Consider the following 111,787-nt stretch of genomic DNA (forward strand, 5'->3'; position numbering starts at 1 on the left):
CAAAGGAGGCCGTATCTGATCATCGAAACTGTGCGTGGTACTCGGGGTTTGGCGCCATGGCCGTCGCGCTGGCCACGCGGTTGGTCATGTTGAAAAAGCCGGTCACATTGGCGATGTCCCAGATGTCCCGGTCCGAAAACCCCACGTCGCGCAAGTGCTGGCGGTCCGGCTCCTCGATCGTTGCACTCGCCGTTGTCATCTTGGCCGCAAAGTCGAGCATAGCGCGCTGGCGGTCGTCCACCGGGGCCACGCGATAATTCATCACCAGCATCTCGCCCAGTTGCGGATCGCCGGACAATTGCCGCACCGCCGCGCCATGTGCCACAAGGCAGTAAAAGCATTTGTTGATCGATGAAACGACGACCGCGATCATCTCGCGTTCCAGCTTGGTTAGACCGCTGTCGCCCAGCATCAGGTCGTTATACATCGCCGTGAACGTGTTCAGCTTTTCGACATCGAAGGCGTAGGCCCGCAAGACGTTTGGCACCATGCCCAGCTTTTCGACGCAGATGTCGAAATACTTCTGCGTTTCAGGCGGCAGAGGGTCCGCCATCGGCAGATCAAGGGCGGTGGGCAGGTCTTGTTTGGTCACTTGGGTCTCCTCAGACGCGCTGTCGATAGTGGTATTCGCCCACGACTTCCATGCCAAGCGAGTGATAAAGCGCGTTCGCCCCCGCATTCGCCTTGGTGCAGATCACGCTAAGGGTCTGCGCGCCATTGTCCAGCGCCCAAAAGGCCGCGGCGCGCATGGCCCATTGCCCCAACCCCTTGCGTCGATGGTCCGGCGCGATTTCCAGCGCATGGACCATGGCTACGCCATCATGAACGGCAACAAAACCGCTGCCCGCCGGTTGGTCCTGATGGCGGATCAGCAATCCCGTCTTTGGGCCTGCGGCACGCTCCATCACCGCCAGACGGGCGGGGCCGATCCCGCCCTGCGCCCAGATTTCTCGCATGATGGACAGCGGTTCCCAGACGTTGAACACTGTCACGCGCGGTAGGGGAATGTCAGCGAGCTGTTTGGACGGGCAGGTGTAGATATTGACCGGGTCCAGAACCTGGTAACCGCGCGCCGCTAGCTGAGTGTCCAAACCGTCATCTCCGGGCCAGAGGCAAAAGAGGCGTTTCTGACCCATGGTCCGCATAGCCATTTCGGCTGCGTCTAAATCAGCCTCGGTTGCCGCGCCCCGCGCGCTGGCCGCGGACACACGCGATCCGCCGCCCTGACCTTGGCGCATTTGAAACGGGCCCAGCCGCTTATACTGCGCAGCGGGCCATGTGCCGTCCACGATGGCGGGCCAGTTTGTGGTCACAGATCAAGCTCTTTCGCCAACCGAGTTGTGGCCGCGTCGATCCGCCCCCCGTCCGTGCCTCGCACCACGACATTGGCACCGAAGACACCGTTGATCTGGTACGGATAACAGCCGATGGACAGGTCGTCGAAATCCTCGGCCAGAGCGGACAAGGTCGCCGCGATGTCGCCCTCGCCCCGGTTCACGCGCAGGGTTTGCGACAACAGCGGACTGCCGCCGGTCAAACCTGGCAGAACGCTCGCGACCATCGCCTGAAATACCGACGGCACTCCGGCCATTACATGCACGTTCTCGATAATAAAGCCCGGCGCTGTCGAGACAGGATTGTCGATCAACGCGGCCCCATCCGGAATGCGCGCCATGCGCAGGCGGGCAGCATTCAACTCCAGCCCAGAATTGTCATAATGCGCCTCAAGCAGCGCGCGCGCATCGTCACGCACGTCGATGGCGGCACCAAAGGCCCGCGCAATGCAATCGGCGGTGATGTCATCATGGGTCGGGCCGATGCCGCCGCTGGTAAAGACGTGATCATGCGCCTCAGACAGGGCCTTGACGGCGGCTTCGATCGCCGCAGCATCATCACTGACAATCCGAACCTCTTTCAGGTCGATACCCTGTTTGGTCAGTTCCTGCGCCAGATAGTGCATATTGGCGTCGCGCGTACGGCCCGACAGGATCTCATCCCCGATCACCAGCATTGCGGCGGTTGGATTGGCCATGGCACGTGCCCCCTCTTGATCGACCCTTAGGGCAGGTATAGGCCGTCACCCATGCGATTTGAAACCCCCCTTGTCCCCGCCCGCCTGATCCGTCGCTACAAACGCTTTCTGGCCGATTGCACGTTGGAGGACGGGCGCGAAGTGACCGCCCATTGCGCCAATCCAGGCTCAATGTTGGGTCTGGCCGAGCCAGGTGAGAAAATCTGGCTGGAGCCCAATGACGATCCGAAGAAAAAACTGAAATACGGCTGGCGGCTGGTCGATCATGAAAACGGGCACTTCACAGGCGTCGACACATCCGTACCGAACAAGGCCCTGCGGGCCGCACTTGAAGCCCGCGAAATCCCTGAACTTTCCGCCTATGAATCCGTCAGGCCCGAAGTGAAATATGGTGAAAACAGCCGTATCGATTTCCTGCTGACCCAACCCGGCCTGCCGGATGCTTATGTTGAAGTCAAAAGTGTTACCCTGTCTCGCCAACCGGGTCTGGCCGAGTTCCCCGACAGCGTGACTGCGCGCGGGACCAAGCATTTAGGGGAACTTACGTCTATGGCAGCTGCGGGGCACCGAGCGATATTGCTTTATCTTGTGCAACGCACGGACTGTGACCGGTTCGCGCTGGCGTCCGATATCGACCCGGCCTATGCCACCGCCTTTGCGGACGCTCAAGCGCAGGGCGTAGAACGGTTGATTTGCGGTACGCGTATATCACCGGTCGGAGTATCTGTGGATTCCAGTTACACGTTTTGTTGACGGCGATTGCGCAGAATTCCGATCCGGCCTGCACCAACGACATGCAGCCCAACGCCTATCGAAATCTCTCCAAAGACGCTAAGTTGAGACGTGCATTCGCGAAATCTGGCCGGGGCTTACTATGGACGAGATAAAGATCGAAACCTGTGCGCAGCTTCCAAAGCGGGAAGAGATCAACGGGATATTGTCGCAATACTATGAGCTCATCGTGCGCAGGATGCAGGGTATGGGTTTTGATATTGATCCAGCCGCACCCCAGAGCGCGCTGGCCGAATTTTGGGCCAATTCCAGCGACTATCTGCCTCCAAACGGGTGTATCGTCGTGGCCCGAAACGGCATGGGTGACATCGTGGGATGCGGGATGCTGAAACGGCTTGATCAACACACCGGTGAATTGAAACGTGTTTTCGTAGTCGAAGGCGCAAGGGGGACGGGCACTGGGCGCGCTCTGATCAAAGCCCGCGAACACACCGCACGAGAGATGGGACTGACAAGATTGGTGGCGGATACGCTTACACCCAACGTGGAAATGCGTGACCTCTATCCAAAGCTTGGGTTTGTCGAGGTGGATGAACCAATTGAAACAACGACGTACAAAGATCAGCCGATGCTGCGTCCGCATTTACACTATTTTGTAAAAGAGCTCTGACATGGCGCGCTGCCCGAGATGATTTGATTAAGCGTGAAAAATGGTTGCCAAGCGTTCTTTTGCGCGTCGCATGTGATCTATAGAAAATTGTAAATTCAATACTATCTGCTGTTTTGGAACCAGAACAGGGCTTTCTTAGGCCTTCTAATCGTTGGCAATGGACGCAACGATCTGGCTGCGTCCCTGCACCCTCTGGTACTTTCTGCGCAAGCAGCGTAAAAGGCATGCTGCGCGAAACATTTGGAGCCTAGCATCGATGAAAGAGCATCGTGGCCGTCTGACAAAGGACGGTATCCGCATCTATGAACAAGGGGACTTTGCCGGCATGCACGCGGCAGGTGCCTTGTCCGCGCGGATTCTGGACAACATCGCAGACCATGTGTTCCCCGGCCAAACCACCGGTGAGCTTGACCGTCTGATCACCCAAATGGTCGAGGAAGCGGGCGCCACGTCTGCCACCGTCGGCTACAAGGGCTATCAGCACGCTAGCTGCATCAGCGTGAACCATGTGGTCTGCCACGGCATTCCCGGCGACAAGAAGCTGAAGGATGGGGATATCCTGAACATCGACGTCACCGTTATTGTCGATGGCTGGTTCGGCGACACGTCACGTATGTATGTGGCAGGCAAGCTGCCGCGTAAGGCTGAACGTTTGATTCAAGTGACCCATGATGCCCTGTTCAAAGGGATCGAGATGGTCAAGCCTGGCAACACGTTCGGCGATATCGGCCACGCGATTCAAGCCTATGTCGAAGCGCACCGGATGAGCGTTGTACGCGATTTCTGCGGGCACGGGCTGGGCCGCGTGTTCCACGCGCCCCCAAACGTTCTGCATTACGGCCGTCCGGGTACGGGGGCGGTGCTGGAAGAAGGCATGTTCTTTACCATCGAACCGATGGTCAATCTGGGACGGCCCGAGACCAAGACACTGGCCGATGACTGGACCGCCGTGACCCGCGACAAATCGCTGTCGGCGCAGTTTGAACACTCGGTGGGTGTGACGTCGGATGGGGTCGAGATTTTTACCCTGTCACCGGGCGGAAAGTTCCACCCGACCTACTCCTCCTGATCAGCGGCCTGATCGCGCAACAGCTTCAGCAGCAAGGTCTCATCGCGCCATGGGATGGCAACGTCATTGATGAACACTGGCGCGCGCAAGGGTTTGCGGTCCGGGCCTGTCGAGGCTTCGGTGTTCTGAGAAAGGGGCCAGATCGGGGCGGTGAGTGCGCGGTCCATGGGCGAGAATCTAGCACGGTCTGGTCAAATTCCCAAAAGGTCCGGCACGTCGGCCATGTCGCGAAATAGTTCCGCACCCAGATCAGCCAGTTGCTCGCCGCCACCTTCTGGCGCGTAAGCCAAGCACCGAAAACCAGCACGCATCGCCGCAGTCACCCCACTGGCGCTGTCTTCAATGACGACCGGACGGGTTGCGTTGAACCGAGTCGCGGCGGTTTGAAACATGGTCGGGTCAGGCTTGGCCGTGCCCAGCACATGGGCCGAGAACATCGCGTCACCGAAACGATCCCAAAGCCCGTTTTGCCCCAGAGTGATCTGCATCTTCTGAAGGCTGCCATTTGAGGCGACGCAAAATGGAACAGATTTCGCGTCCAGTGTGGCAAGCAAATCGGGGATGCCGGGGATCAGGGGGACGCCTTGACGCAGCCGCGCGTACATCTTGGTGTAAATCTGATCGACCCAATCATCAGGAAGATCCGCACCCATCTCGCGCGCTTTGCCGTGCACGCCGCGCATTGTACCGCCGACGAACAGATCAAAACTCTGCTCAATGGTCAGGCTTAGCCCATAGGTCGCAAGGTTGTCGATCAAAACCTGATTGGTCAGCGGCTCGCTGTCGACCAGAACACCGTCGCAGTCAAAAATCACCAGATCATGCATTCGGATCGTCCTTCCACATCAAGGTGATATGTGTATCGCCGTATTTGCGGCTATCCTGAGGGGTGAAACCAACAGGTCCCTGCATCGGAGCGTTTTCTTCCCAGACAACCAGCGCGCCGTCAGCCAACCATCCCTGTGACAGCACAGCGATGGCTTTTTGCCCCAGAGATTTGCCGTAGGGCGGATCGAGGAAAATCAGGTCGTAGGGCGCATCCGGGTTTTCCCCCAGCCGCGTTGCATCGCGCCGGATCAGAGTGCTGCGATCGGTGCTGCGGGTCAGGTCGATATTCTTGCGGATCAGACCCTGCGCCACGCGCCCGTCATCCACGAAAGTCACGTGGGCCGCACCGCGTGATAAAGCCTCGAGCCCCAGCGCGCCGGTGCCTGCAAACAGGTCCAGTACGCGCAGCCCGTCAAAATCGATCTGATGAGTCAGCACATTGAACAGGCTTTCGCGGACGCGATCAGTGGTGGGACGCAGATGCGCGCCTGCATCACCTTTGCCGACCGAGGCCAAGGCGCGGCCCCGGAACTCTCCGGCAATGATCCTCACGCCTTGAGCAGCGGTTTGAGGTCCGCGTCTGGGTCTGCGACAACCGCAGGATCAGCCGTTTTCCCGGCGTCGATCAGGCGTTTGCCAACCATGTATGCTCGGGGGTCATTCATCGCATCGACCGCGATCAGCTGGTCGCCCTTGTAGTACCAGAAGGACACCGCTGCGCCCTCACCCTTGCGGGTCACGACGCGGTCATATCCGGTGTTCAGGCCGGCTATCTGCAGCTTGACGTCATACTGATCGGACCAGAACCAAGGCGTCGCGGTGTAATCTTTGGCCGCACCCAGTATGTTCTGGGCCACAATCTCGGCCTGATCGATCGCATTTGGAACGCTTTCCAGACGAATGCGCCCCTCGCCATGTGGAAAGGACGCACAATCGCCCGCCGCCCAGATCGACGGGTCCGAAGTGCGCCCATGCGCGTCGGTTTTGATACCATTGTCCAATTCCAGCACGGCCAATTCGGCCAGCTGAGTCGACGGGGCGATGCCGACACCGACCACGACAAAGTCGACTTCAATCTCAGTTCCATCGGTCAAGACAGCACCTGTGACCTTGCCGTCTTGGCCCAGTAGGCGATCCAGCCCGACGCCTTCGCGGATGTCAGCGCCATACTGCGAGTGTAACGCGCGAAAGTAATCGCTGGTCTCTTTCGCAGCCACACGCTGCAGAATACGATCGGCCATCTCAACCAGAGTCACTTTGACCCCACGCTTGGCGCAAACAGCCGCGGCCTCAAGCCCGATATAGCCGCCACCCACGATCAAAGCCCGCGCGCCATCGGTCACCCGAGGTTCCATCTCGTCGATATGGGCCAAATCGCGCACCACGTGGACGCCTTGAAGGTCTCCGCCAATCGCGGCGGGAAGGCGGCGCGGGTCAGACCCGGTGGTCAAGGCCAGCTCGTCATAGGCAATCAGCTCATCGCCCAGCGCCACGGTCTTGGCCTTCGGATCGATCCCGGTCACACGCTGACCCAAACGCAAGGTGATGTTGTTCTCGGTGTAGAAGCTTTCGGGTCGTAAGAACAGCCGCTCGACTTCCATTTCCCCCAGCAGGTAAGCCTTGGACAAGGGCGGACGCTGATAGGGCAGATGCGGCTCAGCCCCGATCAGGGTAATGTCGCCCGCAAACCCGTCTTTGCGCAGCCGCGCCACAAGCGATGCACCAGCCTGCCCGGCACCGATCACGACAATATGGCTCATGTTTTGCCCACCCTGCAGAATTCCCGTGGTCACTTTGTCCCAAACACCTATATTGCGGCAAAGCCCGACTCTGCAAATCCAAACGACAGGAGCAAAAAAATGATTTCAACAGGGGATACATTGCCCGAAGCCACACTGATCCAAATGGGGACTGACGGGCCCGAGGAGGTTCGGATTTCGGACAAGACCAAAGGCCGCAAGGTCGTGATTTTCGCTGTACCGGGTGCGTTCACCGGCACCTGCACGACAGCGCATGTTCCCAGCTTCATGCGCACCAAGGATCAATTTACCGCCAAGGGCGTAGACGAGATTATCTGCGTATCTGTCAACGATCCATTTGTGATGGGCGCATGGGGCGAATCCACGGGCGCAACCGCTGCTGGATTGACCATGCTGTCTGATGCTGCTTCGGAATTTACCAAGGCCATCGGCATGGATTTCGACGCACCGCCCGTGGGTCTGATCGCCCGGTCCAAGCGCTATGCGATGCTGGTCGAGGACGGCAAGGTCGTGGCGCTGAATCTCGAAGAGAATCCCGGCATGTGCGAGATGTCCGCCGGTGAAGGGCTGCTGGAAACGATCTAGAAAATGGCGGCCCCGGTTCACACGGGGCCGCTCGTTCGATTTAACTTGATGCATTACCCTGAACCGCCAATATTTGAGACATATTTTCAGGGAGTTCGTTTATGCGACTAAAAGCTATTACTTTCGCCTTAGGCACGGCAGGCGCGCTGGCCGCTTGTGGCCCGGCCCCGACACCACAGCAACAAGCCGCACGCCAGCACGAGATTGCGTGCATGACTGGTACACTGGGTGGTGCACTGATCGGCGGCGCGATCGGCAATCAATTTGGCGGTGGATCGGGTAAAACGATCCTGACAGCGGCAGGCGCTGCCGCTGGTGGTTTTGAAGGCAATCGGTACGCATGCTGAGGAGAACAACCATGACACGTATGTTTTTGTCGGCAGCCGCCGTTTTTCTGGCCAGCGCCGCACAAGCTGAAACTGTTGCAGAGCTTCATGAACAGGAGTTGCGCAACATAGATGCCAATAATGACGGGTTCCTGTCCAAGGACGAATTCGACGCCTTTTCCGACTATGCGTTTCAGGAAATGGATGACGACAAGAACGGCACTCTGGGTCTGGAGGAGGCCAAGCCGTTTCTGGACATAAAACAGTTTCAGAACGTTGACCGCGACAACAATAACCTTATTTCCCGAGCAGAGTATGATGCGCAGATGAACGCGGATTTCTCGTCGGCGGATCAGGACGGGAACGGACAGCTGGATTGAGCCGGTGTGGCTCTGTCAAAAACAGCAGCAGGCCGTTGGACAGGAGCTTGGAATGAACAAATGGTTGGGCTTGGGCGTTCTGACACTGTTGGCCGCCTGCGATGTGCCTGAGGCCCCGGTCGTGACCGGGCCCGACGGTATCGCGCGTATTGAGATCAATACCAGCGGTCTGACCTGCTATCGGAATCGGTGTCTGGACATTAATCCGGCGGCGCGCACGGTACGGTCGATCGGCAGCCGCACCATTCGAATACCGGGCAATATCAGTGTCAGCGATGGCACCGTCACACCCGATGAGTTTCAACAGATGGGCACCGCCGCCTTATTGGCCGGTGGCGTAGGATCACAAGGCGACCGGGGCTAGGCCAGTTTGTCCATCTTGCGGGCAAGCTTGGCATCGAGTGCCGACAATCCGCCCACGTCATGGGTGGACAGCACCACCTCGACCGTGCGGTAGACATTGGACCACTCGGGGTGGTGGTTCCACTTTTCGGCAAAGATCGCGACCTGGGTCATCCATCCGAAGGCCTGGACAAAATCCTTGAAGATGAACGTCTTGGTGATAGCGTCCCGGTCTTCGACCATGGTCCAGCCGTTCTGAAACAGCGGGTCCAAAAGCGGGCCGCGGGTCTCGGTCGACAATAGTTCGGTCATTGCTGCTCCTCCGGGTTCGATTTTCTGAACGGTCCGTAATCCGTCAGAATCTCGATCTCTTCTCCCACCGCGCGCGCCTCGGCGTCCAGATATTTTCGGATCGCATCCGCAAAACCCGGATCGCCAACCCAGTGCAGGCTGTGCGTGCGGGTCGGCAAATAGCCACGTGCCAGCTTGTGTTCGCCTTGCGCGCCAGCCTCGACCCGCGCCAACCCGTGCGCGATGGCAAAGTCGATCGCCCTATAGTAGCACAGTTCGAAATGAAGGCATGGATGATGCTCAACACATCCCCAGTAGCGGCCAAAAAGCGTTTCGCGTCCGATGAAATTCAGCGCGCCGGCAATCGGGTATCCGTTTCGTTCCGCCAAGACCAATGCCATGTCATTGGCCATGGTGTCCTGCGCGATATCAAAGAATTGACGCGTCAGATACGGCGAGCCCCATTTGCGCGCGCCGGTGTCCTGATAAAACTGCCAGAACGCGTCCCAGTGCTCGGGTCTCAGTTCATCGCCGGTTAGCGCAATAATGTCGCCGCCAAAGTCGCAGGCCTGCGCACGCTCTTTGCGGATGTTCTTGCGTTTGCGTGACGACAGCGCAGCAAGGAATGCGTCGAAATCGGGATAGTCATCGTTAAGCCAATGAAATTGCTGCGAGTGGCGGACCAAAAGCCCCATTTGCTCACCAGCCAACGCTTCGTCTTCGGTGCAGAACGTCGCGTGGATCGAGGATACGCGATTGTCTGCCGCAAGCTGCACCGCCCCTTGCACAAGGGCAGACAAGCCAACCGTTTCATATCCGGGCCGCGTCAGGAAACGTCGACCGGTGGCTGGGGTGAACGGCACTGCGATCTGCAGTTTGGGATAATACCGACCGCCCGCGTTTTCATAGGCATGGGCCCAGTTGTGATCGAAGATGTATTCGCCCTGAGAGTGCGACTTGGCATACATAGGGGCGGCGGCGATCAACATACCATCGAGATATGCAGTCAGATATTGTGGCTGCCATCCCGTCCCTCGCCCAACCGAGCCGCTCTCTTCAAGCGCCAGAAGGAATCGGTGCGTGGTGAAAGGATCAAGTGGACGGCTACCGTCTGCTGCTTCTGGACAGGCACAACCATCCCAGTCGGCTGCCGAAATCTGCGACAGCGATCCCAGAACCTGAACTTCGATCTGCGCCTGATCCATGTGCCCTCCGCGTCTGGTCTTTATCTGTGACGACGTCGGGCGGTATCAACCCGGTAGCGGCGCGAGGTAGCCCTCGAACGTGATATTATCGGCAACAACGCGCGCCTGTGCCTCTTGTTCGGGCGATCTTACAGTCCAGCACAGGATCGGAACGCCCAGCGCCTTCAACTCGGCCAGGCGGGGACGATCAAGGTCGTGGACCTCATGGCTGACAAAGCAGGCCCCGACACGGTCGAAATCCGGGATGCCCCGCAGGTGATCGCGGGTTTCGCTGGGCAAAAGCCAACCTTCGGCGCTGTAAGCGCTGGTAACAAGGCCGCGCGGAAGGTCCGGGGCCAACCGGGCCAGTTCTGCGACGCTGTGCGGGTTAAACGACATCAGCGCCACGTCACCGCCATAGCCTTCCAACGCACGAATCGTGTCCCGTTCAAGGGATCCGACATTCGGCCCCATCGCGCCGTCCTGATCCTTGAGCTCGATCAGCAGGGGAACCTTGCCGGAAACCATCTTAAGCACTTCGTCCAGCGTTGGGATGCCATCATCCCCATGCAACAAACCAGTTTTTGACGCCTGTTCAGCGGTAATCTGACGGATCGGGCCAGCCTGACCCGTCAGGCGGGTCATGTCATAGTCATGAAAGACCATGGCCCGGTTGTCCGAGGTCAGTTGCAGGTCAATTTCGATCCCGTACCCGGCCTGCACTGCGGCCCGAATGGCCGCCCGGCTGTTTTCCGGGCGGTTGTCCGAAATGTCGTGCAGCGCGCGATGCGCGATCGGGTTCTGCAGGAACGATGCGGGCAGCGAAGGTGTCATGCGACCTCGAAAATACCTTCGATTTCAACGGCCACGCCCAAAGGCAGCGACGCTGCGCTGACGGCGGAACGGGAATGGCGGCCCGCGTCGCCCAGCGCCTCGACCAGAAAGTCCGAAGCCCCGTTGATCACCTGCGGCTGCGCGGTGAAATCAGCGGTCGAGTTCACGAACCCGGTCAGCTTGATCACCCGCACCAGCTTGTCGATGTCGCCACCACAGGCTGCACGCACCTGAGCTAGGAGGTTGATGGCACAGGTTCTGGCCGCAGCTGCACCAGCTTCGACATCCATGTCATCCCCCAGCTTTCCCTTGATCAGATCTCCATCCATGGAAATCTGACCCGAGACATAGACGATGTTGCCCATACGCACAAAAGGCACGTAATTGGCTGCAGGCGCCGGGGCGTCCGGCAGCGTGACACCCAGGCTTTCCAATTTTGCCGCAAAGCTCATGATTTCCTCCTTATGATCTGTTCAGGCGGACGCTAACCGGGTTAGAGCACTTCGAAAAGCTGGAAAACGGTGTTTCTGCCCTTGCCCACGATCTGAGCGTAACTTCTCTTATTCCGAAGTGTTGAACTTGTGTCACTTTACCCGGGATCGTCAGACGGGTTAAACGCTAGCTGTTTCAAATTGAGTGTGAAACATTTATTGGACGGCAAGTTGGACCACCAAAACGTGGTGGGTGGCAGTATTGATTAATGCGTTCGGACAATTCGAATCCGTGCGAGCTGGAGTAACAAAGACCGTGTCGAGCAGAGTTCTTATTAAGCCGCTGATCCTTCTGTCACTGCTGACAGTTCTCGGTGCCTGCGCCAAGCAGCCCGCCGACGAGGCCGCACGGGGTGAGATTTTCGACCCCTACGAGAACACCAACCGATCGATCCATCAGTTCAATCTGGGCGTGGACCGGTATTTGTTTCGGCCAGCCTCGAAAGGCTATGTCAAAATCGTACCCGATCCGATGGTGACCAGCTTTAGCCATTTCGCCCAAAACCTGACACTGCCCAGTCAGGCGCTGGATTATCTGCTGCAAGGCAACCTAAAGCAATCGGGGAACGCGCTGCTGCGGTTCGCAGTCAATATGACCGTTGGGGGCGCCGGCCTGTCGGACCCCGCCGCAGAACTGAATTTGCCGCCAGTAGACACGGATTTCGGTGAAACCCTGCATGTTTGGGGCTTTGGCGAAGGGGCTTATGTCGAACTGCCCTTCTATGGCCCGTCCACCGCACGGGATGCGGTGGGGGTGGTGGTGAATCTGTTCTCGAACCCGATCAATTTCAGCCCAACGCGGCCGGTTGATAACATCGGTGTCTATGCCGAGATCGTACGCCGCATGGGCGACCGGGGCCGTTTTGCGGATACCGTCGACTCGATCCTGTATGAAAGTGCCGACAGTTATAAGCAGGCTCAGACCATTTACCTTCAAAACCGTCGTTTTGAACTGGCGCGCGATGACGAAGAGACCTATCTGGGTTTGTATGATGATCCCTATGCCGAGATTGGGACAGACCCAGTCAGGGACCCCTACCTAGACCCTTACGAGGACCCCTATGCCGAGTAACCATCTGAACCGACGTAGTTTTATCGCAACCAGCGCTGCTGGTGTCGCGATCACCGCCCTGCCCGCCTTTGCCCAGACCGAGGCCAGCGCTGTTGCGCTGGTCGAAAGTGTTGTTGCCGACATCAACCGCGTGATTGCGTCGGGGAAATCGGAAAACGCGATGCTGCGCGAATTCGAGAAAATCTTTGTGCAATACGCCGATGTACCGATCATGGCGCGCTATGTTTTGGGGGCTGACGGACGCTCTGCCAGCCCGGCGCAGCTGCGCAAGTTCACCAAGGCGTTTCAGGGTTATATTTCAAACAAATATGGCCGCCGGTTCCGTGAATTTATTGGTGGTACCGTGACCGTTCAACGGGCCCGGAAGATCAAAGCGGGGTACGAAGTGCGGACCTCGGTCAAGCTGCAAGGCTCTTCCCCGTTCGAAGTGACGTTTCTGGTGTCGGATAAATCGGGCAGTGAAAAGTTCTTCAACATGTTCATCGAAGGGGTGAACATGCTGCTGACCGAGCGCACTGAAATCGGCGCCATGCTGGATGCCCGTAAAGGCAATCTGAACCAGCTGATCAAGGATATGAACAACAATCAGACCAGCTGATCCGGTCAGCAAGATTGAAAAATGCCGCGCACCCAACTGCGCGGCATTTTTTGTTCAATTCAACCGTTCGCCTGTTTCCTTGGCGAAATAGGACACTTTGCTCATGTCAAAGGCCAGGTTCAGCATCTTACCCGCCTGCGCGCTGGTTTCCGCGTGAAGTCGCGCGGTGACCTGTTTGCCGCCAAGTTCCGAAACCACGTAAGTGTCGGCCCCCGCCGGTTCGACCATATCGACCAGACATTCGGCCTCCTGCACACCGTCGCCCGCGCGGAACCCTGCTTCGGCGATATCCTCGGGCCGCAGACCCAGAATCACATCCTGTGGCAAGGACAGATCGCGGGCATCGTTCAGCACCAGTGTTTCACCGCTGTCGCGGCCAATGGCAATCTGGGTGCCTGATCCGCTCCGCGTCGTCTGCGCCGGGATAAGGTTCATCGCAGGTGAGCCCATAAAGTCCGCCACGAACAGGTTGGCCGGGTTGTTGTAGATCTCAGCCGGGCTGCCGATCTGTTGCACGATTCCGCCTTTCAGAACGACAATCTTGGTGGCCAGCGTCATCGCTTCGATCTGGTCGTGGGTGACGTAGACGATCGAGGCATCCAGCGTCTGGTGCAGCTTTTTGATCTCGGTCCGCATCTCAACCCGCAGCTTGGCATCGAGGTTCGACAGCGGCTCGTCAAACAGGAACAGCTTGGGATCGCGTACCAGCGCCCGGCCCATCGCCACCCGCTGACGCTGACCACCCGACAACTGGCTGGGACGGCGGTTCAACAGCGGCTCGATCTGCAGCAGCTGTGCGACCTCTTTCAGCTTGGCGTCCTGCGTGGCTTGATCAACCCCGCGCACCTTCATGCCAAAGGTGATGTTCTTGGCCACCGACATGGTCGGATACAAAGCATACGACTGGAACACCATCGCGATATCGCGGTCCTTGGGGCTGACATGGGTCATGTCGTTGCCACCAATCGCAAGCGTTCCGCCGGTGATCGGCTCCAGCCCTGCGATGCAGTTCAGCAGGGTGGACTTACCGCAACCCGAAGGGCCGACCAGCACCAGAAAATCGCCCGGCTCGATCGAAATGTTGATGTCTTTCAGAATCTCGGTCGCGCCGTAATTCTTGTACAGGTTGTTGATATCAAGGATCGGGGCCATGATTTATCCCTTCACGGAACCGGCGGTCAGACCGCGGATGAAATACTTACCGGCAACGACATAGACGAGCAGCGTCGGCAGCCCCGCGATAATCGCGGCAGCCATGTCGACGTTGTACTCTTTGACGCCGGTGGTGGAGTTTACGATGTTGTTGAGCGCCACGGTCACAGGCTGCGTGCCCGCCTGGCTGAACGACACGCCGAACAGGAAGTCATTCCAGATCTGCGTGAACTGCCAGATCACGGTCACCACGATGATCGGCAGCGACAGCGGCAGGAAGATTGACCAGAAAATCCGCAGGAACCCGGCCCCATCGACGCGCGCGGCCTTGGTCAGCTCGGACGGGATGGTGACATAGTAGTTGCGGAAAAACAGCGTGGTGAAGCCCAGCCCGTAGATGACGTGGACAAAGATCAGGCCCGGAATGGTTCCGGCGATCCCCATCATGCCCAGCAGACGCGCCATTGGCAGCAGCACGACCTGAAACGGGATAAAGCAGCCAAACAGCATCAGCGAGAAAATAATGTTCGCGCCTTTGAACCGCCACTGAGCAACAACATAGCCGTTCAGCGCGCCCAGCAGGGTCGAAATGGCCACCGCAGGCACCGCAATCAGGACCGAGTTCCAGAAATAGGGCCGCAGACCTTCGCATTGGATACCGGTACAAGCGCCTGACCAAGCGGTTTTCCATGCATCCAAACTGACTTCGCGCGGTAGGGAAATAAGTGACCCGGTACGAATTTCCTCAAGGCTTTTCAGAGACGTGGTCAACATCACGAACAGCGGCATCAGGTAATACAGCGCGAACAGGCCCAGCAGGACATAAAGCAGCCAACGCAGGGCAATCTTGCCGGTTGCACTTTGGCTGCGGGTTTGGGTTTGGGGCATCGACAGATCAGTCATTTTTCGCCCTCAGCTCTGAGTAAAGATAGGGAACGACGATGGCAAAGACGACCAGCATCATGATCATCGCGGACGAGGCCGCCTGACCAATATCACCGCGCGAGAATGCCATGGCGTACATGTATGTGGCTGGCAGATCGGTCGCATACCCCGGACCGCCGCCTGTCAGGGCGATGACAAGGTCAAAGCTCTTGATCGCGAGGTGGGCCAGCACGATGAAAGCCGACAGGAAGATTGGGGCCATCGACGGGATGATGATCGCCGTATAGATGCGCCATGTGGGGATGCCATCGACCTGCGCGGCCTTGATGATCTCACCATCCACCGAGCGCAGGCCGGCGAGAAACAGCGCCATAACGAAGCCCGAGCTTTGCCAGATAGCGGCCATCACGATGGTGTAGATCGCGTAGTCGGGGTTCACTAGCCAGTCGAACTCGAAATTCGTGAAGCCCCAGCCCTGCACCATGGATTCAATGCCCAGACCGGGGTTCAGAATCCACTTCCATGCGGTGCCGGTCACGATCATCGACAGCGCCATTGGGTAGAGATAGATCGTGCGGATCGTCCCTTCGACGCGGATATTCTGATCCAGCAGGATGGCCAGTAACAGGCCCAGAACCATCGCGATGATGATGAACAGCGCGCCAAAGATATACAGGTTGTGGATCGCAGTATCCCAGCGCGGGGAGGCGAACAGGCGTTCATACTGGATGAAGCCATTAATCTCGTATTTCGGCAGCAGTTTCGATCGGGTCAGTGACACCCAGGCCGTCCATCCGATAAAGCCGTAGACAAAGATCAATACGGCAATGAACGACGGTGCCAGCACCACCTTGGGCAGGTGGTTTTCCAGCCATTCGGACATGATTTCCTCCGGGGAAAGATGCTCTGCCCCAACAGTATAAGGGGCAGAGCGTGTTGGATCAGTAGCTGTTTGCCACCGCGTCCGCCAGTTGCTGAACCGCGTCAGCCGAGGACATATCCGAGTTGAAATGCGCGGTCACAACGTCCGTAATCGCACCAGACTGCGATCCACGCAGCGCCATGCCGTGGGCATAGGACGGCAGCAGCGAACCGCTGGCCGAGGTCGAACCCATATCTTCAGCCGACAGGTTGGCGCAGATGTCAAAGTCGTCCAGTGCCACGTCGGTGCGGGCAGGGATCGAACCTTTGTTCAGGTTGAACACCTTTTGGAAGTTCGGCGCGACGATCAGCTTGGCCAGCAGGTCCTGACCAGCTTTCTTGTCGTCCCCGTCAACGTCGAACATGGCAAAACTGTCGACGTTATACAGATAACCATCACCGGGGGTCGAGGCGCACAGGAAATCCTCGCCGGGTTTTTTGCCTGCAGCCAGGAATTCACCCTTGGCCCAATCGCCCATGATCTGGAACGCGGCCTCGCCATTCATGACCATCGCAGTGGCAAGGTTCCAGTCCCGGCCTGAGAAATTCTCGTCCACATAACCGCGCAAGGTCCGCATCTGGTCAAACGCCTGCACCATCGTGTCCGAGGTCAGCGCCTCGGGGTCCAGATCGACCAGTGCTTTTTGGAAGAACTCGGGTCCGCCGATCCCCAGAACCACAGTTTCGAAAACGGTCGCGTCCTGCCATGCCTGACCGCCATGGGCCAGCGGGATAACACCAGCGGCCTGCAGTTTTTCAGCAGCGGCATTGAATTCGTCCCAAGTGGTCGGCATCTCGATACCGTTGGCCGCCAGAACATCTGCGTTGGCCCAGATCCAGTCAACCCGGTGCACGTTCACAGGCGCGGCGCACCATGTGCCGTCGCATTTCATATGACCCGCGATCGATGCAGGCAGAACGTCGGCCCACCCTTCGGCTTCGGCCACGGAAGAGATATCGGCCAGAACGCCCTCTTCGTACCATTCCTGAATGGCCGGGCCTTTCAGCTGAACAGCAGTCGGCGCGTTACCGGCCAAAACACGGGCGCGCAGCGCGGTCATCGCCGCATCACCGCCGCCGCCGGCAACGGGCATGTCAGTCCATGCGCCGCCGTTCGAGGCGAACTCTTCCTGCAGAACGGCCACCGACTTGGCCTCGCCGCCCGACGTCCACCAATGCAGAACCTCGGCCTCGGGTCCTGCCACAACCGACGATCCGGCCATGACGGCCAGACCGGATACGGTGGCAAATGCAAAACGCTTCATTCTCTGTCTCCTCCCTGAGAACATTGTGACTGCCGCAGCAGCGATGACGGCCATTCTGGTACCCGAAAGGCATCTGGCAACGCGTAATCCGGGGCTTTACCGGCTTGCGGCGCGATTTTTCACCGCTTTTGTTACAGCGTGTTACGTTGACATTGAATCTGTTTCCGTTCGTTACAATTGACGACGGCACGGAGGCAGAGATGGGAGGAACAATGGCGTGAGCATTTCACGACTTTTGGTGGTGGATGACGACCCCGAGATGCGGTCGATGATGACACAGTTCCTGCATCAGAACGGCTACGTCGCGCTGCCAGCCAGCTCCGAGGCTGAGATCCGCAGCCATCTGAACGCGGGTCGCATCGACCTGATCCTACTGGACGTGATGCTGGGCGATGAGAACGGTGTCGAGATCTGCGGGCGTTTGCGGGCGGAACAGGACGTGCCGATCATACTGGTCTCGGCCCTGTCGGCGGATCATCAGCGCATGGCGGGGTATGAGGTCGGTGCAGACGACTATATCGCCAAGCCGTTCAACCCACAGCTTTTGCTGGCCCGCGTGCGCGCGGTGATGCAAAGGGCACGCCGGTCGCCTTCGCTGGCTTATCGCCGACGCACCCGATCATTCCACTTTGATGGCTGGACGTATGACGGCAAGCGGGATGAGGTGCACTCGCCCGAAGGCTATCTGGTCTCTCTTTCTCAACGGGAAACCGCGTTGCTCAAGGTGCTGCTGGCCAATCCGCATATTCCGCTGACCCGGGACGAGATTGCTGCTGCTCTGGATGTGACTGGCGACGGCGACAGGCCTGAGGCGCAAGGCCGGGCCATCGATATGCTGGTCGGACGATTGCGATCCAAGATCGAGACCGATCCGAAAGACCCCAGCATGCTGCGCACAGAACGGGGCGTAGGGTACGTCTTCGCCGCAGATGTGTCCGTGGACGAGGGCCCATGACGTCACGCGCTTTTCGCCTGCGCAGTCTGGGTTGGATCTGGACCTTGGCGGCTTTTGCTGCGGGCCTGATTGCTGCGGGCTTTTGGTTTTCCTCTGCCCGGGCGTGGGATGATTTTCTGACCCGATCCTATGTTGCGGGCTTTGCTGTCTTTGAAGAACTTCGAACCAGCAAACCGCCACCGCCGGGCCTTTCAATCACGCCTCTTTCTGCCGATGCTGGGCAGTTGGCGGCGGCGGGCCAGTTCGCGCAATTGCCCGGTCTGTCGGATCGCAGTTTTATCACCAACCTGTCGATCTTGACGGATGGTTCCGATCCTTTGGCAGGGCAAGAGCTGACGATCGCCGTAATGTCAGACCGGCTGGTCTATCCGGTCTCGGACATTCTTTCGGGCGGCGATCAGACAGGCCCAGAGAAAATGGGAAACCTAACGCGCTTGCTGGCCACATATTGCAGCGAGCCTGTTCTGATCGCGCAGTTTGGTCAGGGCGACTGGCAACAGGTGGACGGAACCGGGATTTGGGGGTGCCGGGCCGCCCCGGCGGATCTGCGGCTACCGGCGGTCCTGCTGGGGATCATCGCGCTTGCGATCATTCTGAATTCGGTCGGCAACGTCGCGGACACGTTCACCCGTTTCTCGGATGCGCTGCATCACCGAAAACGTCGCGGTGGGCCTGAAAGCTATGAGGCAGACGGACCGAAAGAGCTGCGGGATATCGTGTCGGCCGTGAACGATCATCTGGACGCCGAGCGGGAACAACTGGAAAAGCGGGCCATTGTCCTGTCCGGCGTCAGTCACGATTTGGGCACCCCGGCCACACGTGTTCGCCTGCGTGCGGCCCTGATCGCTGATGACGAATTGCGGGAAAAGCTGGAATCCGACGTGGATCAGATGACCGGCATGATCGAAAGCGTCCTGACCTATACACGCGCCGAACTGAGCACGGAGGAACCGCAGCAAATCTCGCTAACGTCGCTTGTCGAGTCTCTGGTGGCTGACTATCAGGATATGAACCGACCGGTTACGCTGAAACAGGTGGCACCTGTGTCAGTTGAGGGCGCTCAATCTGTCTTCATGTCGCGTCGTGGTCATGGGTCTTTGCCCGAGACGCGGCGCATTCTGGTGATGGGCCGCCCGATATCGCTGAAGCGCGCGCTGACGAACCTGATCGACAATGCGCTAAAGTATGGGCGCCACGCCGAGATTACTCTGGAAACCGACGCCCAATCGGCAACGATCATAGTTGAAGACAAAGGCACCAGCATGTCCGTCGAGGATATCGAAGCACTGCTGGCCCCGTTTCGGCGCGGCTCAAACATCGGGTCATCCGATGGGTTTGGGCTCGGCCTGACCATCGCGTCGACGGTGGCCGAACAACACGGCGGTCGGCTGTGGTTCGAAGCGGGGGATCAAGGCCTGTGCGCCCATCTTCGGATCACGCGGCAATAGGCCTTGGTCAGGGCACATAGCTGCGAACAAGGGCACTGGCGATCAACGCCCAGCCATCGGCAATCACAAAGAATGCCAGTTTGAACGGCAAGGACACGGTCGCAGGCGGCACCATCATCATCCCCATGGACATCAGCACAGCGGCCACGACAAGGTCGATAATCAGAAATGGCAGAAAGATCAGAAATCCGATCTGAAAAGCGCGCGCGATCTCGGACAGCATGAAAGATGGCATCAGAACAGACAACGGCGCGTCGGGCGCAAGTTGGATGTCCTGCCCTTCAGGTCGCAGCGCGGCCATGGCGTGGAAGGTATCCGCATCCAATCGCGCCGTCATGAATTCACGAAACGGAACCAGTGCGCGTTCAAGTGCTGTCTCAACCTCCATCCTTTCCTCGATCAAAGGCTCGATGCCGACCACCCAGGCCTGAGTGAAGACGGGTTCCATAATGAAATAGGTCAGAAACAGCGCCAGGCTGACGATCAACATGTTCGGCGGGGATTGCTGCAAACCAATACCCTGTCGCAGGATGGCCAGAACCGTGACCAGAAACGGAAAGCACGTGATCATAATGGCCAGCCCGGGGGCAAGGCTGAGCACGGTAATCAGCAGGATCAGCTGAATGGTCCGCGCCGAGATCGATCCGCCCTCACCCAGAGACAGGGACAGCTCTTGCGCGGCGGCGAGCGACGGGGTCAACACGACCAGCGCGGCCACTAACCAAAGCAGGCGTTGCACTACTCGATCCCGTTCTGAAGGTCCGCGATTTCGGTCAACCGAACGGCCAATTGCCCGGTCTGATCCCCCTCCATCTCTTCCAGCAGACCACGGGCGACCAGTTGATCGCCGACATAAAGGTCCACCGGGTCTTCGATACGTTTGTCTAGGGTCAAAACCGCGTTTTCACCCATGTTCAAGAGGTCCCGGATCAAAGGGCGCGCGCGGCCAACCGATACGGTGACTTCGATGGGAACCGAGTCAAACGGGTTGGACTTTTCGGATGCCTGTGGGGGAAGATCATTCATTTGCTAAAGCCTCATTTGCTTCGAAAAGATAAGCGTCGAACGCGTCACTGATGGATTTCAGCAAGGCAGCACAATCCACCTCGCGCTGGGTGGTGCCCACCTGCAAGCGCGCCTGGCCCGGCTGCAGGGTCGCGTCTTCAATAATCTGCGGCGAGGTCGGAAGGTCCTTTGGCAGCATCGGTTCGATCTGCGCAGCCGCACCTTTGGGAACGATCAGCTGAAGCGGCTGCCCGATCTGCTCCTTCGCCATTTCCGTCAGCTGATCCGCCAGACGCAGGGCCAGGCCCCGATCCAGCGTTTCGGGCAGAACCGTGTGAACCAGACTATGGAACATCGGCTCCAGCGACAGTGACATGCGGGTGATCGCCTCATGATAGGTGAAAGACAGGTCAGACAGGGCCGCGGCAAGGTCGGTGCTCAGCTGTCCGCGGCTCTGCTCCTGTGCTTGCACGGCGTCTTCCCACCCGGCACCATAACCTTTTTCAAAGGCGGCAAGCCGCTGTTCCTCCAGCGCGTCCTCATCCAACAGGTGGACAACGCCGCCGCCAAGCTGGATCGAAAAATCCTCAAGAAGATGGGCAATCGTCATCAGACCTTCTCCTCACCTTCTTCAAGCCAACTGCGCAGGATCTCGACCGTTTCCTCCTGTTTGTCGCCGATCATGGCGCGCAGGCGGTCGACGGCATCTTCGCTCTGACCGGAGGCAATCGCGGGAACGCCGGGCTGCGCCGGGTCGGGTAGCTTCGCAAAGTCTTGCGACTCAGCAGTTGCAATCTCCCCGACCAGAACCGAGTCCGAAGGGGCCTCGGACGGCGCGCTGGCGGGCAATAGCGCAGGCGCGGTAACGGGCTTTGTCAGGATCGGACGAATAACGAACAGACCCAAAACCAGAGAAACCAAGGCCAGAACGGCCATCTGAATCAGCGACATGACGTCGAGATGCAGGTTTTGCCAAACGGAGGTGGCGGCCAGGGTGCCCGCCGGTTCAACGACGGGCAGATCAAGCGATTTCAGAGTGATCACGTCCCCGCGTTCCGGATTGAACCCCACAGCCGACGCCACCAGTTCCTCAAGTGCGTCAAGCTCGGGCTGCGGCATCGGTTCGAAGGATTCGGTTCCGTCAGCACCGATTACCCGGGAGCCATTCACCAGAACCGCAACGGTCAGCCGCTTGATGGCACCGGGCGCGCGGTGAACTTCAAGCTCGGTCTCGGACACTTCATAATTCACGCGTTCGCGGGTCTGTGTTGCGGTTGAATTTGATTCGTCCCCTCCGGCACCGTCGCCATCGGGAAGGTTCGATGCCACGGTTACGTCCGCAGACTGGTTTCTGGCACTGTCAGAGCGTTCTTCAACATCGGTACTGATCGCAACGCGGCTTTTGGGGTCAAAACGGCGCTCCCGGATCGATTCGGTTTCAGTCACCGTGTCAACGCTGACTTCGACAACGGCATTCCCTGCCCCCACGCGCGCCTCAACCAACCGCAGCACCCGCTCGCGCAGTTGCTTGGCCTTGTCGTCCGCCGAATCCGCCGCCACGGTGCTTTCCTGCGCACCGATCACCGCCCCGTTCGAATCGATGACCGCAACATTTTCAGGCGCCAAACCACTGACTGCCGAGGCGATCAGAAATCGGATCGCCTTGGCCTGATCACCTGTCACCTGCCCGCCGGAGGACACAAGATAAACTGACGCAGTCGGGGCGACGCTGCGTTGAAACGGATTGGCCGAGCCGTTGGCGATGTGGACGCGTGCTTGGCTGATATGAGGGCTGCCGACGATCGTCCGCGCCAGCTCTCCTTCTTTCGCGCGCCAATAGGCGGCGTCAAACATCTGCGACGTGGTGCCGAAACCGCTGAGCGTATCCAACAGCTCGTACCCGCGATTGCCGTTGGCAGGCAGGCCTTCGCTGGCCAAAGTCATGCGCAGCTCATCCCGGTCCGAGGCAGGGACGTATATCGAGCCGCCCTTGATTGTATAGGCCACACCGCGCTGATCCAACGACCGCACTACGTCCCCGGCCGCTCCGCTTTCAAGGCCCGCATAAAGCAACGTCATCGACGGAGCGGTTACAATTCGGGACATCGCCAGAATGCCCAGAAACACCAACGCAACCGCGCCGGCGACTATGATTTGTTTGCGCTTGTCCAAACTTGCCCAGACAGTTCCGATCTGCTGCACGCTCACCTCCGACTCGCCGACCTTCTGTACGGCTCAGCCCCTGTTTGGACGATTGGCCTTAACAATCGGTTAGTCCCTGTGGGGTTATGACGGTTGCCGAACCGATGGATGAGGACGGCATGACCGACATAACTGCGGAACAGGCGGAACTTCCCGAAAAGACCGGAAAGAATGGGCTGATTCTTGGCATCATTCTGGCGTTGGCCGGTGCGGGGGGCGGTTACTACGTGACGTCTTCGGGAATATTGTCCGCCAAGGGGCCCGAGGCCTCAAAAGCAGCCCCGTCTGACATGCCGGAAAAAGCTGCAAAGGCCCAGCCCGACGTGAGCTTTGTCGATCTGCCGCCGGTCATTGTCTCGGTCAATGCGGGCGATTCGCGGCACTTGAAGTTCCACGCTCAGCTGGAAGTCAAAGCGGGCCATGAGGCCGAGGTCAAAAAGATGCAGCCGCGAATCATGGATGTCCTGAACAGCTATCTGCGGGCCGTTGAGTTGTCGGATCTTGAGGCCCCGTTGGCCTTGGTGCGGATTCGCGGCCACCTGCTGCGTCGTATCGACATTGTGGTGGGCGAAGGTCGGGTGCGTGACGTTCTGGTGATGGAATTTGTACTGAATTAGGAGGCGGTTTTGGAATTGATCGCAGATATTTTTCTGGTTGCCGGTGCACTTGGTGCCGGTCTGTACTGTTTTGTTCTGGCCCGACGCCTGAAGCGGTTCACCGATCTTGAAAAGGGCGTTGGCGGGGCGGTTTCCGTCCTATCCGCTCAGGCAGATGAGCTGCGCAAGTCGTTGGACACCGCCCGTCAGGCTTCGGACCATTCCGGCGACGCGCTGCGGGACCTGACACAAAAGGCCGAAACGGTGGCGCAACGGCTTGAGCTGATGATGGCTTCGATGCACGACATTGTCCCGCAAGACGAGGAAAAGCCAGAACCCGAAGCCACCGCTAAGACGAAAGAACAACCGGAGCTGGCTGAGGAACAATTGGGCAAGACCGCTCAGGCAGACGCGCCTGAAAAGGATACTGAAGCGCCTACCAAGCCCGAAGCCGTCGAGTCTGAGGTCGCGAAACAACCAGAAGGTCTGATGTTCTTTCGACATGCCCGACCCCGCACCGGAGCCGCGCAATGACCGGTGACACCCCCCGACAAAGGGGCAATGTTCTGACGGTGATATCGCTGCTGATGATCGGTTCCGCCGCGATACGCATTGGTCTTGAGGCCGGGCCAGCGCTGGCGCTTGGCACTGACCCGGGCAAGGCGGAACAGCCCGGCCATACCGTCAAGCAGACGAATGCTGCCGATCTACAGGTTCTATTGACCGAACTGTTGCGCCGAAAGGAAACTTTGGATGCACGGGAAAACGCAATTCTGGACAAAGAAAAGGCACTCGAGATCGCAGAACACGCGATCGAAACACGGCTGGGAATGCTGCAAGACGCCGAACATTCTCTGCGCGAGACCCTGGCGCTGGCCGACAAGGCCGCCGAGACAGATCTGACACAGCTGACAGATGTCTATCAGAGCATGAAACCCAAAGATGCGGCCGCCCTGTTTGAGACGATGGATCCGGTTTTTGCCGCCGGGTTCCTGTCAAGAATGCCGCCGGATGCGGCGGCTGGCGTGATGGCCGGGCTCAGCGCCGAAGCCGCCTATACCATCAGCGTTGTCATGGCGGGCCGCAACGCGCTGGCCCCCAAGGAATAGATGCGATGAAGACCCAGATCCCCACGATCATTGGAGAACGACCATGATAGGACTCGTTGGAATTGTTGTCATATTCGTCATGGTGTTCGGCGGATACCTCGCGGCGGGCGGAAAGATGACGATCATCCTGAAATCGCTGCCGTTTGAGATGATGATGATCGGCGGCGCCGCCGTCGGGGCGTTTCTGATCAGCAACGATATGAGCGCCGTCAAACATGCGGTGAAAGATCTTGGCAAGGTCTTCAAGGGCCCGAAATGGAAACCCGAGGATTATCGCGACCTTCTATGTCTTCTGTTTTCCTTGATACGCCTCGCCAAATCGAACCCGGTCGAGGTTGAACAGCACATTGAAGAGCCCGAAAGTTCAAGCCTGTTTTCTGCCTATCCAAGAATTCAGGCCGACAAAGAAGCGGTCGATCTGATCTGCGACACGATGCGGTCGGCAGCCATGAACTACGACGACCCGCATCAGGTTGAAGAGGTTCTGGAAAAGCGGATGGAGGCAAACTTTCACCACGCCATGCATTCCAGCCACGCCTTGCAGACTGTCGCGGACGGACTTCCGGCGCTGGGTATCGTGGCCGCAGTTCTGGGCGTGATCAAAACGATGGGCTCAATCGACCAGCCTCCGGAAGTGCTGGGAAAACTGATCGGCGGCGCGCTGGTGGGCACGTTTTTGGGCGTGTTTCTCGCCTATGGTCTGGTCGGCCCTTTTGCGGGCAAGCTGAAAGCGGTGGTGGAAGAAGACAACCATTTCTACCAGCTGATCAAAGAGGTGCTGGTTGCCAATTTGCACAATCACAACGCAGCAATGTGTATTGAAGTTGGACGGCAGAACACACCGACCCACAATCGCCCCGGCTTTTCCGAGCTTGAAGATGCGCTGAAGGAACTCAAGCAGGCGGCGGCATGACTCGGGTACTGGCCATTATCGTCACATTGATCGCGGCCTCCGCCGCAAGCGCGCAGCCTCTGCGTGTCCGTTCGGGGGAGCATGCAGAACATACCCGGCTTGTGGTTCAAATACCGACCGGCACCAAATGGGATCTGGTCGGACGGCGCGGCGGTGCGCGTCTGGACGTGGCTTTGGATGAGGTCACTTTTGATACCGAGAGTGTCTTTGACCGCTTGTTTGAAAGACGCCTGATTTCGATCCGACAGCCCGCTGTCGGAGAAGGACTGGAACTGGAATTCGGGTGTGAATGCGTCGCTTCGGCGTTTTTGCACCGCGGTTCGATGATTGTCATCGACATTGCCGCCGGAGAGTTCATCTCCAAGCCCGACCCGACAACTCCTTTGAAGCAAGTGCAGAACAAAGCGCCAGTACAAGAGACAGCAGGTTTGCCGTCGTCAGATCTGGCGCTGCCGCTGTTGCACCTCAGTCGCAGCGGGTTTGAAGCACAGCTTATCTCGCGCCTGCTGCAAGGTGTCGATCGTGAGATTGTCGATCTTGACCTGGCCAGTGTTGGCCGTAGGTCCGTGCCGGACTTTGGTCCTTTGCGGGCGCCGCAGGAATTGAACAAGAACATCGCTGTGTCATCTGTTTTGGACGATCTGCGAAAGCTTGCACCTTTGGATGTTCAACAGATCGAGGTCGAGCCCAAATGCATATCCAGCGCCGAGCTGGGTTTTCAGGCTTGGGCAGGACAGCAACCTTTTCAAACCCGGTTGGCTGATCTTCGCGGGGGGTTGTACCAGGAATTCGACAAGTTGGATGAAACGCAGGCAATGCACCTTGCCCAGCTATACGCCTATTACGGATTTGGCGCCGAAGCCTTGCAAGTCATTGATCTATTGCCAGACACCGGGCACACAACCGCGCCGGTTTCAGCGATCGCCAGCATTGTGGACGACAGACCGTTTTCTACGCCAAACCCCTTCCGGGGCCTGCAAAAATGCGAAAGCGACGTCGCCCTATGGGCCATATTGACCGAACGTGAGCTTGCAACCGACGCCAATCTGGATGCAATTGAACAGTCTTTTGTCCAACTGCCAAAACACCTTCGTCGGACGTTTGGCCCCTCTCTTTCCGAAACTCTGGTGCGGGCAAATCGATTGGAGGCATCCCGCCGCGTGCTGCGCGCGGTCGAGCGTATCGAACCGGATCGACCGGCCGCATTGTCTCTGGCCAGGGCGGAAATTGCGACGGCGGAAGGTGCAGGCAACAAGGCAGAAGCGCTGCTGACCGAGGTCGCGGTGCTGGATGGCGCCGACCCTGAGGCATCCCTGGCGCTGGCCAGGCTTATCGAAAAGCGCTGGCAGGATCGCGGCGGTGTCTCGCAGCAGGAACTGGACCTGGCCGCCGCATATGCCGTGGAATATCGCAGGTCCGAGGCAGGTCAAATGCTTGAGCGAACCCATGCCCTTGCGCTTGGCCTTAGCCAGAATTTCAACGGCGCATTCGCGGTGTTGCACAACGGCCCTGAGTCGCGTGATTGGAACAGGACCCGCAATCAGGTCTTTCAGCTTTTGTCGGAACGCGCTGACGACGTTACATTTTTGCGCCATGTCCTGACGGTCTCTGTGCCTGGGCGGAAGGATCTGTCAACCGAAACGGCCGTGATTTTGGCGCGCAGGCTCGTAGATCTTGGGTTCGCGCCTCAGGCCCAACAGCTTGCCAGTCGACCGCACGATCTAACGCACCGGGATGACCGGGCCAGATTGCGGGCCAGTGCAGCGCTTTTGAAAGGGCGGCCGCAACAAGCGCTTTTGGAAATCGACGGCGACGAGACTGAAGTCGCAATGCGGTTGCGCGCCAGCGCCTTTGCACAAACGCAGGAGTTTGAGAGCGCGTCTGAACTACTTTCGCAGATTGGATCTCATGACGACGCTCAAAGATTTGCTTGGCTGGCTGGTGTTGATCAACCGGGCGGACCAACAGATGGTCCTTTTGGTGAGCTGATCCAAACCAACCGCCGTTTTGGCCAGCCCATATCGCAGGACTCCGACAGGCCTTTGGCGAACGCGGCGGGACTACTGGACGACAGTACCAAGACCCGAGCCCTCATCGAGGAGATGCTGAACACACTAGAAGCTCGCGCACGCGACGCGCAGATCATTCAGGATGCGGGTGAATGAACTCAAGCTGGGCCGATGCAAAAAACGCTGTATTTAGGCCAAGGGGGGTGAATACAAAAGCCTGCCAAGATCCGAATAGGCTTTGCCGGGCTGTGTCAAAGCCAGGGTTTCCTCACATATCCGAGCCGCCCGGTCATTGCCAATCGCTGGCGCGGCAAACTCTTTGAACTTGTCCAGGACCTCTTGACGGCGCATCGGAACCTCGGGACCGCCGCGCGCATGAATGTCGCCGGACGAAAGCATCTGCCCATCGACGGACTCGATCGAAACATCCGCCCATCTTTCATCCGGAAAGCGCGCGTTGTGGCGTTCGCTTTCTTTGACCGAAATACGAGCCATAAAATCAAGAACAACCGGATCGGCAAGCCCCGAACCTGAAATGTGTTCGACCCCGATCCGGCCATGGACGGCCTGAACGGCGATAGCAAAGGGCAGGGAATACTGTGCTTGTGACGTAGTCTGGGGCGCACCGTCGAAAAGGCAAGCGGCCTCGTGGAAGCTGTTGACGTGAATTGCGCTGATCTGGTCATGGGCCAGACCGTTCTGATGCATCACCGATCTCACCCCATCAATGGCGGCGTGGGCCCAGCGGCAAATTGGATAGGGTTTCACATATTGGTGCTCGATCTGCCAAAACGCGCCAAGGTCATTCCAGTGCGGCGCGGTATCCGCGGCCTCGACCGTGATAGCGGGCGCGCCGGTGAAACCACGCTCGGCCAGGATACTGGACGAAATTCCAACCATGGCCCCCCACCCTGATCCGTCATGCAGCATCGTGGGATTGGCGATTTCGCGCATCATCTGACTGCGGGGGCCGTGATATTCCGCGATACCAAGGGCCTGACGCAGTTGTTCCGACGAATGACCGCGCAACCGGGCAGCCATGGCAGCCACGCCCAGCGCATTCCAGGCCCCGGATGTATGATAGTCGTTGACCGATGCGTGCAGGGCCATCCCGGCCCGACCAGCGACTTCATAACCAACGATCACCGCGGCCAGAGCCTGGCGCCCGGTCAAGTCAGGGCAGTGCTGTGCCAATGCGGCAAGCGCGGGTATCATGACTACGCCCATGTGCCCTTTGGTCGGGTTGTACCCGTCATGGGCATCCAAATTGTCCGTCTGAGTAGCAGCGGCGTAGGCCGCACCCGCCAGACTCACCGGACGACCATCAAACAGCATCTGCGCAGTAAAAGCGGGGTCGTTGCTGGCAAACAGCAGCGAGGCCGTGTCGCGCGCTATCACTCCGGCCTCCATCGGGGTTGAGGCGATCAGTACACCCATCGTGTCCAGCATCATCAGAGCTGCGGCCTCGATGGCACTTTCAGGCATGTCATCGGGTGACCGCTCCAGCACGAACTCGGCCAATCGATCGAATGTGGTGTTCATTTCACCAACTCGGGTTGATCCGCTTGCAGGTCCCGCAAACGGTGTCCAAGCGGGTCGAACGGCGGTTCAGATAGAATGCGCGCCTTGTGTGGCTTTCCGAGGATGAAGATATCGACGCTGTCTCCTGGCCCTGCAACCTGCGGATTGACATAGCCAATGGCCAAGGAAAGACCCACAGAATAACCAAATGCCCCCGACGTGACCCTTCCGACCGAGCGGCCATCCGGTGTAAAGATCGGCTCCCCTCCCGAGGCATCTGCATTCTCGGCCTCAACGGCCAGAATGGACAGCACTTCACGCGGAGGGTTGTCTTTCACCGCAAGATAGGCGGCCTTGTTCAAAAAATCCTTTTCCAGCTTGATCAGCCTGTCCAGGCCAACTTCCTGAGGCCAATATTCCTGCGAATACTCGCGGCCCCATGAGCCGTATCCCTTCTCGATGCGAAGCGAGCCCAGTGCGCGACCCCCTACCGGCCCGCCACTGAGATCACGTGCAGCGTCCAGAAGCGCTGAATAGAGCCTGATTTGGTCGCTTTCGGCGCAATGCAGTTCCCACCCCAGATCGCCGGTAAAGCTGACGCGAATGGCAAGGCAAGTCACTCCGGCCACGTCGATCGTGGCGGATCGCATGAAACGGAATGAGTCATTCGACAAGTCCGCATTGGTCAGGCGTTGCAGCACGTCGCGCGCTTTTGGCCCGGCCACGTTGAAACCTGCGATACGGTTCGTGGCAACCTCAAAGGTTGTGCCCTCGGGCAGGTCAACCATGTTGAAGAACCGCTGATGATATCGCTCGGCCATGCCCGAACCGATCATCATGTATTCGTCTTCCGCAACCTTGGTGATCGTGAAATCCCCGGCGACGCCGCCCCGAACCGAGATCAGCGGGGTCAGGCAGGACCGGCCGACCTGTGTCGGCACTCGGTTGGCGACCAACCGGTCCAACCAATCCTGCGCACCTGCGCCTTTGATGACGTAGTTGGCGAAGTTCGAGATATCGATGACGCCGACATGTTCGCGCAGCATGCGAGTTTCGCGCCCCACCGGTTCCCACCAATTCTGACGGGTGAACCCGTTTGTGTCCGAGACGCCGGGTTGGTCGGCGAACCAAAGCGGATGCTCCCACCCGCAATTCAGGCCAAACACGCAGCCCATCGCTTTCTGCATGTCGTACACCGGCCGGACACGGGCAGGTCGCCCGGCACTGCGTTCCTCGTTCGGGAAGTGGATCGCAAAACGATGCGCGTATTGGTCGGCGACGCGCGCTTTGGTGAAGGCCTTGTCGGCCCAATCGCCGAACCGGGCCAGATCCCAGGCAAACATGTCGTATTGCGGCTCGCCCTCGATCATCCATTGCGCGGACATGAGCCCCAGACCGCCCGATTGCGAGAACCCGGGGATAATACCGGTGCAGCAGAAGTAGTTTTGCAGCTCGGGCACCGGCCCCCAGATCGCGTTGCTGTCCGGAGACCAGATCATCGGCCCGTTAATTACCCGTTTGACCCCCGCCGTCGCGGCGACCGGCACCCGTTCGGTGGCACGGATAACGTTTTCCATGATCCGGTCCAGGTCGTCGGGAAACAGGTCATGCGCAAAATCCAGTGGAGTGCCATTTTCGGCCCAAAACCGCATGTCTTTTTCGTAGGCCCCGATCAGCAGGCCATTGCCTTCCTGGCGGAAGTAATACTCACCATCCCGATCCGCGATGGACGGAAGGCGGCGACCGAGATTGGCAACTTCGTCAATCGCCTCAGTTACAAAGTACTGATGCTCGGTCGGTTGCAACGGCAGTTCGATCCCGGCCAGAGCGGCAACTTCACGACCCCAGAGACCTCCGGCATTGACCACCCATTGGGTGTGGATGTCGCCCTTGTCGGTGCGCACGATCCAACTGCCATCCGGTTGCTGATCCGTCCCTATTACGGGGCAAAACCGTTCGATTGTAGCACCCAGCGCCCGGGCGCCCGCCGCGTAGGCCATCGTCACACCGGACGGGTCGACATTGCCGCCATCCGGCTCGAACATGATGCATCGAATGTCGTCAAATTGTGCCAGGGGATGCAATTCCTTGGCCTGCTCACGACTGATTTCGTAGAAGTTCAGGCCGTAGAACCGCGCCTTCGCCTCCTGCAGGCGCAACTGATGCTCACGATCCTCGGTCTGCGCCAGGTAAAGCGAGCCGGGTTGAAACACACCGCATCCCTGCCCGGTTTCCTTTTCCAACTCTTTATACAGGTTCATCGTGTAGTGCTGGATACGGGTGATGTTGTTGTTGTCATGCAGCCCGTGGATATTGGCCGCCGCGTGCCAAGTCGATCCGCTGGTCAACTCATCACGTTCCAGCAGGACCACATCGGTCCAGCCCAGCTTGGCCAGATGATACAGGATCGAGCATCCGGCCAGTCCCCCTCCGATTACGACGGCCTGTGCGTGGGATTTCATTGCCTCTCTCCTGTGCAGATCATCGCCCTTTGGTAAAGTCAGCCACAGGAGCGTGCAGGCTTATGCTCTGTTCCCGACGCGAAATGTCGGGAACAGGGTTGGGGTCGCGTGCTGAGATCACGATACCGCCGAGAAACCGTGAAAATGACGGGCGATTCGGCGATCTTCTGCCGGTTACGAGCCGAAGCGCGAAAGCGTGAGTCATCGTGACTTGAAATGAGAATCGGTGATTCTTTCATATATAGAGGACGCGCGAAAACGTGCGCCGCAATAGGTCGGTAAACGACGGGACAGGCTGGCAAACTCAGGCCCAAATGGGTGCCTGCCAGTGGAAAACTTGAAAAAGTTCCTAAAATGTTCTATTTTTGTTCCCATGTGGAACGGAGGTTTATCGAGCGATGACATATGCTGCCCGTCAAAGCTGGTACGACGCACCCAGCAACGATTACCACATGCTTCCGGTGACAGACCGGCAAATGCGCTATGCCCGCGCCATCGCGGAAAAATCCGCGTTGGATATCCCGGTTGAGGCGCAGCGTGACCGCAAGTCTTTGTCAGATTGGATTTCGGCCAACAAACCGCATGACCCGTCGCCCTTTGCCAACTATCCGACCGGCAAACAGGTGGCTTTTGCCGAGCGGATATCGCGCACCAAGCGCCGCCCGATCCCGTCCGAGTGCTTCCGCGACAAGCAGATGATGTCGCAGTGGATTGACCGGAATAAGTAGGCTCTAATCCGGGCTGTTTGAATGGGATCGACCATAGAGACCAACGGCGGCCGCAACAAACAATCCAAGCAGAACATAGCCGGTGATCGCCTCGGCCACGGCCAGAGCGCGGCACAGACCGGCCGGGTGCAGATCGCCGAAACCGACGGTAGTGAAGGTGACATAGGAAAAATACAAAACGTCTGCGGGCCCCTGCGCGCCGACAACACATATGTCACGATAGCCGAACGATCCGTAGACGGCGGCAAACAGGAAGGGCACCACCTGAATAAAGGAAATCCCCATCAGCAATAGTTGCCTGCGAGGCGCTTTGACTTGCGTAATGTAAAACCAGGTTTGGGACACCATCCAGATCAGCAAAACAACCGCAGCAACCGTGCCGATTGTGTCGCCCGCCGTGGCTTCGTTCAGGCGAGACAGCCCGTACCAGGCCAGAAAACTGACCAAAACCAATCCGCAAGCCGCAACCAGAGTCGATTTCCACTCTTCCAGCGTTGTCGGTTCGCGATGCCTAAAGCCGCTACCAGATCGCATGGACGCGATCATCCGGTGTCGGGCCCCGCTATGCAACAGGAAACGCAGGATGATTCAGTCTTGCCCCAGATGAGTGTGTCCGCGTTCACGGGCCAACACGATCTGTTTTTGACGTTCCCGAAACCGCGCTTTGTCCTGATCAGAGGTTTCATCGATGCAACGATGACAGGACACGCCGTGTTCGTATTCGGGGCGTTTGACATCTTCGGGCAGGATTGGGCGACGACACCCATGGCACAGCTTGTGGGGACCTTCGACCAGCCCATGACCGACCGAGACGCGGTTGTCGAAGACAAAACACTCTCCGTGCCAGGTGCTGTCTTCCGCCGGCATCTCTTCGAGATACCGCAGAATGCCGCCTTTCAGGTGATAAACGTCCTCGACGCCTTGCCCCAACAGGTAGTTGGTGGACTTTTCGCAGCGGATTCCACCGGTGCAGAACATCGCGACGCGCTTGTTGTGAAAGCGATCCTTGTTTTTTTCCCACCACGCGGGAAACTCGCCAAAACTCTGCGTGTTAGGGTCTATTGCACCCTCGAATGTACCGATCTGGACCTCGTAATCATTGCGCGTGTCGATGACCACAACATCATCCGAGCGGATCAGCTCATTCCAATCCTGCGGCTCGACATAGTGCCCAACGCTGGCGCGCGGATCGACGTCCGGCTGACCCATGGTCACAATCTCTTTCTTCAACCGCACCTTCATTTTACCGAAAGGAGGATCATCCGAAGTCGCCTCTTTCCACTCGAGATCCGCGCAGCCGGGCAAAGCCCGGATATGGGCCAGAACGGCATCAATTCCGGCACGCGGTCCGGCGATGGTGCCATTGATCCCTTCTTGCGCCATCAGCAACGTGCCCCTGACCGATTGCGCATGGCACAGGTCCAGCAGGGCCGGACGCAATGCATCCGGGTTTTCAAAACGGGTGAAGTGATAGAGGGCCGCAATCGTGTACATGTGCGCGATCTAGCCGCACGAACGTCGAGGCGCAAGAGAGTGCATTGACGCCCCCAACCCCAAACAATACCGATAGACCAGCGAAGGAGACCCCAATGACCCATGCCCTGATAGTCATCGACGTTCAGAACGATTTCTGCCCCGGCGGCGCGCTGGCAGTTCCCGGCGGCGACGAGATCGTTGGTTCGATCAATGCGATGATGGGTGATTTCGATGCCGTGATCCTGACGCAGGACTGGCATCCTGCGGGGCATGCCTCGTTCGCCAGCTCTCACGCGGGAAAAGGCCCCTTTGAGGTGATCGATATGCCTTATGGCCCGCAGGTTTTGTGGCCTGATCATTGTGTTCAAGGCACCCAGGGCGCGGCGTTTCACCCCCGGCTGAGGACGGATGCCGATCTGATCCTGCGAAAAGGATTTCGCAGCGCGATCGACAGCTATTCAGCGTTTTTCGAGAACGATCAGACCACGCCGACCGGGCTGAAAGGGTATCTGGACACGCGCGGCATTACCAAGCTGACCATGGTCGGGCTGGCCACCGATTTTTGCGTGCATTACTCAGCCGTCGATGCAGCCCGACAGGGGTTCGACGTAACCGTCAAACGCGATGCCTGCCGGGCAATCGATATGGACGGTTCACTGGCCGCTGCCGTACAGGCCATGCAAACGGCGGGCGTGACGCTGGCCTGAAACTCACTGAGGCGTGCCCCGATCTGCCAAGTACTTCAGCACGGCAAACAACAAGGCCGCAAGGCCCAAGGCATATCCGAGGCGCCGAGGCACCGGCTCTCTTCCCTGACCTGAGGCGGATTGCTGCTCCAGAGCGCTTGTCACCTGTGGTGCCAGCGGCTGCAGCGACACTGGCCCATCGTTTGGCGACGCAGGCCGGGCTGTTCGCACAAGGTCCAGAAATCCCCAGATATCAAAATCACCAAAATACTCGCCCTGAATGCCCATGTTTCGGATATTCGAAAACAGACGTCTCAGAATACGTTCGCGATCCAAGGCGTCCTCGGGCAAAAACTGGCCGTGCGGCAACCCGCTGTTTCGCGTTTCCAGACTGAAACCCGATTCCAGAAAAATCCTGCGTATCTTTGGCGACGCGGTTCTAAGCGCTTGCGCAGCGTGGAAATCCCGGAACAGAGCCCTGACGGCCCGGTTGCCCGTGAGTGCGGCAACACCGTGTTCTGGATCCACTTCATCTGGCGCAATCGCAACAATATCAAAGTCGTACTCGAAACCCATTCACAAACTTCAACCTTTTCTTCCATCCCCAACCCTTCACTAGACAGAGAAGAGCACCTTCAATGTGCCCGCATTGTGACTTGACCTTGTCATTGTCACCTGTTGGGCGACTCTTGCCATTCTCCGCCCTGATTGATCTAAGAACGGAAATCGCAGGAGGTCCCCATGGTCGACATCGCAACGCGGGTCTACAATCACAAATGGAAGATTGACCCGATTATCCGGTCCTTGATCGACACGGACTTCTACAAACTGCTGATGTGTCAGTCAGTGTTTCGAAATAAGCCCCAAACAAACGTTGAGTTTTCGCTGATCAACCGGTCGAATCACATTCCGCTGGCGCGATTGATCGACGAAGGCGAATTGCGTGAGCAGTTGGATCACATCCGATCCCTCAGGCTCAGCCGTGGAGAAAGCACCTGGCTGCGGGGCAATATGTTCTATGGAAAACGGCAGATGTTTCGGTCGGATTTCATGGAATGGTTCGAGGACCTGCGCCTGCCGCCTTACCATCTTGAACGCGTCGGCGACCAGTATGAGCTGACGTTCGAGGGTAAGTGGCACGAAGTCATGCTTTGGGAAATTCCCGCACTGGCCGTTTTGATGGAATTGCGTTCGCGCGCGGTCCTCAATGACATGCGGCGCTTTGAATTGCAGGTCCTCTATGCGCGCGCCATGACGCGGGTTTGGGAAAAGATCGACCGGCTGCGGGGAATTGATGGGCTTGGCATTGCCGATTTTGGCACCCGACGCCGCCACTCTTTTCTGTGGCAGGACTGGTGTGTGCAAGCCATGATCGAAGGGCTGGGGCCTGCGTTTTCGGGCACGTCCAACTGTTTGATCGCGATGCGCCGCGAGGTCGAGGCGATCGGAACCAACGCCCATGAATTGCCGATGGTCTATTCGGCCCTGGCCGAAACAGATGAGGCTCTGTCGCAGGCGCCCTACGACGTTCTCAGCGACTGGCATGATGAACATGATGGCAACCTCAGAATCATCCTGCCCGACACTTACGGCACCAAGGGGTTCCTGGATCGCGCGCCGGATTGGCTGGCCGGGTGGACTGGCATTCGTATTGACAGCGGTGATCCCGCCACGGCGGCAAATGTCGCCATCGATTGGTGGAACGCACGCGGAGAAGACCCCAAAGACAAGCGGATCATCTTCTCGGACGGTTTGGATGTCGACAAAATCCACGAACTGCACCGTCAATTTTCGGACCGGACCAAAGTGTCCTTTGGCTGGGGTACGTTGCTGACCAATGACTTTCGCGGCCTTGTTCCCGACGACGCGCTGGCGCCGTTTTCGTTGGTGTGCAAGGCCGTGTCGGCCAATGGGCGGCCAACCGTGAAGCTGTCGGACAATCCCGAAAAAGCGATGGGTCCAGCGGATGAGATCGACCGCTACAAGCGCGTGTTCGGTGTAGGGGCACAAAAGCCGATTGAAGTTATTGTCTAGGCTCTAACCATGGCGAGCGGCCACGGTTTTGAGCTGCGAAAACCCGTACAATGCCTCAAATCCCTTCTCGCGCCCGTGGCCTGACTTTCCGACGCCACCAAAAGGTAACTCCACGCCTCCGCCCGCACCATAATTGTTTATGAACACTTGCCCGGACCGCAGGCGCTTGGCCAATCGCATTTGCCGCGCGCCGTCACGGGTCCAAATGCTAGCGACAAGGCCATAGTCCGTGCTGTTGGCGATCTGAACGGCCTCTTCTTCGGTGTCAAACGGGATCAGAACCTGCACGGGTCCAAAAATCTCATCGCGCGCCAGCGGGTGATCGGGTGGGACATCTGCGAACAGGGTTGGCCGCACATAGGCACCCTGCGCCGGTGCATGATCCACGATCTTTCCCTGCCCCGCGACCTCCAAATCAGAGCCCTTTGCGAGGAAACCCGTTACAATGTCCTTCTGGCGCGCAGAAATCAGGGGTCCGACCCGCAAGTCATCCGGCGCCGGCCCAACGGTCAGATCGGCATAGGCTTCGGCCATTCGGGATTTGACCTGCGCGTACACACCGCGCTGCACCAAAATTCGCGACGACGCCGAGCAGGTCTGGCCTGCATTTTGAATTCCTGCATTCACCAGAAACGGCAGCGCCGTGTCCAGATCGGCATCGTCAAACACAAGTTGCGGAGACTTCCCGCCCAGTTCCAGCGTCACCGGTACCACATTGCGCCCCGCCGCCTGCTGGACCAAAGCTCCGGTTGCAACGGACCCGGTGAATGAGATGTGATGCACGCCCGGATGGCCGGACAGCGCCGCCCCTGCCTCGGCCCCCAGACCGGGCACCACGTTCAACGCACCCGCTGGCAGCCCGGCCTCTTGCGCCAGATGGGCAAAGGCCAGTGCGGTCAGGCAGGCCTCTTCCGCGGGTTTCAGCACGCAGGCATTACCCATCGCCAACGCCGCTCCGACCGAACGTCCGATGATTTGCATCGGATAGTTCCACGGCACGATATGGCCGGTCACCCCATGCGGCTCGCGCAGGGTATAGACCGTGTATCCGTCCAGATAGGGGATCGTCTCGCCCATCACCTTATCCGCCGCACCGCCATAGAACTCACAGTAACGCGCCAGAGCCACCGCGTCGGCCCGTGCCTGCGTCAACGGTTTGCCGACATCCATCGCCTCCAAAGCCGCCAGATCATCGACCCGCTCCAGAACCAGTTGCCCCAAGCGGGTCAGGATGCGCCCGCGTTCAAGCGCGGTCTTGCGGCCCCAATCGCCATCGAGTGCGGTTTGCGCGGCTTGAACCGCCTTATCGATATCTGCGGCGTCACCGCGTGCGATGTGGCAAATCTCGGTACCATCTGATGGATTGATCAGCGGCAATTCGGATTTCGTGGCGGGCGGGACCCATGCGCCTCCGATCAGGCAAAGGGCGGGGTTGAACCAGAGCGGGTGGGTCATATGGGCCTCCATTTCGGCTCTAAACTAGGGATTCAGGCGACCTGACTACCGATATCCGGCAGCGTCGGTGCGGCATCGATCAGGGTTTGGGTGTAAGGATGCTGGGGGTTAGAAAAGACCTGTTCTGTCTTACCCTGCTCAACAATCTGACCTGCCTGCATCACCATCACGCGGTCGGTGATCGTGCGCACGACGCTCAGGTCATGGCTGATAAACAAGTATGTCAGATCGTAGGACGCACAAAGTTCGGCCAGAAGATCGAGGATTTGCGCGCGGACCGAAACATCCAATGCCGAGACCGCCTCATCAAACAAGATCAACTCTGGCTCGATGATCAGCGCGCGGGCGATGGCGATCCGCTGCCGTTGCCCGCCCGAGAATTCGTGGATGTATTTTCCTGCGTCATCCGGCTTTAGGCCAACCGCAGTCAGCATTTCCGCGATCCGATCCTGCCGCGCGGACCCGGTCGGAGGCGAGTCGAGCAGGTGAAACGGCTCAGTAATCAAACGCTCAACCCGGTGCCGCGGATTGAAGCTGCCATAGGGGTCCTGGAACACGACCTGCATCTTTCGCCGCACGGCGAGGTTGGGTTTGTGACCAGCAAAGACCGGTTCCCCGTCCAGGCGAATGTCGCCGCCTTGCACTTCCTCCAACCCTAAAATTGCACGTGTTAGGGTCGATTTTCCGCATCCGGACTCTCCAACCAGCCCCAGACGTTCCCCGCGATTGAGGGTAAAGCTGACACCATCGACCGCGCGGTGATGGCGGGGTGCATCGAACAGACCTTTGCGCGGCAAGCGGTAGTCCCGGACGACTTGATTGACTTCCAGCAAGGCGTTGGGGTTTACCACCTGGGGTAGTTTGACCTGATGACCCGACGCCTCGAACAGCATCCGGGTATAGGGATGCTGCATGTTGCGCAGCAGGTGCTGGGTTTCTCCGCTTTCCACCACTTCGCCATGGCGCATCACGGTGATCCGATCGGCCATATCGGCCACGATGGCCAGATCATGGGTGATCATCAGCAGCCCCATGCCATATTCGGTCACCAATCCCTTGAGCAATTCAAGAATCTGCGCTTGCGTGGTGACATCCAAAGCCGTTGTCGGCTCATCAGCGATCAACAACTTGGGGCGCAAGGCAATGGCCATTGCGATCACCACGCGCTGACGCTGACCACCCGACAGTTCATGCGGATAGCGCGACAGGGGAAAGCGCTCGGGCGGCAGTCCGACACGGGTCAAGACGTCTTCGGCCCGTAACCGCGCCTGGGTTGGGGGCATGGCCTTGTGGATCAGGATCGTCTCGGTCACTTGATCGCCGATCGTCTTGACCGGGTTGAGCGCCGTCATCGGTTCCTGAAACACCATCCCGATCGCGGCACCGCGCAGGGCGCACAGGTCGGCCTCGGATTGGTTCAGCAGGTCCTGCCCTTCCAACCGGATCGCGCCTTGGGACTGCGCCCCATTCGGAAGCAATTGCATGACGGCCAGCGCAGTCATCGACTTGCCCGATCCGCTTTCGCCGGTCACAGCAACGATCTCGCCCGGCGCAATCGTCAGATTGACCTGCTTTAGGATTTCTGCGCCGTGGATCGACAGCGAGAGGTTTTCAATCTGCAACAAGCTCATGCCCGGGCCACCCTGATCCTGGGGTCGAGCCAATCGCGCAGCCCATCGCCCAAGAGGTTCAGACCCAGGACGGTCACGATGATCGCGAGACCCGGAATCAGAGCCAAATGCGGGGCAAAACTGACCATCGTCTGCGCATCGGCCAGCATCCGGCCCCAACTGGGTGTCGGCGGCTGCGCGCCGAGGCCGACATAGGACAGGCCAGCTTCGGCCAATATCCCCAGCGAAAACTGAATGGTCCCTTGGACGATCAGCAGGTTGGCGACGTTGGGCAGGATATGTTCCGCCGAGATCCGCGCCGCGCCTTTGCCCGAGACGCGGGCGGCAAGGATGAACTCGCGCTCCCACAATGACAGCGCAGCGCCGCGGGTGATGCGGGCGAAAACGGGGATATTGAAGATCCCGATGGCGATAATGGCGTTGATCGCACCTGCACCAAAGACGGCCGTGATCAGGATGGCGATGACCAGCGAGGGGAAGGCAAAGACCAGATCATTGCCACGCATGATCAACTCATCCAGCCACGATCCCTTGCGCGCCGCCGCGGTCAGCCCCAGCGGCACGCCCAGCGCCATACCAATGCCCACTGCAACCAAAGCCACTGCGATGGATGTTCGCGCGCCGACCATGATCATAGAGAACATGTCCCGTCCGAAATGATCCGTCCCGAACCAATGCTGCCCATTCGGCGGCTGCAGTTTGTCGGGAATGTTCAGCGCGGCATAGTCGTAGGGCGTCCAGACAAAGGACACCAGCGCCGCCAGCAGGACCAGCGAGGACAGGACCGCCCCAAGGATCAGGTTGCGGCTCATGTCCGGCTCCTTAGGCGGGGATCGACGGCGGCATAGGCCAGATCGACCAGAAAATTCACCGTGATGACGGCAAAGACCAGCAACATGACCACGGATTCAACCACGATCAGGTCACGGGCTGAAATGGCCTGAAACACCAGCCGCCCCAGGCCGGGAAGGTAGAAAACCTGCTCAATGATAATCGAACCGGCCAGAAGGAAGGAAAACTGCAGGCCGATGATCGTCAGGACCGGGATCAAGGCGTTGCGCACCCCGTGCCGCCACAGCGCCTGACGACGCGAAAGACCCTTGGCGCGCGCGGTGCGCATGAAGTCTTCGCCCAATATGTCCAGCAGGGATGAGCGCATGACCCGCGCCAGAATCGCCGCTTGCGGCAAGGCCAGCGCGATGGCGGGTAAGGTCAGGGAATGTATGCCGGTCCAAAATCCGTTGTCCCAGCCCGCGAACCCTCCGGCGTTGAACCAGCGCAGGTTGATGGCGAAGATCAGCACCAGCATCATCGCGAACCAGAAATTTGGCACCGCGATACCCAGTTGCGTTGCCCCCATGACCGTCAGATCCCCCGGTTTGCCCCGACGCGCCGCCGCATAAATTCCGGCAGGAAAGGCGATCAGTGTCGACAGGGTCAGCGCGTAGAGTGCCAGCGGCAGAGACACCCAGAGGCGATCAGCAATCATCTGCGACACGGGCGTGCGATAGGTGTAGGAGGTGCCGAAATCTCCGACCAGCATGCCCCCGATCCAGTTGACGTACCGCTCGGCCTTGGACACGTCCAAACCAAGCTCGGCCCGCAGCGCCGCCAGCGTGTCCGGTTGCGCATTCACGCCCAGCATGAAGGATGCCGGATCACCCGGCGCGACCTCGATCACCGCAAAGATCACCACCGAGGCAACGGCAAGGCTGATCACCAGCGATATCAGACGTTTGAGGGCATAGCGCAGCATCAGCGCCACGTTAGGGTGCGGTGCGTCATTGGTCCAGCGTCAGATGAGGCTGAGCGCAACTTGATGGGTGCGCGGCCGGATAGTACCTTGTGCCCCATATTGTTTGGAAGGAATTTGACATGAAACCAATTCAACTGGCCAGTGCACTGGCCTTTGCCGCCTGCACGGCATCCGCACAAACCCTCGACCGCGAATTTACCGTTATCGAAGACGATCAGGCCGCCGGATGCGCGTCCAGTATCGTTTCGGGTCTTGATCCCAACGGCGACGGCTTTCTGTCCGTCCGCACCGGCCCCGGATCACAGTTCACCAAGATCGACGAGTTGCATAACGGCGATATTGTCCGCACCTGCGCGCATGAGGGCAAATGGTACGGCGTGTATTACGGCGAACCCCGCCGCAAAGGATGGGTACATAGCAATTGGTTGGTGGACGGCGCAGGCTAAGAGGCTATCCGGGGGCTGGAAAATCGCCCCCGGACAGTGATTATTCCGACCAGCTGATCTGCGACAGATCTATCGCGGCAGTCGGAGCATTCTCCCACAGCCCCTGGACTCCGGCCTTGGCGACGCCAAGCTTGGCCAGTTGAAACAGGTATCCGTTGACATAGTCGTCGGCGATCAAACGCTGTGCATCGCCCATCAGCTTTTTCCGCTCTTCCGGATCAGTTGTCGAATTCAGCGTCTCCATCAGCGCTTGGAAATCGGTGCTGTCATACTGGAAATAGTAATCCGGCCGCGCATAGATGCCGATATCCATCGGCTCGGTATGGCTGACGATGGTCAGGCCGAAATCCTTGCCCTTGAAGACAGATTCCAACCACTGTGCCCATTCAACGTTGATGATCTCAGCGTTGATCCCGACCTCGGCCAGTTGCGCTGCGATAATCTCGCCACCGCGCCGGGCGTAGGAGGGGGGCGGCAGGTGCAGAGTGGTGTTGAACCCTTTCTCATACCCGGCATCCGCCAGCAATTTCCCCGCCTTGACCGGGTCATAGGCCGAGTTACCGGTCAGATCGACATAGGCGGGGTTATGCGGCGCGAAATGAGTGCCGATGGGCGTGCCATAGCCGAACATCGCGCCATCGATGATGGCCTGTCGGTCGATGGCGTGGCTCAAAGCCTGACGTACCCGGATGTCATCAAAGGGCGGCTGCTTGTTGTTGGTGGACAGAATCGTCTCACCCTCGGTCGAGCCGACCAGAACCTGAAAACGTGGGTCGGCCTCGAACTGAGGCAGGTTTTCCGGGGCCGGGAAATTGTCGAAGACATCTACATCTTCGGCCATCATGGCCGCGAATGCGGCGGTGGGGTCCGAAATGAATTTGAACGTGGCCGCCTCTAACGCGGGCTGTTCACCCCAATAATCCGGGTTGCGGTTCAGGGTGATGCTGTCGCCCTGCACCCAGTCACCAAAGGTGTAGGCGCCGGTTCCGACCGGGTTGGTCTTGATGTCCTCGATGCTTTCGGGGGCCACGATCACCGCGTCGCCCCAGGCCAGGTTGAACAGGAGATTCCCGTTTGGCGCGGACAAGGTAAGCTTGACGGTCAGCGGGTCCACGACTTCAACGCTTTCGATCCCGGCAAACAGAGCCTTCTGCGCATTCGCACTGTCTTCGGCGCGGGCGCGGTCGAGGCTGAACTTGACGTCCTCGGCATCCATCGTGGTTCCGTCATGAAAGGTGACGCCATCGCGCAGGGTGAACGTATAAACGGTGCCGTCATCCGAGATTTCCCAGCTTTCTGCCAGCCCCGGAACGACCGAGCCGTCCCCCATGAACCGGGTCAGGCCTTCGAAAATATTGGTGTAAACCACCGAATCGATGGCCTGCGCGGCAGCACTGGTTGGGTCTAGATGTGGCGGTTCCAACTGCATCGCGATGGTGATGTCGGATTTGGCCAAGGCCTGGCCTGCAAACAGGCTGGCACCAACGGCCAGCGCCGAGGCAAATGACCGAAACGTCTGCTTTGACATGTAAATATCTCCCCACTGAAAAGGCCTGACCCTTCGTTTCTGAGGGTCGTTCTGAGACCAATGTCCCTTTAAACCTTAGGTCAATCAAGGAAATGTTCGCGCAACCGGGGTTTATATGGCCTGCCGCCTTCTGCTATGCCGCGCTGCAACATGAACCCCGGAGGAGCGATCATGAGCGCCACCGCCCGTAAAAGAGCCCCGAATGCCGAAGATATTCGCGCCCGCAAAGGCGGCGAACCTTTGGTCAGCCTGACCGCCTACACCACGCCGATGGCGCGGTTGATGGATGACCATTGCGATTTCGTTCTGGTCGGTGACAGCGTCGGCATGGTGCTGCACGGGCTGGAATCGACACTGGGCGTGACCATGGAGATGATGATTCTGCACGGTCAGGCCGTCGCGCGTGGTCTGTCTGGTGCCATGATGGTCATCGACATGCCTTTTGGCAGCTACGAGCATTCTCCGGCGGATGCCTTCCGCAATGCCGCCCGCCTGATGGCCGAAACCGGCGCAGGCGCGGTCAAGCTTGAAGGCGGCGTCGAGATGGCCGAGACCATCCGTTTTCTGGTCAAGCGCGGTATTCCGGTGATGGCCCATATCGGTCTGACGCCTCAGTCGATCAACACGTTGGGCGGCTACAAGGTGCAAGGCCGGGACGAACAGGCCGACGCCGTGTTGGCTGACGCGTATGCCGTTGCCGAGTCTGGTGCGTTTTCCGTCGTGTTAGAGAAGGTTCCACAAGGTCTGGCCGACCTGATCACGGCTGAAATCGCGATCCCAACCATTGGGATCGGAGCCTCGGCTGGTTGTGACGGGCAAATCCTGGTCGTCGACGACATGGTGGGCTTTTTTACCGCCTTCAAACCAAAATTCGTCAAACGCTATGCCGAGCTGGGTCCGCTGGCCGAGGCTGCCATCGCCGAATACGCCGCCGAAGTCCGCGCACGCAGCTTTCCGGCCGAGGAACATGTCTTTGCCGACCAAGCCCCGGCCAAGGGGTCCAGGACATGACCGCCCCTATCCTGCGGCGTCTTTCTGATCTACGTGCCTTGACCACCGCATGGCATCGCAAGGGCGAGGTCATCGGCGTTGTCCCCACCATGGGCGCGTTGCATCAGGGGCACTTGTCACTGGTTGAGGCCGCGAAGGCAGGCGCGGACCGTATGATCGTGACGATCTTTGTGAACCCCAAGCAGTTCAACAACCCCGAGGATCTGGCCAACTATCCCCGGACCGAGCACGAAGATGCCGAGAAACTGGAGCCTTTTGGCGTTGACGCGATTTATGTGCCCGACCCGGACGAAATCTATCCGCAAGGCTTTGCGACCACCGTGTCCGTCACGGGTCTGACGAATGTGATGGAAGGCGAGTTCCGTCCCGGCCACTTTGACGGCGTCGCGACGGTGGTTGCCAAACTGTTCCTGCAAACGCAGGCCGATCGGGCCTATTTCGGCGAAAAGGACTATCAGCAACTGATGGTGGTCCGCCGCATGGCGCGTGATCTGGATATCCCAATCGAGGTCATCGGTTGCCCCACGGTGCGCGAACCTTCGGGTTTGGCCATGTCGTCGCGCAACCTACGCCTCTCGCCGGAAGGGCTGGAAGTTGCGGCCAACAAGCACCGGATCATGAAGGCTCTGGCGGCTGCGCTGCAAGACGGCGGGCATGCCCCGGATTTGATCAGGCAGGCCGAAACCGATTTGCTGGCTGCGGGCTTCACTCAGGTCGAGTACATCCAACTGCGATGCGCCGAAACGCTGGAACCCCTGACCCAAGCTGACCGTCCCGCCCGGCTATTCGCGGCGGCCTGGGCAGATGGTGTTCGGCTGATCGACAACATTCCTGTTTGAACAGACTGGCACGCGACCGATTGTTTGCGCTAAAGTCCCGCAAAACGAAACGGGAGGGGGCGCAGGCGTGACCTATATTCTTGCCATTGATCAGGGCACCACATCATCGCGGGCCATTTTGTTCGACGCTCAGATGCAGCGCGCGGGCACAGCGCAGCATGAATTCACCCAGCACTTTCCGCAGGAAGGCTGGGTCGAACATGAAGCGGATGAAATCTGGGACAGCGTGCTGCGCGTTTGCCGCGAAGTGATGGAAACAACGGGCGTCACCCCTGACCAGATCGCAGGAATTGGCATCACCAACCAGCGCGAAACCACCGTGATCTGGGACCGCGCCACTGGCAAGCCAATTCACAACGCAATCGTCTGGCAAGATCGCCGCACCGCCGAGATTTGCGCAAAGTTCAAGCAAGCCGGGTGCGAAGATGACGTGACCGCGCAAACCGGCCTGCTGCTGGACCCCTATTTCTCGGGCACCAAGGTCAAATGGCTGCTGGACACGGTGCCCGGCGCACGAGAAAAAGCCAAAGCCGGAGAATTGCTGTTCGGCACCATCGACAGTTTTCTGATCTGGCGTCTGACCGAGGGGCGCAGACACGTCACAGACGCCACCAATGCCGCGCGTACCTTGCTGTTCGACATCCACAAGGGCGAATGGAGCGCTGAGATCTGTGATCTGCTGGATGTTCCGATGACCCTGCTGCCCGAGGTGCTTGATTGTGCGTCGGACTTTGGAAATACGACCCTAATTGGGGGGAATATCCCGATTTTGGGTGTGGCGGGCGATCAGCAAGCCGCCACCATCGGCCAGGCCTGTTTCAAACCGGGGATGATGAAATCCACCTATGGGACCGGGTGTTTTGCTTTGCTGAACACGGGCGCGCAGCCGGTTGCCTCAAAGAACCGTCTGTTGACGACAATTGCCTATCAGTTGAACGGTCAAACGACCTATGCGCTGGAAGGGTCGATCTTTGTGGCCGGTGCGGCCGTGCAATGGCTGCGCGACGCGCTTCAGATCATCGACAGCGCCGAAGAAAGCGGAGAATTGGCCCGGCAGGCGGACCCGAACCAGAACGTGGTGCTGGTGCCTGCGTTCACCGGGCTTGGTGCACCCTATTGGAAACCTGATTGCCGCGGCGCGGTGTTCGGGTTGACACGCAATTCCGGTCGGGCGGAATTTGCCCGCGCCACCTTGCTCAGCATTGCCTATCAGACCCGCGACCTGTGGCACGCTATGCAGGGCGATTGGGGCGCGGAAACCGACGTGACATTGCGCGTGGATGGCGGTGCCAGCGCGTCCGATTGGGCGATGCAGGGCCTGTCCAACTATCTGGGCGCCGAGGTCGATCGGCCCGTGATGCAGGAAACCACCGCTTTGGGCGCCGCCTGGCTGGCAGGCATGCGGGCCGGGGTCTACCCGGATCAGAAAGGGTTTTCAGAAACCTGGGCGCTGGACCGCCGCTTTGAGCCTGAACTGTCCGCAGAAGAGCGCGACGCCGCCTATGATCGTTGGAAACGCGCCGTCTCAGCCGCGATGGCGTTCTGAGATTGGGACGGGATCAGCTGTGGTCCTTCATCAGCCGCTGCTTTTGGCGTGACCAGTCCCGCTTGGCCTGCGTTTCCCGCTTGTCGTGCAGCTTCTTACCCTTGGCGATGCCGATCTTGAGCTTCGCCCGGCCCTTGTGATTGAAATACAGAACCAACGGCACCAGCGTCATACCTTTACGCTGGGTCGCGTTCCATAGGTTCGACAATTCCTTGCGCGAAACCAGAAGCTTACGACGGCGACGTTCCTCGTGCTTGAAGACTTTCGCCTGCTCATAGGGCGCGATGTAGCTGTTGATCAGCCACAACTCGCCATCATCGACCGAGGCATAGCTTTCGGCAATGTTCGACCCGCCTGCGCGCAGGGATTTGACCTCGGACCCTTCCAGCATGATGCCGCATTCGAGATCGTCTTCGATCGCGTAATCGAAGCGGGCACGCCGGTTCTCGGCGATGACTTTGTAGTTTGGGTCAGTCTTCTGCTTTTGCTTGGCCATGACGCGTTGATTTATGCGGCTTGGGCGGGCCTTGCAAGCCCTCAGGTCTTGGCCGAGATAATCAGATCCGGACCAAAAATCGTGTCGGCGTGATTGTGCAGATAGATTTTGAGCCATGGCGTGAACCGCGCCGGGTGTCGCTGCACTTCGGCCAGCAAGTCGTGATAATCGATCCAGCGAATGTCCATCACTTCGTCCGGATTAGGCTCAATTTTCAGCGGTCCGCGCACATGCGCCAGAAAGACATCCACCACCTCATGCTCAATCAGGCCGTTGCCCACATCGGCATGGTATTCCAGGCGGTGCCGGTATTCAGGATACAGTCCGGTTATCCCCAATTCTTCGCGCAATCGGCGCACGGCGCAGACCGAGGGCGACTCGCCCCAATCGGGATGAGTGCAACAGGTATTCGCCCACAGGCCCGGCGTGTGGTATTTGCCCATGGCCCGGCGTTGCAGCAAGATTTCGGTTCCCCGCACCACAAAAACGGATACGGCCTTGTGCCGCAGCCCTTTCTCATGCGCTTCAAGCTTTTCCACAGGGGTCAGTTCGCCATCGACCCAGGCCGGAATCATGATCCCCATCTGTCATCTCCTGCTGCCTGCCCACCGGTATGGCGGATTTCACGGCTGCATCTATCCAAGGTGGCGCTGATAATGGCCCATATCAACCGCACGAAAGGCCGCAGGGGCACCGCGACCTTTGCTATCGTTATCCAGGGTACTGGTATTGGGTATTATTCGCCCGATACGCTGACGATATAGGCGTAAACGTCTTCGCCACCCTTCTTCAGCTTGAACGTCATTTTGGATTTGGCGGCCGTGTCGTCCAGATAGGTTTTCAGAAACGCCTTTGGGTCCTGAGCGTATTCGACAAAGGTCGTCTCATCCCAGACCAGCCCGTTTTCACCCGCAGCAACGATGCTGTCACCGTATTTGAACCCTTCTACGGTTCCGGCTGTGCGACCCGCGATCCCGTAAAGGTTTGGACCGGTTTTGCCGCCTTTGACGACCACTTCACCCGCAGGGTCAGCAATCTGGTGGCAGGATTTGCACTTGTTGAATGCTTTCTTGCCGGCCTCGGCGTCGCCTTCTGCAAAGGCGGGAACGGCAAAAAGGCCGATAACTGCTGTGGCGAGGATACGATTCATAGCTCATGCTCCGATACGATTTTGCTGTGCAGAATGGAGCCTTACTGTCGCGCGGAGTCAACGCGCAGATTGACGCGTGATCTGCCAGATTGCCCCCACAGCTAAGACATTGTCGCATTTCCGCTATGCATTTGCGCCCAGCATGGCAACAGATCGCCGGGTGACGGAGTGGCCAGATAGATCGCGCGGGCAATGGCGCGGGACAGGCAAATCGCCGCCGCATGGCCGATGAGGCCGAGCTCTGCCGGGTTGGTGCCTAACGCCCGCGCACCCGTGCTGACGCCAAACACGAGATCTCCGTCCCCGGGTGTATGGGCTGGCAGAATGGCCCGTGCGATGCCGTCATGAGCCGCCATTGCAATGCGCTGACACTGCGATTTTGTCAGCGCAACATCCGTGGCGACAATTGCGATAGTTGTGTTGGTTTTGTCCGGATCCGCGCCATCCATTGCCAGGGCCTTTCGGCTCATGATGGTGCGGCCAAGACCTGCGTTTGGGTCGGGACCCAGGCCACCGAACTCATCCCCGATCTCGAACGGTGCGGCCCAGAAATGGCGATCACCGGGCGTCGTGACACTGCCCAGCGGATTGGCCGCCACCAATGCGCCAACCGTCGCACCGCTGTCCAACGCCAGCGAGGCGGACCCCAAGCCACCTTTTTGCATCGCGGCCAATGCGCCCGTTCCTGCCCCGGCGCTTCCCAGGTCGAACTCGGGTGCCGCCGCCTTGTAGGCGGCATGTCCCAAGGCCCGATAGGGATTTTGGGTCCACTCCTTGTCGCCGCCGTTGAGCAGGTCGAACAGAATGGCCCCGGGTACGATGGGAACGACCGCGCGCCCAACCCGAAACCCCAGACCTTGCGCATGCATCGCGTCCGAGACGCCAGAGCACGCGTCCAACCCAAATGCCGACCCGCCCGACAGAGTGATGGCATTAATTTCCGTCACGGATTTGTCCGGGTCCAGCAGATCGGTTTCCCGGGTGCCAGGCGCGCCACCCATGACATGGACCGAGGCGGTGAAGGGCTGGTTTGCCGTCAATACTGTTGTGCCCGATTTCAACGCGTCATCCTGCGCGTTACCAACCAACAGGCCGGGGACATCGGTGATCAGGTTCTTGGGTCCGGGGGTCATTGTCGTCTGATGAGGTGGGGCCGGGAAGCGCGCAAGCGCGCTGCCTCCGGCGGGGATATTTTTAGCCAGATGAAGAGCGGATCAGATACAGCGGCCACCGTCGACCTCCAATGCTGTTCCGGTAATCATGCTGGCTTCGTCCGAGCATAAAAAGCACGCGGCGTTTGCCATGTCTTCCGGCGTAGAGAAGCGGCCCAGCGGGATGGTTGAAAGGAATTTGGCGCGAATCTCGGGTGTGTCTTCACCCATGAAGGATTTGAGCAGGGGCGTTTCGCCTGCCACCGGGCAAATAGCATTGACGCGGATGCCGGCGGGGGCGAGTTCGACGGCCATGGTTTTCGTCGCGGTGATCATCCAGCCTTTGGACGCGTTATACCAATTGAGGTTCGGGCGCGGCGACAGGCCAGCGGTTGAAGCGACGTTCAGGATGGCCCCGACACCGCGCGTTTTCATTTTCGAAATGAAGGCGCGCGCGGTGAGGTAGACGGATTTCATGTTCACGTTGAAAACGCGGTCGAAATCCTCTTCGCTGACATCTTCCAGCGGGGTTGGCAGGTGGGTCACGCCTGCGTTGTTGACCAGAATGTCGAGCGTTTCGAAAGCGTTTGTCGCGGCCTCTTCCATCGCTTGAACCGACGTACCATCCGCAACGTCCACCTGCTGCGCGATAGCTTGCGCGCCCAGTTTGGAGGCCATTTCGCTGGCCGCATCGCCATTGATATCCGCAATCATGACGCGCGCACCTTCGGTTATGAATTTTTGCGCGATGCCCGCTCCGAAGCCCGATGCAGCGCCGGTTATTATTGCGGTTTTCCCCTCCAGCCTCATGGCGTTGTCTCCCCTGCCGACTTATGCGGCAGACTAGCAAGGCGCCGGGAAACTACCAGATCAATCTTCGTTTACTTTGCCACGAAGGGCTTTGACGTCGGATCTGGCTTTTTTGGCGGCCAGCCTACGTTTGACGGACCCATAGGTGGGTTTCGTCGCGACGCGGCGCTTGGGTTTGACCAGGGCGCGGACGATCAACTCGGCAAGCCGGGCGCGCGCCAAATCTCGATTGCGGGCCTGACTGCGGGTTTCTTCGCATTGAATGATGATTGCGCCGTCTTTGGTCCAGCGGCGTCCGGCCAGCCGTTTCAGCCTTGTTTTGACGGGATCGGGAAGTGACGGCGAGCGCGCGGCTTCGAACCGCAGTTCGACCGCCGTGGAGACCTTGTTGACGTTCTGCCCACCGGGACCGGACGACCGGACAAAAGTTTCCGTCAATTCCCAATCCTGCAGGGCAATATCATCAGAGATGCGCAACATGAGGCAGACCTTAACCGCCAGATATGGAAACAGAAAGGGCCGCCCCGATGGGACGGCCCTTCGAAAGTTCAGGAGGTCGGGTCGGTTAGATCAATCGACCAGCCGGAGCGAGCGCTCCGCCAAGGGCTGCCTTAACAGGCGATCCCCCCGGTTGTTCCGACACCTCTCTCCAATCTCTTTCTCGACACTGGATCACCTCCTTTTCTATCTGTTGCGGTTGAAAAGAAGCGTGCCACAAGTTGTGCCAATCTCCAAACGTTTTTTTACGCGGGCTGCGCGGCGGTCAGACGGGCGACGATCACCTTGAACGGGATCAGGGCAATCAGCGCCAGTGACAGTTTCACCAGCCAGTCAGCAAAGGCCAGCGTCACCCACAGCGGGGCCATCGGACCGGACAGCATGAAGGGCACAGGCTCCCACGCCCAGTTGATCGCGGCATCCGCACCAGCCCCAAAGAACGTGACCGAAGCCGAGAAGGCGATGGTGAAGAAGAGCGCGGTATCCAGCGCAGAGCCAACGAGGGTCGACACCAGCGGGGCCCGCCACCAGCGACCTCCGCGCAGGGAGTTGAAAACGGTGACGTCAGTCAATTGCGCGATCAGGAAGGCGGTGCCCGAAGCCACGGCGATGCGCAGCGGCACGGCGGCATAGGTGAACCCGTCGCCCTGCAGCATGATCTGGCTGCCGATCAACGAGCAGATGATACCGGTTATGAACCCGGCAAACACAACCTTGCGGGCAGTGGCCACGCCGTAGACCCTGTTCATGATGTCAGTGACCAGAAAGGCCAGCGGATAGGTGAAGGCACCCCAGGTCAACAGCCCGTCAAAGATCAGGAACTGGACCAGAATGTTCGAGGCCACGACGATGGCGGCCATGGCAATAATGCCGGGAATGTAAGCGCGTTGCATGTTTTGATGCCCGTTTTGACAAGGTAGCGGCGACTTGGCCAAGGGATCGTCCCAAGGCAAGCCGTGCGTTTAGACCGTTGTTCCGGCCCTGTCAATCGGGCAGCCGATATTCCACCAGTTCGGTCCGTTGAAGGGTCAGAAAATTGTCGTCGGAAATCATGGTGGCCCTCAGATGCCCTTGATTATCTCTCCAGACCGACAGGCCTTCGAGGTTGTCATGCGTCCCTGTGCCTGTTTCGAACAGGACCTCTTCGGCACGTGGACCTTGAGCATCGACGTGCCAACGCCGCAGCCGCGAGCGGAACCCGGTCAGGAAAACCGCACGCTCCAAAAGATAGAACCGTTCATCGGGCCCGAAATCGGCTGCGACAGGGCGGAACTTCCCCCGAGGGGGCAGGACAAAGGGGGTCGACCACGCACGGCCATTCCAACGATAGACGGGAATGTCGCCATCTGCGGTGCGGCTTTTCTCGGGCAGTGCGTATAGCCAACCTCGGCCATCTATTGCCAAGGCTTCGAACGAACCATTGCCGTCCAGGCTGTCGAAAGCTGTGGGGCGTGGCAGAACGCGCGCCTTTGTTCCAGGTGCAGGATAGTAAGCCACACGATGGATGCCCTCGAAGGAAATGTAGATGCCTCCGTCCGGCGCAATCGCAATCCCTTCGGAATCCCCGACGTAACCCGGCAGAACGCGTCCTTGGCTGGACAGGACAGGCCAGTGCCCCAGCACCTGAATGCCTTCGATCTGTTGACCCCGTTTGATGCGGGCCTTGACCAGAACCGAGCGGTCGCTGAGCGCGATCATCCGACGGCCGCTGTCCGAGACATGGATCGCCGAGAATCCCCCAAACCAAGCAGCCGAGTGCCGCCACCTGAAACTGTCCAGATGCGTCGCTGTCTTCACGTCGACCGCCCAAGCCGAACCAGACAACAGAATGGCAGAAATCAGTTGGATTGCAGAACGGCGGCGCATTGCTGTGGCAGATCGGCCAAACGGTATTCCCGGCGTTTCTTCGGTGCAGGCGCATTTGGATCAGGCGGCGGCGGGTTGAGGATATTGCGCACCCATTGCTGCGCCTCAGCACATCCGTCGCCCTTTGGGGGAGGGTCCTGATTGACGCAGCCCCGTGATCCTCGGGGACATTTCAAGCGCACATGGAAGTGATAGTGATGACCCCACCACGGCCTGATCTTGCGCAGATAGGCGCGATTGCCCGTTTCTTCATTGCACATCTGCACTTTGGCTCCGGGGAATACGAATATCCGCGCAACCCGCTTGTCTTTCGCCGCCGCGCGCAGCACCTCGTGGTGTTGCTTGGTCCAGTTGCCATTCACATAGGCCCCGTTCGCACGGCGCAAGGAAATCGACGAGATATTCTCACGCGCTTTTCGGCTTAGGCGCATATTGTCGCCGGGCAACATCCAGATATCGATATCCAGCCCCAGTTGATGAGAGCGATGGCCCGATGTCATCGGCCCACCCCGTGGCTGGCTGATATCCCCGATATAGAGACCATTCCAACCGGGCTGTTTCGCAGCAAAGAGGCTGAGGTCTTGTACATAGTCAATCGCCTCAGGGTGACCCCAGTTTCGGTTGCGCGACAAACGCATGGCCTGCCACGTGGGGCCAGTTTCGGGCAATTGCACCGATCCGGCGGCGCATCCGCGCGAATAACTGCCGAAGGCGGCTGACTTTTGCTGTGACCCGGCCTTTTGTGCCCCGAACAATTGCTTTGCCAAGGGTTGCGCCGTGGCTGTGCCTGCCAGTGTTACTGCGGCCAGAACGGCCAGAAAACGTAATAAAATCATCTGCTCTGATCCCCTTCCGGTTTCACCCAGCGCATAAGGACTAGCCCCAGAATAAACAAAGCGATGATCGGTGACACCCCCAGACGGGCGCTGCCGGTTACGGTTGTGGCAAAGCCGATCAATAAAGGCGCGGCAAAGGCCGTTGCACGGCCTGACAATCCGTACAAACCGAAGCTTTCGACCGGGGCGCTCGGATCGGTGTGGCGCACCATCAGAGACCGGCTGGCTGATTGCAGGACGCCGCCCATCCCTCCGATCAGGACGCCGCAGCCAAAGAACACAATGTCCGGCAACGCTGAGCCTTCGGGCAGTGAAATGCCGTACACTTGGGTCCGGTCCATGGAAACTACCGTGATGCAAACAAAGATCAGAATCCAGATCGCCACCAGAATGACCGGTTTAGGTCCGTATTTCTTGTCCGCCTTCCCTCCGATCCATGCAAAAATGGCCGAGGCCAGCACGCTGACAATCCCGAACACACCGATCTTGATCAGGTCCCATTCCAGCACCAGCCGCGCATAAACGCCGCCGAAACTGTACAGGCCGTTCAGCGCATCGCGATAGAACATGGACGAGCCCAGATAAGTTGCCAGACTGACCCGGTGCCGCAAGTCAGAGATGGATTTGCCCAGCAACCGCAGCGCAGCACCCACCGAGCCATGTTTGCCGCTGTTCGGATCGTCGCGCACCCACATGAAATACGGAACCATGAACAGGATGAACCAGACCGCCGTGAAGGGTCCGACAAACCGCGTGCCTTCCTGCGCGGCGGCGTCCAGTCCGAAAACAGGGTCTATGCCGATCAAAGTCTTGCCGTTTGGCTGTTCGACAAACAGCGTCAGCATGATTGCCAGCGAGATCAGGCCGCCAAAATAACCAAAGGCAAAGCCTGAGCCCGAAATCTCACCTACTTCGTTGTCGTCCCCCAGCTCGGGCAGTTGCGAGTTGATGAAGATCAGCGCGTATTCCGCACCCACAAAACCCAACCCAAAGGCCGACAGCATCAGCCACATGTTCGAACCATCGGGCATCGTGTACCACAGCGCGGCGGACCCCACCGCATACATCACCGAAAACCCGAATATCCAAGGAATACGCCGCCCCGAGACATCCGCCATTGCCCCCAGAAAGGGCGCGCCAAAGGCGATGATCAGACCGGTGATGGTCAGGCAGTTCGCCCAGACCGTCTGCGCACGCGCTGCGGCGGCTTCGCTGTCCAGACCAGTGCCCGAGAAGTACCCCGCCGCGACCCCGGCGAAATAGGGACCGAATACAAAGGTGACCAAAAGCGAGTGATAGGGCTGGCTGGCCCAGTCAAAGAACCACCAACCCCAGATACGCCTGCGCTTGGAAATCTCTGCCATGACTGCCCCTGCTTATTGTTGCCTTCATAAGACGGGGCTTTCACCTGATGCGCAAGCGCTGAGTGCGCCGCCCTTGCTCTTTGCTGCGGGCGGGCTTAGGTCTCAGGCAATCAAGAAACGGAGTACCCATGCAGTCCCTTTACGAAATCCTGCAAATGCTTCTGAGCGTCCTGTGGTTCGTGATCATCGCCCATGTGATCATGAGCTGGCTGATCAACTTTCAGGTTCTCAACCTCCATCAGCAGTTCGTGGCTCAGATCTGGTACGGGCTGAATCGCTTGTTAGAGCCGATCTACGGACCGATCCGCCGCATGTTGCCACCAATGGGCGGGCTTGATCTGGCGCCGCTGATTGTGCTGCTAGGCGTCTTTGCACTGCGGATCATCCTGACCAATAACGCGTCGTTCTTCTACTGACCTCTTGTTCACCGAATCTTAGTATGTGATTGTCCTGTCTTAAGAGCAGATAAACCTTAAAACAGGGCAACCCCGCAGATGTTCGACTCCGCGCCTTTGCTGCGAGATGTCTTTGGATTCGACGATTTCCGTCCCGGTCAGGAAGAGATCGTCGATGCCGTCACCGCTGGCGAGAACGTGCTGGCGATAATGCCGACGGGTGGCGGTAAATCCCTGTGTTTTCAATTGCCTGCTCTGTTGCGGGATGGAGTCACTGTTGTGATCTCCCCTTTGATCGCTTTGATGCGCGATCAGGTGCGCGGGCTACAGGAGGCCGGGGTTGAAGCCGGTGCTCTGACCTCGGGCAATACCCCCGAAGAGACCGATGCGGTCTGGGAGGCGCTTGAGGCCGGACGGCTGAAACTCCTCTACATGGCACCCGAACGTCTGGCCGCCGGGTCCGCGCTGGGCATGCTGCGCCGGATCAATGTCAGCTTGATCGCCGTGGATGAGGCACATTGCGTAAGCCAATGGGGCCATGATTTCCGCCCCGATTACCTGCGGATCGGAGAGTTGCGGCGCGCGTTGAACGTGCCCCTTGCGGCCTTCACCGCCACGGCGGATGCGGAAACGCAGGACGAGATCGTCGAGAAACTGTTCGACGGCACTGCGCCGCGCAAATTTCTGCGGGGCTTTGACCGGCCCAACATCCATCTGGCCTTTGCCGCCAAGGACGGGCCGCGCAAACAGGTGCTGGATTTCGCCGCCGCGCGCAAAGGACAATCCGGCATCGTCTATTGCGGCACCCGCAACAAGACCGAAGTTCTGGCGAAGGCTCTGCGCGCCGAGGGGCATGTCGCTTGTCACTATCACGGCGGCATGGACCCCGAGGATCGGCGCATCGTCGAAACCCGTTTTGCGCGTGAGGACGGTCTGATCGTCGTCGCCACCGTCGCCTTTGGCATGGGCATTGACAAACCCGATATCCGCTGGGTTGCCCATGCGGACCTGCCCAAATCCATCGAGGCGTATTATCAAGAGATCGGCCGCGCCGGCCGCGATGGGGCCCCGGCCGAGACGCTGACCCTGTTCGGACCTGACGACATCCGCCTGCGTCGGTCTCAGATTGACGAAGGTCTGGCGCCTGCGGAACGGCGCATGGCCGACCACGCCCGGCTAAACGCTCTGCTGGGCTTGGCCGAGGCGCTGGTCTGCCGCCGCCAGACTCTGCTGGGCTATTTCGGCGAACAGGCCCAGCCCTGCGGCAAATGCGATCTGTGCGATGCTCCTCCGGAAGTGTTCGACGGCACCACTCCCGTGCGCATGGCCCTGTCCGCGATCCTGCGCACCGAGGAATGGTTTGGCGCAGGCCATCTGATCGACATCCTGCTGGCCAATGAAACCGACAAGGTTCGCGCCCGCCGCCACGACAACCTGTCCACGTGGGGTATCGGCAAAGACTGGTCCCGTCCGCAGTGGCAGGCGATCTTCCGGCAGATGATGGGCCACGATTTGGTCCGCCCCGATCCCGACCGCCACGGCGCGTTGCGCATGACCGAGGCCGCCAAGCCGATCCTGAAAGGTGAGGCGCAGATCAACCTGCGCAAGGATACAATCCGAAAGGCCACGCGCCGCCCCGCCGTCAAGGCCATGGTGGCCGAAGAAGACGCGCCGCTGTTGTCGGCGCTCAAGGCCAAACGCCGCGCGCTGGCGGAATCCCAGCGGGTTCCGGCCTATGTTATATTCCCTGACCGCACTCTGATCGAGATGGCCGAGAAGCGCCCTATGACGCTGGACGACATGGCCCGGATCGGCGGCGTCGGCGCGAAGAAACTGGAACGCTATGGCGACACGTTTCTGGGGGTAATTGCGGGCGAGGTCGAGGCTCTGCATCCCGCCCGCCGCAAGCTGGCCGGGCGCGATCAGGGCGAGATCTACGATCAGCTTCTGGCGGTGCAAAACGACCTGACCCGCGGGCCGGACGGCGTTGATAAGCCGCTGACCTGCTCAGCCTCGCAGCTTGCCAAGGTTGCTCAATTGCGACCAGATGACCCGCGCGGGCTCGAACACGTGCTGGGCGACCGTCGTCACGAAAGGTTTGGGGCCGCCTTTCTGGACGTGTTGCGTCAGGCGGGCTAGATACCCCCGAACAGGCAAGCGACGAGGGCGGATATGCTGGTAGTGATTTCCCCGGCCAAACGGCTGGACTGGGCCGAGCGTGACGTTGCGGTTACCCAACCCGATTTTCAGGACGATGCGATCCGACTGTCGAAAACCGCGCGCAATCTGACGCTGGGCAATCTGAAAAAGCTGATGGACCTGAGCGATGATTTGGCCCGTCTGAACCGCGATCGCTACAAAGTGTTTTCAGATGCACCGGATGCAGATTTGACCCGCCCGGCCGCTTTGGCCTTTGCCGGGGATACCTATCAGGGGCTGGAAGCCACGTCGCTGGATGCCGACGAAATGGCCTGGGCGCAGGAGCATCTGCGCATTCTGTCAGGGCTTTACGGCGTGTTGCGCCCGTTGGATGCCATTCAGGCGTACCGGCTTGAGATGGGCAGCAAGCTGAAAACCCGGCGCGGGAAAAACCTGTACGACTACTGGCGCGATCAACTCAGCAAGGCGCTGAATGCACAGGCGGATCAGATTGGATCGGATGTGCTGGTGAATTGCGCCAGTCAGGAGTATTTTGGCGCCGTCGACCCCAAAGCGCTGAAACTGCGGGTGATCACGCCTGTATTCATGGAAGACAAAGGCGGCACGCCAAAAATCGTGAGCTTTTTCGCGAAGAAAGCGCGCGGCGCCATGGCTCGATACGTGATTCAACATCGACTGACCGATCCGGCTGGACTGGTCGAATTCGACACGGGCGGCTACGTTTACCGTCCCGACCTGTCAGAGCAAGACAAACCGGTCTTTGTCCGCCCCTATCAGGCCTGATTCAACATCGATGGGTCAAAGGCGACCAGCTCAACCGTGTTGCCTTCGGGGTCTTCGGTGAAAATCCCCCGCCAACCGATCCAGCCAAACTGTTCCACCCTATAGGGCTGTTCCAGACTGTCATACCATCGCATCACAGCCTCTTGTTCCTCGAAAGGAAGGGACAAGGCAATGTGATGCAATGATGATCCGCCGCCCGTGACGGGCCGCGCCTCGCTCACCGGGTGCAGGCCGGGACGGGGTGCCGCCTTGTGATCAAAAAGCGCGAGAATTTGTGTATGCCCGCCAAAGCCTTCGGCGATGCGAAAGAAGGTAATAGCGCTGTTGTGGCCGCCATTGAGGCGCTGCAATCCGATGACGTTTTCATAAAATTCCACCATCTTGGCCATGCCCGCGCAGCGGATCGCAATTTCGCCCAGCGCGCGGGGATGAAAACCACGTATTTCTGACATCATATGACACTAAACCGGGTCTTTTACCGCAACAAGTATTGGTTTTGTATTTGCAGGCTGATGATCCAAAATCATCTTCTGAATCAGGTTCTTGTGCAGCGGTTTGGTCAGATAGTGATCCAGCCCGGCGGCAAGGATGTTCTGATCATCCCCGGCCATGGCGTGTGCCGTAAGGGCGACAATCGGGACTCGTCGCTCAGTGCCGATCTCTTGTCGCCTGATCTCTCCGGTGGCTTCCTTGCCATCCATTCGTGGCATCGAAATATCCATGAAAATCAGATCTGGCTGAAACTCGGAATTGGCTTCAACAGCATCCAGGCCGTTGGACACAAACCGCAGATCGATATCCAGGTCCTTTGTCATCTTCTTCAGGATCAATTGATTTGTCCGGTTGTCTTCGGCGGCGAGCACACGCATTTGCCTTTCGCTGTCTGACCCGGGCTCGTGTTTGGATACCGCCTCGGCCTCGTTCGGGCGGCGGTTTGTGACTTTTTCCGGAACCCCCAAAGCCAAGAGTCGCGAATAGAGTTCCGCCCGCGGGATCGGTTTCTGCAACACACCATCGATCAGATGTTGCGCAGGATCGGCATGGATGACGCCGGGATTTGCCGACATCACCACGATGGGCAGATCGGGCCATCCCTTTTCCCGCAGGGTCGTCGCCAGTTCCAACCCATCCATATCCGGAAGGTCATGGTCGCACAGGACCAGATCAACAGTCGGATCGATCCGTGTCAATGCCTCGGTCCCTGTCGCGCAAACCGACACCTGTGATCCCAGCCGCCCGAGTTGCTTGGTCAGGATGGCCCGGTTCACGACCAGATCCTCGACCACCAAAACATGGCGCAACTTGCCCGCCAGATCGGGCGGAGCCGGTTGCGGGCCTTCGGCGGTTGGAAGGGAAATCCGGAACCCGAAACACGACCCTATGCCCAGTTCGCTTTCGACCCAAACAGTGCCCCCCATGATCGAGATCAGCCGTTTTGTGATCGCCAGCCCCAGCCCGGTACCTTCGAACTGGCGATTGCGCTCGTCCTCAACCTGATTGAATTCGCCGAAAATATGCGCGATCTTGTCGTCTTCGATGCCGATACCCGTGTCTTCGATCGTGACGTGGACGTCGCATGTCTGGGCCTGAGCGTTCGGCACACCGGTCACGCGTATCAGAACATGACCTTGCGAGGTGAACTTGATGGCGTTGCCCACGAGGTTTGTCAGGATTTGCCGCACCCGTCCGGGATCACCGACAAACAGGGTGGGCAAAAACAGGTCGTAATCCACCAGAAGCGTCAGTCCTTTGTCCCGGACACTGGGCTGCAAAAGCATTGCGACCTCGAAAATACACCGCTCCAAGTCGAACTGTTCAGGATGCAGGGTCAGCTTGTCCGCCTCGATCTTGGAATAATCCAGAACGTCATTGATGATGACCAACAATGCCTCGCCCGAATTGCGGATCGTGTTCACATACAGGCGCTGTTCCTCGGCCAGTGGTGTTTCCGTCAGCAGTTCGGTCATTCCTACGATGCCGTTCATTGGCGTCCGGATTTCGTGGCTCATATTGGCCAAAAAGGCTGATTTCGCGCGGTTCGCCGCCTCGGCCCGTTCCCGCGCTGCTTGCAGTTCAGCTTCATGCCGGACGGATTCAGTGATGTTCAGCGCCAGACTGACCACATCACCACCTTTGCCGCGCTGATCGATCAGCCTGACATACTGCCCATTCCACAGCTGGATCACCACAGGTTCGGGGCTGGTCTCAGACCATCTTTGCAACATTCTTGAGCGCCACGCGTCAGCCGGTTCATCCCCGATATCCACGATGCCTTCCCGCGTCAGGATCTCAAGGAGGTTGGGGTAGCCGATTCCGGGCGCAACCTCTTGCAAGCCGTCAAAAACACTGAGGTAGGCTGTATTTGCGCCGATCAGAACCCCATCGCCGTCAAAGAAGGCGAACCCGTCTTGAATGGTCTGGATGGAATGCCAGAGGCGTCGTTCCGCGACCTCGATCTTGGCGTTTGCAACGCTCAGGTCAGACTTTACCTTCTCGTTTTCGTCCCGAACGGTCGCGACCTCGGCCTGTTTCTGATCGATCTGCCGCGTCAGGGCAATGGCGTGATGCCCAAGCTTTCGGTTTGCGGCAAAGAGTTCCGCCTGTTTCAGCTCCAACAGCCGTTCAGCCGCCAAACGCGCGCGCCGTTCCTGTGCAAGTTTTTCAGCAAGGCTCATATCAGGTGATCCCGGACCAATTTACGGACAGCATCCGGGCAGAGCGTGAAAAAGTGCTTAAGCCATTGCCTGAACCTTTGCCGCCGTGTCAGGTTCAGGGCAACAGGAGGCCCGCCATGCGTCGTATTTCCCTTGTTTCAGCCACATGCCTGATGATGTCTTTCACCCAACCCGCGTTCGCCCAATGCGCTACGGATGACGAGGTTGAGCGCTTTGTTCAGGACTATTTGCAGAACAAACCCACCGTTGCCCTGTCTGCCGAGGGGGGCATTGAGGATGCAAGGTGCACTCAAGGCAAGCTTGCTGCCGCGTTAGAGCCACATATGGGTCCGGTGATCGGTTATAAAGCCGGGCTGACCAGCGCACCTGCGCAAGAACGGTTCGGCGCGTCCGAGCCGGTTCAGGGGGTGCTCTATCGCGACATGATGCTGACTGATGGGGCAAAGGTGCCTGTCGCTTGGGGCGCACGGCCTGTCTTTGAGGCGGATCTGATCCTGGTTGTCGGGGACCCTGGGATCAATCAGGCGACGACGCCAGAAGAGGTCCTGCAAAATACCGCAGCGATCCGACCGTTTATCGAACTGCCTGACCTGACCCTTGCTGAAGGGGAACTCATAACACCCATCACACTGACCGCAATCGGCGTGGCCCCGAAACTGGGCGTTTTGGGCGCAGAGGTGCCGGTGACCGATCCGGTTGCAATGTCTCAGGCGCTGGAAAGCATGACCGTCACACTCAGCGCTGCGGATGGGGAAGTTCTGGCACAAGCGCCCGGAGCCGCCGTCCTGGGACATCCCGCCAACGCCGCCCTTTGGTTGACATCCAAGGGTATTGAATTCAAAGTCGGCGACTTTATCTCGGTCGGGTCTTTTGGGCCGCTGTTCCCTCCGGCCAAGGGAAAGGGTGGCGCATCCGTCACCTATGAAGGTCTGCCCGGAGACCCGACAGTCAGCGTGGTCTTTGAATAGCCTCTCAGCGACGCCCTTCGCGCAGCCACCCGCCTAGCAGGAAACCGCCGGCCAAAAGCAGAACCAGCCATGGCGGGAGCAACCCGGCCTGCGTCACATCGCGGGTTTCATAGGCGTTTCGCGGTGTCAGACCGATCCAACCACGGCCCGAAGCCGGGCGACCTGTGCGCACATTGCGGATTGAGGGCAGCCCGTCTTCGACGGCAATCGCGCCGCCGCGCAGAGAGGACAGAACCGGTTCCAATATCTCATCCGTGGCGATGGTGCGCTCAAATTCCTTGGGGGCAGCGGGCCCCAAGCCGATCACTGCCGTTTGCTCACCTTCCTGAAGGCGGTAGAGCCCAATCTCTGGCCCGAAATACTGCGCTTCGAACCGACCGGGTGAGATTTCATCCAGTGTGATCTCAAGCGTTTCTCCGTTCGGACGGGTCACGGTGACCGGCCCGACTTCGTCTTCCAGCGTTTGCCGGATAATACGCATCACCTGACCGTTGGCCTCGGCCCACAGGGCTTCTTCTTCCAACTCGGGTTCTTTCATCATCCAATGGGCCAACCGTCGCAGCAGTTCCAGTTGCGGGCCCCCGCCTTCGAACCCTCGGCTCCACAGCCACGCATGGTCCGAGGCTAAAAGCGCAACACGCCCCTCACCCACCCGGTCAAGGACCAAAAGCGGGCGGTCATCGACGCCTGTCATCAACAACTCGCCCGTCCGGTGATTGACATCGATCTGACGCAACCACGCGCCCCAATCTTCGGATTCACCCAAATTCGTGGTCACCGGATGGCGGTGACCAAGATCGGTGACCATGGGAACAAAGCGTTCCTCAATCACGCGGGCCGTCGGTTGGGCGGGCAGGATCGGCGCAAGCGGCGAGCGGAAGATGCTGTCGGCGGTCGCAAAGTCAGGCCCCGCAGCGATCAGCACCGCGCCGCCTTCGTTGATATAGCTGGTGACGTTGTCCAGATAGATTGCGGGCAGGATGCCGCGCCGTTTGTAGCGATCAAAGATGATCAGATCGAAATCATTGATCTTTTCCAGAAACAACTCGCGCGTCGGAAAGGCGATCAGAGACAGTTCGTCCACCGGTACCCCGTCCTGCTTTTCCGGCGGGCGCAGGATGGTGAAATGCACCAGATCGACCGAGCTGTCGGATTTCAGCAGGTTGCGCCATGTACGACCACCCGGATGCGGCTCACCCGAGACCAGCAGCACGCGCAACCGGTCGCGCACACCGTTCATCTGGATCAATGCGGTGTTGTTGCGATCGGTCAACTCACCTTCGGCCATCGGAACGGTGAATTGCAGAACATTGCGCCCGCCATGCGGCAGGGTGATCGGCAGTTCGACATCCACACCGATGGGTATGGTGAATTCTTCGGGGTCATTTCCATCGACCGATATCTCAAGCGGCGCGCTTGCGGCCCCTGGAGGAGCGGCACCGGTGTCTTCGACCCGCAATGTCAGGGTCACGGGTTCCCCGATAATGGCAAAGGCGGGCGCATTTCGAACGATCAGGCGACGGTCCCAATCTGTTGCGCGACCGGTCTGCAGCAAATGCATTGGTGCGGGCAAATCTGGGGCCTGATCGACATCGTGCACGATCCCATCCGAGACCACCAGAATACCGGCAATGCGCGCGCGTGGTTCTTCGGCCAGGGCAGCGTTTAGCGCACCCATGACTTGCGTGCCTTCGTCCCCTTCGCCATCACCGACGCGAATCCGGCGCAGCTCGGTATTGTCGCGGGATTCGATTTCGGCGGCGAGGTCGTCCGCAGCTCGGGCCGTTTGGTCTTCACGATCCGACAGGGATTGGCTGGCGCTGTGGTCCTCAATCATCAGCACGATGTCCGTCAGCGGTGCACGATCTTCGATCTGATAGACCGGGCCGGACAAGGCCGCGATGACCACCAACGCCGCCAAGCCGCGCAAAGCCCAGCCCGACAGGCCGCGCCATAGCGCAAGCAAGACACTGGCAAAAGCGACCGAAGCGACAATGGCTAGTACAGGCCACGGGATCAGGGGATCAAAGATGACGGTTCCGGTCATTGTCCCAACCTGTCCAGCAGTGCAGGCACGTGCACCTGATCGGATTTATAGTTCCCGGTCAGAACATGCATCACCAGATTGACCCCAAACCGGTTTGCAAGCTCGCGCTGACGTTCACCGGCGTATCCACGCCCTACAGGCAGCAGCGCCTGTCCGTTGCGATTGACGGCCCAGGCAGCGGCCCAGTCATTGCCACCGATCACCACTGGCGTCACGTTGTCATTGAGGTTGCGAAACGGCATGCCTTCGATCTGCTCGGCATCCACGGGGGCTGCTTCGACCCAGACCTCGGTTCCCGCATAGCGCCCCGGGAAATCCTGCAGCAGATAGAAGGCGCGCGTTAGAACGTGATCGCGAGGAACAGGCTCTAACGAAGGGATGTTCAGCGGCGCTGCCAGTTGCTGCAGCTTGCGCCCATTGGGGCTGGAAGCCCCGTACCGCGCCACATCAGCATCGCGGGTGTCAAACAGGATCATGCCACCCGAGCGCAGATATGCGTTTAGCTTGGCATAGGCCTCAGCGGAAGGTTGCGGCTGATCGGGGGTGATGGGCCAATAGAGCAGCGGGAAGAATGCCAATTCATCGCGTTCCAGATCGATGCCTAGCGGCTCGGTAGGTTCAACAGAAGTGCGGTAGAACAGCGTCTGCGCAAGGCCCCGCATTCCGGCCCCGGCGATTTCGTCGACCTCGGAATTGCCGGTCAGAACATGTGCCAGAACCAGTTCATGCGTGGCGTTCAGAGCGAAGTCGGTCTCGGATGAGGTCTGCGCTTGCGCATCTGGCACCAGCAGCACAGCGCCCAGCGCCATCGCGGCGGCCCGGGCAAGGCCAAGCCGCCCTGAAAGGGCGAGCGAGGCAATCACGTCCACCGTCAGCAACAACAGGGCAAGACTGAGCAGGATACCTCCGATCGGTGTTTCATTTGTCACCTCTTGTCCCTTGATCGGCACATCCGAAGGCCAGACCGCAGGGGTCAACACCGCATCATCTGACAAAACGTTCAACGCCAGCTTTTGCTTGCCGCTTTCATACAGGCCCGGCCGCAGATCAGGACCGATTGAACCAGACACGAGATCAACACCATCCACGCCGGGCAGATTGCCCGCATCCGACAGGGTACCAAAGCCGTCCAATACCTGAATTGGCTCCCATGTGGTGCCCTGCAGCTGAGAGACCTGACGCGATTTTGCAGCCGAAGCGACAGCGAGCCGGTCCAACATCTCAACAAACAGGCCCGATAGCGGAAGGCTGGACCATTCCGCATCGGCTGTCACATGGAACAGGACGACCTGCCCCAAACCCAACGCTTTGCGGGTCACCAAAGGTGTGCCATCTGACAGGGATGCAATCACACGGTCGGCCAGATTAGGGTCGGGTTGCGCCATGACCTGCGTAGTGACCGAAACGTCTGCAGGCACTTTCAGTCCAAAGAAAGGCGAGCTTTCGGGGAAAGGTGCAAGCCCCTTGGCCTCACCCCAGCTCATCGCGCCGCCAACCGAACGGCCACCGCTGCGCAGACGCACCGGCAGCAATGTATCCTCGGCATCGCGGCCCAGATCGCTGGCCGCCATGCGGGGACCGGCAAAGCGCAGCAGCAAGCCGCCCTGTTCGACCCAGTCGACCAGAGCCGCGTGTTCACCATCGGACAGTTTCGCAACGTCCGCCAAAACGATCACATCGGGATTTGCGGGCAATACGTCCAACAGACCGCCCTCGACAAAATCAGCCGTTGGGATCAGCACCTGTGTCAGGTAGTGCAGCGGTGACAACAGCTCCAACCCTTCCCGGTTCAGCGAACCCGCAATCAGGGCAACCTCGCGCCTGCGCAGGCTGTCATCGGTCAGCGTCACCGCCCCGGCAGAGCGCTGGCCCTGAATTTCAAAACGCGTGATCCGGGCGCGTAATTCCGACGGTAGAGCCAGATCCACCTGTGCCCGCGTCTCGCCAGCTGTAAACTCGACGTCCGAAGATTGCAGAACGCGCATCGCACCCGCCGGATCGCGACCCTGCGCCAGAACAGTGATGTGTTCGGCAGGGCCTTCCTGAGCACGTTCGACGGTCAATTGAATGATGCCGTCCTGATAAGCTGCGGGAAGGATCGCGACGACCGGCGACGGGGATTGAAACACCGTGACATCCCCACGTCCCTGCACAGCAGACAAGACCCGATCTTGCCCGTCATAATCTAGCCGGTCGCTGAACCAGTGCGTGTCGAACCCACCTTGAACCTGATCCAGAGCAGATACGGTCTGATCGATCTGCGCCCCGGTCGGCTGCCACGGCATCGGCACCAATCCAGGAAGGCGCGCGCGCCAGACCTCGGCGGATTGAAAGACGGGCGGCTCGGGCTCGGTCAAGCTGAGGATCGCAACAGTGCGCCCGGCTCGTCCGGCCTCGGTCAACTGCGCGTCGATCTGTTCGAGCGTCGAAGACCAGCGCGTGGCCCCAGCCCAGCTGGCATCCAAGACCATCAACAGCGGCCCAGACCCGCTTTGGTCGCGCGAGGGGTTCAGAACCGGCCCAGCCAGACCGATGATAATGGCCGCCGCCGCGAGCATCCGCAGTAGCAACAGCCACCACGGCGTTCGGTCCGAAACGCTTTCGTCGTCCTTCAACCCAAGCAGCAGCGTCACCGCCGGGAATAGCCTCCGGATCGGCGCAGGCGGCACGGCGCGCAGGATCAGCCATAGGATCGGCAGGGTCAGAAGACCCAGCAGCACCCAGGGCGCGGTAAAGCCAATACCGGCCAGAACGGTCATGCCGTACCTCCATCCAGCGCACGATAGAGCCACAACAAGGCCGCCTGTGCGCTGTCATCGGTATGGTGCAGACCCAACTGCCAGCCCGTCGCGCGGCAAAGCTGCGTCAGGGCGTCCTTGCGTTCGGCCAATCGATCCAGATAGCGGTCCCTCAGATCAGCGGCCTTGAGCGTTTCGTGGCGGGTGGTGCCTCCGACGCTTTCAAATATGGTGCGGCCTCGGTAGGGAAAGCTCTCTTCGGTCGGGTCCAGAACCTGCAGAAGAACGCCGCGCACACCGCGATCCGCGGCTTTGGTCAATGCCAGTTCAACCTCATCCATCGGCCCCAGAAAATCGGAAATGAACACCGCGCGGGCATGAGGGATCATGGCGCGGTGCTCGGGCGGGGCATAATCGGTCTCCGAGTCTTCGGACCACGCCTCTGCCAGCCGGATCACCTGCGCATTGCCGCGCCGGGGCGGCAATGTGGTGCCGGTCAGGCCAACGCGCTCGCCGCCGCGGACCAGAAGGATTGCGGTGGACAGACCCAACAGGCGCGCACGATCCGCCTTGGTCGGCAAAGACTTGTCCGAGGCAAATCGCATCGACGCGCCCTGATCAACCCAGAGCATCACCGATTGCGCAATCTGCCACTCGCGTTCGCGCACAAACTGCTGATCCCCGCGCGCCGAGCGGCGGTGGTCGATCATCCGGCGGCTGTCCCCGATTTGCGCGGGGCGGTATTGCCAGAAATCGTCCCCAAGACCCGAGCGCCTGCGTCCGTGATCGCCCAGCAGGACGGTCCCTGCCAGATGCTCGGCGCGCGCCAAAAGCGGCGGCAGCCGGGACGCTTCGGCCTCGGATCTTTCGCGAAGGGTCAGCGCAGCATTCACGCCGCAGCCTCAGTGCGGATCAAACCCGCGGCGGTGGAATCGATCAGGTCAGCAAGACTGTCGCCCCGTGCCCGCGCAGCAAAGTTCAGCGCCATCCGGTGGCTGAGAACCGGGCGGGCCATGTCCAGTACATCCTCGGCATTCGGGGCCAGTCGCCCTTGCAGCATCGCCCGAGCGCGCACCGTCATCATCAGCGCCTGCGCTGCGCGCGGGCCGGGACCCCATGCGACGGTTTCAGCGACGCGTTCAGATACGCCTGCCTCATCCGGGCGGAAAGCACGGACCAGATCGAGTATCAACTCAACAACGGAGTCTCCAACGGGCATCCGGCGCAGCAGAACCTGGGCGGCCAGAAGCTCGTCCTTGGTGAAAATCTCATGCGCCTCTTCTTCCTCGACCCCTGTGGTGGCCAAAAGAATGTCGCGTTCGGTCTGGCGATCAGGATATTCAACGTCGATTTGCACAAGAAAACGGTCCAACTGCGCCTCGGGCAGCGGATAGGTGCCTTCCTGTTCAATAGGGTTTTGCGTTGCCAGCACATGGAACGGCACACCAAGCGAGCGGTCCTCACCCGCCACGGTCACCGTGCGTTCCTGCATCGCCTGCAGCAACGCCGACTGCGTTCGGGGACTGGCGCGGTTGATCTCATCCGCCATCAGCAGCTGGCAAAAGATCGGCCCCGGGATAAAGCGGAAATGCCGCGACCCGTCGTCAGCCGTGTCCAGAACTTCCGAGCCCAGAATATCCGCAGGCATCAGGTCAGGCGTGAACTGGATGCGGTTGCCGTGCAAGCCCATCACGGTCGACAGCGTCTCGACCAGTCTGGTCTTACCTAGACCGGGCAACCCGATCAGCAACGCATGCCCACCGCATAAAAGCGCGGTCAGCGTCAGGTCCACGACCCGTTCCTGTCCGATAAAGCGGCGGGTGATCGAGGCCTTCGCCTCTTGCAGTTTGGATTCCAGCGCTTCGATCTCGGACACGAGGTCGGCAGGTTCGGTCATGACTTTCCCTTCCGTGGACTATTATGGTTGAAGTGTATCGCGCGAAAAGGAAATGGCAAAAGCAATGAGCGGACAAAAACCTGTGACCCCTTCCCCTGATGGCATTGCGGCATCACTTAAAGCCGCCAAAACACGGGGCTTACCCCCGGTTCATCTGTGGAATCCTCCGTTTTGCGGCGATCTGGACATCCGTATCGCCAAGGATGGCACTTGGTCTTATCTAGGGTCGCCGATCAACCGGTTCGAGCTTGTGAAGCTATTTTCCTCAATTCTTAAGAAAGAAGAAGGGAAATATTACCTTGTCACGCCGGTCGAAAAAGTGGGAATCATCGTCGAGGACGTGCCTTTCGTCGCGGTCGACTTCGATGTCGACGGCACGGGCGAGGGGCAATTGCTGACATTCACAACGCATGTTGGGGACGTGGCGGTCGCAGGCGTGGATCACCCGATCCGCATTGCCATCGATCCCGAAACAGAAGAGCCAACGCCATACCTATTGGTGCGCGCCAAACTTGAAGCGCGGATCGACCGCAAGAGTTTCTACCGTCTGGTGGACATTGCCGAACACCACGATGATTGGTTCGGTGTCTGGTCGGATGGGCAGTTTTTTCCGCTGATCCGGTCCGAAGATTTGCCGGATTAAGCCGTCTGCATTCGGCGATCCTGCGCCAAAACCACCGCGACCGCAACGATCCCCGCGCCCAGCGCTCGGGTCCAGTTCCAGTCCTCGCCCAGCACCAGCATGATCAGCATCACGTAAAAGGGCGCGACGTTGATATGGAACGAGGCCAAGGCCACGCCGATCTTGCCCACCGAGGCGATGAAAAACACCTGGCTCAGCCCCATCGAGATCAGCGCATAGATGGCAAGCATACCTGCTTGCTGGACATCAATCGGGGCGGTTGGAAGCACGTCCATACCGATTTGCCCGGCCGCAAAGAACAAAACCAAGGCCACAACAAGCCCGCCCACAAAGGTTATGGTGCTGCGCCCGGTCTGCCCCAATTCAGGAAAGTCCCGGGCGATTGCCATGCTGGCCCAGCAAAACAGGCCGGTCGATGCGATAGCACAGACAGCTCCCAAACCCAGTTGCGCCGGAGCCACCGCGCTGGTCGCAATCAGCCCGCCGATGATCGAAACGCCAACGCCCAGGGCAAAGTTCCAGCGCAACCGCCGGGTCCCGGTCGCCAGTTCCAGCAGCGTCGCAAAGAGTGGCGCACAGGAGGCGATGATGGCCACAGTCACCGGGTCGGTCAGCTTTTGCGCGACAATGATCAGAAACATCCCCGCGCCCAACGTTCCGCCAACAAACATCGCGTGACCCCACCGGGCGCGCAGCACGCGCGAGGGCCCGTCGATCAGCAGCCATATCGGCACCATAACCAACACCGCCATCGCCAATCGCGCCACCAGCAGCGCGACTGGGGGCCAGCTTTGCAACAGCACCTCTGCCGCTGGAAATCCCGCGGCCCAAGTCAACATCGATGCAACCGCCAAGCCATTGCCGGGCAGGACCGAACTGCGTCCGGCAGGCGCACTCAGGGCGTTCCCGCGCACGGGGTCAGGGCTCATCGCCATGATGTCAGACCTTCTGTTGAACCGGCGATCGAAAATGATTCGCCGAATTGCGATGAAGGTCACTGATTTGACGACGGTGATCTGGCCGGTTTTCGACAAACTGTCGTTTTCAGTCCCTTTCCCTGAAAACACCCCGCAGCTAAGGTCTGGCCGAATTTTAACCGGGGACTCCATGCCAAAATTCGCCGCCAATATCTCGCTGCTCTTTGCCGAGTTGCCTTACCTCGACCGGTTTCAGGCAGCGGCCGAAGCTGGGTTCACGGCGGTTGAGATCCTGTTTCCCTACGATATACCGGCCAAGGAAACGCGCCGCGCCCTGCTGGCCAATGGGCTGGAACTGGTGCTGATCAACGCGCCTCCGCCCAACTATACCGGCGGTCAACCGGGTTATGCCGCTGTTCCTGGCGGCGAAGAGCGGTTTCAATACGATATCCGTCGCGTGATGCGCTACGCTGATGTCCTGAAACCCGGCCTTATCCACGTCATGTCCGGCTACAGCTCTGGCCCGGATGCGTTGGAGTGTTTTGTCCAAAACCTGCAATGGGCGGCTGATTTCGCCCCGCAGCAGAGCTTTACGATTGAACCGCTCAACCCTGTGTCACAGCCGGATTACTTCATGAATGACTATGATCTGGCGATCGACGTTCTGACCCGCGTGAACCGCCCCAATGTCGGCCTGCAGTTTGACAGTTTTCACGCCCACATGATCCACGGCGACGCGCTGGACGTGTGGCATCGCTGCCACCCCCATGTTGTCCATGCCCAGGTAGGGGCTGCACCGGACCGGTCCGAGCCAGGGCGCGGGCCAACGGATTTCGCGGCCCTGTTCGCGGCTCTCGATGGTCATGAATACGCGGGCTGGGTCAGCGCGGAATACACGCCGTCAACACCCAGAACACACGATAGTCTGGGCTGGATGCGCCCGTAAGTCTGGCATTTCGGGGCAGAATCCGGCACATGAAGGCAGGACTGCCCAAAGGACACCGCCATGATCCCAGCCCGTTTAGCCCGCGCCGTGTTCAGCCTGATCATGTCCGGGCTGATGTCCTGCATCGTCACCGGGATTGCCACGCTAAAAGCCCTCGGCTTGGGTCCCACGACGTTGGGTGATTGGATGGCGTCATGGGCATTTTGCTGGCCCATCGCCTTCACTGTCATCCTGTTGTTCGGCCCCACAGTTCAACGTCTGGTCAACCGCATGGTCAGACCGCAGGACTGACCCGCTGCGAAGAGGGCCCGCCGGGCCTGATGAGCAGCGCTTTTTAGTGCGCCTCGGCCCAGTTCGCGCCCTGCCCGGCGTCGACGCTCAGCTTGACGTCCAGCTTGACGGCAGGATCCGAGGCCCCCTCCATCACATCCCGTGCCACGCCGATCACCTGATCTACCGAGTCCTCGGCCACTTCGAACAGCAGTTCGTCATGCACCTGCAAAAGCATCTTTGCCGGTAGCCCGTTGATCGCATCCGGCATCCGAACCATCGCACGCCGGATCACATCCGCCGCCGTCCCCTGAATCGGAGCGTTGATAGCAGCCCGGCGCGAGAACCCAGCATGAGGTCCTTTCGCGTTGATCTCGGGCGTATGGATCTTGCGGCCGAACAAGGTCTGCACATAGCCATTCTCTTTAGCGAAGGCGACCGTGTCGTCCATATAGGCTCTAATACCCGGGAAACGCTCAAAATAGCGATCGATGAAGCCTTGTGCCTCGGCGCGCGGAATGCGCAGGTTACGCGCCAGCCCAAAGCCCGAGATACCGTAGATCACACCAAAGTTGATCGCCTTTGCCTGACGGCGGATATCCGGTGTCATCTCATCCAGCGGCACGTCGAACATCTCGGAGGCGGTCATGGCGTGAATGTCCAACCCATCCGAGAATGCTTGCTTCAGCGCCGGTATCTCAGCGATATGCGCCAGAATACGCAGTTCGATCTGGCTGTAGTCAAGACTGACCATAACATTGCCCGGCTCGGCGATGAACGCCTCACGAATGCGGCGACCTTCCTCGGTGCGCACCGGAATGTTCTGCAGGTTCGGATCGGTCGAGGCGAGACGACCGGTGTTTGCCCCGGTGATCGAATAGGACGTATGCACGCGGCCCGTATCCGGATTGATATGGGTTTGCAGCGCATCCGTGTAGGTCGATTTCAGCTTCGACAGCTGCCGCCAGTCCAGTACCCGACGGGGCAGTTCATGTTCAGTCGCCAGATCCTCAAGAATGTCGGCCCCGGTTGAGTACTTCCCGGTCTTGCCCTTCTTGCCACCTTCAAGGCCCATCTTGTCGAACAGAATCTCACCCAACTGCGCGGGCGAGCCGACGTTGAAGTTCTCACCGGCCAATTCGTGTATTTCAGCCTCTAACCCGGCCATTTTCTGGGCAAAGGCGTTGGACATGCGGCTGAGGACATCGCGATCCACTTTGATGCCGTGCATCTCCATTTCTTTGAGAACCGGCACCAGAGGACGTTCCAGTGTCTCATACACCGTTGTCACCTGCACCTGATGCAGTTGCGGCTTGAACAGCTTCCACAGGCGCAACGTTATATCCGCGTCCTCGGCGGCGTAAGCCGTGGCCTCATCAATCGGCACCTTGTCGAAGGTGATCGCCGATTTACCGGACCCCAGCAGCGGCTTGATCGGGATCGGCGTGTGGTTCAGATAGCGCTCCGACAGCGTGTCCATGCCGTGCCCATGTTCGCCGCCATGCATGGCGTAGGACATCAGCATCGTGTCGTCGATGGGCGCAACCTCAATGCCATAGCGGGCAAAAATCTTGGCATCGTACTTCATGTTCTGCCCGATCTTTAGGATCGACGGGTCCTCGAACATCGGTTTCAAGAGATTTAGAGCCTCATCAAGCGGCATCTGCCCCTCGGCCAGCGCATCGGTTCCGAACAGATCATCTGTCGCGCCTTCGCGGTGAATCAGCGGGATGTAACAGGCCTCACCCGCCTCAACGCACAGCGAAATGCCGACCAGATCGGCGATCATCTCGTTCAGACCGGTGGTTTCGGTGTCAACCGCGACCCAGCCGCGCTCATAGGCCTGGTCAATCCACTTCTGCAGGGCACCCGCGTCACGCACGCATTCATATTTCGAAGAGTCGAACGGGACCGCTTCAGCCTCAACATCTTCAACCGGCGCAGGCGCGTCGGCAATGACCGGAGCCTCGGCCCCCAGCTTGTCCGCAATACGTTTGGTGAGCGTACGGAACTCCATCTCGGCCAAGAAACCCAGCAAGGTTTCCGGCTCGGGGTCCATCACCTCGAGATCGTCCAACGTGAAATCCAGCGGCGTTTGCTCGTCCAGTTGCACCAGCTTCTTCGACAACTCGATCTGGTCGCGCATTTCGATCAGGGTTTGGCGGCGTTTGGGTTGCTTGATCTCTTCCGCGCGGTCCAGCAGTGTTTCCAGATCGCCGAATTCGTTGATCAACAGGGCCGCCGTTTTCACACCGATCCCCGGAGCGCCAGGCACGTTGTCCACCGAATCCCCGGCCAAGGCCTGCACGTCGACAACCCGATCCGGCCCCACGCCGAATTTCTCGAAAACGCCATCGGTATCGATCCGCTTGTTCTTCATGGCATCCAGCATCTCGACGCCGCCGCCGACCAACTGCATCAGGTCCTTGTCGGAACTGACAATGGTCACACGGCCCCCGGCCTCGCGCGCCTGAACGGCCAGTGTGGCGATGATATCGTCGGCCTCATAGCCTTCCAGTTCCTTGCAAGCGATGTTGAACGCGCGGGTGGCCTCGCGGGTCAGCGGCATCTGAGGGCGCAGGTCCTCGGGCATCGCTTCGCGGTTGGCTTTGTAGAGGTCATAAAGGTCGTTGCGGAACGTGTGCGAGCCCTTGTCGAAGATCACCGCCACATGGGTCGGCGCATCGGGGCCCGCGTTCCCCTCAACGTATTTCTGCAGCATGTTGCAAAAGCCGGACACCGCCCCGATCGGCAGCCCGTCAGATTTGCGCGTCAGCGGAGGCAGCGCGTGATAGGCCCTGAAAATAAAGGCCGATCCGTCGATGAGATGCAGGTGACATCCTTTTCCGAAATTGCTCATGCGTGCTCTCCCTGTCGGTCAGGGATGGTTCTGCCACAGGGCCGCGCGGGTGGCCAGTCAAGAACGCGGGTCAGCCGCCAAACAGGCCCGAGAACACATCCGAGAAGCTGTTCAAAAGCGCCATGATGATCAGCACGCCGAGGAAAGCGAAAAACAGCATGCTGAAGAACTGAAACAGGATTGCGCCGATCCCGATAGCGATCCCTGCAATGGCCGGGCGCATCTTTTCGTGCCGCAGGATGCCGATCACGGACAGAATGATCGCGATGCCGCCCAGCATGGCTACAGCCGTACGCAGGTAATCATCCATGTCGCGGACGCGGGCTGCCGGTTCAGGCTGCTCCAACCCCGCGGCTGATCGCAGAGTCGCCTTGCCGATCTCGGCGGCTAACTCACCCAGAGAGACGCCAGTTGTCTGTTGCGGTGCAAAGGGCCCGGCCCAAAACACAAACAAGGCCGCCATCAGCGATATGGCTCCAAGGCCAAATCCCAACCAGCCGAAAACCGGATTCGGTGCGGTGTTGAGTGCGGTTTCGGACATGCTGCGCCTCTGCTTGGTTCAGCGCTGGATAACCCTGCAAAACGGCAATTCTGGGGCAGAGTCAGCTTAGGGATTTAATACAGCGTAGACGACCGCGAGCCGCGCTCAGCCCGCCTCGGACCCTTTCAGGACATATTTACAGTCGCAGTACGGGCATTCGACCCAGCCTGTATCTTCAGGAATTTGCAACCAGACGCGCGGATGACCCAGCGCGCCTTCGCCTCCGTCACAGGCGACACGGGCAGTTTCGACGATCCTGGTTTCCGGCGCTTCGATGGTCACGGCTGGCGATCCTTCTTCGGTTGTCGGCCTCGCGGGCATGGTTTAGGTGCGTTTATGAGCGATGAGCAAACCGGGGGCAAGAGCCACATGAGCGATGCGGCAATCAGGATCGACGGTCTGCGCAAGACCTACCGTGGTGGCAAGGGTCAACCGGAAAAGCATGCTTTGAAAGGCATTGATCTGACGGTTCCGCGTGGGTCAGTCTTTGGCCTGCTTGGGCCGAACGGAGCCGGAAAATCGACCCTGATCAACATTCTTGCAGGTCTAGTGATAAAATCCTCGGGCCGCGTTTCGATCTGGGGCTTCGATCAGGATCAACATCCCCGACAGTCGCGCGCGGCCATTGGTGTCATGCCGCAAGAGCTGAACCTCGACCCTTTCTTCACCCCGCGCGGTGCGCTGGAGGTTCAGGCCGGACTGTATGGCGTGCCCAAGGCGCAACGCCGCAGTGATGAGATTCTGGACCTCGTGGGTCTCGGCGACAAGGCCGAGGCCTATGCCCGCACCCTCTCAGGCGGGATGCGTCGGCGGCTTTTGTTGGCCAAGGCGCTGGTACATCACCCGAAGATTCTGGTGCTGGATGAACCGACCGCAGGCGTGGATATCGAGCTGCGCCAGATGCTCTGGACCAATGTGCGCAAGCTGAACGAGCAGGGGATGACCATCATCCTGACCACGCATTATCTGGAGGAAGCGCAGGAGATGTGCGACGAGATCGCGATCATCAACCACGGCGAGAAGATCACGCAGGATAGCACCACAAACCTGTTGGGCCGCATGGACAGCCGGACGATGGTCATTATTCCCGACAACCCGGTGGTTGACTTGCCGGTGACCGACGGCGTCGAGGCCAGCTTGCGCGACGACGGCAGCCTGATGCTGCAATACCGCAGCGCACAGACCAGCGCCGAGCAGGTTCTGGAATCTGTCCGCGCTGCAGGTATCCGCATCCGGGACGTGCGTACCGAGGAAGCGGATCTTGAGGATGTCTTCCTCGCTCTCACCTCCTCTCGCGCCGATGACGCCCCTGTGGATGATCACGACCAGCCGCGCCGGGGCATGCATCGGGTCAAGCTTTAGGCTCGGTCGATCCGTGCCTGGTAGCAATTGTTCCGCGCAGACCGGACGTGAATATATGCCACATCCGGGCGCGCAAAAATGTCGCTGACCTTTGCATCGATTTGATCTTTAGGCGTGATGGCCCCGGTGCCATAAACGATCCGATCGTCCTCCCCGTATCCTTTGATCAGGTAGTCCGGCGAGGTGGTCAGAATCTCGGGCAGCACGTCACCGTCATACCGTTCGCAAGGCGCAGCACATAGAAAGATCGGCCCTGTTTCGGCATAAGGATGTGGCTCTAAAAAAGGGCGATGTGCCAGTATCAGCATCTCGGCACCTTCGGGAATGTTCTGCAGGCAGTGACGACAGGGATTTCCAGCGCCCGAGGACACTGCGCGCTCGGGCGCGGCACCATAAGCATCGGGTTGACCGGCCTGAAGGGCGCGAACTTCGTCTGTCGGAAGAGCGGTGATCTTGAACATGTCGGGTCTCCTTTTTCTGTGACCATGCGCGGCTGATCAGGTCCAAGCGACCCGTTTTTTGCGCAAAGGACTCGAAAAAGAACAAAACGTGAATATAATAGGGATTCGCCATGTATGCCGAACTGTCGATCACATCGAATTTCACCTTCCTCACCGGGGCTTCGCACCCCGAGGAGTATATGGAGCGTGCCGTCACCCTGGGCCTGCCCGCCATAGCGATTGCCGATGACAACTCGGTCGCCGGGATCGTGCGCGCCCATACCCAAGGGCGCGAGATCGCCCGAAAGGTCCGCGAACGGTTGGAGTGGGAGGGGCAGAATACCTCCATCGGTCCGCCTTGCCCCGATCACATCCCGAAACCACCTTCGTATCCCATCCACGCGGTGCCCCGCCTGATCCCCGCCGCGCGGCTGATTTTTACCGATGCGCCCACTGTCACCGCCTTGCCGCTGAACCGGCAAGGCTGGGGCAACCTGTGCCGCATCCTGTCCGTTGGCCGCCTGAGGGCTGAAAAAGGCGACTGCATCCTGCATATGTCCGACCTGATGGAATTCGCCGATGGTCTCCACCTGCTGCTCTGGCCACAGGCGGACCGGTCCAAGGGCGGCGCGGACGCATGGCGGACACAGGCGCAACAGCTGACGCGCCGCTTTGCCGGGCGGATGCATCTGTTGATGCACCCTCGGTATGATGGTGCAGACAGTTCATATTTCTCTTTGTTAGAGACTGAATCAAAGCAGCTCGGACTCCCAACCCTCGCCAGCGCCACGCCGATGATGCATCACGGCGCGCGGCGCAAGTTGGGGGATGTGCTGACCGCCATCCGCCTGCGCCGCAAGGTTGATGATCTAGGCCGGGATGCTCTGGCCAATGGGGAACTGCGCCTGCGGTCCGAGGCCGAAATGCTGCGCATCTTCAAAGGTCACGAAGGGGCCGTCGCCCGCGCCCATGCGCTTAGCCAGGACCTCACATTCTCGCTTGATGAGCTGCGTTATGAATACCCCAGCGAGGGCGACGAACAAGAAACCCCGACCCAGCGCCTGCACCGTCTAGCGCATGAGGGGTTGAAATGGCGCTATCCGGCGGGGGCGTCCGATAAGGCCGAGAAGATGCTGGCCCATGAACTGACCCTGATCGGCAAGTTGAAATACGAGCCCTATTTCCTGACCGTCCGCGACATCGTCACCTTCGCCCGCTCGCGCGATATCTTGTGTCAGGGGCGCGGCTCGGCGGCCAATTCGGTGGTCTGCTACTGCCTTGGCATCACCGAAGTCAGCCCCGAGTTGGGTACGATGGTCTTTGAACGCTTCGTGTCCGAGGCGCGGGATGAGCCACCCGATATTGACGTGGATTTCGAACATGAACGCCGCGAAGAGGTGATCCAGCACATCTATGAGCGCTATGGCCGCGAACGCGCGGGTCTGTGTGCAACAGTCGTGCATTATCGCGGCAAGCGCGCCATCCGCGAGGTCGGCCGCGCCATGGGCCTGACCGAAGACACGATCTCGGCGCTCTCGTCACAGCTTTGGGGCTTCTTCTCAGCCAAGGGGCTTGAGGCGCACCGGATGCGCGAGATTGGCCTCGACCCCGAGGATCGCCGCCTAAAACAGACTCTATCCTTGGTATATGAGATCGACGGCTTCCCCCGTCACCTGTCCCAACATGTGGGCGGTTTCATCATAACCGAGGGGCGGTTGGACGAGCTTGTCCCCATCGAAAACGCCACGATGGAGGATCGTACGGTCATCTGCTGGGACAAGGACGATATCGACAGCCTTGGTATTCTGAAGGTCGATGTGCTCAGCCTCGGGATGTTGACCTGTATCCGCAAGGCGTTTGATCTGATCAGCCAGCATCACCAGACCGGCTATGCGTTGGCCACCCTGCCGCCCGAAGATCCGGCGGTGTATGACATGCTGTGCAAGGCCGACAGCGTCGGCGTGTTCCAAGTCGAAAGCCGGGCACAGATGAACTTTCTGCCCCGGATGCGGCCGCGCAATTTCTATGATCTGGTGATCGAAGTCGCCATCATCCGCCCCGGCCCCATTCAGGGCGACATGGTTCACCCATACATCCGCCGCCGCAATGGCGAGGAAGAGGTCAGCTTCCCTTCGGACGCATTGGGCGAGGTCTTGGGCAAAACGCTGGGCGTGCCACTATTTCAGGAACAGGCGATGCAGATCGCCATTGTCGGCGCGGGGTTTACCCCTGAACAGGCCGACCGGCTGCGGCGGTCGCTGGCGACGTTCAAAAAGCATGGGTCCGTCAGCGAATTCCGTTCTCTGTTCCTGCGCGGGATGGAGCGCAACGGCTATGAACAGGATTTTGCCGAGCGCTGTTTTTCGCAGATCGAAGGGTTTGGATCCTACGGCTTCCCTGAAAGCCATGCGGCCAGCTTTGCGCTGTTGGTCTATGCCTCGGCCTGGATCAAATGCCACCATCCGGGGATTTTCGCCTGTGCCCTGCTAAACTCGCAACCGATGGGGTTCTATGCGCCCGCCCAAATCGTGCGGGACGCGCGCGAACACGGGGTTCAGGTGCGCCCGGTCTGCATCAATGCCAGTTTCTGGGACAATGTGATGGAACCCGACGGTCACGGCGGGTTGGCCCTGCGGCTGGGGTTCCGTCAGATCAAAGGCCTGAGCGAGGAAGATGCCAGCTGGCTGACCGCTGCGCGCGGCAATGGCTACCATCAGGTGGATGACGTCTGGCGGCGCGCGGGGCTGGGGCCGTCGGTGATCGAACGGCTGGCCGAGGCCGATGCCTTCGCCGCCTGCGACCTGACAAGGCGTGAAGCGCTGTGGCAGGCCAAGGCGATTGCGACCGCCAAACCTCTGCCCTTGTTCTCGCGGGATCTGGAGGGTGAGGCGCTGGACGAACCAGAAGCCTATCTGCCGCAGATGACACTCGGCGAGCAGGTGGTCGAGGATTACGTCGCCACCCGTCTCAGCCTGCGGGCGCATCCGGTAGCCCTGTTGCGGCATATCCTGACGCCCGAACCGCGCGACAAAACCACGCCTGTTGCCTGACCACGTAACGGGATAAGCCCGCAACAGAGCCATATTCCGTGATCCCAATGACCCGACCAACCCTGCCCCCGCGCTTTCCCGCGACGCCCACGCAAATCAATGCGCAAGTCCGCGCCTTCTATGCACGCGTGCGCGAGGATTCGGTGCTGGGCCCTGTCTTCAACAAGCATGTCCACAACTGGCCCGCGCATGAGGACAAAATCGCCGCTTTCTGGCGCAACGCCATCCTGTATGAGCGCAGCTATGACGGCAATCCGCAGCGGGTACACATCGAACGGCCCGACGTGCGGCCCGAGATGTTCGCCCATTGGCTGGACCTGTTCGAAGAGGTCGCCACCCAGACGCTGCCCCCAGACACTGCAACCCCTTGGGTCGCATTGGCGCGACGCATCGGCGTCGGGATGAAGGCAGGGGTGCAATCCGCGCGCCAACCCAAGGATGCACCACCGATCCTGCGATAGTGGCGGCACGTAGAAAACCGATGTTAGCGGTAAAATTCAGACTATCAGACTCTGGCAAATGGGTTTAAGCAGCAAGTAATCCACCGGACATGTTACCCGAGGTCCCGCCAGATGACCGCACAAAACAATACCCTCAAGGGCCTTGGCTATGCTTTCGCGGGCTTTGCCGTCTTCGCCAGCCACGATGCGCTGATCAAAGTGCTGGGCGGGACTTACTCGGTGCTGCAGATCATCTTTTTTGCGACGCTGTTTTCCTTTGTACCGATGGCCGTCACAATCCTGACCGACCGTGCAACCGGGAACTTCCTGCCCCGACACCCGTGGTTGGTGCTGTTGCGATCAGCCCTGATGCTGACGGGCATGTCCTGCGCCTTTTATGCTTTTTCGGTCCTGCCTTTGGCCGAGGTCTATTCGCTGCTGTTTTCCTTCCCGCTGATCGTCACGGTTCTGTCGATCCCGGTTTTGGGAGAAGTCGTGCGCGCCCAACGCTGGGCCGCTGTCGGCGTCGGTCTGATCGGCGTTCTGATCGTTCTGCGACCCGGCGCAACAGATATCACCCTGGGCCACCTCGCCGCGCTGACGGCGGCATTTTGCAGCGCCTTCGCTTCGGTTCTGGTGCGCAAGATCGGAAATGAGGAGCGCTCGGCTGTACTCATCCTCTACCCGATGCTGCTGGCCATCGGAGTCATGAGCCTCGCGCAGCCTGCCGTTTATCAGCCGCCCTCGCTGCTGCATCTGGCGATGATGGCACTGGTTGGGGTGTTCTCGGTCATCGCGCAGCACCTGATCATTCTGGCCTATCGCGCCGCCCCTGCGGGCGTGGTCGCCCCCAGCCAATACAGCCAGATCATCTGGGCCACCCTGTTCGGCATGGTCTTCTTTGGTGAAAAACCTGACGGCTGGGTCGCGGTCGGGGCCAGCATCATCATCGCCTCGGGCGTCTTCGTGGTGTGGCGCGAGAGCCGGGCGAACACGTCGTCCACCAACACCCCTGTTCTGCGGGTGAGGTCACCGCGGTCAGATACCGGGGCGACGCGGCCCGGAGAATAGCAAACGGCGCACCACCCAGTGCGCCGCTCTCAAAATCCTTGGTTCAGTGTCTTAGTAGACGACGACCGACCGGATGCTCTCGCCCCGGTGCATCAGGTCGAACCCTTCGTTGATGTCGTCAAGCCCCATGGTGTGGGTGATCATCGGATCGATCTCAATCTTGCCTTCCATGTACCAGTCGACGATCTTGGGCACGTCGGTGCGACCCCGTGCGCCGCCAAAGGCCGTGCCGCGCCATGACCGACCCGTGACCAGCTGGAAGGGACGGGTCGAGATCTCAGCGCCGGCAGGTGCCACGCCGATGATGATCGATTCACCCCAGCCTTTGTGCGCTGATTCCAGAGCATCGCGCATCACGCCGACATTGCCGGTGGCGTCAAAGGTGTAGTCCGCACCGCCTTTGGTCAGATCGACCAGATAGGGAACCAGATCGCCTTCGACCTCTTTTGGGTTCACGAAATCGGTCATGCCGAAGGCCGTTGCCATGTTGACCTTTGACGGGTTCAGGTCCACGCCGACAATCTGATCGGCCCCGGCCAGACGCAGGCCCTGGATCACGTTCAGGCCAATGCCGCCAAGACCAAAGACAATGGCGCGGCTTCCGATTTCGACCTTGGCAGTGTTGATGACCGCTCCGATCCCGGTGGTTACACCGCAGCCGATGTAGCAGATCTTGTCGAAAGGCGCGTCTTCGCGCACTTTGGCCAGCGCGATCTCGGGCAGAACCGTGTGGTTCGAGAAGGTCGAGCAGCCCATGTAATGCAGGATCGGGTCCCCATCCAACGTCGAAAAGCGCGATGTGCCATCCGGCATCAGACCTTGTCCCTGCGTGGTGCGGATCGCCTGACACAGATTGGTCTTGGGATGCAGGCAATATTCGCATTCGCGACATTCCGGCGTGTAAAGCGGGATCACGTGATCACCGGGCTTCAGGCTGGTGACGCCCGGGCCGACTTCGACCACCACGCCTGCGCCTTCATGGCCAAGAATGGCTGGGAACAGACCCTCGGGGTCCGCACCGGACAGGGTGAATTCATCGGTATGGCAAATGCCGGTGGCCTTGATCTCAACCAGAACTTCACCCGCCTTGGGGCCTTCGAGATTCACCTCCATCACTTCCAGAGGTTTGCCCGCCTGAACGGCGACGGCGGCACGGGTACGCATAATGACTGTCTCCCTGTCTGTTTTTTCCGACCCTGCGTCAATTGCAGCGCGTTTTCAACTGCGCTTTGGTGACAGCTATGCTAAACACTTGATATTTCAGAAACGACATTGCCGGAAAGAGGAACGCCAATGTATCGATTTATCCCTGCGCTGGGTTTGTTGGCCGCGTGCGCGCAACCGCCCGTTTCCGAAGATGACCCGCTTGCGCCCCGGGGCGCCCCCGTCGATTTGGCCTTTTGTCAGGGTGAGCCCTTTGCAGAGTCCATCGGACAACCGGTATCGACCATTCAGGCGGATTTACCGGACCGATCCCGCGTGCTTGGACCGGATGGGATCGCCACGCAGGATTACCGCATCGACCGCCTGAACGTTTATGTGAATGGGTCCGGGATCATTCAACGGCTGACCTGCGGCTAGGCGTGGACTCGGGGTATGATTCTCATTTAAGAACAAAATGAGAACATTTTGATGTCTGCCCAATGCCGAAACGCCGAATACTATCCCTGTGGTTCCCCCGATTGGGGGCTGAACGGCTGATCCGCGCCGCGCGGGGGCTGCAGGACGGGCCTTTGGCTGTCGTCGCCGAACAGTCGAACATGCAGGTCATCACGTCTTTGAATACCGACGCACAGGCCGCCGGGCTGCACGTGGGGCAGCCGGTGCGTGATGCTCATGCCATGTGCGCCGCGCTGATTACGCGCCACCGCAACGCTCCGGCCGAGGCTGCGTTTCTGACCGCCCTGCGCCGCTGGGTCGGTAAGTTCAGCCCATGGGTCGCCGAAGAGGCCCCCGATGGGTTGATTGTGGACCTGTCAGGCTGCGCGCATCTGTTCGGCGGGGAAGAAGCGTTGCTGAGCGTGATTGAGACCGATTGCGCCGATATGGGGTTAAGCGTGCAGATGGGTATCGCTGATACGCTGGGCGCGGCCTGGGCTTTGGCACGGTACGCGGGGCAAGAGGCCACCTCGGACCGCAATGGTGACGCCATCAATCAGGAAGCCCGCGCCACCCGCGCCCGCGCCACCAAGCGGCGGCACTGGACCAAGGGCGGGGCCGCGCCGCAGGTGATTGCACTGGGCGGTGGTGCCCGCGTTGCCGCACCGGGGCAATCCTATGGCGCGCTCAGCCCCTTGCCCATCGCAGCGCTGCGGCTGGAAGATCGTGTCGTGACGCAGTTGAACAGTCTGGGCCTGCGTCGGATCGGGGACCTGCTGGGCCAACCGCGCGCCGGTTTGGCGAGACGGTTCGGGCGCGGCCTCGTGCTGCGGTTGGATCAGGCAATGGGCAGCGCGCCCGAGCCGGTCTCTCCTGCCCGCCCGCCAAATCACTTTGCGGTGCGCATGACCCTGCCCAACCCGATTGGTCTGGTCGAGGATGTGATGGCAGCAATTGACCGGGTGTTGCCGACGCTTTGTACCAAGCTTGAGGAGAAGGGCCGCGGGGTGCGGACCTTGCGGCTTGAGGCCCATCGCGCCGATCAGGCGGCCGAGGTCATCGAGATCGGTCTGGCCCGGCCAACTCATGACAAACATCGCATTCGTCCTTTGTTAGAGATGAAAATCGACAAGATCGATGCGGGCTATGGCATCGACATGCTGCGGCTTGAGGCGATCCAGACGGAACCCATCCACGCCCGCACCATGGCCGGTCATGCCGAGGCGCGCCGTGTGGCCCGCGACCGGCTGGACGGCAACACCGCCGTCGAAGACCTGATCGGCAAGCTGGGCGCGCGGGTGGGGCTCGACGCGATCACTCGGCGGCATCCGGCGGCCTCGCATATCCCCGAGAAGACCGCGCAGGTGCTGGCTGCTGCATGGTCAGAACCCGCGCCCGACTGGCCTGCACCACCCCGTCCGCGACCCTTGCAGATGTGGCAGCCCGAGCCGGTGATGGCCCCGGAAACCCCGGATGTTCCAACCGCCTTTCGCTGGCGCGGGCGCGACTGGCAGCTGGCGCAGGCCACAGGCCCGGAACGCATCGCCCCGGAATGGTGGCTGGACGACCCCAACTGGCGCAGCGGCGTGCGCGATTACTGGGTGGTGGTGACCGAACAGGGGGAACGTTTGTGGCTGTTCTACGGCCATGGCGGCACGATGTCCGCAGGCTGGTTCTGTCAGGGACAGTTTGGATAAGTCTGATTAGGGTCTATTTTCCACGATAAACCAGCAAATCCGGCAGGTAATCGATCAAACGCAGAACCCAGGAGAACGGCGCAGGAAAATCCGTGCGGAACCGGCGGCGCGACATGGCTTTGACCACGCGATCCGCCGCATCCTCGGGCGTCATCAGCATCGGCATCTTGAAACTATTCTTCTCGGTCAGGCGCGTTTTGATAAACCCGGGGTTCACAATCCGCACCGTTACACCCGTACCCGCAAGATCATGTCGCATCGTTTCCGCCAGCGACACCAGCGCCGCCTTGCTTGACGCATAGCCGATCGCAGCAGGCAACCCATGATACCCGGCCAAAGAGCCGATCAGCGTGATCTCTCCCCGCCCGGCTTTCACGAAACCGGGCACGGTTTCCCCAAGCACGCGCATGGCCCCCAGATAGTTCACATCCGCCATTTTCAGCGCCGCTTCGGTATCCCACTCGCCGCTTCGCATCGGGTCATAGGCCCCGGCATTGTAAACCAGCCCATCCACCGACCCGGTCTCGGCCACAGCGGCTCGAACAGACTCTAAATAAGTGACATCCATCGGAACGGAACGCGCATTGGGCAAATCGGCACAGATTTCCGCCAACCGATCCGCATTGCGCGCCGACAGGATAAGATGTGCACCCTGACGACCAAGCGCTTCGGCCAGCGCGCGGCCCAAACCTTCGCTTGCGCCGATGATCCAGTAGGTTTTTCCGTCAAAGATGCTCATTCAGGGACCGTTTCATTGATCTATGGTGGTTTTACGGCCACGAAAGGACGCTGGATCACGTCGTAACGATTGTAACGCGGGCCGTAACCCAATGTCACAACGTAGTGCATAAAAGAAAAACCTCTAACCCGATTGATCCACCCCCGCCTATCCTGCGTATCCTATTGTAATACGTTACATAACGAGGCTTGAATGTTCGACGAATCCCGGGGCGACCGGAAGAAAATCGCAGTAATTGGCGCAGGCATCTCAGGTCTCTCCGCAGCTTACTATCTTTCATCCAACAACGACGTAACCGTTTACGAGGCCGAACCCCGGCTGGGTGGTCATGCGCGTACAGTCATGGCTGGAAAGAACGGAGACCAGCCGGTGGACACCGGCTTTATTGTCTTCAACTACAAAACCTACCCCTATCTGACCAAGTTGTTTGATGAGCTGAATGTGCCGGTCACCGAGTCCGAGATGAGCTTTGGCGCGACCATCGACAATGGCCGCATCGAATACGGGTTGAACAACCTGCGCACGCTGACGGCGCAGAAACGCAATCTGGCGCGTCCGGCGTATTACAAGATGATCGCGGACATTCTGCGCTTTGGCAAAGAGGCGCCAGACGCCGCACAGGACGACGACACCACGATCGGAGAACTGGTGGATCAGCTGCGCCTCGGTCACTGGTTCCGCCACAACTACCTGATGCCCATGTGCGGTGCGATCTGGTCTACTCCGGTAGAATTTGTCGATCAGTTCCCCGCCCGGTCTTTGGTGCAGTTCTTCCGCAACCATGCCCTGCTGGCCAGCGGTCGCGCAAAACAACATCAGTGGTACACGGTCAAAGGCGGCAGCATTGAATATGTGCGCCGCATCGAAGCCGTACTGCGCGATCGGGGCAGCAACATTCGCGTTGCATCGCCCGTTCAGCAGATCGAACGGCACGATCTTGGGGTGACGGTTCACAGCGATGGTCGGGCCGATCTGTTTGATGAGATCATCCTCGCAACACATTCCGACCAGTCACTGGCGATACTGGGCGATTCAGCGACCAAGGCGGAACGCGCAGCGCTAGGTGCGATCAAATACCAGCCGAATACAGCCATATTGCACTGCGACCCCCGGCAAATGCCGCGACGCCGCGCATGTTGGTCCAGTTGGACCTACAGGTCGCAAAAGGGCAATGTTGGGGTCACATATTGGATGAATAGGCTTCAGAATATTCCCGACAGCGACCCGCTTTTTGTGACGCTGAATGCCTCATCAGAGATTCCCGCGGACAAAATCTATGACCAGGTCGAATTTGCCCATCCGGTGTTCGATAAGGCGGCCCTGAAGGCCCAAGGTCAAATCCGCGCGATGCAGGGACAGAACCGAACATGGTTTGCCGGGGCATATAACCGGCATGGCTTTCACGAAGACGGGATCGCCAGCGCGATGCATGTCGTTGATCGGCTAAATGGCGTCCCGCAGACACTCGGAGCAGACAATGCGACCTCTGACAAAAATCCGGTATTTTCGGCCTCGGCATGATCTGAGCGCCCTTTTGCTTTCTGCAGCGCTGCTTGTCCCGACCGGGCTGGCGGCGTCAACTGTTGCGAATGAGTTGAAGAACGCAGAACTGCGCGGATCTGCGACCTATCGCTATCTCGGGTTCCCGCTGTATGACGCGCAACTCTTTACCCAAGGGGGTGCGCCGCTCAATTGGACCCAGGATTTCGGGCTTGAGCTTCAATACCGCCGGAATGTGACCAAAAAGGCGCTGATCAACTCGACATTGGACGAGATGGACCGGATCGGACGCCCAGCCCCGGTCCGCGATCAGCTTGAGACCTGTTTTGCCGTCGTGACGAAAGGCGACCGGTTTCTGGCCGTATCCGAGGGGCCCAACAAAGTTCGGTTTTGGCTGAACGGGCGCAAGACCTGCACTATGTCCTACCCGGGCATCAAACGCAGCTTCATGTCGATCTTTCTGGGCGACAACACCCGTTCTGCTGCGTTCACGCAGAAACTGCGCGGGCGATGATGCTGTACCCGCGTGTCAGCCTCTATGCGCTGATGCTGGCTGCGGCGGGCATCCCGCTGTATATCCATCTGCCGCGCTTTGCCGCTGTTAATCTGGGCATTGGCCTGGGCGTGATCGGCACTGTGCTGCTGGTCATCCGCCTGGTCGATCTGGTTCAAGACCCGGTGATTGGCTGGGCCATCGACCGCTGGCCGGGCGGGCAGATTCTGTTCGCTACTGCGGCTGCATTGGGGCTGGCCGTCGGGTTTCCGCTGCTCTTCAATCTACCCGAAGGCGCAAGTATCGTAGCGTTAGTGTCTGTTTTGGTGCTGTTGTTCTCAGCCTACAGCCTCGGCACTATTCTGCTTTATGGGCGCAGCGCGACGCTGGCGAAACAAGCCAGCGCAAAGGAACTGATGACCCTCGCCGCCTTTCGCGAAGGCGGGCAATTGAGCGGTGTCATCATCGCCGCTGCCGCGCCTGCGGTGCTCGTCGCCCTTGGCGCCGGATCGCAGGGTTATCCAAGCTTCGGGATATTCCTTGGCGTGCTTGCTGTTTTGGTTTTGATCCTGACATTGCCGATTTGGCGCAGGACACCCATCACCGGAGACAGCCTGTCTTTCGCCGGTTTGGGCGAGTCAGGAGCGTTGCGCTTGCTGATGCTGGCTCTGATCAACAGCCTGCCGGTCGCCATCACCTCAACCCTGTTTCTGTTTTTCGTCGAAGACCGTCTGCAGCTGCCCGGCAAGGCTGGCCCGCTTTTGATCCTGTTCTTCCTGAGCGCCGGGGCGAGCGTCCCGCTTTGGGCAAAGCTGAGCAATCGGATTGGTCCGAAGCAGACCCTGATGATCGCGATGCCGCTGTCGATCGCGGGGTTTATCGGAGCGGCCTCGCTGTCTGCGGGCAATCTGGGTGGCTTCGCGCTGATCTGCCTGGCCTCGGGCGCGGCGCTTGGCGCTGACATGGTGGTTTTGCCAGCCATGTTTTCGGTCGCGCTGACCCGGGCCGGGCTGAACGCCTCAGCCGCGTTCGGCATCTGGTCCTTTGCCGGGAAACTTGGCCTGGCACTGGCCGCCTTTTTCACATTGCCACTGCTGGAGCGCAGTGGATTTTCACCGGGACAAGCCAATTCGGCTGACGCGTTGAGAACGCTCAACCTCGCCTATGCCGTGCTGCCCTGCATCCTGAAACTCGGCGCGTTCGGAATGGTCCTGACGCTGCCAACAGAGGTCTCTGCCAAATGACACTCATTGCAATCTTTTTGTGCGCCATCCTTGCCCTGCTCTTTGCCCGCGGCAGGTATCTGAGCTTTCGTTCGCAATCGCCCACGGACTATTCGGGCACCGGGCCGAGGTTCGACATGAAGACGAACCTGAACGGCGAAATCCTGTCCGAGGGGCTGATCTATGGCCCTAACGGAAAGATGTCGAACAGCTTTGTTGCCCGAATGGTCGGCGAATGGGACGGCAATAAGGGAACGCTGTCGGAATACTTCACCTACTCGAACGGCAAGAAGATGACGCGCAAGTGGTACCTGACGTTGGGCACAGGCAGTACGTTTATCGCAACGGCGGATGACATCGTCGGCGAAGGTAAAGGCACGATTTCGGGCTCGACCGTCAAGCTGAACTACCGGATCATCCTGCCGGAGGATGCGGGCGGCCATACTCTGGATGTGACCGACTGGATGTATCTGACCGAAAACGGCGTGATCATGAACCGGTCCGAGATGCGCAAATTCGGTATCAAGGTGGCCGAGTTGGTTGCGACCATGCGCCCGGCACCCGAAACCAAATCGGCTCATCTGAACGGCGCAAACGGATATGACGCTGCCGCTGAGTCGCGGACGCTGCAATGATCTCGCGCCGTTTTCTGATCGGGCTTTTGGCCATTGCGGGTTTGGCAATTCTCACCGCTTGTTCGGCGAAACCCCGAGTGCCAAAAACGTTCCTGTCCGACAAGCAGTTGAACCTTGAAGAGTTCTTTGAGGGTAAAACCGTCGCCTATGGTCAGTTTCAGGATGTTCTGGGTAACGTCCCGCGCCGCTTTACGGTGGAAATCGACGGCACCTGGGACGGTGAGACGCTGACGCTGGTAGAGGATTTTGCTTATGACGACGGCGCGACCGAACAGCGGATCTGGACCCTAACCAAGACCGGCGAGGACACCTGGACCGGCACTGCGCCCGGCGTGTTGGGCACCGCAAGCGGGGTCGAACGGGGTGATACGTTCAACTGGAAATACAAGATCGACCTGCCCGTCAAAGATGGAACGATGCGGGTCAATTTCGATGACTGGATGTGGCTGCTGTCCGATGACCGGCTGCTGAACCGCGCCTATGTCTCGCGCTTTGGCATTCGGCTGGGCGAGGTCATTTTGTATTTTGAGAAGAAATAGACGCCCCGCCGGCGCTGCGAGCGGGGCGCTTAGGGATTAAACGGTTCCGCCGAGGCTGCCCTCAAGCTCGACCAGTTCCTGACCGCCCGCCATCATATCCTGTAACTCATCAGGGGTGATCTGCCCGCGCTGCGCGGTACCCAGAGTCTGACCTCGGTTCAGAACTGTGAAGCGGTCACCCACAGCCAACGCATGGCGGACGTTGTGGGTGATAAAGACTACCGCGATGCCTTGCTTGCGCACCTTGTCGATGGTCGCCAGCACGTTGGCGGTCTGGCGCACCCCAAGGGCCGAAGTTGGTTCGTCCAGAATCAGAACCTTGGCCCCGAAATGCACCGCGCGCGCGATAGCGACGGTCTGGCGTTCACCACCCGACAGAGTGCCCACCGCCTGATCGGGACCGCGCAGATTAATCCCCATTTTCTTCATCTCTTCCATCGTGACCTGATTGGCATAGTCATGATCGAAGAACTCAATCGGTCCGACCTTTTTCACCGGCTCATTACCCATGAAAAAGTTCCGGCTGACCGACATCAGAGGGATCATTGCCAGATGCTGGTGCACCGTCGCGATCCCGGCCTCGATCGCGTCGCGCGGGTCGGCAAATTGCATGGGGTGACCTTCGAACAGGATCTCTCCGTGCGTTGGTTTGTGAACGCCGGACATGGTTTTGATGAAGGTCGATTTGCCGGCACCGTTGTCGCCCAGCAGACAGTGGCATTCGCCAGGGAACACATCGACTGAGACACCCGCCAGCGCGATGACGCTGCCGAAGTGCTTTTCGATGTTCTTCATCTGGATAATGGGTGCATGTTCGGGATTCATATCAACGCTCCCCTGTGATGATGCGGCGGATGTAAGTGTTAAGGATCACAGCCCCCAACAGGATCACGCCCAGGAAGACCCGGAACAGCGAGCTTTCGACGCCCGCGAAGAACAAGCCCTGTTGCACCACGCCAAAGATCAACGCGCCCAGCGCCGCGCCCAGAACCGAGCCATAGCCGCCGGTCAGAAGTGCGCCACCGATGACGACCGCGATGATCGCCTCGAACTCCTTGAGCAGACCGCGATCCGCACCGGCCGAGCCGAACTCCATCACCTGACAGACCGCAAAGATTGTCGCGCAGAAGGCGGTGAACATGAACATCAGGATTTTCACGCGGTTCACTGGCACGCCCGAGTTGCGCGCCGCTTCGGCATCGCCGCCTGACGCGAAAATCCAGTTTCCGAATTTGGTTCTGGTCAGCAGGACATGGCCAAAGATGATCAACACAATCGCCCAGACAATCAGCATTGGCACTCCGTCCACGACCGGCTGCCCGGCGCGGGTGCCGCGTTCGAACACCGCGATGATACCGGCGTCGCCAAGCCATTGGAAAAGACCCTGAAGGATCTTGCCGCCAAAAACCGGGGCCAGCCAGTCGCCCTCAGCCGCGTCCTTGACGCCACCGATGATCGTTTTGCGTTCAATCACCTGCGGCAGGAAAATGGTAAAACCGCGCAGGATGAACAGGAAGGCCAACGTCACGATAAAGCTGGGCAGCCCGGTCCGGACCACGATCCAGCCGTTCAACGCTCCGATCGCGACCGCCATCGCGAAGGTGACAACAATGGCCATCCAAACCGGCCAAGCCAGCGTGACCGAGAATATGGCGATCATCATCCCGGAAAAGCCGATCATCGACCCGACCGACAAGTCGAATTCACCAGCGATCATCAGAAGGCAGGCCCCGACCGCAATGATCATAAACTGTGCCGACACAATCGACCAGTTCATTACCCCTTGAGCGTTGAACATGCCGCTGTCGAATGCAAACAGCAGGAAAAAGGTGAAGACGGCGACGGTGCCGACGATGCCGCCAAGTTCTGGCCGGATCAGCGCTTTGCGCAGCGGCGAGATCTCTTTGATCCGTTCGTCGTGTAGAGTCGTGTTCTGAGCAGACTCGCCCATGAGAGCGCTCCTCCGGTAGATGCAGTGATTTTTGGTCAGAAAACAGTTGGCGGGCGCCCAATTGTTTGAGCGCCCGCTTTTTGAGAATTAGCGGTATTCGCCTGCAAATTCTTCGATTTTGCTCAGGCCGTCGGCGGTTACGAATCCGGGGCCCGAGTTGATGTTGTTGCCGGGCAAAACGCCATAGCGGTGATAGTTGGCCATGACCACAACCGGCAGGTAGGCCTGCAAGAAGGGCTGCTGGTCGATGCCCCACTGAATCACACCGGACTTGATCGCTTTGACGATTTCGCCACCCAGATCAAAAGTGCCGAAATAGATGTCGCCGGCCATGCCGTTTTCTTCCAACGCCAGAATGGTCGGGTCAGCCGATGTCGGGCCCAGCGTCAGAACAGCTTCGGTGTTCGGGTTCGCCGACAGATAGGCCAGCACGCGGTTTTTAACCTCGCCCGGGTCCTGACCTGCGTCGATCATCTGATCGCCCAGCTCAATACCCAGCCCGTCGGCAAATCCCTGGCAGCGTTCCTGGCTGGAGGGCTGCACGATATAGTGGTTCACACACAGGAAGGACCCGATGCCGTCGCCCTTGGCGCGCAAACCGGCTGCATAGCCCGCATCATATTCCGGCTGACCGACATACATCAGCGCGCCGACTTCACGCGCCTGATCCGGAGTACCGGTGTTCATGATGATGACATCCACACCAGAATCCACTGCCGATTTGATCGGGCCGCTCAGCACGTCATAATCAGCCAGCGTGGTGATGATCCCATTCGGACCCGAGGCCGCCGCCTGATCGATGATCCGCGCCATGTCGGCCAGGTCGCCGGTCGGCGGGTTGCGGTATTCGACTTCAACGCCCATATGCTCGCCCGCCAAGGCGATGCCGTTCTTGATCGTGTTCCACCAGCTGTCGCTGTCCGGAGCATGGCTGACCAGAATGTATTTCTCACCTTCCGCCGCAGCGCCGGTGGCTGCGATCAGCGGCGTCGCAGCCACCACCGCCGCCAGCGCCAGCTTCTTCGTCAGTGAAGTCATGATGTCCTCCCAAAACTCATTTTTTTCGGAATGAGATGGTCCTCCCCACCTCTCCGACTCAAGTTAGAACATATCCCGTGATTTTTTGCAACCGGTTGCAAAACGAATTGATTTCGTTTCATACTGCACTTGCCGGGGAATGCGGATAAAAGGACCGCCAGACGAAGCAAGGGGTGATTGAAGGCATGGCCGTGACGTTGAAAGAGGTTGCAGAACGCGCTGGCGTTTCCCGCTCGGCTGTATCGCGCACCTTTACCGACGGGGCCTCGGTATCCGACAAGATGCGCCGCAAGGTGGAAAAGGCCGCACACGAGCTTGGCTACAGTCCGAATGCGCTCGCCTCATCTTTGACCACCGGGCGTACCAAGCTGATCGGGCTGGTGTCGAACAACTTTCACAACCCGATCTTTCTGGAAGTGTTCGACCTGTTTACGCGAGGGTTGCAGGATCGTGGGCTGCGTCCGCTGCTGGTCAACCTGACGGATGAAATCGACCCGGCCAATTCGGTTCGGATGTTGCGCCAGTATTCGGTGGATGGCGTGGTCGTAGCCTCTTCGACCCTCCCCCCCGGTTTTGCAAAAGCGTTTCGGGATGCAGGTGTTCCCGTTGTACATAGTTTCGGGCGGTACTCGTCATCACCTCAGGTGCATGTCGTCGGGATCGACAATACGGAATGCGGGCGGATGGCGGCGCAGGAACTGATGCGCCGTGGCTACTCAGATGTCGCGTTTCTGGGTGGGCCCGAGGCGGCGACCTCGACCCAGGACCGTTATTCCGGATTCATGTCCGAGATGTCCAAACATCCAAAAATCCGCACGACCTATTCCTTTGCAGACGCCTATTCCTTTGACGCGGGCCGCCGAGAGATGTTGCGCCTGCTGAAATCAAAACCCGCGCAGGCATATTTCTGTGGCGACGACGTTTTGTCGATTGGTGCTTTGTCGGCGGTCAAAGACAGCGGCCTGAAGGTACCCGAGGATATCGGCTTGATCGGCCTGAATGACATGGAAATGTCCCGGTGGGAGAACATTGACCTCACCACCATTCACCAGCCGATCCGACAGATCGTCAGCTCTTCCATTGAGTTGATGGTGGCGACCTTGCAGGAACCCGACCGCTACCCCGAGGCGCGAATTTTTCCGTGTTCGGTGGTTGAGCGGGGCACATTACGCCCCGCCGCTTCCGGTTAGCGGAACATCGGCGGACGCGCGTCCATCCAAGCGCTGCCCTGTTTTGCAGACTCCACAGCAGTGTAAACGGCTGCCATGGATCGCACCCCGTCTGCCGCGTTGGGCAGCCCGTCGCGGACCTCTCCGGCAATCGCATCCGCCAGGTCGCAATAGATATTCGCAACCGCCAGGGGGAACCCTTCTGGATGCGCAATCGCCACGCGACTGAGGCGCTGCGCGTCCTCGTACAACCCGCCTTCGCCTTTTTCAATGATCTGCAAGCGTCCACCGACGGGCGTATAGATCAACTGGTTCGGCTGCTCGGACGCCCAGCGCAGGCCGCCGGTTTCTCCGAACACCTGAATGTCAAACCCATGTTGGCGACCGATGGCCACCGAGGACGTCCATAGGCGGCCAACTGCGCCTTTAGCCGTTCGGAAGTTGACCATAGCGTCATCTTCCAACTCGCGGCTGCCGATGGTTGAGGCGAAATCGGCGGACAGAATCTCGACCTCGTCATCCGCAATAAACCCGGCCATGTGCATGGCGTGGATACCGCAATCGGCGAACTGGCCGGACACGCCCGCCATCGCCGGATCATAGCGCCAACGGACGCGCGGATTGTCGGCGTCGGTGGCGTCGCCGTGATGGCCATGGCTGAAATTGGTGACGACCAGACGCACCTTGCCGATCTCACCTGCGCGGACCATCGCGCGGGCTTGCCGCACCATGGGATAGGCGGAATAGCAGTAGTTGACCGCGCAAATCTTACCGGATTTCTCGGCCACTTTGACGATCTCTTCGCCCTCTTCCACGGTCATGGTCATGGGCTTTTCGCACAGCACATTGAACCCGGCCTCAAGGAAGGCTTTGGTGATCTCGAAATGTGTCGCATTGGGCGTGGCCACAGTGACCAGATCAATGCGGTCGTCGCGCCCGCGCTCACCTTCCAGCATCTCGGTCCAGTCGCTATAGGCGCGGTCTGCCGCGATGCCCAACCGTTGCGCATATTCTCGCCCGATATCGGGCCGATGATCCAATGCTCCGGCACTGAGTTCGAAATGCCCGTCCGCCAGCGCACCCAAGCGGTGCGCCGGTCCAATCTGGCTGCCTTCGCCACCACCGATCATGCCCCATTTCAGTTTGGTCATGGTCCGGGCCTCCTTAGCTGAAACCAATGGATTCAAGGTATTCCCGGTTCTTCCGGGCGTCGCCCACCGGATCGGGATCGAGTGTCGGGTCACAGTCCTGTTCAACCGTGCACCATCCGGTGAAACCTGCGTCCAGCAGCACGTGACGGACGGTCGGAAAGTCCACGTCACCCTCACCCAGATTGCAGAAAATTCCCTGCCCGCAGGCATCGTAAAAACCTGTCCGATTGGCGATCACATCCGCCTTTACGGTCGGCGAGATATCCTTGAAGTGCATATATGAGATCCGGCCGACATAACGCTGCATAAAGCCAACCGGATCAAAGCCCGCATAGGAATGATGACCTGTGTCGAAGCAGATTTTCAACAGGCTTTCATCCACCTCATCCAGCAGCCGTTCCAACTCGGGCTCAAAGTCCATGAAGCCCGCCGCGTGGGCGTGCATACCCACTGTCAGCCCGTATTCTTCGGACCCGATGCGTGCGCTTTCGGCAATTCGGTCGCGATACGCCGCCCATTCGGATTGGTCCATTTGCTCGGCCTCATCCGCACGGCCAGCGGTGGGCGCGCGACGGGGTGAGATCGCATCGATCAACACCAGATGCTGCGCCCCATGCGCCTTCAGTGCGCGGGCAGTGCGGTGGGTGGCGTCCAGCACGTCCTCCCAAGCGTCGGGGTCGTGATAGTTGCGGAACACAACGCCGCCGATCAACTCCAGATCATGCTCGGCCAGCGCGTCGGCCAGGATCGCAGGGTCTTCAGGCATGAACCCCACCGGGCCCAGTTCGATCCCCTTAAACCCGGCCGCAGCGCAGTCGCTGAGAACGGTTTTCCAATGCGGGTTGCGCGGGTCCTGCGCAAATTCCACGCCCCACGAACAGGGCGCATTGCCAATTCTGATGCTCATCTTGTCTTATCTCCGATGCTCAGAAATCTTCGATGTTTTTCCAGCTTTCATCCGCCGACGACGCCAGCGCCGCAGCGACGATCCGGTTGACCTCATGCCCGTCGCGGAAGGTCGGCCAGACCGGCTTGCCTGTCTCGATCGCATGCAGGAAATCACGCGCCTCGATGATGATCTGATCCTGATAGCCCGTGCCATGGCCGGGGCCCTGACAGAATGGCTCATAATCCGGGTGCGCCGGGCCGGTCAGGATTTTGCGGAAGCCACGTTCAGCCTCGGGACCGTCCATGCGATAGAGCCACAGGGCATTCTGATCCTCCTGATCAAAGCGGACCGCACCCTTGGTGCCGTTGATCTCATAGGCGTAGCCCATCTTGCGCCCGGTCGCGATGCGGCTGAAATACATCGACCCCATCGCTCCATTGGCAAAGCGTACCATCATCTGGGCTTGATCGTCATTGTCGACCTCACCGCCCGGGCGGGTTTTGTGCACGGTCTCGACCTCAGCCATCACGCGGTTGATCGGTCCGATCAATGCCAGCGCGGCATTGATCATATGCGGGGCAAGATCGCCCATCGTCCCGTTGGACATTCCCGAGGTGCGCCATGTGGCAGGGGCCTGCGGGTCGGCATAGAAATCCTCGGTGTGCTCGCCCCGGAACCATGTGACCTCACCGATCTCTCCGTCTGCAATCAATTGGCGGGCGTATTGGCTGGCGGGCGTGCGGATATAATTGAAGCCGACCATGTTGGCCGCGCCCGAGGCCTCGGCTGCCTGCACCATCGCAGCGCCATCTTCCATCGACGCGCCCAGAGGTTTCTCGCACAGAACCGGCTTGCCCAGCGCAATTGCCGCCAATGCGATCTGGCGGTGCGTTTCCTGAGGGGTCGCGATCACAATGGCTTCGACCTCGGGATCCTTCACCAGCACCTGCCAATCGTCGGTCGCACGGGCGAATCCGTAGGCCTGACGATAGCGCTCGGCGCTTTCGGGCGAGGACGCGCACACCATCTCCAACCGGGGGCGCAGGTCCGTGTTGAACACGGCCCCGACCGAGGACATGGCAACCGCATGGGCCTTGCCCATATATCCGCCGCCCAGAATGCCAATGCCGATCTCTGCCATTCCGACGCCCTCCCTCGCTTTTTCTTGAAAACCATTTGCAACCGGTTGCAAAACTTGTATCGTGAGAATAGGACTCTCGCAAGCTGCATTCGGCACTGCACCGCAATTTTCCTAAAGGAGCCCGCAGACATGTCCGCGCAACACGACACTGTTTACCTGACAACGGCGCAGGCGATCATTCGCTGGCTGTCGAACCAGTTAATCCAGATCGACGGACGGGAATATCGGTTATGTGGCGGGGGTTTCGGGATATTCGGCCATGGCAATGTGACCTGTCTGGGCGAGGCGTTGAATGCGGTGCGAGATGAGCTGCCGCTCTATCGCGGACAGAATGAACAGAGCATGGGATTCGCCGCTGCGGGCTATGCCAAACAATGGCTGCGTCAGCGATTCATGTTTTGCACCGCCAGCGCGGGGCCCGGTACTGCGAATCTGCTGACAGCCGCCGGACTGGCCCATGCCAATCGCCTGCCGATGCTGATGTTGTGCGGAGATACATTCATCACCCGTCTGCCCGATCCGGTCCTGCAGCAGATGGAGAATTTCAACGATCCGACCTTCGGCCTGAACGACGCATTCAAGCCGGTCAGCCGGTACTGGGACCGCATCACCCACCCGGCGCAGGTCATTCAGTCCCTGCCCGCTGCCATTGCGACGATGCTGGACCCGGGCGATTGCGGGCCTGCCTTCCTGGGGCTGCCGCAGGATGTTCAGGGCTGGACCTATGACTATCCGGTGAAATTCTTTGAGAAGAAGGTGCATCGCATTCGTCGCCAAGCGCCCGATGCGGATGAGGTTGCCGATGCGGCAGCCACTCTGGCCGGTGCCAAACGCCCGATGATCATCGCAGGTGGCGGCGTGCAGTACTCGCATGCCGTGGCTGAATTGACTGCGTTCGCCGAAAAACACCAGATTCCGGTCGTCGAAACCATCGCAGGCCGCGCCAATATGCTGGCGAGCCATCCGCTGAATATCGGCCCCGTAGGCGTGACCGGATCGGACAGTGCCAACGCGATTGCGGAGCAGGCCGATGTGATCGTCGCCGTCGGAACCCGCCTGCAGGATTTCACAACCGGCTCGTGGACGGCTTTTGCCAAGGATGCTCAGTTCATCTCGATCAATGCCGCGCGGCATGATGCGGGCAAACATATGTCGCTCCCGGTTGTTGGCGATGCCAAGTTGTCGATTCAGGCTTTGACAAAGGCTGTTGACTATTCGGCACCGCAAGATTGGGTTTCGCTGGCGCAAGACGAGCGGCAAAAGTGGGATACCTATGTGGCCGAGAATGTCGCATACGGAAACCGCCCGAACTCCTACGCTCAGGCCATCGGCGTTGTGAACGAACTGTGCGACACGCGCGACCGCGTGGTGGCCGCTGCCGGGGGTCTGCCCGCAGAAGTCACCGCCAATTGGCGCACATTGGATATCGGCACGGTCGATGTCGAGTTCGGCTTTTCCTGTATGGGCTATGAGATCGCAGGCGCATGGGGCGCGCGCATTGCCCAATCTGAACGTGAGCCCGACAAGGACACGATCACCTTCTGCGGTGACGGGTCTTACCTGATGCTGAATTCAGACATCTATTCCTCGGTTCTGAGCCGCAAGAAGATGATCGTTCTGGTGCTGGACAATGGCGGCTTTGCCGTCATCAACAAGCTGCAGAACAACACGGGCAATGAAAGCTTCAACAACCTGCTGGAGGATTGCCCCACCATCCCCGAAACTTTTGGCGTCGATTTCGCGGCCCATGCGGCCTCGATGGGGGCGACCAGCGAAAAGGTCGCGAACCCGGCAGAACTGGCCGAGGCTTTCAAACGCGCCAAGGCCAGCGACAAGACCTATGTGATCGTCATGAACGTGGACGCCTATGAGGGTTGGACAACCGAAGGCCACGCCTGGTGGGAGGTCGGAACCCCCCACACTTCTGCGGATGAGAAGGTCCGCGATGCGCATGTCGAATGGGAATCCACGCGTGAAAAGCAGCGTAAGGGGGTGTGATGAGACGGTTCACAGCAGAAACAGCCGATCCTGACATCATCGTCGATGAGTTGCTGAACGGCGGTGGCGCGGTTGCGATATCGGGCCTGTTCACACCCGAGGAGGTCGCCGAGGCACGCGCCATCATCATGGCCGAATCCGAGACCGTCGCCGAAAAAGTGACTCATTTTCAGGGCGCTGCAGAAGAAGACGGTAAGCTGAACCTGCAACGCCGGGTGTGGAACCTGTTGGCCAAGGGCGATGTGTTCTCGCGCATGGCAGCGCATCCGGTGTTGATGAAGATCCTGCGAAAGTTTCTGGGCACCGAATTCATCATGGGTTCGATCGCAGCCAATCGCATCCTGCCCGGCGGGCCGGGGCAGGAACCGCATGTGGATTATCCCTACTGGGATTTTCACAGCCCCGAAACGCATCCTGTTGGTCTGAATGGCTCGTTTCCGATGAACGCACAGGTCTCGGTCCTGCTGGACCCGTTCACCAAGGAAAGCGGCGCGACTGGGTATGTGCCCGGATCGCAGAAAGAGCTGCGGTATCCCACACCCGAAGACAAGTTCTACGACAAGTGCGAGCAGATGACCGGTGAACCCGGCGATGTGGCTCTGTTTTACGGCGTGACATGGCATTGCGCGATGCCGAACAAGGCAGATCACGACCGCAGCGCGATTCTGATCCAGTACCTGCCCAAATGGGTCAAGCCGATGGAGGATATGCCCGCCGCCCTGCCTCAGGATTTCATTGATCAGGCCAGCCCTGACATGCGGCAATTGCTGGGTCTGAACTATCCCTACCCCGAGGTGCTGGACACCGCGCGGGCAGGCAATACCGAGGGGCGCAAGTGACTCTGATCGAAGGCATTAAAGGCAATCGCTTTGCCGTGTTTGGCCGGGCCGGGATGGACATGTTCGCCGACCCGGTCGGGGCCAAAAGCGAAGACGCAAAGGTGTTTCGTGCCGATCTCGGTGGATCAAGCGCCAATATCTGTGCGGGGCTGGTCAAGCTGGGGTCCCAAGCTGCGCTGATCACCTCGGTCTCGGACGATGCGGTGGGGCGGTTTTGCGTGAACCGGTTGCAGGATTACGGTGTGGATACCCGTTTCATCCGCGCCGTGGGCGGCGAGGCGCGCACCTCGCTGGCCGTTTATGAAAGCTGTATCGAGGATTTCCAGAACGTCATCTATCGCAACGGGGCGGCTGATTTTCAGGTGACCGAAGCGGATATGGACGCGGTCGATTACACCGCGTTCTCGGCCCTGATTACGGCAGGCACGGTGTTTGCGGCCGAGCCTTCCCGATCGGCCACGTTCCACGCGTTCGAAAACGCACGGGCCGCAGGCCTGCCGGTGATCTTCGACATTGATTACCGCCCCTATAGCTGGCCATCGCCAGACGTCGCCTCGGAGGTTCTGACCCGCGCAGGCAACGAAAGCGATCTGATTGTCGGCAATGACGAAGAATTCGGATTCATGGCGGGCGGCATCGAAAAGGGCCTGGATAAGGCACGCGAACTGGCGGCCAACGGCAAAATGGTGATCTACAAGATGGGCCACGAGGGGGCCATCACGCTGGCAGACGGGCAAGAGGTCCGGACCGGCATCTACCCGGCCACCGCCGTGAAGCCCAACGGTGCGGGCGACAGTTTTCTGGCCGGTCTTCTCGCCTCGATCGCCGCCGGGCACGGCTTGCGCGACGCGGTGCTGCGCGGCTCGGCCTGCGCGTCGATAGTCGTGTCGAAACCCGGTTGTGCCGGGGCCATGCCGACCACGCCCGAATTGGACGAATTTCTGGCCCGACACCCGGGCCCCACGGATACCTGAAAGGAGACGCAGATGCATATCGCGCCCCATGACAACCAGAACAAACCCATCGTCGATGCCGATCACGATCTGGTGCCGTTGAACTATTTCAACATCGTCAAACTGAAAAAGGGCGAGGTGTTCGAATATGCCGTTCCGGGCTATGAGACCTGTATCGTGCCCGCCACCGGTACCGTGGATGTCGACGTGGACGGCGTTGCGTTCACCAACCTCGGCAACCGCACCATCGACGTCTGGGATGGCGAGCCCGAGGGCGTCTATGTGCCTGTCGGCGCCAAGGTGCGTATCACCTGCATGACGGATGAAACCGAAACCTTCATCGCTGGCGCAAAGTTCGACCGCGTGCTTGAACCTTTTGACGTCCGCGTGCCCGAGCTGGATCTGGTGCAATATGGCTCGGACGACACCAAGACCCACCGCAAGATCAAACACATTCTGGGTGCAAACCATCACGACAAGGTGGGTCGCTTGCTGGTGTCCGAGCTTTATACCGTCGGTCAGGGCGGCTGGTCCGGCTTTCCCAGCCACAAGCATGACACCGACCGCAAAGGCGACGATGGCGAAATGATCGAAACCCGCCATGATGAGACTTACAATTTCCGCTTCCGGCCCAACCATGGCTCGGGCGTTCAGATGCTGCAGCGTGAGGATAACAAGCCAGGCGATGCGTACCACATCATGGACGGCTCAACGATCCTGCTTGACAAGGGCTATCACCCCTGTGCGGTTCTACCGGGGTATGAGATGTATTATTTCACCATCCTCGGTGGCCTCAGCCAACGCTCGCTGAAACAGTATTTCCAGCCGACCCATGCGGATCAGCTGCACACGATCCCCGGCATCATGGACATGGTGGCCAAGTTCAAATGAGCCTTGTGGCATTATCGGACGTGCTGCAACCCGCGCTGCGTGACGGCTACGCCGTGACCGGACTGGTGACGTTGGGCTGGGAAGACATGCGCGCCTATGTGGCCGCAGCCGAGGCCGAAAACGTACCGATCATCCTGCAAGCCGGTCCGTCCTGTCGCGAGCACACGCCGCTGCCAATTCTGGGCAAGATGTTCCGTCATTTGGCCGAAGGGGCCAGCGTGCCTGTCGTGGCCCATCTGGATCACGGCTACAGCCATGAAGACTGCCGTATTGCCATCGACAGCGGCTTTACGTCGGTCATGTTTGACGGTTCGCGCAAAACTCTGGCCCAGAACATCTCTGAGACCGCTGCGATCGTCGAAATTGCCCATTCTGCCGGGGTTTCCTGCGAGGGAGAGATTGGCTTTGTTGGCTATTCCGGCGGCGAAGGCTCGGATGGCACCGACCCGGATGAAGCGGCGCAATTTGCCCGCGAGACGGGCGTGGATGCAATGGCGATCTCGGTCGGAAATGTCCATCTGCAGCAGAACAAGGAGGGCGGTCTGGACGAGGCCCGCATCCGTGCCATCGAGGCCGTCACCGAGGTGCCCTTGGTGATCCATGGCGGATCGGGCGTGCCGGTGGCGCAGCGCACGGCGCTGGCGCGGGGCTCGAAAATCTGCAAGTTCAACATCGGAACCGAGCTGCGAATGGCCTTCGGCGACGCCCTGCGCGCGGCAGTGAATGCCGACCCGGATCGGTTCGACCGCGTTCTTATTCTGAAAGACACACATGAACCGGTGGTCGAAGCGACCCGCCGCGTTCTTCGGGCCTTCAAAGGGGCATGACATGCTGAATATCGGATTGCTGGGCTGCGGGCGGATCGGACAGGTGCATGCCCGATCAATCACTCAGATCGAAGGCGCGCGTGTCCGCGCCGTGGCGGATGCTTTTGCGGAACCCGCCGGAATGCTGGCAGACAAGACCGGTGCTGCAATTCTGCCCGCCGAGGAACTGATTGAAAGCGCCGATGTCGATGCCGTGGTTATCGGAACCCCAACCGACACTCATTACGACCTGATCCATCAGGCGGCCCGCGCAGGAAAGGCGATCTTCTGCGAAAAACCGGTGGACATGTCCGCCGACCGCATCCGCGACTGCATCAAAGTGGTCGAGGCGGCGGGCGTCCTTTTCATGACCGCCTTCAACCGCCGGTTTGACCCGAGCTTTGCCAATATTCATTCCCGCATCGCAGCGGGAGAAATCGGCGCGGTCGAGATTGTCACCATATTGTCCCGCGATCCGTCGCCACCACCGATCAGCTATATCGAAAGTTCTGGCGGCCTGTTTCGCGATATGATGATCCACGATCTGGACATGGCGCGTTTCCTGCTGGGTGAGGAACCTGTAACGGTCTACGCCGTCGGTTCTTCTCTGGTCGATCCCGCGATTGGTCAGGCCGGAGATGTCGATACAGCGGCGGTCACCCTGACGACGGCCAGCGGCAAGATCTGTCAGATCTCAAACTCGCGCCGTGCCAGCTATGGTTACGACCAGCGGATCGAGGTGCATGGGGAAAAGGGCCTACTGCGGGCGGAAAACGTGTTGGAAAACTCTGTCGAAGTTGCGACTGGGGATGGGTTCCGCAGAGCCCCGACAAAGCACTTCTTTCTGGAACGATATGAGGCCGCATACCGGGCGGAGATGTCCCATTTCATCGCAGCTGTGACAGAGGGCAAACCCATGACCCCCGGGATCGTTGACGGGCTTCGGGCGCAAATGCTGGCAGATGCTGCCGCACAGTCGTTGACCGAGGGTCGTGTTGTCGCGCTGACCTGAACTGACTAGCTAGAACCGGTAGAACCGACGCGCAGTGCCTCCAAAGACTTGGGGCTGCGCTGCCTTGGGGACGATCTGTTCATACATCGAAACGATGTCCGAATAGCTTGACGACAGGCTATCGACCGGAAAATTCGACCCGAACATGCAGCGATCCGGTCCGAACTGTTCCAGAACGGTGGTTGCAATCGGGCGGAGGCTGTCCACGGTCCAGCCGTGGTCGAACATCCCAAGCCCCGACAGTTTGCAAAACACCTGAGGCTGACCGGCCAGGTTCTGCATTGCTTGCGACCATTGGTCGATCCCCTCCAGCGAGCGGTCATGGGGCGATCCCGCGTGACACAGCGCGATGCGGGTGTCGGGGGTTTGGGCCAGAATTTCCGCCGTTTGCTCCATCAATTCTGGCAGCAACTGCAAATCGAATGACAGATCGCGATCCGCCAACCGTTTTAGCCCGTCCAAGAATGCAGGACTTCGCAGCAAGTCATTTGTTCCGGTCGCCGCATCCTCACCCGGCGACCGCCCGACGATTTGTCGGACCCCACGCAGGGATGGCAGGGTTTGCAACCTGTCCAGGTGTTCATCCAAATCGCGCGCAGTGAGGTCGCAGAACGCGACCTGAACCAAAGGCCAATCCGGATTATGGTCCGCAACGGACTGCACCCATTCTGCCTCGGCCAGAGGATCATCCGCGCCAACCTGAATGTGGACCGAGGCGTCAAACCCTGCCGCGTCCTTGCGAAACTCGGGCAGCAGGTAGTTGCGCTGAATGGGCGTCGGGTCTCCAAAAAACCGCGCGACTCCTTTTTCCATCAGCCACGGGTAATGCACGGCGCTGAGGTCCCACAGGTGATGATGCGCGTCGATCTTCATGTCGAAGCCCCCTCGGTTGCCTGCGCCAGAAAGTCGATACCCTGCTGCTTCCAGAAATGCAGAAGGTCGATGAAAATCCAGTTTTCGGCCAACTTGTCGCCAGCGCGCCGATAGATATCGATCACACGAAACTCGCCGGTCTTGCCGGTCGCGGGCATGCCCATGAAATCACCGGTCAAAGTTGCTATAAAGTTGGGCCACCCGAAGAATCCACCATAGTGGCCTTCGGCCATGCGGCAGATATGAGTGGTCTTGGTTCTATCGGAAAACGCCGCCCGGAATGGGCCGGAATGCTGTTTGGCATAACGTTCGATCGTGTAGGTCGCGCCGATACCCTCGGGGCCCCACCAGATCATGTCGTCATGCCAGGTTCGGGCCAGTTCATCCTCAAGCGACAGCCCGTTGTTCCACTGCCCAAGGTCCGCGATCATCGCGTTGATGGCCGCCAGAGTTTTGACCCCTTCGGCTGCGGGCTGATCTTCCAGCAGCAACCCGTCATGGGTCAAAGGGCCAGGTTGCACCAGATGTACCGCGGTCTGTTTGTGGAACGGGCTTTGCCCGGCCTGCGCCATCAGATGCGGAATGTCGAAATACATCGCAGTCTCAACGATCTGCCCGTTCTCGATCTTGTAAAACGCGCAATAGCGCAGAAACGCCATTTTATGGGTCGGCTTGATACCCAACCACGGGGAATCGAACAGACCCACCAAATGTCCCATCGATGCCACCCAGACCGCATGATCGTCGCGCAGTGAATTCCGACCGGCGAAAAAGATATCATTGCGGATTTGCAGTCGTGTCAGGCTGCGTTTGAGCGGCTGCCAGAAATGAACTGCAACCTCGGTCGGGTCGTCGATTTCGTCAAAAGGATGGAACCCACGCCAGAGCGAATCCGGCGTACAAAACCGGGCCATCACATCGTGCAGTTGTTCCTGTGAGGCGCGTTCCAGAGCGGTTTGGAACGTCAGGATCAGATTCTTTTCGTTTTGAAAGGTCACTGTATTTTCTTTGTTTTCAAAGGAATGAGCACTTCATTCCCCAAGGTTGAGTCGCGGGTTGGCGTCAGTTTTGCATACGTATGCAAAAAAGTCTTGCCTGATTTGATATATGCGAATTACAGTTTTGCAAACGTATGCAAACGAATCCTTTCAGGGGGCACCATGGCGGAAATTCAATTGCGCAACGTCGGCAAGCGCTGGGGCTCTTTCATTGGGGTCCACAACTTTGACCTGACGATTGCAGATCGCGAGTTTCTGGTTTTGCTGGGCCCCTCGGGCTGCGGCAAGACCACGACGATGCGGATGATCGCCGGGCTTGAGGACGTGTCCGAAGGCAACATCCTGATCGATGGCAAGGTCGTCAACGACCTTGAACCCAAGGACCGCGACGTGGCGATGGTGTTCCAAAGCTACGCGCTGTACCCCAACATGAACGTCTACGAAAACATCCGCTTTCCGCTGAAGGTGCGCGGCATCGACCCTGCGTCCCATGACGAGAAAGTGCGCCGCGCCAGTGCGATGGTCGAGCTGGACGAATTTTTACACCGCAAACCTGCAGAGCTTTCCGGCGGTCAGCGCCAGCGTGTCGCGCTGGCCCGTGCAATCGTGCGGGAACCCAACGTGTTCCTGATGGATGAGCCACTGTCGAACCTTGACGCCAAGCTGCGCGTTTCGACCCGGGCGCAGATCAAGAACCTCAGCCATGAATTGGCCGTGACCACGATTTACGTGACCCACGACCAGATCGAGGCCATGACACTGGCCGACCGCGTAGTGGTGATGAAACAAGGCGTGGTCCAGCAGGTCGGCAGCCCGACCGAAATTTACGACCGACCGGCGAATACCTTTGTGGCCAGCTTTATCGGCTCGCCTGCGATGAACCTGATGGACGGTGAGGTATCGGGTGGCGTGTTCCGCGCCGAGCATGTCGAAATTCCGGTCTCTGCGCCCGATGGCCCCATGACGCTTGGGTTCCGGGCCGAGGATGCAAGCCTTGCCGACGGTCAAGGCCAAATCACCGCGCCGATCTACACGCTGGAGCTGCTGGGCGACGCGACCATGATCTCGGTCCGGGTCGGCGGTGCCTTGGTGTCGGTCAAGGCCGACAAGTCTTTCCGCGCCGAGATCGGGGATGATGTCTCATTCTCGGTGCCAACAGATATCTGCCACCTCTTCGAAGCTGGAAGCGGTGCGCGGATTGGGGAGTAACCCCCACAACAGCCCGTATGGGCATAACAGCGGTCCGGACGTCGACGACGGACCCATCCTGACAGGGAGAAACGCATGAAACTCAAGACGATCCTTTTGGCAGGGGCCATGGCCATCGCGGCAAGCGGTGCATCGGCGGCCTGTTCATACGAAAACGAAGTACCGTTGAAATCTCTTTCCGCCGGGTTTGAAGCCTGGAAAGCGGTGACCGACGCGATGGCCGAATGCGGCAATTTCAGCGCCTCGCTGGATCAGGAATTCCGCGAGAAACAGCCCGAAGCCTTTGCGGCCAACCCGTCGCTCTATCAGATTGGTGGCGTTTCCAACGCGACCCTCGTCCCCTTGCTGAACGCAGGTTCAATCCGCCCGCTGGATGATCTGGTCGAAAAATATGGCCAGAACCTGCTTCCGAACCAGCTGATCAAAGTCGACGGCAAGACAATGGCGATTGCCTTCATGGTCAATGCGCAGCACCTGATGTATCGCGATGATGTTCTGGCCGATCTGGGCATTGAAGAGCCAAAGACATACGGCGACGTGATCGACGCCGCGGCCAAGATCAAAGAAGCCGGTGTCATGGATTATCCGATCGGGGGCACCTTCAAGACCGGTTGGAACCTCGGTCAGGAATTCGTCAACATGTATCTTGGCGAAGGTGGCGCGTTCTTTGGCGACGGCAACATGCCCGCAATCAACAACGCGCAAGGCGTAGCTGCGTTGGAAACGCTGAAAGCGATGACGGATTACATGGACCCGGAATATCTGGTCTCGGATTCCACCTATGTCCAGCAGCAATTCCAACAAGGCAAGATCGCCATGGCCAACCTTTGGGCCAGCCGGGCCGCTGCCATGAATGATGAGGCTGAAAGCCAGGTTGTCGGCAAAGTCACCATGGCCTCGGCCCCTATGGGGTCGTCGGTTCCGGCCACGACTGTCTGGTGGGACGGTATCGTTCTGGCCTCGAACATGAGCGATGAAGAAGCCGACGCGGCTTTCCGTCTGGTGATGGAAGGCATCGATGCCGAGATGGTTGGCGCCAACAATGACACCGCCGTCTGGCTGAGCACCGCGTACACACCGGGTGCGCTGGCTGCGGGCGCTGCGGCCTCGGCAGAAGGTGGTGCGAAAGCCTATCCTGCGTCCGGTCCGATGGGCATCATGCACACGGCGCTGGGCAATGGTCTGGCTGATTATCTGACCGGCGCAAAAGACGCCCAGACCACGCTGGCCGATATCGAGGCGGATTACATCACCGCCGCGAAAGAGGCCGGTCTGATCAGCAACTGATCCTCTCTGGGGAGGGCGCATGCCCTCCCTCTTTTTCCACCCGAGAACCATGAGAAAGGCAGAGCCATGAATTTCCGGACATTTGCCGCCTTTGTTGGCCCCTCTGTCTTTATGATGCTTCTCTTTATCGCGTTTCCACTGGTCAGCGTGTTCAAGCAAAGCTTTTACATCACCCAACCCGTCTACGAGACGGTCGAGGTCGAAACCTGCACCCCCGGCTTCATCACTCAGACCTGCGTCACCGAAGAGAAATCGCAGCCCAAGCTGGATGAACATGGCGAGGTGATCACGCGCACCGAATATGTCGGCCTGCAAAGCTATCGCAATGTGCTGGAACCCGAGCGCGCGTGGCGCGCGATCACCAACGGGGAATGGAACGTTCTGTCCACGATCAACTTCTGGAAGGCGCTGCGGTTCACCGTGACCTTCACGCTGATCACATTGCCGCTTGTTGTCGGGTGCGGTCTGGGAATCGCGGTTCTGATCAATAATGCTGCCCGGTCGATCAAGGGCCCGGTCATCTTTGTCTCGTTGCTTCCGTTCATCATCACGCCGCTGATCGGGGTTTTGTCGATCAATTGGCTGTTCAAGGGGGACGGCATCCTGATTTCGATGATGGAATGGTGGCTGCAGCGCGACATCGCCCTGTTTGCCCAGGCCTGGACAATTGAGATTCTGATGATGCTGTACCGCGTCTGGCACGTCGCACCCTTTGCCGCCATCGTGTTCTATGCCGGTTTGCAGACTGTCAATCAGGACAGTCTGGAAAGCGCCGTCATCGATGGCGCGACCCGGTGGCAGCGGATGAAATACATCGTCATTCCGCACCTGATGCCGCTGATCATCTTTGTGTCGATGATCCATCTGATGGATGCCTTCCGCACCTTCGAAGAGGTCGTTGGGTTCTCGAGCCAAGGCTACGTCATCTCGCTGCAGTGGCTGACCTTTGACTTCCTGGTGCCCGATCAAGCCGGAAACCGGTCGATCAGCCGCGCCTCGGCCAGTGCCATGCTGACCATGATCGGCATCGTCATCCTGCTTATCTTCCCGCTGCGCCGGACCTGGCGTGATCACAAAGGAGGTCACTGACATGTCCTCACGTGCGCTTCGCCAACCGCTCAGCCTGCGGCTGACATCCAACATCTTCCTGGCGTTCTGGTGCCTTGTCGCGGCTTTTCCGATCCTCTGGATCGTGATCATGAGCTTCAAGTCGCCGGTTGATGCCTATGACAGCAACGCGCTGAACGTGATCTTCGGACCGGTGACACTGGCGACTGGCAACGGGCTGTCCCTGCTGGATATCCTTCTGGGCATCGCGGTGATCTGGGCCACGGTGATCGTGGTGACCAGAACCCTGCCGTCTATGGTGGCGTCCTACACCAAGCCCGGACAACAGTGGTTTGGATGGGTCATCGGCGTTCTGGTTTCCGTAATTGGATTTCTGCTGGTGTTCTTCGTCATTCTGCCTGCGGTTTTGAATGTCCTGAACCCGCTGTTTGGCCCGCTGGGTCGCGACGTGCTGGGCGTGACGACCGAACACTACAAGACCGTCTGGATCGACCGGGGATTTTCCAACAACTTCAAGAACTCACTGTTGGTAACCGCCGGAGTTGTAACCGTTTCGCTGACCGTTGGAACTTTGGCGGGGTATGGGCTGGCGCGGTCTGGCTCGACACTGGCATTCTGGATCCTGATCATCGCGCTGATTTTCCGGGCCTTGCCGCATTCGGTGCTGGTGGCGGGCTATCTGCCTGTCTTCATCAACTCGGCCGAATGGCTAAGCCCGATTTTGGGTGAGAACGCCCCGACGCTTTATGGCAAACCTTTTGCGGTGATCGCGGTGCTTGTGGCGATCAACCAGCCGTTCACGATCTGGATGCTACGGTCATTCTTTCAGAACATCCCGGCCGAGCTGGACGAGGCTGCGCGGGTTGACGGCTGCAACCACTTTCAGGCCTTCCGGCGTGTGATCATGCCGGTGATGTGGCCGGGCGTCATCACCACCGGGCTGTTCAGTTTTCTTCTGGCTTATAACGACCTGCTGGTAACCTCGTTGCTGTTGGATGCGCAGAACCAGACCATGGTCCCGGCCATTGTCGGCATGTTCAACCGCGAAACAACGACTACCGATCAGGTGGTCGCCGTGGCTGCTGCGGTGTCGATCACCGCGCCCCTTTTCTTCCTTGTCATGATCTTCCAACGCCAAATCGTCAGCGGTTTGACCGCAGGGGCGGTGAAAGGATGACAAGATTTTTCGACGAAAAATCTCAGGCCGGAGTGATGAGATGAAAGGTTCGCGTCCCGAACAAGCGGTTCTGACCCGCGATACGGATATGTCCAAAACCGAAGACACGCGCCGCGTGATCGAGACGATGGTGGACGGTCTGAATGACCACCGCATCGACGATATTGGCGAGTTCTTTTCACAGGGCTTCCGCTGGCTGGGCAATCAGGGCTGCGGCACCAAGACCGGCCTGAAAGAGTTTCAGGACAACTGGCAGCGCCCCTTTCAGGCCGCTTTTTCCGACAAGACCTGCATCGATGAGGCGCGTCTTTACATGGGCGAATGGGCGGCTGCCTTTGGTCGGCAAGAAGCTACTCATTCCGGCGAATTCCTGGGCATCGCCCCCACCGGAAAGCGGGTTGAAATCCGGTACATGGATTTCTGGAAAGTGGTCGATGGCAAGATCGTCGACAACTGGGTGAACGTCGATTTCGCCCATGTGGCCGCGCAGCTGGGGGTCGATCTGTTCAATGGCGAGGGCTGGGAAGCCTATGACCGGGGTGAAAAGACCGCACCCCGCCCCGACAAGTAAGGATCACGAAAATGGCAATCGAGTATCTCAAACGCGGCAAATCCGACGCTGACCGGGCCGAAGACGATGCCAAAACCCGCGCAGTCGTCGAAGCGACGCTGAAAGACATCGAAACCCGTGGTGACGCCGCCGTGCGTGACCTTAGCGAGAAGTTCGACAACTATTCGCCCGCGTCCTTTCGCCTGTCGCAGGAGCAAATCGACAATCTGATCGGCCAGCTGACTGACCGGGAACTGGCCGACATCAAATTCGCACAGGAACAGGTTCGGAACTTTGCACAGGCGCAACGGGACTCGATGCTTGATATCGAGGTGGAAACGCTGCCAGGCGTGATCCTCGGCCACAAGAACATCCCCGTGCAATCGGTGGGGTGCTATGTCCCCGGTGGCAAATTCCCGATGGTGGCGTCAGCACATATGTCCGTGGCAACGGCCAGCGTGGCGGGCGTGCCGCGCATCATCGCCTGCACCCCTCCGTTTCAGGGCAAGCCGAACCCGGCGGTGATCGCTGCCATGCATCTGGGCGGTGCGCATGAAATCTATGTGATGGGTGGCATCCAGGCCATTGGCGCGATGGCACTGGGCACCGAGACCATCGATCCAGTTCATATGCTGGTCGGCCCCGGCAATGCCTTTGTGGCCGAAGCCAAGCGTCAGCTGTTCGGTCGCGTGGGTATCGACCTCTTCGCCGGTCCGACCGAGACCATGGTCATTGCTGATGAGACCGCCGCCGATGCCGAGCTATGCGCCACCGACCTATTGGGTCAGGCTGAGCATGGCTATAACAGCCCCTGTGTGCTGCTGACCAACTCTCGCAAACTGGCCGAGGATACTCTGGCCGAAGTCGACCGCCTGCTGGGCATCCTGCCCACTGCCGACACCGCCAAAGTGTCCTGGGCGGAATATGGCGAGGTGATCGTCTGCGACACTTATGACGAGATGCTACAAGTCGCCGACGACATCGCATCCGAGCATGTGCAGGTGATGACCGACCGCGATGACTGGTTCCTTGAGAACATGACCTGCTATGGCGCGTTGTTCCTTGGACCACGGACCAATGTCTCGAACGGAGACAAGGTGATTGGCACCAACCACACGCTGCCAACCAAGAAAGCCGGTCGCTATACCGGCGGGCTTTGGGTGGGCAAATACCTGAAAACCCACAGCTATCAGAAGGTTCTGACCGATGAGGCGG

Annotated in this window: 114 protein-coding genes (1 of these 114 cut by a window edge); 54 read left to right on the forward strand and 60 right to left on the reverse strand. The window is 59.4% G+C overall.

Features of this window, described 5'->3' with window-relative positions:
• Nucleotides 1-19: 19 nt before the first annotated feature.
• Genes ACR0CR_RS14635 through ACR0CR_RS14645 form a run of 3 tightly spaced genes read right to left on the reverse strand, consistent with a single transcriptional unit; the run spans nt 20 to nt 2,032 of the window.
• The gene (locus tag ACR0CR_RS14635; RefSeq protein ID WP_480600272.1) at nt 20-592 is read right to left on the reverse strand and encodes a peroxidase-related enzyme; all 573 of its coding nucleotides are present in this window, start codon (nt 590-592) and stop codon (nt 20-22) included.
• Nucleotides 593-602: 10 nt separating this feature from the next.
• On the reverse strand, nt 603-1,313 hold the full coding sequence (locus ACR0CR_RS14640; RefSeq protein WP_480600274.1) for a GNAT family N-acetyltransferase: 711 nt from the start codon (nt 1,311-1,313) through the stop codon (nt 603-605).
• Nucleotides 1,310-2,032 (reverse strand): competence/damage-inducible protein A, encoded by a 723-nt coding sequence (locus ACR0CR_RS14645; protein ID WP_480600276.1) that lies wholly within the window; start codon nt 2,030-2,032, stop codon nt 1,310-1,312. Before ACR0CR_RS14645 ends, ACR0CR_RS14640 begins: the two co-directional genes overlap by 4 nt.
• Nucleotides 2,033-2,083: 51 nt before the next feature.
• Between ACR0CR_RS14645 and sfsA the strand changes: the two genes are divergently transcribed.
• The 3 genes from sfsA to map all read left to right on the forward strand — a co-directional run bounded on the left by sfsA (nt 2,084) and on the right by map (nt 4,503).
• Nucleotides 2,084-2,785, forward strand: coding sequence for a DNA/RNA nuclease SfsA (sfsA, locus tag ACR0CR_RS14650; protein WP_480600278.1), 702 nt, complete (start codon nt 2,084-2,086; stop codon nt 2,783-2,785).
• Between the two features lie 121 nt (nt 2,786-2,906).
• A complete protein-coding gene (locus ACR0CR_RS14655; RefSeq protein ID WP_480600280.1) occupies nt 2,907-3,434 on the forward strand; it encodes a GNAT family N-acetyltransferase in 528 nt (175 codons plus the stop codon).
• A 256-nt stretch (nt 3,435-3,690) separates the two neighbouring features.
• Nucleotides 3,691-4,503: a type I methionyl aminopeptidase gene (gene map, locus ACR0CR_RS14660; RefSeq protein WP_480600283.1), complete on the forward strand. Its 813-nt coding sequence runs from the start codon at nt 3,691-3,693 to the stop codon at nt 4,501-4,503.
• Here the strand turns inward: map and ACR0CR_RS14665 are convergent.
• From ACR0CR_RS14665 to ACR0CR_RS14680, 4 genes are read right to left on the reverse strand one after another with little or no spacing between them, the layout of a single operon-like run.
• Nucleotides 4,491-4,670, reverse strand: a complete 180-nt coding sequence (locus tag ACR0CR_RS14665; protein WP_480600285.1) for a hypothetical protein — start codon at nt 4,668-4,670, stop codon at nt 4,491-4,493. The two genes, map and ACR0CR_RS14665, sit on opposite strands and share 13 nt — an antisense overlap.
• 24 nt (nt 4,671-4,694) lie before the next feature.
• Nucleotides 4,695-5,330 (reverse strand): HAD family hydrolase, encoded by a 636-nt coding sequence (locus ACR0CR_RS14670; protein ID WP_480600287.1) that lies wholly within the window; start codon nt 5,328-5,330, stop codon nt 4,695-4,697.
• On the reverse strand, nt 5,323-5,883 hold the full coding sequence (gene rsmD, locus ACR0CR_RS14675; protein ID WP_480600289.1) for a 16S rRNA (guanine(966)-N(2))-methyltransferase RsmD: 561 nt from the start codon (nt 5,881-5,883) through the stop codon (nt 5,323-5,325). The genes ACR0CR_RS14670 and rsmD overlap by 8 nt, the downstream gene beginning before the upstream one ends.
• Nucleotides 5,880-7,091 (reverse strand): NAD(P)/FAD-dependent oxidoreductase, encoded by a 1,212-nt coding sequence (locus ACR0CR_RS14680; RefSeq protein ID WP_480600291.1) that lies wholly within the window; start codon nt 7,089-7,091, stop codon nt 5,880-5,882. The genes rsmD and ACR0CR_RS14680 overlap by 4 nt, the downstream gene beginning before the upstream one ends.
• A gap of 99 nt (nt 7,092-7,190) precedes the next feature.
• On the opposite strand from ACR0CR_RS14680, the gene ACR0CR_RS14685 reads away from it, so the two are divergent.
• The 4 genes from ACR0CR_RS14685 to ACR0CR_RS14700 all read left to right on the forward strand — a co-directional run bounded on the left by ACR0CR_RS14685 (nt 7,191) and on the right by ACR0CR_RS14700 (nt 8,746).
• Entirely contained in the window at nt 7,191-7,676 is a 486-nt protein-coding gene (locus ACR0CR_RS14685) for a redoxin family protein (RefSeq protein WP_480600294.1), read from the forward strand.
• Between the two features lie 101 nt (nt 7,677-7,777).
• A complete protein-coding gene (locus ACR0CR_RS14690) occupies nt 7,778-8,023 on the forward strand; it encodes a glycine zipper 2TM domain-containing protein (RefSeq protein ID WP_480600297.1) in 246 nt (81 codons plus the stop codon).
• Between the two features lie 11 nt (nt 8,024-8,034).
• Nucleotides 8,035-8,382, forward strand: a complete 348-nt coding sequence (locus ACR0CR_RS14695; protein WP_480600300.1) for an EF-hand domain-containing protein — start codon at nt 8,035-8,037, stop codon at nt 8,380-8,382.
• Nucleotides 8,383-8,434: 52 nt separating this feature from the next.
• Entirely contained in the window at nt 8,435-8,746 is a 312-nt protein-coding gene (locus ACR0CR_RS14700; RefSeq protein ID WP_480600302.1) for a hypothetical protein, read from the forward strand.
• Here ACR0CR_RS14700 and ACR0CR_RS14705 read toward each other — a convergent pair.
• From ACR0CR_RS14705 to ACR0CR_RS14720, 4 genes are read right to left on the reverse strand one after another with little or no spacing between them, the layout of a single operon-like run.
• Nucleotides 8,743-9,036, reverse strand: a complete 294-nt coding sequence (locus tag ACR0CR_RS14705; RefSeq protein WP_170657309.1) for a 4a-hydroxytetrahydrobiopterin dehydratase — start codon at nt 9,034-9,036, stop codon at nt 8,743-8,745. The two genes, ACR0CR_RS14700 and ACR0CR_RS14705, sit on opposite strands and share 4 nt — an antisense overlap.
• Entirely contained in the window at nt 9,033-10,220 is a 1,188-nt protein-coding gene (locus tag ACR0CR_RS14710; protein WP_480600304.1) for a GNAT family N-acetyltransferase, read from the reverse strand. The genes ACR0CR_RS14705 and ACR0CR_RS14710 overlap by 4 nt, the downstream gene beginning before the upstream one ends.
• A 45-nt stretch (nt 10,221-10,265) precedes the next feature.
• A complete protein-coding gene (locus ACR0CR_RS14715; protein WP_480600306.1) occupies nt 10,266-11,033 on the reverse strand; it encodes a glycerophosphodiester phosphodiesterase family protein in 768 nt (255 codons plus the stop codon).
• Nucleotides 11,030-11,485 (reverse strand): RidA family protein, encoded by a 456-nt coding sequence (locus ACR0CR_RS14720; protein WP_480600309.1) that lies wholly within the window; start codon nt 11,483-11,485, stop codon nt 11,030-11,032. The genes ACR0CR_RS14715 and ACR0CR_RS14720 overlap by 4 nt, the downstream gene beginning before the upstream one ends.
• Before the next feature lie 295 nt (nt 11,486-11,780).
• Here ACR0CR_RS14720 and ACR0CR_RS14725 point away from each other — a divergent pair, with 295 nt between their 5' ends.
• Together ACR0CR_RS14725 and ACR0CR_RS14730 are read left to right on the forward strand one after the other, a co-directional pair.
• Nucleotides 11,781-12,596 carry an MlaA family lipoprotein gene (locus ACR0CR_RS14725; RefSeq protein WP_480600312.1) on the forward strand — a complete coding sequence of 272 codons (816 nt, stop codon included), beginning with the start codon at nt 11,781-11,783 and terminating at the stop codon, nt 12,594-12,596.
• The gene (locus ACR0CR_RS14730; protein ID WP_480600315.1) at nt 12,586-13,194 is read left to right on the forward strand and encodes an MlaC/ttg2D family ABC transporter substrate-binding protein; all 609 of its coding nucleotides are present in this window, start codon (nt 12,586-12,588) and stop codon (nt 13,192-13,194) included. The genes ACR0CR_RS14725 and ACR0CR_RS14730 overlap by 11 nt, the downstream gene beginning before the upstream one ends.
• A gap of 54 nt (nt 13,195-13,248) precedes the next feature.
• Here ACR0CR_RS14730 and ACR0CR_RS14735 read toward each other — a convergent pair whose 3' ends face one another.
• From ACR0CR_RS14735 to ACR0CR_RS14750, 4 genes are read right to left on the reverse strand one after another with little or no spacing between them, the layout of a single operon-like run.
• Nucleotides 13,249-14,346, reverse strand: a complete 1,098-nt coding sequence (locus ACR0CR_RS14735) for an ABC transporter ATP-binding protein (protein ID WP_480600317.1) — start codon at nt 14,344-14,346, stop codon at nt 13,249-13,251.
• Between the two features lie 3 nt (nt 14,347-14,349).
• Nucleotides 14,350-15,249 (reverse strand): carbohydrate ABC transporter permease, encoded by a 900-nt coding sequence (locus tag ACR0CR_RS14740; RefSeq protein ID WP_480600320.1) that lies wholly within the window; start codon nt 15,247-15,249, stop codon nt 14,350-14,352.
• Complete coding sequence (locus ACR0CR_RS14745) at nt 15,242-16,114, reverse strand: carbohydrate ABC transporter permease (RefSeq protein ID WP_480600323.1); 873 nt, start codon at nt 16,112-16,114, stop codon at nt 15,242-15,244. Before ACR0CR_RS14745 ends, ACR0CR_RS14740 begins: the two co-directional genes overlap by 8 nt.
• Nucleotides 16,115-16,172: 58 nt before the next feature.
• Nucleotides 16,173-17,417 (reverse strand): ABC transporter substrate-binding protein, encoded by a 1,245-nt coding sequence (locus tag ACR0CR_RS14750; protein ID WP_480600325.1) that lies wholly within the window; start codon nt 17,415-17,417, stop codon nt 16,173-16,175.
• 217 nt (nt 17,418-17,634) lie between these two features.
• Here ACR0CR_RS14750 and ACR0CR_RS14755 point away from each other — a divergent pair, with 217 nt between their 5' ends.
• Complete coding sequence (locus tag ACR0CR_RS14755) at nt 17,635-18,372, forward strand: response regulator transcription factor (protein WP_480600328.1); 738 nt, start codon at nt 17,635-17,637, stop codon at nt 18,370-18,372.
• Nucleotides 18,369-19,820 (forward strand): sensor histidine kinase, encoded by a 1,452-nt coding sequence (locus tag ACR0CR_RS14760; RefSeq protein ID WP_480600330.1) that lies wholly within the window; start codon nt 18,369-18,371, stop codon nt 19,818-19,820. Before ACR0CR_RS14755 ends, ACR0CR_RS14760 begins: the two co-directional genes overlap by 4 nt.
• Before the next feature lie 7 nt (nt 19,821-19,827).
• Here ACR0CR_RS14760 and fliP read toward each other — a convergent pair whose 3' ends face one another.
• From fliP to fliF, 4 genes are read right to left on the reverse strand one after another with little or no spacing between them, the layout of a single operon-like run.
• Nucleotides 19,828-20,559, reverse strand: coding sequence for a flagellar type III secretion system pore protein FliP (fliP, locus tag ACR0CR_RS14765; protein WP_480600332.1), 732 nt, complete (start codon nt 20,557-20,559; stop codon nt 19,828-19,830).
• Nucleotides 20,559-20,846, reverse strand: coding sequence for a FliM/FliN family flagellar motor switch protein (locus tag ACR0CR_RS14770; RefSeq protein ID WP_480600335.1), 288 nt, complete (start codon nt 20,844-20,846; stop codon nt 20,559-20,561). The genes fliP and ACR0CR_RS14770 overlap by 1 nt, the downstream gene beginning before the upstream one ends.
• Nucleotides 20,839-21,435 carry a FliH/SctL family protein gene (locus tag ACR0CR_RS14775; RefSeq protein WP_480600337.1) on the reverse strand — a complete coding sequence of 199 codons (597 nt, stop codon included), beginning with the start codon at nt 21,433-21,435 and terminating at the stop codon, nt 20,839-20,841. The genes ACR0CR_RS14770 and ACR0CR_RS14775 overlap by 8 nt, the downstream gene beginning before the upstream one ends.
• The gene (fliF, locus tag ACR0CR_RS14780) at nt 21,435-23,027 is read right to left on the reverse strand and encodes a flagellar basal-body MS-ring/collar protein FliF (protein WP_480600339.1); all 1,593 of its coding nucleotides are present in this window, start codon (nt 23,025-23,027) and stop codon (nt 21,435-21,437) included. Before fliF ends, ACR0CR_RS14775 begins: the two co-directional genes overlap by 1 nt.
• Nucleotides 23,028-23,146: 119 nt before the next feature.
• On the opposite strand from fliF, the gene ACR0CR_RS14785 reads away from it, so the two are divergent.
• Genes ACR0CR_RS14785 through ACR0CR_RS14805 form a run of 5 tightly spaced genes read left to right on the forward strand, consistent with a single transcriptional unit; the run spans nt 23,147 to nt 27,810 of the window.
• The gene (locus ACR0CR_RS14785) at nt 23,147-23,644 is read left to right on the forward strand and encodes a flagellar basal body-associated FliL family protein (RefSeq protein ID WP_480600341.1); all 498 of its coding nucleotides are present in this window, start codon (nt 23,147-23,149) and stop codon (nt 23,642-23,644) included.
• A 9-nt stretch (nt 23,645-23,653) separates the two neighbouring features.
• Nucleotides 23,654-24,157 carry a hypothetical protein gene (locus ACR0CR_RS14790; RefSeq protein ID WP_480600343.1) on the forward strand — a complete coding sequence of 168 codons (504 nt, stop codon included), beginning with the start codon at nt 23,654-23,656 and terminating at the stop codon, nt 24,155-24,157.
• The gene (locus ACR0CR_RS14795; protein ID WP_480600346.1) at nt 24,154-24,732 is read left to right on the forward strand and encodes a MotE family protein; all 579 of its coding nucleotides are present in this window, start codon (nt 24,154-24,156) and stop codon (nt 24,730-24,732) included. Before ACR0CR_RS14790 ends, ACR0CR_RS14795 begins: the two co-directional genes overlap by 4 nt.
• A 43-nt stretch (nt 24,733-24,775) precedes the next feature.
• Entirely contained in the window at nt 24,776-25,645 is an 870-nt protein-coding gene (gene motA, locus ACR0CR_RS14800) for a flagellar motor stator protein MotA (protein WP_480600349.1), read from the forward strand.
• Nucleotides 25,642-27,810 carry a hypothetical protein gene (locus ACR0CR_RS14805; RefSeq protein WP_480600351.1) on the forward strand — a complete coding sequence of 723 codons (2,169 nt, stop codon included), beginning with the start codon at nt 25,642-25,644 and terminating at the stop codon, nt 27,808-27,810. The genes motA and ACR0CR_RS14805 overlap by 4 nt, the downstream gene beginning before the upstream one ends.
• A 33-nt stretch (nt 27,811-27,843) precedes the next feature.
• On the opposite strand, the gene ACR0CR_RS14810 is transcribed toward ACR0CR_RS14805, so the two are convergent.
• Complete coding sequence (locus tag ACR0CR_RS14810) at nt 27,844-29,196, reverse strand: MmgE/PrpD family protein (RefSeq protein WP_480600353.1); 1,353 nt, start codon at nt 29,194-29,196, stop codon at nt 27,844-27,846.
• The gene (locus ACR0CR_RS14815; RefSeq protein ID WP_480600355.1) at nt 29,193-31,637 is read right to left on the reverse strand and encodes a GcvT family protein; all 2,445 of its coding nucleotides are present in this window, start codon (nt 31,635-31,637) and stop codon (nt 29,193-29,195) included. The genes ACR0CR_RS14810 and ACR0CR_RS14815 overlap by 4 nt, the downstream gene beginning before the upstream one ends.
• 398 nt (nt 31,638-32,035) lie before the next feature.
• Between ACR0CR_RS14815 and ACR0CR_RS14820 the strand changes: the two genes are divergently transcribed.
• Nucleotides 32,036-32,365, forward strand: coding sequence for a hypothetical protein (locus tag ACR0CR_RS14820; protein WP_480600358.1), 330 nt, complete (start codon nt 32,036-32,038; stop codon nt 32,363-32,365).
• Nucleotides 32,366-32,368: 3 nt separating this feature from the next.
• Here the strand turns inward: ACR0CR_RS14820 and ACR0CR_RS14825 are convergent, their stop codons facing one another.
• Complete coding sequence (locus tag ACR0CR_RS14825; RefSeq protein WP_480600360.1) at nt 32,369-32,899, reverse strand: ion channel; 531 nt, start codon at nt 32,897-32,899, stop codon at nt 32,369-32,371.
• Nucleotides 32,900-32,953: 54 nt separating this feature from the next.
• A complete protein-coding gene (trhO, locus tag ACR0CR_RS14830; RefSeq protein WP_480600363.1) occupies nt 32,954-33,859 on the reverse strand; it encodes an oxygen-dependent tRNA uridine(34) hydroxylase TrhO in 906 nt (301 codons plus the stop codon).
• A gap of 95 nt (nt 33,860-33,954) precedes the next feature.
• Between trhO and pncA the strand changes: the two genes are divergently transcribed.
• Nucleotides 33,955-34,548 carry a bifunctional nicotinamidase/pyrazinamidase gene (pncA, locus tag ACR0CR_RS14835; protein WP_480600366.1) on the forward strand — a complete coding sequence of 198 codons (594 nt, stop codon included), beginning with the start codon at nt 33,955-33,957 and terminating at the stop codon, nt 34,546-34,548.
• A 3-nt stretch (nt 34,549-34,551) separates the two neighbouring features.
• Here the strand turns inward: pncA and ACR0CR_RS14840 are convergent, their stop codons facing one another.
• Nucleotides 34,552-35,103, reverse strand: coding sequence for a hypothetical protein (locus ACR0CR_RS14840; protein WP_480600368.1), 552 nt, complete (start codon nt 35,101-35,103; stop codon nt 34,552-34,554).
• 165 nt (nt 35,104-35,268) lie between these two features.
• On the opposite strand from ACR0CR_RS14840, the gene pncB reads away from it, so the two are divergent.
• Nucleotides 35,269-36,561, forward strand: coding sequence for a nicotinate phosphoribosyltransferase (pncB, locus tag ACR0CR_RS14845; RefSeq protein ID WP_480600370.1), 1,293 nt, complete (start codon nt 35,269-35,271; stop codon nt 36,559-36,561).
• Between the two features lie 3 nt (nt 36,562-36,564).
• Here pncB and ACR0CR_RS14850 read toward each other — a convergent pair whose 3' ends face one another.
• From ACR0CR_RS14850 to ACR0CR_RS14865, 4 genes are read right to left on the reverse strand one after another with little or no spacing between them, the layout of a single operon-like run.
• Nucleotides 36,565-38,016 (reverse strand): aldehyde dehydrogenase family protein, encoded by a 1,452-nt coding sequence (locus ACR0CR_RS14850; RefSeq protein WP_480600373.1) that lies wholly within the window; start codon nt 38,014-38,016, stop codon nt 36,565-36,567.
• Between the two features lie 32 nt (nt 38,017-38,048).
• On the reverse strand, nt 38,049-39,647 hold the full coding sequence (locus tag ACR0CR_RS14855) for an ABC transporter ATP-binding protein (protein ID WP_480600375.1): 1,599 nt from the start codon (nt 39,645-39,647) through the stop codon (nt 38,049-38,051).
• Nucleotides 39,644-40,459 (reverse strand): ABC transporter permease, encoded by an 816-nt coding sequence (locus tag ACR0CR_RS14860; RefSeq protein ID WP_480600377.1) that lies wholly within the window; start codon nt 40,457-40,459, stop codon nt 39,644-39,646. The genes ACR0CR_RS14855 and ACR0CR_RS14860 overlap by 4 nt, the downstream gene beginning before the upstream one ends.
• Nucleotides 40,456-41,403: an ABC transporter permease gene (locus tag ACR0CR_RS14865; protein ID WP_480600379.1), complete on the reverse strand. Its 948-nt coding sequence runs from the start codon at nt 41,401-41,403 to the stop codon at nt 40,456-40,458. The genes ACR0CR_RS14860 and ACR0CR_RS14865 overlap by 4 nt, the downstream gene beginning before the upstream one ends.
• Nucleotides 41,404-41,522: 119 nt before the next feature.
• Between ACR0CR_RS14865 and ACR0CR_RS14870 the strand changes: the two genes are divergently transcribed.
• Nucleotides 41,523-41,849, forward strand: coding sequence for an SH3 domain-containing protein (locus ACR0CR_RS14870; protein ID WP_480600382.1), 327 nt, complete (start codon nt 41,523-41,525; stop codon nt 41,847-41,849).
• A 40-nt stretch (nt 41,850-41,889) separates the two neighbouring features.
• Here ACR0CR_RS14870 and ACR0CR_RS14875 read toward each other — a convergent pair whose 3' ends face one another.
• Nucleotides 41,890-43,377, reverse strand: a complete 1,488-nt coding sequence (locus ACR0CR_RS14875) for an ABC transporter substrate-binding protein (protein WP_480600384.1) — start codon at nt 43,375-43,377, stop codon at nt 41,890-41,892.
• Nucleotides 43,378-43,548: 171 nt separating this feature from the next.
• Here ACR0CR_RS14875 and panB point away from each other — a divergent pair, with 171 nt between their 5' ends.
• From panB to glpK, 3 genes are all read left to right on the forward strand, one after another.
• A complete protein-coding gene (panB, locus tag ACR0CR_RS14880; RefSeq protein WP_480600386.1) occupies nt 43,549-44,388 on the forward strand; it encodes a 3-methyl-2-oxobutanoate hydroxymethyltransferase in 840 nt (279 codons plus the stop codon).
• Nucleotides 44,385-45,227: a pantoate--beta-alanine ligase gene (gene panC, locus ACR0CR_RS14885; RefSeq protein ID WP_480600389.1), complete on the forward strand. Its 843-nt coding sequence runs from the start codon at nt 44,385-44,387 to the stop codon at nt 45,225-45,227. Before panB ends, panC begins: the two co-directional genes overlap by 4 nt.
• A gap of 67 nt (nt 45,228-45,294) precedes the next feature.
• Nucleotides 45,295-46,773, forward strand: coding sequence for a glycerol kinase GlpK (gene glpK / locus ACR0CR_RS14890; protein ID WP_480600392.1), 1,479 nt, complete (start codon nt 45,295-45,297; stop codon nt 46,771-46,773).
• A 13-nt stretch (nt 46,774-46,786) separates the two neighbouring features.
• Here the strand turns inward: glpK and smpB are convergent, their stop codons facing one another.
• The 10 genes from smpB to ACR0CR_RS14940 form a co-directional block, all read right to left on the reverse strand.
• Complete coding sequence (gene smpB, locus ACR0CR_RS14895) at nt 46,787-47,269, reverse strand: SsrA-binding protein SmpB (RefSeq protein WP_480600393.1); 483 nt, start codon at nt 47,267-47,269, stop codon at nt 46,787-46,789.
• A 41-nt stretch (nt 47,270-47,310) separates the two neighbouring features.
• Nucleotides 47,311-47,853: an isopentenyl-diphosphate Delta-isomerase gene (idi, locus tag ACR0CR_RS14900; protein ID WP_480600395.1), complete on the reverse strand. Its 543-nt coding sequence runs from the start codon at nt 47,851-47,853 to the stop codon at nt 47,311-47,313.
• A 152-nt stretch (nt 47,854-48,005) separates the two neighbouring features.
• Nucleotides 48,006-48,419 (reverse strand): c-type cytochrome, encoded by a 414-nt coding sequence (locus tag ACR0CR_RS14905; RefSeq protein ID WP_480600398.1) that lies wholly within the window; start codon nt 48,417-48,419, stop codon nt 48,006-48,008.
• 101 nt (nt 48,420-48,520) lie between these two features.
• On the reverse strand, nt 48,521-49,552 hold the full coding sequence (locus ACR0CR_RS14910) for a P1 family peptidase (RefSeq protein ID WP_480600400.1): 1,032 nt from the start codon (nt 49,550-49,552) through the stop codon (nt 48,521-48,523).
• Nucleotides 49,553-49,633: 81 nt separating this feature from the next.
• A complete protein-coding gene (locus ACR0CR_RS14915; protein ID WP_480600402.1) occupies nt 49,634-50,380 on the reverse strand; it encodes an SDR family oxidoreductase in 747 nt (248 codons plus the stop codon).
• A 60-nt stretch (nt 50,381-50,440) separates the two neighbouring features.
• Nucleotides 50,441-50,860, reverse strand: coding sequence for an alternative ribosome rescue aminoacyl-tRNA hydrolase ArfB (gene arfB / locus ACR0CR_RS14920; protein WP_480600405.1), 420 nt, complete (start codon nt 50,858-50,860; stop codon nt 50,441-50,443).
• Between the two features lie 263 nt (nt 50,861-51,123).
• Nucleotides 51,124-51,771, reverse strand: a complete 648-nt coding sequence (locus ACR0CR_RS14925) for a queuosine precursor transporter (RefSeq protein ID WP_480600408.1) — start codon at nt 51,769-51,771, stop codon at nt 51,124-51,126.
• A gap of 91 nt (nt 51,772-51,862) precedes the next feature.
• Nucleotides 51,863-52,744 carry an esterase-like activity of phytase family protein gene (locus ACR0CR_RS14930; RefSeq protein WP_480600410.1) on the reverse strand — a complete coding sequence of 294 codons (882 nt, stop codon included), beginning with the start codon at nt 52,742-52,744 and terminating at the stop codon, nt 51,863-51,865.
• Nucleotides 52,717-53,580, reverse strand: coding sequence for a penicillin-insensitive murein endopeptidase (mepA, locus tag ACR0CR_RS14935; RefSeq protein ID WP_480600413.1), 864 nt, complete (start codon nt 53,578-53,580; stop codon nt 52,717-52,719). The genes ACR0CR_RS14930 and mepA overlap by 28 nt, the downstream gene beginning before the upstream one ends.
• On the reverse strand, nt 53,577-54,944 hold the full coding sequence (locus ACR0CR_RS14940) for an MFS transporter (RefSeq protein WP_480600415.1): 1,368 nt from the start codon (nt 54,942-54,944) through the stop codon (nt 53,577-53,579). The genes mepA and ACR0CR_RS14940 overlap by 4 nt, the downstream gene beginning before the upstream one ends.
• A gap of 128 nt (nt 54,945-55,072) precedes the next feature.
• Here ACR0CR_RS14940 and ACR0CR_RS14945 point away from each other — a divergent pair, with 128 nt between their 5' ends.
• The 3 genes from ACR0CR_RS14945 to yaaA all read left to right on the forward strand — a co-directional run bounded on the left by ACR0CR_RS14945 (nt 55,073) and on the right by yaaA (nt 58,282).
• Nucleotides 55,073-55,360, forward strand: a complete 288-nt coding sequence (locus tag ACR0CR_RS14945; RefSeq protein WP_170657215.1) for a YggT family protein — start codon at nt 55,073-55,075, stop codon at nt 55,358-55,360.
• A gap of 78 nt (nt 55,361-55,438) precedes the next feature.
• Nucleotides 55,439-57,478 (forward strand): DNA helicase RecQ, encoded by a 2,040-nt coding sequence (gene recQ / locus ACR0CR_RS14950; RefSeq protein ID WP_480600418.1) that lies wholly within the window; start codon nt 55,439-55,441, stop codon nt 57,476-57,478.
• A 33-nt stretch (nt 57,479-57,511) separates the two neighbouring features.
• Nucleotides 57,512-58,282 (forward strand): peroxide stress protein YaaA, encoded by a 771-nt coding sequence (yaaA, locus tag ACR0CR_RS14955; protein WP_480600420.1) that lies wholly within the window; start codon nt 57,512-57,514, stop codon nt 58,280-58,282.
• On the opposite strand, the gene ACR0CR_RS14960 is transcribed toward yaaA, so the two are convergent.
• On the reverse strand, nt 58,273-58,734 hold the full coding sequence (locus ACR0CR_RS14960; RefSeq protein ID WP_480600423.1) for a VOC family protein: 462 nt from the start codon (nt 58,732-58,734) through the stop codon (nt 58,273-58,275). The two genes, yaaA and ACR0CR_RS14960, sit on opposite strands and share 10 nt — an antisense overlap.
• 9 nt (nt 58,735-58,743) lie before the next feature.
• Nucleotides 58,744-60,957, reverse strand: coding sequence for a response regulator (locus ACR0CR_RS14965; RefSeq protein WP_480600426.1), 2,214 nt, complete (start codon nt 60,955-60,957; stop codon nt 58,744-58,746).
• A 116-nt stretch (nt 60,958-61,073) separates the two neighbouring features.
• Between ACR0CR_RS14965 and ACR0CR_RS14970 the strand changes: the two genes are divergently transcribed.
• A complete protein-coding gene (locus ACR0CR_RS14970; protein WP_480600429.1) occupies nt 61,074-61,925 on the forward strand; it encodes a 2-keto-4-pentenoate hydratase in 852 nt (283 codons plus the stop codon).
• A gap of 4 nt (nt 61,926-61,929) precedes the next feature.
• Here ACR0CR_RS14970 and ACR0CR_RS14975 read toward each other — a convergent pair whose 3' ends face one another.
• The 4 genes from ACR0CR_RS14975 to ACR0CR_RS14990 are packed head-to-tail and all read right to left on the reverse strand — an operon-like array spanning nt 61,930 to nt 68,607.
• Nucleotides 61,930-63,972, reverse strand: coding sequence for a hypothetical protein (locus ACR0CR_RS14975; protein WP_480600432.1), 2,043 nt, complete (start codon nt 63,970-63,972; stop codon nt 61,930-61,932).
• Complete coding sequence (locus ACR0CR_RS14980) at nt 63,969-66,731, reverse strand: DUF4159 domain-containing protein (protein ID WP_480600434.1); 2,763 nt, start codon at nt 66,729-66,731, stop codon at nt 63,969-63,971. Before ACR0CR_RS14980 ends, ACR0CR_RS14975 begins: the two co-directional genes overlap by 4 nt.
• Nucleotides 66,728-67,603, reverse strand: a complete 876-nt coding sequence (locus ACR0CR_RS14985; protein ID WP_480600437.1) for a DUF58 domain-containing protein — start codon at nt 67,601-67,603, stop codon at nt 66,728-66,730. The genes ACR0CR_RS14980 and ACR0CR_RS14985 overlap by 4 nt, the downstream gene beginning before the upstream one ends.
• Nucleotides 67,600-68,607: an AAA family ATPase gene (locus tag ACR0CR_RS14990; protein ID WP_480600440.1), complete on the reverse strand. Its 1,008-nt coding sequence runs from the start codon at nt 68,605-68,607 to the stop codon at nt 67,600-67,602. The genes ACR0CR_RS14985 and ACR0CR_RS14990 overlap by 4 nt, the downstream gene beginning before the upstream one ends.
• A 64-nt stretch (nt 68,608-68,671) precedes the next feature.
• On the opposite strand from ACR0CR_RS14990, the gene ACR0CR_RS14995 reads away from it, so the two are divergent.
• Nucleotides 68,672-69,250: a DUF1285 domain-containing protein gene (locus tag ACR0CR_RS14995; protein WP_480600442.1), complete on the forward strand. Its 579-nt coding sequence runs from the start codon at nt 68,672-68,674 to the stop codon at nt 69,248-69,250.
• On the opposite strand, the gene ACR0CR_RS15000 is transcribed toward ACR0CR_RS14995, so the two are convergent.
• A complete protein-coding gene (locus ACR0CR_RS15000) occupies nt 69,247-70,185 on the reverse strand; it encodes a DMT family transporter (protein ID WP_480600445.1) in 939 nt (312 codons plus the stop codon). The genes ACR0CR_RS14995 and ACR0CR_RS15000 overlap by 4 nt on opposite strands.
• Nucleotides 70,186-70,357: 172 nt before the next feature.
• On the opposite strand from ACR0CR_RS15000, the gene ACR0CR_RS15005 reads away from it, so the two are divergent.
• Both ACR0CR_RS15005 and ACR0CR_RS15010 read left to right on the forward strand, forming a co-directional pair.
• Nucleotides 70,358-71,113 carry a hydroxypyruvate isomerase family protein gene (locus tag ACR0CR_RS15005; protein ID WP_480600448.1) on the forward strand — a complete coding sequence of 252 codons (756 nt, stop codon included), beginning with the start codon at nt 70,358-70,360 and terminating at the stop codon, nt 71,111-71,113.
• A gap of 60 nt (nt 71,114-71,173) precedes the next feature.
• A complete protein-coding gene (locus ACR0CR_RS15010; protein WP_480600450.1) occupies nt 71,174-71,404 on the forward strand; it encodes a DUF2798 domain-containing protein in 231 nt (76 codons plus the stop codon).
• 43 nt (nt 71,405-71,447) lie between these two features.
• Here the strand turns inward: ACR0CR_RS15010 and polA are convergent, their stop codons facing one another.
• From polA to ACR0CR_RS15025, 3 genes are all read right to left on the reverse strand, one after another.
• Nucleotides 71,448-74,243 (reverse strand): DNA polymerase I, encoded by a 2,796-nt coding sequence (gene polA, locus ACR0CR_RS15015; protein ID WP_480600452.1) that lies wholly within the window; start codon nt 74,241-74,243, stop codon nt 71,448-71,450.
• 70 nt (nt 74,244-74,313) lie between these two features.
• Nucleotides 74,314-74,784, reverse strand: a complete 471-nt coding sequence (locus ACR0CR_RS15020) for a hypothetical protein (RefSeq protein WP_480600454.1) — start codon at nt 74,782-74,784, stop codon at nt 74,314-74,316.
• Between the two features lie 105 nt (nt 74,785-74,889).
• Entirely contained in the window at nt 74,890-75,066 is a 177-nt protein-coding gene (locus ACR0CR_RS15025) for a zinc-finger domain-containing protein (RefSeq protein WP_480600457.1), read from the reverse strand.
• An 87-nt stretch (nt 75,067-75,153) separates the two neighbouring features.
• Between ACR0CR_RS15025 and ACR0CR_RS15030 the strand changes: the two genes are divergently transcribed.
• Nucleotides 75,154-76,146, forward strand: a complete 993-nt coding sequence (locus ACR0CR_RS15030; RefSeq protein WP_480600579.1) for an ABC transporter ATP-binding protein — start codon at nt 75,154-75,156, stop codon at nt 76,144-76,146.
• On the opposite strand, the gene ACR0CR_RS15035 is transcribed toward ACR0CR_RS15030, so the two are convergent.
• Entirely contained in the window at nt 76,143-76,607 is a 465-nt protein-coding gene (locus tag ACR0CR_RS15035; RefSeq protein WP_480600459.1) for a DUF1203 domain-containing protein, read from the reverse strand. The two genes, ACR0CR_RS15030 and ACR0CR_RS15035, sit on opposite strands and share 4 nt — an antisense overlap.
• 110 nt (nt 76,608-76,717) lie before the next feature.
• Here ACR0CR_RS15035 and ACR0CR_RS15040 point away from each other — a divergent pair, with 110 nt between their 5' ends.
• The 3 genes from ACR0CR_RS15040 to ACR0CR_RS15050 all read left to right on the forward strand — a co-directional run bounded on the left by ACR0CR_RS15040 (nt 76,718) and on the right by ACR0CR_RS15050 (nt 81,147).
• Nucleotides 76,718-79,636 carry an error-prone DNA polymerase gene (locus ACR0CR_RS15040; protein WP_480600462.1) on the forward strand — a complete coding sequence of 973 codons (2,919 nt, stop codon included), beginning with the start codon at nt 76,718-76,720 and terminating at the stop codon, nt 79,634-79,636.
• 47 nt (nt 79,637-79,683) lie between these two features.
• Nucleotides 79,684-80,097, forward strand: a complete 414-nt coding sequence (locus ACR0CR_RS15045; protein ID WP_480600465.1) for a group III truncated hemoglobin — start codon at nt 79,684-79,686, stop codon at nt 80,095-80,097.
• 111 nt (nt 80,098-80,208) lie between these two features.
• Nucleotides 80,209-81,147, forward strand: coding sequence for a DMT family transporter (locus tag ACR0CR_RS15050; protein ID WP_480600468.1), 939 nt, complete (start codon nt 80,209-80,211; stop codon nt 81,145-81,147).
• 51 nt (nt 81,148-81,198) lie between these two features.
• On the opposite strand, the gene ACR0CR_RS15055 is transcribed toward ACR0CR_RS15050, so the two are convergent.
• The gene (locus tag ACR0CR_RS15055) at nt 81,199-82,311 is read right to left on the reverse strand and encodes an S-(hydroxymethyl)glutathione dehydrogenase/class III alcohol dehydrogenase (RefSeq protein WP_480600470.1); all 1,113 of its coding nucleotides are present in this window, start codon (nt 82,309-82,311) and stop codon (nt 81,199-81,201) included.
• 129 nt (nt 82,312-82,440) lie between these two features.
• Between ACR0CR_RS15055 and ACR0CR_RS15060 the strand changes: the two genes are divergently transcribed.
• Both ACR0CR_RS15060 and ACR0CR_RS15065 read left to right on the forward strand, forming a co-directional pair.
• Nucleotides 82,441-82,728, forward strand: a complete 288-nt coding sequence (locus ACR0CR_RS15060; RefSeq protein WP_480600471.1) for an I78 family peptidase inhibitor — start codon at nt 82,441-82,443, stop codon at nt 82,726-82,728.
• Nucleotides 82,729-82,790: 62 nt separating this feature from the next.
• Nucleotides 82,791-84,443, forward strand: coding sequence for a DUF6504 family protein (locus ACR0CR_RS15065; RefSeq protein ID WP_480600474.1), 1,653 nt, complete (start codon nt 82,791-82,793; stop codon nt 84,441-84,443).
• Between the two features lie 13 nt (nt 84,444-84,456).
• On the opposite strand, the gene ACR0CR_RS15070 is transcribed toward ACR0CR_RS15065, so the two are convergent.
• Complete coding sequence (locus ACR0CR_RS15070; protein ID WP_480600477.1) at nt 84,457-85,182, reverse strand: SDR family NAD(P)-dependent oxidoreductase; 726 nt, start codon at nt 85,180-85,182, stop codon at nt 84,457-84,459.
• A gap of 192 nt (nt 85,183-85,374) precedes the next feature.
• Between ACR0CR_RS15070 and ACR0CR_RS15075 the strand changes: the two genes are divergently transcribed.
• Genes ACR0CR_RS15075 through ACR0CR_RS15095 form a run of 5 tightly spaced genes read left to right on the forward strand, consistent with a single transcriptional unit; the run spans nt 85,375 to nt 89,572 of the window.
• A complete protein-coding gene (locus tag ACR0CR_RS15075) occupies nt 85,375-86,703 on the forward strand; it encodes an NAD(P)/FAD-dependent oxidoreductase (RefSeq protein ID WP_480600479.1) in 1,329 nt (442 codons plus the stop codon).
• Complete coding sequence (locus tag ACR0CR_RS15080) at nt 86,660-87,196, forward strand: hypothetical protein (RefSeq protein WP_480600481.1); 537 nt, start codon at nt 86,660-86,662, stop codon at nt 87,194-87,196. The genes ACR0CR_RS15075 and ACR0CR_RS15080 overlap by 44 nt, the downstream gene beginning before the upstream one ends.
• Entirely contained in the window at nt 87,196-88,419 is a 1,224-nt protein-coding gene (locus ACR0CR_RS15085; protein ID WP_480600581.1) for an MFS transporter, read from the forward strand. Before ACR0CR_RS15080 ends, ACR0CR_RS15085 begins: the two co-directional genes overlap by 1 nt.
• On the forward strand, nt 88,416-89,033 hold the full coding sequence (locus tag ACR0CR_RS15090; RefSeq protein ID WP_480600483.1) for a DUF3833 domain-containing protein: 618 nt from the start codon (nt 88,416-88,418) through the stop codon (nt 89,031-89,033). Before ACR0CR_RS15085 ends, ACR0CR_RS15090 begins: the two co-directional genes overlap by 4 nt.
• Nucleotides 89,030-89,572 carry a DUF3833 domain-containing protein gene (locus ACR0CR_RS15095; RefSeq protein ID WP_480600485.1) on the forward strand — a complete coding sequence of 181 codons (543 nt, stop codon included), beginning with the start codon at nt 89,030-89,032 and terminating at the stop codon, nt 89,570-89,572. Before ACR0CR_RS15090 ends, ACR0CR_RS15095 begins: the two co-directional genes overlap by 4 nt.
• A gap of 36 nt (nt 89,573-89,608) precedes the next feature.
• Here the strand turns inward: ACR0CR_RS15095 and ACR0CR_RS15100 are convergent, their stop codons facing one another.
• The 3 genes from ACR0CR_RS15100 to ACR0CR_RS15110 all read right to left on the reverse strand — a co-directional run bounded on the left by ACR0CR_RS15100 (nt 89,609) and on the right by ACR0CR_RS15110 (nt 92,561).
• A complete protein-coding gene (locus ACR0CR_RS15100) occupies nt 89,609-90,397 on the reverse strand; it encodes an ATP-binding cassette domain-containing protein (RefSeq protein WP_480600487.1) in 789 nt (262 codons plus the stop codon).
• 1 nt (nt 90,398) lies between these two features.
• Nucleotides 90,399-91,523: an ABC transporter permease gene (locus ACR0CR_RS15105; protein ID WP_480600488.1), complete on the reverse strand. Its 1,125-nt coding sequence runs from the start codon at nt 91,521-91,523 to the stop codon at nt 90,399-90,401.
• Nucleotides 91,524-91,610: 87 nt separating this feature from the next.
• Entirely contained in the window at nt 91,611-92,561 is a 951-nt protein-coding gene (locus tag ACR0CR_RS15110) for a sugar ABC transporter substrate-binding protein (RefSeq protein WP_480600490.1), read from the reverse strand.
• Between the two features lie 185 nt (nt 92,562-92,746).
• Between ACR0CR_RS15110 and ACR0CR_RS15115 the strand changes: the two genes are divergently transcribed.
• Nucleotides 92,747-93,751: a LacI family DNA-binding transcriptional regulator gene (locus ACR0CR_RS15115; RefSeq protein ID WP_480600494.1), complete on the forward strand. Its 1,005-nt coding sequence runs from the start codon at nt 92,747-92,749 to the stop codon at nt 93,749-93,751.
• Here ACR0CR_RS15115 and ACR0CR_RS15120 read toward each other — a convergent pair.
• From ACR0CR_RS15120 to ACR0CR_RS15130, 3 genes are read right to left on the reverse strand one after another with little or no spacing between them, the layout of a single operon-like run.
• Entirely contained in the window at nt 93,748-94,881 is a 1,134-nt protein-coding gene (locus ACR0CR_RS15120; RefSeq protein WP_480600496.1) for a Gfo/Idh/MocA family protein, read from the reverse strand. The genes ACR0CR_RS15115 and ACR0CR_RS15120 overlap by 4 nt on opposite strands.
• A 13-nt stretch (nt 94,882-94,894) precedes the next feature.
• The gene (locus ACR0CR_RS15125; protein ID WP_480600499.1) at nt 94,895-95,788 is read right to left on the reverse strand and encodes a TIM barrel protein; all 894 of its coding nucleotides are present in this window, start codon (nt 95,786-95,788) and stop codon (nt 94,895-94,897) included.
• A gap of 19 nt (nt 95,789-95,807) precedes the next feature.
• A complete protein-coding gene (locus tag ACR0CR_RS15130; RefSeq protein ID WP_480600502.1) occupies nt 95,808-96,911 on the reverse strand; it encodes a Gfo/Idh/MocA family protein in 1,104 nt (367 codons plus the stop codon).
• Nucleotides 96,912-97,040: 129 nt separating this feature from the next.
• Here ACR0CR_RS15130 and iolD point away from each other — a divergent pair, with 129 nt between their 5' ends.
• Genes iolD through iolG form a run of 6 tightly spaced genes read left to right on the forward strand, consistent with a single transcriptional unit; the run spans nt 97,041 to nt 103,410 of the window.
• On the forward strand, nt 97,041-98,909 hold the full coding sequence (gene iolD / locus ACR0CR_RS15135) for a 3D-(3,5/4)-trihydroxycyclohexane-1,2-dione acylhydrolase (decyclizing) (protein WP_480600505.1): 1,869 nt from the start codon (nt 97,041-97,043) through the stop codon (nt 98,907-98,909).
• Complete coding sequence (locus ACR0CR_RS15140) at nt 98,909-99,748, forward strand: phytanoyl-CoA dioxygenase family protein (RefSeq protein WP_480600507.1); 840 nt, start codon at nt 98,909-98,911, stop codon at nt 99,746-99,748. Before iolD ends, ACR0CR_RS15140 begins: the two co-directional genes overlap by 1 nt.
• Nucleotides 99,745-100,722: a 5-dehydro-2-deoxygluconokinase gene (gene iolC, locus ACR0CR_RS15145; RefSeq protein WP_480600510.1), complete on the forward strand. Its 978-nt coding sequence runs from the start codon at nt 99,745-99,747 to the stop codon at nt 100,720-100,722. Before ACR0CR_RS15140 ends, iolC begins: the two co-directional genes overlap by 4 nt.
• 12 nt (nt 100,723-100,734) lie before the next feature.
• Complete coding sequence (locus ACR0CR_RS15150) at nt 100,735-101,592, forward strand: 5-deoxy-glucuronate isomerase (protein WP_480600511.1); 858 nt, start codon at nt 100,735-100,737, stop codon at nt 101,590-101,592.
• The gene (locus tag ACR0CR_RS15155) at nt 101,589-102,419 is read left to right on the forward strand and encodes a class II fructose-bisphosphate aldolase (RefSeq protein ID WP_480600514.1); all 831 of its coding nucleotides are present in this window, start codon (nt 101,589-101,591) and stop codon (nt 102,417-102,419) included. Before ACR0CR_RS15150 ends, ACR0CR_RS15155 begins: the two co-directional genes overlap by 4 nt.
• Before the next feature lies 1 nt (nt 102,420).
• Entirely contained in the window at nt 102,421-103,410 is a 990-nt protein-coding gene (gene iolG, locus ACR0CR_RS15160) for an inositol 2-dehydrogenase (protein WP_480600517.1), read from the forward strand.
• Nucleotides 103,411-103,419: 9 nt separating this feature from the next.
• On the opposite strand, the gene ACR0CR_RS15165 is transcribed toward iolG, so the two are convergent.
• Nucleotides 103,420-104,283, reverse strand: coding sequence for an amidohydrolase family protein (locus ACR0CR_RS15165; protein ID WP_480600519.1), 864 nt, complete (start codon nt 104,281-104,283; stop codon nt 103,420-103,422).
• Entirely contained in the window at nt 104,280-105,281 is a 1,002-nt protein-coding gene (locus ACR0CR_RS15170; RefSeq protein ID WP_480600522.1) for a nuclear transport factor 2 family protein, read from the reverse strand. Before ACR0CR_RS15170 ends, ACR0CR_RS15165 begins: the two co-directional genes overlap by 4 nt.
• 162 nt (nt 105,282-105,443) lie before the next feature.
• On the opposite strand from ACR0CR_RS15170, the gene ACR0CR_RS15175 reads away from it, so the two are divergent.
• The 6 genes from ACR0CR_RS15175 to hisD form a co-directional block, all read left to right on the forward strand.
• Nucleotides 105,444-106,490 carry an ABC transporter ATP-binding protein gene (locus ACR0CR_RS15175; protein ID WP_480600524.1) on the forward strand — a complete coding sequence of 349 codons (1,047 nt, stop codon included), beginning with the start codon at nt 105,444-105,446 and terminating at the stop codon, nt 106,488-106,490.
• Between the two features lie 75 nt (nt 106,491-106,565).
• Nucleotides 106,566-107,777, forward strand: coding sequence for an ABC transporter substrate-binding protein (locus ACR0CR_RS15180; protein ID WP_480600525.1), 1,212 nt, complete (start codon nt 106,566-106,568; stop codon nt 107,775-107,777).
• A gap of 66 nt (nt 107,778-107,843) precedes the next feature.
• The gene (locus tag ACR0CR_RS15185) at nt 107,844-108,866 is read left to right on the forward strand and encodes a carbohydrate ABC transporter permease (protein WP_480600527.1); all 1,023 of its coding nucleotides are present in this window, start codon (nt 107,844-107,846) and stop codon (nt 108,864-108,866) included.
• Between the two features lies 1 nt (nt 108,867).
• A complete protein-coding gene (locus ACR0CR_RS15190) occupies nt 108,868-110,022 on the forward strand; it encodes a carbohydrate ABC transporter permease (protein WP_480600530.1) in 1,155 nt (384 codons plus the stop codon).
• A 40-nt stretch (nt 110,023-110,062) separates the two neighbouring features.
• Nucleotides 110,063-110,593: an ester cyclase gene (locus ACR0CR_RS15195; protein WP_480600532.1), complete on the forward strand. Its 531-nt coding sequence runs from the start codon at nt 110,063-110,065 to the stop codon at nt 110,591-110,593.
• An 11-nt stretch (nt 110,594-110,604) separates the two neighbouring features.
• Nucleotides 110,605-111,787: the 5' portion of a histidinol dehydrogenase gene (gene hisD, locus ACR0CR_RS15200; RefSeq protein WP_480600534.1), read on the forward strand. It continues 149 nt past the right edge of the window; 1,183 of the gene's 1,332 nt are visible here — the first part of the coding sequence; its start codon is at nt 110,605-110,607; its stop codon lies beyond the right edge, outside the window.

This window comes from Ruegeria sp. AM2, assembly GCF_056540685.1.

Bases quoted from the DNA above. Each gene is read 5' to 3' on its own strand.
- ACR0CR_RS14850 (WP_480600373.1), bottom strand. From the start codon at position 38,016: ATGACCCACCCGCTCTGGTTCAACCCCGCCCTTTGCCTGATCGGAGGC.
- ACR0CR_RS14710 (WP_480600304.1), bottom strand. From the start codon at position 10,220: ATGGATCAGGCGCAGATCGAAGTTCAGGTTCTGGGATCGCTGTCGCAG.
- ACR0CR_RS15115 (WP_480600494.1), top strand. From the start codon at position 92,747: ATGGCCGTGACGTTGAAAGAGGTTGCAGAACGCGCTGGCGTTTCCCGC.
- iolG (WP_480600517.1), top strand. From the start codon at position 102,421: ATGCTGAATATCGGATTGCTGGGCTGCGGGCGGATCGGACAGGTGCAT.
- ACR0CR_RS15165 (WP_480600519.1), bottom strand. From the start codon at position 104,283: ATGAAGATCGACGCGCATCATCACCTGTGGGACCTCAGCGCCGTGCAT.
- ACR0CR_RS14670 (WP_480600287.1), bottom strand. From the start codon at position 5,330: ATGCATGATCTGGTGATTTTTGACTGCGACGGTGTTCTGGTCGACAGC.
- ACR0CR_RS14805 (WP_480600351.1), top strand. From the start codon at position 25,642: ATGACTCGGGTACTGGCCATTATCGTCACATTGATCGCGGCCTCCGCC.
- ACR0CR_RS15035 (WP_480600459.1), bottom strand. From the start codon at position 76,607: ATGTTCAAGATCACCGCTCTTCCGACAGACGAAGTTCGCGCCCTTCAG.
- ACR0CR_RS15100 (WP_480600487.1), bottom strand. From the start codon at position 90,397: ATGAATCCCGAACATGCACCCATTATCCAGATGAAGAACATCGAAAAG.
- iolD (WP_480600505.1), top strand. From the start codon at position 97,041: ATGTCCGCGCAACACGACACTGTTTACCTGACAACGGCGCAGGCGATC.
- ACR0CR_RS14860 (WP_480600377.1), bottom strand. From the start codon at position 40,459: ATGAGCCGCAACCTGATCCTTGGGGCGGTCCTGTCCTCGCTGGTCCTG.
- ACR0CR_RS14665 (WP_480600285.1), bottom strand. From the start codon at position 4,670: ATGGACCGCGCACTCACCGCCCCGATCTGGCCCCTTTCTCAGAACACC.
- ACR0CR_RS14825 (WP_480600360.1), bottom strand. From the start codon at position 32,899: ATGCGATCTGGTAGCGGCTTTAGGCATCGCGAACCGACAACGCTGGAA.
- ACR0CR_RS14735 (WP_480600317.1), bottom strand. From the start codon at position 14,346: ATGGCCCCGATCCTTGATATCAACAACCTGTACAAGAATTACGGCGCG.
- ACR0CR_RS14960 (WP_480600423.1), bottom strand. From the start codon at position 58,734: ATGTCAGAAATACGTGGTTTTCATCCCCGCGCGCTGGGCGAAATTGCG.
- ACR0CR_RS14760 (WP_480600330.1), top strand. From the start codon at position 18,369: ATGACGTCACGCGCTTTTCGCCTGCGCAGTCTGGGTTGGATCTGGACC.
- ACR0CR_RS15090 (WP_480600483.1), top strand. From the start codon at position 88,416: ATGACACTCATTGCAATCTTTTTGTGCGCCATCCTTGCCCTGCTCTTT.
- ACR0CR_RS15055 (WP_480600470.1), bottom strand. From the start codon at position 82,311: ATGCGTACCCGTGCCGCCGTCGCCGTTCAGGCGGGCAAACCTCTGGAA.
- ACR0CR_RS14915 (WP_480600402.1), bottom strand. From the start codon at position 50,380: ATGAGGCTGGAGGGGAAAACCGCAATAATAACCGGCGCTGCATCGGGC.
- ACR0CR_RS15000 (WP_480600445.1), bottom strand. From the start codon at position 70,185: ATGGCGATGAGCCCTGACCCCGTGCGCGGGAACGCCCTGAGTGCGCCT.
- map (WP_480600283.1), top strand. From the start codon at position 3,691: ATGAAAGAGCATCGTGGCCGTCTGACAAAGGACGGTATCCGCATCTAT.
- ACR0CR_RS15050 (WP_480600468.1), top strand. From the start codon at position 80,209: ATGACCGCACAAAACAATACCCTCAAGGGCCTTGGCTATGCTTTCGCG.
- ACR0CR_RS15180 (WP_480600525.1), top strand. From the start codon at position 106,566: ATGAAACTCAAGACGATCCTTTTGGCAGGGGCCATGGCCATCGCGGCA.
- ACR0CR_RS15030 (WP_480600579.1), top strand. From the start codon at position 75,154: ATGAGCGATGCGGCAATCAGGATCGACGGTCTGCGCAAGACCTACCGT.
- ACR0CR_RS14775 (WP_480600337.1), bottom strand. From the start codon at position 21,435: ATGACGATTGCCCATCTTCTTGAGGATTTTTCGATCCAGCTTGGCGGC.
- ACR0CR_RS15190 (WP_480600530.1), top strand. From the start codon at position 108,868: ATGTCCTCACGTGCGCTTCGCCAACCGCTCAGCCTGCGGCTGACATCC.
- ACR0CR_RS15040 (WP_480600462.1), top strand. From the start codon at position 76,718: ATGTATGCCGAACTGTCGATCACATCGAATTTCACCTTCCTCACCGGG.
- ACR0CR_RS15010 (WP_480600450.1), top strand. From the start codon at position 71,174: ATGATCCCAGCCCGTTTAGCCCGCGCCGTGTTCAGCCTGATCATGTCC.
- ACR0CR_RS14815 (WP_480600355.1), bottom strand. From the start codon at position 31,637: ATGAAATCCCACGCACAGGCCGTCGTAATCGGAGGGGGACTGGCCGGA.
- ACR0CR_RS15140 (WP_480600507.1), top strand. From the start codon at position 98,909: ATGAGACGGTTCACAGCAGAAACAGCCGATCCTGACATCATCGTCGAT.
- ACR0CR_RS14705 (WP_170657309.1), bottom strand. From the start codon at position 9,036: ATGACCGAACTATTGTCGACCGAGACCCGCGGCCCGCTTTTGGACCCG.
- ACR0CR_RS15110 (WP_480600490.1), bottom strand. From the start codon at position 92,561: ATGACTTCACTGACGAAGAAGCTGGCGCTGGCGGCGGTGGTGGCTGCG.
- motA (WP_480600349.1), top strand. From the start codon at position 24,776: ATGATAGGACTCGTTGGAATTGTTGTCATATTCGTCATGGTGTTCGGC.
- ACR0CR_RS15070 (WP_480600477.1), bottom strand. From the start codon at position 85,182: ATGAGCATCTTTGACGGAAAAACCTACTGGATCATCGGCGCAAGCGAA.
- ACR0CR_RS15120 (WP_480600496.1), bottom strand. From the start codon at position 94,881: ATGACCAAACTGAAATGGGGCATGATCGGTGGTGGCGAAGGCAGCCAG.
- ACR0CR_RS14910 (WP_480600400.1), bottom strand. From the start codon at position 49,552: ATGACCCCCGGACCCAAGAACCTGATCACCGATGTCCCCGGCCTGTTG.
- yaaA (WP_480600420.1), top strand. From the start codon at position 57,512: ATGCTGGTAGTGATTTCCCCGGCCAAACGGCTGGACTGGGCCGAGCGT.
- ACR0CR_RS14680 (WP_480600291.1), bottom strand. From the start codon at position 7,091: ATGAGCCATATTGTCGTGATCGGTGCCGGGCAGGCTGGTGCATCGCTT.
- ACR0CR_RS14690 (WP_480600297.1), top strand. From the start codon at position 7,778: ATGCGACTAAAAGCTATTACTTTCGCCTTAGGCACGGCAGGCGCGCTG.
- trhO (WP_480600363.1), bottom strand. From the start codon at position 33,859: ATGTACACGATTGCGGCCCTCTATCACTTCACCCGTTTTGAAAACCCG.
- ACR0CR_RS15185 (WP_480600527.1), top strand. From the start codon at position 107,844: ATGAATTTCCGGACATTTGCCGCCTTTGTTGGCCCCTCTGTCTTTATG.
- ACR0CR_RS14745 (WP_480600323.1), bottom strand. From the start codon at position 16,114: ATGTCCGAATGGCTGGAAAACCACCTGCCCAAGGTGGTGCTGGCACCG.
- ACR0CR_RS15045 (WP_480600465.1), top strand. From the start codon at position 79,684: ATGACCCGACCAACCCTGCCCCCGCGCTTTCCCGCGACGCCCACGCAA.
- ACR0CR_RS14685 (WP_480600294.1), top strand. From the start codon at position 7,191: ATGATTTCAACAGGGGATACATTGCCCGAAGCCACACTGATCCAAATG.
- ACR0CR_RS14720 (WP_480600309.1), bottom strand. From the start codon at position 11,485: ATGAGCTTTGCGGCAAAATTGGAAAGCCTGGGTGTCACGCTGCCGGAC.
- ACR0CR_RS15020 (WP_480600454.1), bottom strand. From the start codon at position 74,784: ATGTCCGAAACCGCACTCAACACCGCACCGAATCCGGTTTTCGGCTGG.
- ACR0CR_RS14695 (WP_480600300.1), top strand. From the start codon at position 8,035: ATGACACGTATGTTTTTGTCGGCAGCCGCCGTTTTTCTGGCCAGCGCC.
- ACR0CR_RS14930 (WP_480600410.1), bottom strand. From the start codon at position 52,744: ATGCGCCGCCGTTCTGCAATCCAACTGATTTCTGCCATTCTGTTGTCT.
- ACR0CR_RS15075 (WP_480600479.1), top strand. From the start codon at position 85,375: ATGTTCGACGAATCCCGGGGCGACCGGAAGAAAATCGCAGTAATTGGC.
- arfB (WP_480600405.1), bottom strand. From the start codon at position 50,860: ATGTTGCGCATCTCTGATGATATTGCCCTGCAGGATTGGGAATTGACG.
- ACR0CR_RS14655 (WP_480600280.1), top strand. From the start codon at position 2,907: ATGGACGAGATAAAGATCGAAACCTGTGCGCAGCTTCCAAAGCGGGAA.
- ACR0CR_RS14870 (WP_480600382.1), top strand. From the start codon at position 41,523: ATGAAACCAATTCAACTGGCCAGTGCACTGGCCTTTGCCGCCTGCACG.
- ACR0CR_RS14975 (WP_480600432.1), bottom strand. From the start codon at position 63,972: ATGACCGGAACCGTCATCTTTGATCCCCTGATCCCGTGGCCTGTACTA.
- ACR0CR_RS15195 (WP_480600532.1), top strand. From the start codon at position 110,063: ATGAAAGGTTCGCGTCCCGAACAAGCGGTTCTGACCCGCGATACGGAT.
- ACR0CR_RS14945 (WP_170657215.1), top strand. From the start codon at position 55,073: ATGCAGTCCCTTTACGAAATCCTGCAAATGCTTCTGAGCGTCCTGTGG.
- ACR0CR_RS15095 (WP_480600485.1), top strand. From the start codon at position 89,030: ATGATCTCGCGCCGTTTTCTGATCGGGCTTTTGGCCATTGCGGGTTTG.
- ACR0CR_RS14645 (WP_480600276.1), bottom strand. From the start codon at position 2,032: ATGGCCAATCCAACCGCCGCAATGCTGGTGATCGGGGATGAGATCCTG.
- ACR0CR_RS14980 (WP_480600434.1), bottom strand. From the start codon at position 66,731: ATGACCGTTCTGGCCGGTATTGGCTTTACCGCGCCCTGGGTGCTGCTG.
- recQ (WP_480600418.1), top strand. From the start codon at position 55,439: ATGTTCGACTCCGCGCCTTTGCTGCGAGATGTCTTTGGATTCGACGAT.
- ACR0CR_RS15155 (WP_480600514.1), top strand. From the start codon at position 101,589: ATGAGCCTTGTGGCATTATCGGACGTGCTGCAACCCGCGCTGCGTGAC.
- ACR0CR_RS14965 (WP_480600426.1), bottom strand. From the start codon at position 60,957: ATGAGCCTTGCTGAAAAACTTGCACAGGAACGGCGCGCGCGTTTGGCG.
- idi (WP_480600395.1), bottom strand. From the start codon at position 47,853: ATGGGGATCATGATTCCGGCCTGGGTCGATGGCGAACTGACCCCTGTG.
- ACR0CR_RS15125 (WP_480600499.1), bottom strand. From the start codon at position 95,788: ATGAGCATCAGAATTGGCAATGCGCCCTGTTCGTGGGGCGTGGAATTT.
- polA (WP_480600452.1), bottom strand. From the start codon at position 74,243: ATGAGCAATTTCGGAAAAGGATGTCACCTGCATCTCATCGACGGATCG.
- ACR0CR_RS14995 (WP_480600442.1), top strand. From the start codon at position 68,672: ATGAGCGGACAAAAACCTGTGACCCCTTCCCCTGATGGCATTGCGGCA.
- ACR0CR_RS14715 (WP_480600306.1), bottom strand. From the start codon at position 11,033: ATGACACCTTCGCTGCCCGCATCGTTCCTGCAGAACCCGATCGCGCAT.
- panC (WP_480600389.1), top strand. From the start codon at position 44,385: ATGACCGCCCCTATCCTGCGGCGTCTTTCTGATCTACGTGCCTTGACC.
- ACR0CR_RS14820 (WP_480600358.1), top strand. From the start codon at position 32,036: ATGACATATGCTGCCCGTCAAAGCTGGTACGACGCACCCAGCAACGAT.
- sfsA (WP_480600278.1), top strand. From the start codon at position 2,084: ATGCGATTTGAAACCCCCCTTGTCCCCGCCCGCCTGATCCGTCGCTAC.
- ACR0CR_RS14785 (WP_480600341.1), top strand. From the start codon at position 23,147: ATGACCGACATAACTGCGGAACAGGCGGAACTTCCCGAAAAGACCGGA.
- ACR0CR_RS15005 (WP_480600448.1), top strand. From the start codon at position 70,358: ATGCCAAAATTCGCCGCCAATATCTCGCTGCTCTTTGCCGAGTTGCCT.
- ACR0CR_RS14730 (WP_480600315.1), top strand. From the start codon at position 12,586: ATGCCGAGTAACCATCTGAACCGACGTAGTTTTATCGCAACCAGCGCT.
- ACR0CR_RS15130 (WP_480600502.1), bottom strand. From the start codon at position 96,911: ATGGCAGAGATCGGCATTGGCATTCTGGGCGGCGGATATATGGGCAAG.
- mepA (WP_480600413.1), bottom strand. From the start codon at position 53,580: ATGATTTTATTACGTTTTCTGGCCGTTCTGGCCGCAGTAACACTGGCA.
- ACR0CR_RS14875 (WP_480600384.1), bottom strand. From the start codon at position 43,377: ATGTCAAAGCAGACGTTTCGGTCATTTGCCTCGGCGCTGGCCGTTGGT.
- panB (WP_480600386.1), top strand. From the start codon at position 43,549: ATGAGCGCCACCGCCCGTAAAAGAGCCCCGAATGCCGAAGATATTCGC.
- ACR0CR_RS15085 (WP_480600581.1), top strand. From the start codon at position 87,196: ATGCTGTACCCGCGTGTCAGCCTCTATGCGCTGATGCTGGCTGCGGCG.
- ACR0CR_RS15150 (WP_480600511.1), top strand. From the start codon at position 100,735: ATGCATATCGCGCCCCATGACAACCAGAACAAACCCATCGTCGATGCC.
- pncB (WP_480600370.1), top strand. From the start codon at position 35,269: ATGGTCGACATCGCAACGCGGGTCTACAATCACAAATGGAAGATTGAC.
- ACR0CR_RS14795 (WP_480600346.1), top strand. From the start codon at position 24,154: ATGACCGGTGACACCCCCCGACAAAGGGGCAATGTTCTGACGGTGATA.
- ACR0CR_RS14865 (WP_480600379.1), bottom strand. From the start codon at position 41,403: ATGCTGCGCTATGCCCTCAAACGTCTGATATCGCTGGTGATCAGCCTT.
- ACR0CR_RS14740 (WP_480600320.1), bottom strand. From the start codon at position 15,249: ATGACTGATCTGTCGATGCCCCAAACCCAAACCCGCAGCCAAAGTGCA.
- ACR0CR_RS14940 (WP_480600415.1), bottom strand. From the start codon at position 54,944: ATGGCAGAGATTTCCAAGCGCAGGCGTATCTGGGGTTGGTGGTTCTTT.
- ACR0CR_RS14810 (WP_480600353.1), bottom strand. From the start codon at position 29,196: ATGAACACCACATTCGATCGATTGGCCGAGTTCGTGCTGGAGCGGTCA.
- ACR0CR_RS14855 (WP_480600375.1), bottom strand. From the start codon at position 39,647: ATGAGCTTGTTGCAGATTGAAAACCTCTCGCTGTCGATCCACGGCGCA.
- pncA (WP_480600366.1), top strand. From the start codon at position 33,955: ATGACCCATGCCCTGATAGTCATCGACGTTCAGAACGATTTCTGCCCC.
- ACR0CR_RS15105 (WP_480600488.1), bottom strand. From the start codon at position 91,523: ATGGGCGAGTCTGCTCAGAACACGACTCTACACGACGAACGGATCAAA.
- ACR0CR_RS14700 (WP_480600302.1), top strand. From the start codon at position 8,435: ATGAACAAATGGTTGGGCTTGGGCGTTCTGACACTGTTGGCCGCCTGC.
- ACR0CR_RS15065 (WP_480600474.1), top strand. From the start codon at position 82,791: ATGCCGAAACGCCGAATACTATCCCTGTGGTTCCCCCGATTGGGGGCT.
- ACR0CR_RS15060 (WP_480600471.1), top strand. From the start codon at position 82,441: ATGTATCGATTTATCCCTGCGCTGGGTTTGTTGGCCGCGTGCGCGCAA.
- ACR0CR_RS14990 (WP_480600440.1), bottom strand. From the start codon at position 68,607: ATGACCGAACCTGCCGACCTCGTGTCCGAGATCGAAGCGCTGGAATCC.
- ACR0CR_RS15080 (WP_480600481.1), top strand. From the start codon at position 86,660: ATGCGACCTCTGACAAAAATCCGGTATTTTCGGCCTCGGCATGATCTG.
- ACR0CR_RS14840 (WP_480600368.1), bottom strand. From the start codon at position 35,103: ATGGGTTTCGAGTACGACTTTGATATTGTTGCGATTGCGCCAGATGAA.
- ACR0CR_RS15175 (WP_480600524.1), top strand. From the start codon at position 105,444: ATGGCGGAAATTCAATTGCGCAACGTCGGCAAGCGCTGGGGCTCTTTC.
- ACR0CR_RS14770 (WP_480600335.1), bottom strand. From the start codon at position 20,846: ATGAATGATCTTCCCCCACAGGCATCCGAAAAGTCCAACCCGTTTGAC.
- ACR0CR_RS14925 (WP_480600408.1), bottom strand. From the start codon at position 51,771: ATGCAACGCGCTTACATTCCCGGCATTATTGCCATGGCCGCCATCGTC.
- smpB (WP_480600393.1), bottom strand. From the start codon at position 47,269: ATGGCCAAGCAAAAGCAGAAGACTGACCCAAACTACAAAGTCATCGCC.
- ACR0CR_RS14905 (WP_480600398.1), bottom strand. From the start codon at position 48,419: ATGAATCGTATCCTCGCCACAGCAGTTATCGGCCTTTTTGCCGTTCCC.
- ACR0CR_RS14750 (WP_480600325.1), bottom strand. From the start codon at position 17,417: ATGAAGCGTTTTGCATTTGCCACCGTATCCGGTCTGGCCGTCATGGCC.
- ACR0CR_RS14970 (WP_480600429.1), top strand. From the start codon at position 61,074: ATGCGTCGTATTTCCCTTGTTTCAGCCACATGCCTGATGATGTCTTTC.